Source organism: Streptomyces sp. NPDC088733, assembly GCF_044751185.1.
Classification (GTDB): Bacteria; Actinomycetota; Actinomycetes; order Streptomycetales; family Streptomycetaceae; genus Actinacidiphila.
Window position 1 is genome coordinate 1 of record NZ_JBIVLH010000002.1, and the last position, 113,293, is coordinate 113,293.

General features: G+C 70.3%; 101 protein-coding genes, 3 pseudogenes and 2 riboswitches (1 of these 106 cut by a window edge). Of the genes and pseudogenes, 48 read left to right on the top strand and 56 right to left on the bottom strand.

The window, feature by feature from the left end:
- Both ACIP64_RS03355 and glsA read right to left on the bottom strand, forming a co-directional pair.
- Window positions 1–113 (bottom strand): annotated as a pseudogene (locus ACIP64_RS03355) (glutamine synthetase); the annotation flags it as partial.
- Between the two features lie 97 nt (window positions 114–210).
- Window positions 211–1,842: a glutaminase A gene (gene glsA / locus ACIP64_RS03360; protein ID WP_401581190.1), complete on the bottom strand. Its 1,632-nt coding sequence runs from the start codon at window positions 1,840–1,842 to the stop codon at window positions 211–213.
- 771 nt (window positions 1,843–2,613) lie between these two features.
- Here glsA and ACIP64_RS03365 point away from each other — a divergent pair.
- On the top strand, window positions 2,614–3,087 hold the full coding sequence (locus ACIP64_RS03365; RefSeq protein ID WP_401581191.1) for a hypothetical protein: 474 nt from the start codon (window positions 2,614–2,616) through the stop codon (window positions 3,085–3,087).
- A 202-nt stretch (window positions 3,088–3,289) separates the two neighbouring features.
- Here the strand turns inward: ACIP64_RS03365 and ACIP64_RS03370 are convergent, their stop codons facing one another.
- Window positions 3,290–3,928, bottom strand: a complete 639-nt coding sequence (locus ACIP64_RS03370; protein WP_401581192.1) for a TetR family transcriptional regulator — start codon at window positions 3,926–3,928, stop codon at window positions 3,290–3,292.
- A gap of 248 nt (window positions 3,929–4,176) precedes the next feature.
- Between ACIP64_RS03370 and ACIP64_RS03375 the strand changes: the two genes are divergently transcribed.
- On the top strand, window positions 4,177–4,650 hold the full coding sequence (locus tag ACIP64_RS03375; RefSeq protein WP_401581195.1) for a cupin domain-containing protein: 474 nt from the start codon (window positions 4,177–4,179) through the stop codon (window positions 4,648–4,650).
- 233 nt (window positions 4,651–4,883) lie between these two features.
- On the opposite strand, the gene fabG is transcribed toward ACIP64_RS03375, so the two are convergent.
- From fabG to ACIP64_RS03455, 16 genes are all read right to left on the bottom strand, one after another.
- Entirely contained in the window at window positions 4,884–5,663 is a 780-nt protein-coding gene (gene fabG, locus ACIP64_RS03380; protein WP_401581198.1) for a 3-oxoacyl-ACP reductase FabG, read from the bottom strand.
- Window positions 5,612–6,289, bottom strand: a complete 678-nt coding sequence (gene cofC / locus ACIP64_RS03385) for a 2-phospho-L-lactate guanylyltransferase (protein WP_401581200.1) — start codon at window positions 6,287–6,289, stop codon at window positions 5,612–5,614. The genes fabG and cofC overlap by 52 nt, the downstream gene beginning before the upstream one ends.
- A gap of 14 nt (window positions 6,290–6,303) precedes the next feature.
- Window positions 6,304–8,874, bottom strand: coding sequence for a bifunctional FO biosynthesis protein CofGH (locus ACIP64_RS03390; RefSeq protein WP_401581202.1), 2,571 nt, complete (start codon window positions 8,872–8,874; stop codon window positions 6,304–6,306).
- Between the two features lie 31 nt (window positions 8,875–8,905).
- A complete protein-coding gene (locus ACIP64_RS03395) occupies window positions 8,906–10,063 on the bottom strand; it encodes an acyl-CoA dehydrogenase family protein (protein WP_401581205.1) in 1,158 nt (385 codons plus the stop codon).
- A gap of 53 nt (window positions 10,064–10,116) precedes the next feature.
- Window positions 10,117–10,773, bottom strand: coding sequence for an enoyl-CoA hydratase/isomerase family protein (locus tag ACIP64_RS03400; RefSeq protein ID WP_401581208.1), 657 nt, complete (start codon window positions 10,771–10,773; stop codon window positions 10,117–10,119).
- The gene (locus ACIP64_RS03405) at window positions 10,770–11,819 is read right to left on the bottom strand and encodes an LLM class flavin-dependent oxidoreductase (RefSeq protein WP_401581211.1); all 1,050 of its coding nucleotides are present in this window, start codon (window positions 11,817–11,819) and stop codon (window positions 10,770–10,772) included. The genes ACIP64_RS03400 and ACIP64_RS03405 overlap by 4 nt, the downstream gene beginning before the upstream one ends.
- A 252-nt stretch (window positions 11,820–12,071) precedes the next feature.
- Window positions 12,072–12,374, bottom strand: a complete 303-nt coding sequence (locus ACIP64_RS03410) for a muconolactone Delta-isomerase family protein (RefSeq protein ID WP_401581214.1) — start codon at window positions 12,372–12,374, stop codon at window positions 12,072–12,074.
- A gap of 83 nt (window positions 12,375–12,457) precedes the next feature.
- Window positions 12,458–13,336 carry an ABC transporter substrate-binding protein gene (locus tag ACIP64_RS03415; RefSeq protein WP_401581217.1) on the bottom strand — a complete coding sequence of 293 codons (879 nt, stop codon included), beginning with the start codon at window positions 13,334–13,336 and terminating at the stop codon, window positions 12,458–12,460.
- Between the two features lie 185 nt (window positions 13,337–13,521).
- Window positions 13,522–13,872 carry an NIPSNAP family protein gene (locus ACIP64_RS03420; protein ID WP_401581219.1) on the bottom strand — a complete coding sequence of 117 codons (351 nt, stop codon included), beginning with the start codon at window positions 13,870–13,872 and terminating at the stop codon, window positions 13,522–13,524.
- On the bottom strand, window positions 13,869–14,537 hold the full coding sequence (gene npdG, locus ACIP64_RS03425) for an NADPH-dependent F420 reductase (RefSeq protein ID WP_401581222.1): 669 nt from the start codon (window positions 14,535–14,537) through the stop codon (window positions 13,869–13,871). Before npdG ends, ACIP64_RS03420 begins: the two co-directional genes overlap by 4 nt.
- A 127-nt stretch (window positions 14,538–14,664) precedes the next feature.
- Window positions 14,665–15,477 carry an IclR family transcriptional regulator gene (locus ACIP64_RS03430; RefSeq protein WP_401581224.1) on the bottom strand — a complete coding sequence of 271 codons (813 nt, stop codon included), beginning with the start codon at window positions 15,475–15,477 and terminating at the stop codon, window positions 14,665–14,667.
- 27 nt (window positions 15,478–15,504) lie between these two features.
- The gene (locus tag ACIP64_RS03435) at window positions 15,505–15,975 is read right to left on the bottom strand and encodes a VOC family protein (protein ID WP_401581227.1); all 471 of its coding nucleotides are present in this window, start codon (window positions 15,973–15,975) and stop codon (window positions 15,505–15,507) included.
- A gap of 77 nt (window positions 15,976–16,052) precedes the next feature.
- Entirely contained in the window at window positions 16,053–17,672 is a 1,620-nt protein-coding gene (locus ACIP64_RS03440) for an AMP-binding protein (protein WP_401581230.1), read from the bottom strand.
- Entirely contained in the window at window positions 17,654–19,108 is a 1,455-nt protein-coding gene (locus ACIP64_RS03445) for an aldehyde dehydrogenase family protein (RefSeq protein ID WP_401581232.1), read from the bottom strand. Before ACIP64_RS03445 ends, ACIP64_RS03440 begins: the two co-directional genes overlap by 19 nt.
- 25 nt (window positions 19,109–19,133) lie before the next feature.
- The gene (locus ACIP64_RS03450) at window positions 19,134–20,021 is read right to left on the bottom strand and encodes an LLM class F420-dependent oxidoreductase (RefSeq protein ID WP_401581235.1); all 888 of its coding nucleotides are present in this window, start codon (window positions 20,019–20,021) and stop codon (window positions 19,134–19,136) included.
- Between the two features lie 29 nt (window positions 20,022–20,050).
- Entirely contained in the window at window positions 20,051–21,244 is a 1,194-nt protein-coding gene (locus ACIP64_RS03455; RefSeq protein ID WP_401581238.1) for a CaiB/BaiF CoA transferase family protein, read from the bottom strand.
- 647 nt (window positions 21,245–21,891) lie between these two features.
- Between ACIP64_RS03455 and ACIP64_RS03460 the strand changes: the two genes are divergently transcribed.
- Window positions 21,892–22,650 (top strand): SDR family NAD(P)-dependent oxidoreductase, encoded by a 759-nt coding sequence (locus ACIP64_RS03460; protein ID WP_401581241.1) that lies wholly within the window; start codon window positions 21,892–21,894, stop codon window positions 22,648–22,650.
- Window positions 22,651–22,781: 131 nt separating this feature from the next.
- On the top strand, window positions 22,782–23,660 hold the full coding sequence (locus tag ACIP64_RS03465) for an ABC transporter substrate-binding protein (protein WP_401581243.1): 879 nt from the start codon (window positions 22,782–22,784) through the stop codon (window positions 23,658–23,660).
- Window positions 23,661–23,798: 138 nt separating this feature from the next.
- Here the strand turns inward: ACIP64_RS03465 and ACIP64_RS03470 are convergent, their stop codons facing one another.
- The gene (locus ACIP64_RS03470; protein WP_401581246.1) at window positions 23,799–24,398 is read right to left on the bottom strand and encodes a DUF308 domain-containing protein; all 600 of its coding nucleotides are present in this window, start codon (window positions 24,396–24,398) and stop codon (window positions 23,799–23,801) included.
- 188 nt (window positions 24,399–24,586) lie between these two features.
- Between ACIP64_RS03470 and ACIP64_RS03475 the strand changes: the two genes are divergently transcribed.
- The 3 genes from ACIP64_RS03475 (at window position 24,587) to ACIP64_RS03485 (ending at window position 28,057) form a co-directional block, all read left to right on the top strand.
- Complete coding sequence (locus tag ACIP64_RS03475) at window positions 24,587–25,771, top strand: sensor histidine kinase (protein ID WP_401581248.1); 1,185 nt, start codon at window positions 24,587–24,589, stop codon at window positions 25,769–25,771.
- Window positions 25,768–26,427: a response regulator gene (locus ACIP64_RS03480; protein WP_401581250.1), complete on the top strand. Its 660-nt coding sequence runs from the start codon at window positions 25,768–25,770 to the stop codon at window positions 26,425–26,427. The genes ACIP64_RS03475 and ACIP64_RS03480 overlap by 4 nt, the downstream gene beginning before the upstream one ends.
- A gap of 337 nt (window positions 26,428–26,764) precedes the next feature.
- Window positions 26,765–28,057 carry a cytochrome P450 gene (locus ACIP64_RS03485; protein WP_401581253.1) on the top strand — a complete coding sequence of 431 codons (1,293 nt, stop codon included), beginning with the start codon at window positions 26,765–26,767 and terminating at the stop codon, window positions 28,055–28,057.
- 58 nt (window positions 28,058–28,115) lie between these two features.
- Here ACIP64_RS03485 and ACIP64_RS03490 read toward each other — a convergent pair whose 3' ends face one another.
- Complete coding sequence (locus tag ACIP64_RS03490; protein ID WP_401581256.1) at window positions 28,116–28,676, bottom strand: GNAT family N-acetyltransferase; 561 nt, start codon at window positions 28,674–28,676, stop codon at window positions 28,116–28,118.
- A 239-nt stretch (window positions 28,677–28,915) separates the two neighbouring features.
- On the opposite strand from ACIP64_RS03490, the gene ACIP64_RS03495 reads away from it, so the two are divergent.
- The 5 genes and pseudogenes from ACIP64_RS03495 to ACIP64_RS03515 all read left to right on the top strand — a co-directional run bounded on the left by ACIP64_RS03495 (window position 28,916) and on the right by ACIP64_RS03515 (window position 32,550).
- Complete coding sequence (locus ACIP64_RS03495) at window positions 28,916–29,143, top strand: ferredoxin (RefSeq protein ID WP_401581259.1); 228 nt, start codon at window positions 28,916–28,918, stop codon at window positions 29,141–29,143.
- Window positions 29,140–30,510: pseudogene (locus ACIP64_RS03500) on the top strand (NAD(P)/FAD-dependent oxidoreductase); the annotation flags it as partial. The gene ACIP64_RS03495 and the pseudogene ACIP64_RS03500, both read left to right, overlap by 4 nt.
- Window positions 30,511–30,642: 132 nt before the next feature.
- Entirely contained in the window at window positions 30,643–31,764 is a 1,122-nt protein-coding gene (locus tag ACIP64_RS03505; protein WP_401582377.1) for a cytochrome P450, read from the top strand.
- A 304-nt stretch (window positions 31,765–32,068) separates the two neighbouring features.
- Window positions 32,069–32,275, top strand: a complete 207-nt coding sequence (locus ACIP64_RS03510; protein ID WP_401581260.1) for a hypothetical protein — start codon at window positions 32,069–32,071, stop codon at window positions 32,273–32,275.
- On the top strand, window positions 32,272–32,550 hold the full coding sequence (locus ACIP64_RS03515) for a hypothetical protein (RefSeq protein WP_401581262.1): 279 nt from the start codon (window positions 32,272–32,274) through the stop codon (window positions 32,548–32,550). Before ACIP64_RS03510 ends, ACIP64_RS03515 begins: the two co-directional genes overlap by 4 nt.
- Before the next feature lie 108 nt (window positions 32,551–32,658).
- Here the strand turns inward: ACIP64_RS03515 and ACIP64_RS03520 are convergent, their stop codons facing one another.
- The gene (locus ACIP64_RS03520) at window positions 32,659–35,985 is read right to left on the bottom strand and encodes a BTAD domain-containing putative transcriptional regulator (RefSeq protein ID WP_401581264.1); all 3,327 of its coding nucleotides are present in this window, start codon (window positions 35,983–35,985) and stop codon (window positions 32,659–32,661) included.
- A 120-nt stretch (window positions 35,986–36,105) separates the two neighbouring features.
- Window positions 36,106–36,648, bottom strand: a complete 543-nt coding sequence (locus ACIP64_RS03525; RefSeq protein WP_401581267.1) for a monooxygenase family protein — start codon at window positions 36,646–36,648, stop codon at window positions 36,106–36,108.
- A gap of 405 nt (window positions 36,649–37,053) precedes the next feature.
- Between ACIP64_RS03525 and ACIP64_RS03530 the strand changes: the two genes are divergently transcribed.
- Both ACIP64_RS03530 and ACIP64_RS03535 read left to right on the top strand, forming a co-directional pair.
- A complete protein-coding gene (locus ACIP64_RS03530; RefSeq protein WP_401581269.1) occupies window positions 37,054–37,593 on the top strand; it encodes a hypothetical protein in 540 nt (179 codons plus the stop codon).
- A 140-nt stretch (window positions 37,594–37,733) separates the two neighbouring features.
- On the top strand, window positions 37,734–39,191 hold the full coding sequence (locus ACIP64_RS03535; RefSeq protein WP_401581272.1) for a PepSY-associated TM helix domain-containing protein: 1,458 nt from the start codon (window positions 37,734–37,736) through the stop codon (window positions 39,189–39,191).
- A 72-nt stretch (window positions 39,192–39,263) separates the two neighbouring features.
- On the opposite strand, the gene ACIP64_RS03540 is transcribed toward ACIP64_RS03535, so the two are convergent.
- On the bottom strand, window positions 39,264–40,373 hold the full coding sequence (locus ACIP64_RS03540; RefSeq protein WP_401581275.1) for a HoxN/HupN/NixA family nickel/cobalt transporter: 1,110 nt from the start codon (window positions 40,371–40,373) through the stop codon (window positions 39,264–39,266).
- A gap of 27 nt (window positions 40,374–40,400) precedes the next feature.
- A riboswitch (cobalamin riboswitch) is annotated at window positions 40,401–40,602 on the bottom strand.
- 88 nt (window positions 40,603–40,690) lie between these two features.
- Between ACIP64_RS03540 and ACIP64_RS03545 the strand changes: the two genes are divergently transcribed.
- Entirely contained in the window at window positions 40,691–41,068 is a 378-nt protein-coding gene (locus ACIP64_RS03545; RefSeq protein ID WP_401581276.1) for an ArsR/SmtB family transcription factor, read from the top strand.
- A gap of 152 nt (window positions 41,069–41,220) precedes the next feature.
- Here ACIP64_RS03545 and ACIP64_RS03550 read toward each other — a convergent pair whose 3' ends face one another.
- Window positions 41,221–41,838, bottom strand: coding sequence for a superoxide dismutase (locus ACIP64_RS03550; protein WP_401581279.1), 618 nt, complete (start codon window positions 41,836–41,838; stop codon window positions 41,221–41,223).
- A gap of 367 nt (window positions 41,839–42,205) precedes the next feature.
- Between ACIP64_RS03550 and ACIP64_RS03555 the strand changes: the two genes are divergently transcribed.
- Window positions 42,206–43,345 (top strand): HoxN/HupN/NixA family nickel/cobalt transporter, encoded by a 1,140-nt coding sequence (locus ACIP64_RS03555; RefSeq protein ID WP_401581282.1) that lies wholly within the window; start codon window positions 42,206–42,208, stop codon window positions 43,343–43,345.
- A gap of 183 nt (window positions 43,346–43,528) precedes the next feature.
- Here ACIP64_RS03555 and ACIP64_RS03560 read toward each other — a convergent pair whose 3' ends face one another.
- From ACIP64_RS03560 to ACIP64_RS03575, 4 genes are all read right to left on the bottom strand, one after another.
- Entirely contained in the window at window positions 43,529–44,416 is an 888-nt protein-coding gene (locus ACIP64_RS03560; protein ID WP_401581284.1) for a hypothetical protein, read from the bottom strand.
- Window positions 44,413–45,207 carry a hypothetical protein gene (locus ACIP64_RS03565; protein WP_401581287.1) on the bottom strand — a complete coding sequence of 265 codons (795 nt, stop codon included), beginning with the start codon at window positions 45,205–45,207 and terminating at the stop codon, window positions 44,413–44,415. Before ACIP64_RS03565 ends, ACIP64_RS03560 begins: the two co-directional genes overlap by 4 nt.
- A 544-nt stretch (window positions 45,208–45,751) precedes the next feature.
- The gene (locus ACIP64_RS03570; protein ID WP_401581291.1) at window positions 45,752–46,945 is read right to left on the bottom strand and encodes a DUF4241 domain-containing protein; all 1,194 of its coding nucleotides are present in this window, start codon (window positions 46,943–46,945) and stop codon (window positions 45,752–45,754) included.
- 380 nt (window positions 46,946–47,325) lie between these two features.
- A complete protein-coding gene (locus ACIP64_RS03575) occupies window positions 47,326–48,591 on the bottom strand; it encodes a TerD family protein (protein ID WP_401581293.1) in 1,266 nt (421 codons plus the stop codon).
- A 374-nt stretch (window positions 48,592–48,965) separates the two neighbouring features.
- Between ACIP64_RS03575 and ACIP64_RS03580 the strand changes: the two genes are divergently transcribed.
- The 4 genes from ACIP64_RS03580 (at window position 48,966) to ACIP64_RS03595 (ending at window position 52,234) form a co-directional block, all read left to right on the top strand.
- Window positions 48,966–49,262 (top strand): hypothetical protein, encoded by a 297-nt coding sequence (locus ACIP64_RS03580; RefSeq protein WP_401581295.1) that lies wholly within the window; start codon window positions 48,966–48,968, stop codon window positions 49,260–49,262.
- A 209-nt stretch (window positions 49,263–49,471) separates the two neighbouring features.
- Complete coding sequence (locus ACIP64_RS03585; RefSeq protein ID WP_401581298.1) at window positions 49,472–50,383, top strand: cobalamin-binding protein; 912 nt, start codon at window positions 49,472–49,474, stop codon at window positions 50,381–50,383.
- Between the two features lie 392 nt (window positions 50,384–50,775).
- Window positions 50,776–51,459 (top strand): M24 family metallopeptidase, encoded by a 684-nt coding sequence (locus ACIP64_RS03590; RefSeq protein WP_401581300.1) that lies wholly within the window; start codon window positions 50,776–50,778, stop codon window positions 51,457–51,459.
- Window positions 51,460–51,598: 139 nt separating this feature from the next.
- Entirely contained in the window at window positions 51,599–52,234 is a 636-nt protein-coding gene (locus ACIP64_RS03595; protein ID WP_401581303.1) for a molybdopterin-dependent oxidoreductase, read from the top strand.
- Window positions 52,235–52,269: 35 nt separating this feature from the next.
- Here the strand turns inward: ACIP64_RS03595 and ACIP64_RS03600 are convergent, their stop codons facing one another.
- From ACIP64_RS03600 to ACIP64_RS03655, 12 genes are read right to left on the bottom strand one after another with little or no spacing between them, the layout of a single operon-like run.
- A complete protein-coding gene (locus tag ACIP64_RS03600) occupies window positions 52,270–53,430 on the bottom strand; it encodes an LLM class flavin-dependent oxidoreductase (protein WP_401581306.1) in 1,161 nt (386 codons plus the stop codon).
- A gap of 26 nt (window positions 53,431–53,456) precedes the next feature.
- Entirely contained in the window at window positions 53,457–54,653 is a 1,197-nt protein-coding gene (locus tag ACIP64_RS03605) for an SfnB family sulfur acquisition oxidoreductase (protein WP_401581308.1), read from the bottom strand.
- Complete coding sequence (gene ssuE, locus ACIP64_RS03610) at window positions 54,650–55,207, bottom strand: NADPH-dependent FMN reductase (protein WP_401581310.1); 558 nt, start codon at window positions 55,205–55,207, stop codon at window positions 54,650–54,652. The genes ACIP64_RS03605 and ssuE overlap by 4 nt, the downstream gene beginning before the upstream one ends.
- Window positions 55,208–55,267: 60 nt before the next feature.
- On the bottom strand, window positions 55,268–56,395 hold the full coding sequence (locus ACIP64_RS03615; protein ID WP_401581313.1) for an LLM class flavin-dependent oxidoreductase: 1,128 nt from the start codon (window positions 56,393–56,395) through the stop codon (window positions 55,268–55,270).
- A 12-nt stretch (window positions 56,396–56,407) separates the two neighbouring features.
- Entirely contained in the window at window positions 56,408–57,502 is a 1,095-nt protein-coding gene (locus ACIP64_RS03620; protein ID WP_401581315.1) for an LLM class flavin-dependent oxidoreductase, read from the bottom strand.
- Window positions 57,499–58,872 carry an NtaA/DmoA family FMN-dependent monooxygenase gene (locus ACIP64_RS03625; protein ID WP_401581317.1) on the bottom strand — a complete coding sequence of 458 codons (1,374 nt, stop codon included), beginning with the start codon at window positions 58,870–58,872 and terminating at the stop codon, window positions 57,499–57,501. Before ACIP64_RS03625 ends, ACIP64_RS03620 begins: the two co-directional genes overlap by 4 nt.
- A 19-nt stretch (window positions 58,873–58,891) precedes the next feature.
- A complete protein-coding gene (locus tag ACIP64_RS03630) occupies window positions 58,892–60,163 on the bottom strand; it encodes an LLM class flavin-dependent oxidoreductase (protein ID WP_401581319.1) in 1,272 nt (423 codons plus the stop codon).
- A gap of 44 nt (window positions 60,164–60,207) precedes the next feature.
- Window positions 60,208–60,411 (bottom strand): putative leader peptide, encoded by a 204-nt coding sequence (locus ACIP64_RS03635; RefSeq protein ID WP_401581322.1) that lies wholly within the window; start codon window positions 60,409–60,411, stop codon window positions 60,208–60,210.
- Window positions 60,408–61,151: a GNAT family N-acetyltransferase gene (locus ACIP64_RS03640; protein WP_401581324.1), complete on the bottom strand. Its 744-nt coding sequence runs from the start codon at window positions 61,149–61,151 to the stop codon at window positions 60,408–60,410. The genes ACIP64_RS03635 and ACIP64_RS03640 overlap by 4 nt, the downstream gene beginning before the upstream one ends.
- Window positions 61,152–61,191: 40 nt before the next feature.
- Window positions 61,192–62,226: a transporter substrate-binding domain-containing protein gene (locus tag ACIP64_RS03645; protein WP_401581326.1), complete on the bottom strand. Its 1,035-nt coding sequence runs from the start codon at window positions 62,224–62,226 to the stop codon at window positions 61,192–61,194.
- A gap of 47 nt (window positions 62,227–62,273) precedes the next feature.
- The gene (locus ACIP64_RS03650) at window positions 62,274–63,050 is read right to left on the bottom strand and encodes an amino acid ABC transporter ATP-binding protein (RefSeq protein WP_360913098.1); all 777 of its coding nucleotides are present in this window, start codon (window positions 63,048–63,050) and stop codon (window positions 62,274–62,276) included.
- The gene (locus ACIP64_RS03655) at window positions 63,047–64,060 is read right to left on the bottom strand and encodes an amino acid ABC transporter permease (RefSeq protein WP_401581329.1); all 1,014 of its coding nucleotides are present in this window, start codon (window positions 64,058–64,060) and stop codon (window positions 63,047–63,049) included. Before ACIP64_RS03655 ends, ACIP64_RS03650 begins: the two co-directional genes overlap by 4 nt.
- A gap of 609 nt (window positions 64,061–64,669) precedes the next feature.
- Window positions 64,670–64,778, top strand: a riboswitch (SAM riboswitch).
- A gap of 241 nt (window positions 64,779–65,019) precedes the next feature.
- On the opposite strand from ACIP64_RS03655, the gene ACIP64_RS03660 reads away from it, so the two are divergent.
- Window positions 65,020–65,802, top strand: a complete 783-nt coding sequence (locus ACIP64_RS03660; RefSeq protein WP_401581332.1) for a glutathione S-transferase C-terminal domain-containing protein — start codon at window positions 65,020–65,022, stop codon at window positions 65,800–65,802.
- A gap of 214 nt (window positions 65,803–66,016) precedes the next feature.
- Window positions 66,017–66,436, top strand: a complete 420-nt coding sequence (locus tag ACIP64_RS03665) for a VOC family protein (RefSeq protein ID WP_401581334.1) — start codon at window positions 66,017–66,019, stop codon at window positions 66,434–66,436.
- Between the two features lie 27 nt (window positions 66,437–66,463).
- Here the strand turns inward: ACIP64_RS03665 and ACIP64_RS03670 are convergent, their stop codons facing one another.
- On the bottom strand, window positions 66,464–67,102 hold the full coding sequence (locus tag ACIP64_RS03670; RefSeq protein ID WP_401581336.1) for a phosphatase PAP2 family protein: 639 nt from the start codon (window positions 67,100–67,102) through the stop codon (window positions 66,464–66,466).
- Between the two features lie 96 nt (window positions 67,103–67,198).
- Window positions 67,199–67,564, bottom strand: coding sequence for a DUF6233 domain-containing protein (locus ACIP64_RS03675; protein ID WP_401581338.1), 366 nt, complete (start codon window positions 67,562–67,564; stop codon window positions 67,199–67,201).
- Between the two features lie 230 nt (window positions 67,565–67,794).
- Between ACIP64_RS03675 and ACIP64_RS03680 the strand changes: the two genes are divergently transcribed.
- The gene (locus tag ACIP64_RS03680) at window positions 67,795–70,095 is read left to right on the top strand and encodes a catalase (RefSeq protein ID WP_401581341.1); all 2,301 of its coding nucleotides are present in this window, start codon (window positions 67,795–67,797) and stop codon (window positions 70,093–70,095) included.
- Window positions 70,096–70,205: 110 nt separating this feature from the next.
- Here the strand turns inward: ACIP64_RS03680 and ACIP64_RS03685 are convergent, their stop codons facing one another.
- From ACIP64_RS03685 to ACIP64_RS03695, 3 genes are all read right to left on the bottom strand, one after another.
- The gene (locus ACIP64_RS03685) at window positions 70,206–70,373 is read right to left on the bottom strand and encodes a hypothetical protein (protein WP_401581343.1); all 168 of its coding nucleotides are present in this window, start codon (window positions 70,371–70,373) and stop codon (window positions 70,206–70,208) included.
- Between the two features lie 33 nt (window positions 70,374–70,406).
- Entirely contained in the window at window positions 70,407–70,763 is a 357-nt protein-coding gene (locus ACIP64_RS03690; RefSeq protein ID WP_360913084.1) for a PRC-barrel domain-containing protein, read from the bottom strand.
- Window positions 70,764–70,913: 150 nt separating this feature from the next.
- The gene (locus tag ACIP64_RS03695; protein ID WP_401581346.1) at window positions 70,914–71,705 is read right to left on the bottom strand and encodes a DUF4239 domain-containing protein; all 792 of its coding nucleotides are present in this window, start codon (window positions 71,703–71,705) and stop codon (window positions 70,914–70,916) included.
- Window positions 71,706–71,831: 126 nt separating this feature from the next.
- On the opposite strand from ACIP64_RS03695, the gene ACIP64_RS03700 reads away from it, so the two are divergent.
- Entirely contained in the window at window positions 71,832–72,266 is a 435-nt protein-coding gene (locus ACIP64_RS03700) for a DUF732 domain-containing protein (RefSeq protein WP_401581349.1), read from the top strand.
- Between the two features lie 28 nt (window positions 72,267–72,294).
- Here the strand turns inward: ACIP64_RS03700 and ACIP64_RS03705 are convergent, their stop codons facing one another.
- The gene (locus tag ACIP64_RS03705) at window positions 72,295–74,247 is read right to left on the bottom strand and encodes a SpoIIE family protein phosphatase (protein WP_401581352.1); all 1,953 of its coding nucleotides are present in this window, start codon (window positions 74,245–74,247) and stop codon (window positions 72,295–72,297) included.
- A 1,230-nt stretch (window positions 74,248–75,477) separates the two neighbouring features.
- Complete coding sequence (locus ACIP64_RS03710) at window positions 75,478–76,359, bottom strand: hypothetical protein (protein ID WP_401581355.1); 882 nt, start codon at window positions 76,357–76,359, stop codon at window positions 75,478–75,480.
- Window positions 76,360–77,067: 708 nt separating this feature from the next.
- On the opposite strand from ACIP64_RS03710, the gene ACIP64_RS03715 reads away from it, so the two are divergent.
- The 4 genes from ACIP64_RS03715 to ACIP64_RS03730 are packed head-to-tail and all read left to right on the top strand — an operon-like array spanning window position 77,068 to window position 80,506.
- Window positions 77,068–78,105, top strand: a complete 1,038-nt coding sequence (locus ACIP64_RS03715; RefSeq protein WP_401581358.1) for a cytochrome P450 — start codon at window positions 77,068–77,070, stop codon at window positions 78,103–78,105.
- The gene (locus tag ACIP64_RS03720) at window positions 78,102–79,196 is read left to right on the top strand and encodes a JmjC domain-containing protein (protein ID WP_401581361.1); all 1,095 of its coding nucleotides are present in this window, start codon (window positions 78,102–78,104) and stop codon (window positions 79,194–79,196) included. Before ACIP64_RS03715 ends, ACIP64_RS03720 begins: the two co-directional genes overlap by 4 nt.
- A complete protein-coding gene (locus ACIP64_RS03725) occupies window positions 79,172–80,065 on the top strand; it encodes a GNAT family N-acetyltransferase (RefSeq protein WP_401581364.1) in 894 nt (297 codons plus the stop codon). Before ACIP64_RS03720 ends, ACIP64_RS03725 begins: the two co-directional genes overlap by 25 nt.
- A 9-nt stretch (window positions 80,066–80,074) precedes the next feature.
- Window positions 80,075–80,506: a hypothetical protein gene (locus ACIP64_RS03730; RefSeq protein WP_401581366.1), complete on the top strand. Its 432-nt coding sequence runs from the start codon at window positions 80,075–80,077 to the stop codon at window positions 80,504–80,506.
- 17 nt (window positions 80,507–80,523) lie between these two features.
- Here ACIP64_RS03730 and ACIP64_RS03735 read toward each other — a convergent pair whose 3' ends face one another.
- Window positions 80,524–81,543: an LD-carboxypeptidase gene (locus ACIP64_RS03735; RefSeq protein WP_401581368.1), complete on the bottom strand. Its 1,020-nt coding sequence runs from the start codon at window positions 81,541–81,543 to the stop codon at window positions 80,524–80,526.
- 118 nt (window positions 81,544–81,661) lie between these two features.
- Window positions 81,662–82,876 carry an FAD-dependent oxidoreductase gene (locus ACIP64_RS03740; RefSeq protein ID WP_401581370.1) on the bottom strand — a complete coding sequence of 405 codons (1,215 nt, stop codon included), beginning with the start codon at window positions 82,874–82,876 and terminating at the stop codon, window positions 81,662–81,664.
- 64 nt (window positions 82,877–82,940) lie between these two features.
- On the opposite strand from ACIP64_RS03740, the gene ACIP64_RS03745 reads away from it, so the two are divergent.
- A complete protein-coding gene (locus tag ACIP64_RS03745; RefSeq protein WP_401581373.1) occupies window positions 82,941–83,546 on the top strand; it encodes a PadR family transcriptional regulator in 606 nt (201 codons plus the stop codon).
- 10 nt (window positions 83,547–83,556) lie between these two features.
- Here the strand turns inward: ACIP64_RS03745 and ACIP64_RS03750 are convergent, their stop codons facing one another.
- The gene (locus ACIP64_RS03750) at window positions 83,557–84,594 is read right to left on the bottom strand and encodes a LacI family DNA-binding transcriptional regulator (protein ID WP_401581376.1); all 1,038 of its coding nucleotides are present in this window, start codon (window positions 84,592–84,594) and stop codon (window positions 83,557–83,559) included.
- Window positions 84,595–84,855: 261 nt separating this feature from the next.
- Here ACIP64_RS03750 and ACIP64_RS03755 point away from each other — a divergent pair, with 261 nt between their 5' ends.
- From ACIP64_RS03755 to ACIP64_RS03785, 7 genes are all read left to right on the top strand, one after another.
- Entirely contained in the window at window positions 84,856–85,806 is a 951-nt protein-coding gene (locus ACIP64_RS03755; RefSeq protein WP_401581378.1) for a carbohydrate ABC transporter permease, read from the top strand.
- Window positions 85,803–86,624: a carbohydrate ABC transporter permease gene (locus ACIP64_RS03760; protein WP_401581381.1), complete on the top strand. Its 822-nt coding sequence runs from the start codon at window positions 85,803–85,805 to the stop codon at window positions 86,622–86,624. The genes ACIP64_RS03755 and ACIP64_RS03760 overlap by 4 nt, the downstream gene beginning before the upstream one ends.
- A complete protein-coding gene (locus tag ACIP64_RS03765) occupies window positions 86,621–89,359 on the top strand; it encodes a family 78 glycoside hydrolase catalytic domain (protein ID WP_401581384.1) in 2,739 nt (912 codons plus the stop codon). The genes ACIP64_RS03760 and ACIP64_RS03765 overlap by 4 nt, the downstream gene beginning before the upstream one ends.
- A gap of 28 nt (window positions 89,360–89,387) precedes the next feature.
- Window positions 89,388–90,650, top strand: a complete 1,263-nt coding sequence (locus ACIP64_RS03770) for an ABC transporter substrate-binding protein (protein ID WP_401581386.1) — start codon at window positions 89,388–89,390, stop codon at window positions 90,648–90,650.
- 86 nt (window positions 90,651–90,736) lie between these two features.
- Window positions 90,737–92,989, top strand: a complete 2,253-nt coding sequence (locus ACIP64_RS03775) for an alpha-L-rhamnosidase C-terminal domain-containing protein (protein WP_401581389.1) — start codon at window positions 90,737–90,739, stop codon at window positions 92,987–92,989.
- Window positions 92,990–93,223: 234 nt separating this feature from the next.
- The gene (locus ACIP64_RS03780; RefSeq protein ID WP_401581392.1) at window positions 93,224–93,943 is read left to right on the top strand and encodes an SDR family oxidoreductase; all 720 of its coding nucleotides are present in this window, start codon (window positions 93,224–93,226) and stop codon (window positions 93,941–93,943) included.
- Window positions 93,944–94,253: 310 nt separating this feature from the next.
- Window positions 94,254–96,731: a SpoIIE family protein phosphatase gene (locus ACIP64_RS03785; protein WP_401581395.1), complete on the top strand. Its 2,478-nt coding sequence runs from the start codon at window positions 94,254–94,256 to the stop codon at window positions 96,729–96,731.
- Here ACIP64_RS03785 and ACIP64_RS03790 read toward each other — a convergent pair.
- Window positions 96,721–97,242, bottom strand: a complete 522-nt coding sequence (locus ACIP64_RS03790; RefSeq protein ID WP_401581397.1) for an AAA family ATPase — start codon at window positions 97,240–97,242, stop codon at window positions 96,721–96,723. The genes ACIP64_RS03785 and ACIP64_RS03790 overlap by 11 nt on opposite strands.
- Window positions 97,243–97,532: 290 nt before the next feature.
- Here ACIP64_RS03790 and ACIP64_RS03795 point away from each other — a divergent pair, with 290 nt between their 5' ends.
- Window positions 97,533–98,690: a cytochrome P450 gene (locus ACIP64_RS03795; RefSeq protein WP_401581399.1), complete on the top strand. Its 1,158-nt coding sequence runs from the start codon at window positions 97,533–97,535 to the stop codon at window positions 98,688–98,690.
- 192 nt (window positions 98,691–98,882) lie between these two features.
- A complete protein-coding gene (locus tag ACIP64_RS03800) occupies window positions 98,883–99,536 on the top strand; it encodes a class I SAM-dependent methyltransferase (RefSeq protein ID WP_401581401.1) in 654 nt (217 codons plus the stop codon).
- 109 nt (window positions 99,537–99,645) lie between these two features.
- On the opposite strand, the gene ACIP64_RS03805 is transcribed toward ACIP64_RS03800, so the two are convergent.
- Together ACIP64_RS03805 and ACIP64_RS03810 are read right to left on the bottom strand one after the other, a co-directional pair.
- Window positions 99,646–99,972 carry a hypothetical protein gene (locus ACIP64_RS03805; RefSeq protein WP_401582378.1) on the bottom strand — a complete coding sequence of 109 codons (327 nt, stop codon included), beginning with the start codon at window positions 99,970–99,972 and terminating at the stop codon, window positions 99,646–99,648.
- Between the two features lie 137 nt (window positions 99,973–100,109).
- Window positions 100,110–100,652, bottom strand: coding sequence for a GNAT family N-acetyltransferase (locus ACIP64_RS03810; RefSeq protein WP_401581403.1), 543 nt, complete (start codon window positions 100,650–100,652; stop codon window positions 100,110–100,112).
- A gap of 223 nt (window positions 100,653–100,875) precedes the next feature.
- Between ACIP64_RS03810 and ACIP64_RS03815 the strand changes: the two genes are divergently transcribed.
- The 5 genes from ACIP64_RS03815 (at window position 100,876) to ACIP64_RS03835 (ending at window position 108,748) form a co-directional block, all read left to right on the top strand.
- A complete protein-coding gene (locus ACIP64_RS03815) occupies window positions 100,876–101,646 on the top strand; it encodes an SDR family NAD(P)-dependent oxidoreductase (protein ID WP_401581406.1) in 771 nt (256 codons plus the stop codon).
- 53 nt (window positions 101,647–101,699) lie between these two features.
- Complete coding sequence (locus ACIP64_RS03820; RefSeq protein WP_401581409.1) at window positions 101,700–102,713, top strand: aldo/keto reductase; 1,014 nt, start codon at window positions 101,700–101,702, stop codon at window positions 102,711–102,713.
- A 31-nt stretch (window positions 102,714–102,744) separates the two neighbouring features.
- Window positions 102,745–103,167 (top strand): SRPBCC family protein, encoded by a 423-nt coding sequence (locus tag ACIP64_RS03825; protein ID WP_401581411.1) that lies wholly within the window; start codon window positions 102,745–102,747, stop codon window positions 103,165–103,167.
- A gap of 50 nt (window positions 103,168–103,217) precedes the next feature.
- Complete coding sequence (locus ACIP64_RS03830) at window positions 103,218–104,129, top strand: hypothetical protein (RefSeq protein WP_401581413.1); 912 nt, start codon at window positions 103,218–103,220, stop codon at window positions 104,127–104,129.
- A 515-nt stretch (window positions 104,130–104,644) separates the two neighbouring features.
- Window positions 104,645–108,748: a carboxypeptidase regulatory-like domain-containing protein gene (locus ACIP64_RS03835; protein ID WP_401581415.1), complete on the top strand. Its 4,104-nt coding sequence runs from the start codon at window positions 104,645–104,647 to the stop codon at window positions 108,746–108,748.
- 150 nt (window positions 108,749–108,898) lie between these two features.
- Here the strand turns inward: ACIP64_RS03835 and ACIP64_RS03840 are convergent, their stop codons facing one another.
- Window positions 108,899–109,573, bottom strand: a complete 675-nt coding sequence (locus ACIP64_RS03840; protein WP_401581418.1) for an ArsR/SmtB family transcription factor — start codon at window positions 109,571–109,573, stop codon at window positions 108,899–108,901.
- A gap of 65 nt (window positions 109,574–109,638) precedes the next feature.
- Here ACIP64_RS03840 and ACIP64_RS03845 point away from each other — a divergent pair, with 65 nt between their 5' ends.
- The 5 genes and pseudogenes from ACIP64_RS03845 (at window position 109,639) to ACIP64_RS03865 (ending at window position 113,191) form a co-directional block, all read left to right on the top strand.
- Window positions 109,639–111,204 carry an isocitrate lyase/phosphoenolpyruvate mutase family protein gene (locus ACIP64_RS03845; protein ID WP_401581421.1) on the top strand — a complete coding sequence of 522 codons (1,566 nt, stop codon included), beginning with the start codon at window positions 109,639–109,641 and terminating at the stop codon, window positions 111,202–111,204.
- A pseudogene (locus tag ACIP64_RS03850) lies at window positions 111,183–111,415 on the top strand (IS630 family transposase); the annotation flags it as partial. The gene ACIP64_RS03845 and the pseudogene ACIP64_RS03850, both read left to right, overlap by 22 nt.
- A gap of 31 nt (window positions 111,416–111,446) precedes the next feature.
- On the top strand, window positions 111,447–111,767 hold the full coding sequence (locus tag ACIP64_RS03855) for a MafI family immunity protein (RefSeq protein ID WP_401581423.1): 321 nt from the start codon (window positions 111,447–111,449) through the stop codon (window positions 111,765–111,767).
- Window positions 111,768–111,815: 48 nt separating this feature from the next.
- Entirely contained in the window at window positions 111,816–112,223 is a 408-nt protein-coding gene (locus ACIP64_RS03860) for a hypothetical protein (RefSeq protein WP_401581426.1), read from the top strand.
- A gap of 368 nt (window positions 112,224–112,591) precedes the next feature.
- Entirely contained in the window at window positions 112,592–113,191 is a 600-nt protein-coding gene (locus ACIP64_RS03865; RefSeq protein ID WP_401581428.1) for a hypothetical protein, read from the top strand.
- Window positions 113,192–113,278: 87 nt separating this feature from the next.
- Here ACIP64_RS03865 and ACIP64_RS03870 read toward each other — a convergent pair whose 3' ends face one another.
- Window positions 113,279–113,293, bottom strand: partial view of an oxidoreductase gene (locus ACIP64_RS03870; protein ID WP_401581431.1) — the 3' portion only. 987 nt of this gene lie beyond the right edge of the window; 15 of the gene's 1,002 nt are visible here — the last part of the coding sequence; its start codon lies off the right edge, out of view — the gene reads right to left on this strand; it ends in the stop codon at window positions 113,279–113,281.

A 113,293-nucleotide genomic window follows, 5' to 3' on the forward strand; every position in this document is an offset into this window, starting at 1 on the left:
TCGAAGCCCCAGACACCCGGCGCCTCGCCGTCGGCCAGGATCTTGGTCTTCGAGCGCAGCTTCGCGGTCGGCTCGGTACCGTCGATCCAGATGTATTCAGCCTTGAAAGCCACTTGCTCTCTTCTCCTTGCTGGGTGGGTGCCTGCCGGCGGTCGGCAGGACGTGGGTGGCGGCGCGGCGATTCGCGCCGTCGCGGGTGGTGGTGGCCCGTCAGCCGACAGCGGCCGGCGCAGGCTGGAGGAGCTTGACCACGTGGTCGTGGCCGCCGCGCTGGGCGTCGGAGTGCGGCGTGCCGCCCCACCGGTCCTCGATCCCGGGATCGGCGCCCTGGGCCAGGAGGTACTGGACGACCTCGACGTGTCCTTCGGAGGCGGCCAGGTGAAGGGCGGTCCGCTTGTCGTAGTCGCAGGAGTTGGGGTCCTTGCCCGTCGCCAGCGCGATGCGGACCTCATCGAGGTCGCCCTGGCTCGCCGCCCACAGCAACCGCATCGTGGACGCGATCTCCTCCTCGTTCTTGCCGCGCCGCGGATCACGCTTGCCGGACACCTCGCCGGCGGCGAAGGAGTCGTAGACATGGAAGTTGAAACGGCCCACCAGTTCCTTGCAGAACGCCACACCGCGCACCGAGTTGCCCAGCGCGTCCAGCCGCGGGGACCACACGCAGATGCCCATCACGCCAGGGACCACGATCATCAACCCGCCGGACACACCGCTCTTGGCGGGCAGCCCGATGGTGAAGGCGAACTCACCGGAGTAGTCGTACATCCCGCACGACGACATCAGCGACAAGCACTTGCGCACCGTGTCCGCGGAGAAGACCCGCTCCCCGGTCAGCGGGTTCACCCCGCCGTTGGCCAGCGACGCGGCCACCGTCGACAGCGAACGGGCATCCACCTCGATCGAGCAGCACTGGAAGTAGAACTCCAGCGTCTCCACCAGATCGGTGCCCTCCGGGAACGAGCCGTGCTCCCGCATGAAATACCCCAGGGCGAAATTGCGGTCCGCGGTGCGACGCTCGGAGAGATAGACCGCGTTGTTGAAACCCACCCGGCCACCGCCGGACAGCCTGCGCCAGGTCTCGGCGACGTAGTCGAAGCGGTCGGCCGTGTCCTGCTTCGGGCGGATCAGCGAGCACGACATGATGGCACCCGAGTTGATCATCGGGTTGTGCGGCAGGCCGTCGCTGTTCAGTGTGAGCTCGTTGAATCCACGGCCGCTGGGTTCCCGGCCCACGTGCTGGTGCACGACGTCGGCGCCGTGCTCCTCCAGCGTCAGGCAGTAGTTGATCGGCTTGCACACCGACTGCACACAGAACTGCGTGTCGGCGTCACCGACCGCGAAACGCTGCCCGTCGATCGTGCACAAGGCGATCCCGAACCGCTCCGGATCCACTCGGCCCAACTGTGGGATGTAATCCGCGACATGTCCACCGTTCACACGACGCAAATCCTCGTAGATCGCGGAAATCTCGGTCTGGTGCGCGCCGAAGTCCGGAATCACGAAGTCTCCCTTGACGGACTTCACGACGACACCGCCGCCCATCTTGCACAGGGCGATGAACCGGTGGAGATCGATTCGGGACCGGCCTTCGATGTCGGCCCCCCGGCGCAGTGCTGCCCACACCTCGGTGACCCGCGGGTCGGTTTCCGAAACACCGGACTCCCGAAGCCGTGCGGCCAGCACGGCAGCGGCGATCCGGCCGTCCTCACCGACACCCAGGGAGGTGAACAACTTGCCGTAGTACCCGGCATCGAAGGCCTCGCCGTCCGGCCGGGCACTCGGCGCCTTGGGTGCGACGCCAGCGTGGCGCGGCCGGGAACCGGCCTTGGGGGTTGCTGGCATGGCAAGGTTTCTCTTTCTCAAGACGGAGTATTTTCGCTGCGCGGCTCACCTTGGGTGACGATTCCCTGGACGCACTTCACGTGGGTGCATATGGGGACGGAGGCGATATCGGGTCACGGCGAGGGTGCCGGTCGTGACGCGGACCGCAGAAAGTGGTGCTCGTCCGCCGGCGCGGGGTAGGGCGGGGCGGGACTGTGCCACGCCTGTCACTCACCGGTAGGTAAGTGGTTGACGTGTCCCCCAATTGTAAGGACCTATGGTTCATCGTTCAACTTTCACTCTTTGCAGCCACACAGTCGCCCACCGTGGACGACTCCGCCCAGGGATCGGATTCGGAATCGATCAACGACCACCGGAGCACTGGCTGCAACCTGTGCCACACAGCGTGCACCCTCGTGACCTCTGATGCGTATATGAAATGTTGCGAGGTGAGCCCAAAGGAACGCTTAAGGGCCCCCCGACGGAGGGCGGGGTGGTTGCCCCTGCACACGCAAGGGACCGAGGTGGTTGATCAGTCAACCTCTCCCATAGCATCGAGGGAGCGCAATCCCTCACTCCCCGCAGAGCAGGTCGGACGCACCGCAGACTTCCGACTGCAGCAGGTGGTACGCGGGGCGCGTCGACTCCGCAATCACGCCGGCGACCCGAGCCGTCCACCACGGAGCGCGTCTGCAGTCCGGACGCGTCGTCGAGCGAACCCGCGCCCTTCGCCGCTCCTATGCCCCGCCAACCCCGCCCGGTATCGTGCCCGTAAGGGGGAGACCGGCATGCGTGTGGGGCATCACAGGGCATCGTGGGCTGTCGCCGGAGGTCGAGGCACACGTCCGTGCCGAACTCGCCGAGCTGGTCGACGCCACCGGGGCGGAGGGCCTGGTCGGCATCAGCTGCATCGCCGACGGCCCGGACACATGGTTCGCCCAGACCGTCGTCGCGCACGGCGGCCGCCTCGAAGTGGTCGCCCCGGCAACCGAGTACCGCGAGAGCCTGCCCGCATGGCACCACCCCGTGTACGACGAGCTGATGGCCCGTGCCGCCGACGTCCACCACACCGGGTTGCGCGAGTCCGACTCGCGGGCCCATCAGGCAGGCAGCGAGATCATGGTGGGCCTGGTCGACCAACTGATCGCCGTGTGGGACGGGCAGCCGGCCCGCGGATACGGCGGTACCGCCGACGCCGTCGCCTACGCCCACCGCGTGGGTGTGCCCGTACGGATCGTGTGGCCCGAAGGCGCCATCCGCGACTGAACCACCGATCGCCGAAAGCGCGGATACCGGCCTTCCGCGCCGCCATCACGTCCACGACCGGCACCGGCTCGATCGGCTTCTCCACCTCGGCGCCCGGCCATCCTCACCACCGCCGGCTACGGGCCGGCGACCACCCCGCGCATGCTGCGTGATCAGCCGGACCGGTACCTCTGGATTGCGTTGCTCGAGCCGGGTGGCTCGTCTACCAGACCGGGCCGGTGCACATGTGCTGAATGGTGGAGGCCAGCGCCCGCTTCAGTACGTCGGCGTCCGCCTCGGTGATCGCCTCGAACGTCAGCAGGTAGCGCCCCACGTGCAGGCCCAGCAGGTAGCTGGCCACCAGGGAAGCCCGAATCTCCGCCTGCTCGGGAGCGATGGCCGTGACGATGGGAGCGATCACGCATGTGGTGAACAGCTCCCGCATCAACGTGGCCGCCTCCGGGCGTTCGCATGCCGCGTGCAACAGGGTGATCGCCGTGTTGGGCCGGCCGTCCTGCTCCCAGGTCTCGAGGAACACCGCCGCGAGACGCTCTCCGATGCGGCCGGGGCCCCCGGCAAGCACCTGGCGCACGACCGTCTCGGGATCGAAGGGCCATTCGACGGTGGCGGCCAGCAAGCCCGCTTTCGAGCCGTAGAAGTGCACGACGAGCGACGGTCTGACCTCCGCTTTCCTCGCGATCTCGCGCAGCGACGTATGGGCGTAGCCCTTCTCGGCAAAGGCCGCGCGGGCAGCCGCGAGGATCGTGGCGCGCGTCGCCTCACCGTCCCGCAATCGCGCCGCTCCGGACGCCTGCGCGCCGGGCGGGCCGGAGCCGGGGGGCGGGGTTTTCGTCGCTGCCATATCAGCAGTCTGACACTCCCGGACTGAACATGTACAGTAGGTGCAGGATACAGCTGTACATGTACAGCACGGCGCGTTCGCCACGGGATTCGCTCCACCGCACGTGGTCCGTCACAGGCGCAGCGCACCGTCCCCACGGCGCCGGGGCGACGTACGTCACTCCGCACCGGACGAATCGACGACTCCTGAGTCGCCGGTCGAGTCCGCCGGGGGTCACCCGGGAACACGTCATAAGCGAAGGAGTCACCATGAAGGCCATGCTCACCCCACTGGTGGTGCAACCCGGTGAGGCGGCCGGGGCATCGCTCACGGACGGCGCGTTCGAACTGCTCGCCGACGGCGGTGCGGTCAGCGCGAGCAGGCTCACCCTCGCGACCGGCGCCGACGGGGCACCACCGCACCACCACAAGCTCTCCCACGAGCTCTTCTATGTGCTGGGCGGGGCGATGCTGTTCCGCCTCGGCGACACACTGACCACGGTGAAGAAGGGCGGGCTCGTCGTGGTACCGCCGTGCCTGCCGCATGTCTTCGGGGCAGCGGAGGGGGAGGTGGCCGACGTAGTGGTCGTGCTCAGTCCTGGCATCGAACGGTTCGGCTACTTCGAGCAGTTGGCCGCCATCAGTCGGGGCGAGGCGGACTTCGCGTCGCTCCTCCCCCAACAGGATCGCTACGACGTGCACTTCGAGGACCTTCCCGAGTGGCGGTCGGCCCCCTCGCGGTAATCCGCCCCTCCGCCCTCGGCCCGGGCCCGCACTTCCCGCACGCCGCCCTCGGTGCGGAAGGAGTTGCGGACCCGGTGCCGGCAGTACCGCGGCCTGGACCTGCGGCAGAGGGCGCTCCTGCACGGTCCGAAGCGTTCCGACGGATCGGAACCCCGCAACGTCCTGGGCCCGGAGCAGGCCCCGGTTCGACGGGGGCTGGCCGCGCGACGCGCGGAAGCCCTCGTCGTGGCTGATCACATGTGCCGGCCGCCGGTCACCTCGATGACCGTCCCCGTCAGGTACGACGCGAGGTCCGAGGCGAGGAAGAGTGCCACCGAGGACACCTCTGACGCCTCACCGGCACGTCGCATCGGGATCTCGGCGAGTTTCGCGTCCCAGATGTGGGGCGGCATCGCCTCGGTCATCGGCGAGCGGATCAGCCCAGGCGCGATGGCGTTGACCCGAACACCGTGGTGAGCCATCTCCTTGGCCGCCGCCTTGGTGAGCCCGACGATGCCCGCCTTCGCCGCGGAGTAGTTGGTCTGGCCGACGAAGCCGACCTTGCCGGAGATGGAGGACAGGTTCACGATGGCACCGGATCGCTGTTCCCGCATGACGGCGGCGGCCAGTCGCGTGCCGTTCCAGCAGCCCTTGAGGTGTACGGCGACGACCTGCTCGAACTGGTCCTCGGTCATCGTCCGCATCGTCGCGTCACGGGTGATGCCCGCATTGTTGACCATCACGTCGAGCCCGCCGAACGTCGAGACACACAGGTCCACGGCGCTCCGGACGTCCGACGCAGCAGTGACGTCGCAGGCTGCTGTCACCACCCTGTCACCCGCGTCGAGGCGTTCAGCGGCGCTGCGCGCCGCTTCGGCGTCGCGGTCGGCGATGACGACGCGCGCGCCCTCGCGCAGGAAGGTCTCGACCGTCGCGAGTCCGATGCCCTGGGCACCTCCGGTGACGACGGCGGCGCGGTCTTTCAGCAAACCCATCGGTGTCCTCCAGGAATGGTGTGTGCGGTCGGCATGCACCTGTACGTCTCCAGGGGGAGTCGGCCGAGCGCCTCCGACAGGTGGGGGTGTGAGTGGTTCACGAGCGTTGCCACCAGCAGCAGATGGTCGAGGTGGTCGACGTCGAATCGCAGGGCGGCGAGGTCGGATTCGTTGAGTTCGTAAGCGCCCGAGCGGCGATGGGCCGCTCGCGACCCGGTGCCGTACGAGGGCCGCAGGGCCTGTCCCGGGGTCGCCGCGAGCAGGGTCGTGCCACGGCACTCCGCATCGGCGACGAACGCCCGGTCGTACGCTCGCGCGCAGCTCAGAGCACGCGCGAGGACTGCGGGTTCGATGAAGGGAAGGTCCGCCGGAAGGGAGGCCACGCCGCACCGCGGATGGAGCGCTCGTGCCGTCCGCTCGCCATGCCGGATGGCCTCGTTGAGCCCGGGGCCGTCGGCAAGGACGGCCCGCACATCGAGGTCGTCGACGGTGTCGAGGTCGTGGATGCGGTCGAACACGACGACGACCTCGCCGACCCCGGGTGCCGCCTGCGCGGCCGCCACGGTGTCGCGGAGCAGGGCGCGGGCCACGCTTCGCCGGGCATGCGGGTCCAGTTGGAGGCGGCTCTTGGCCAGACGGAGGTCCTTCTGGGGTATCACGACCACCCAGTCCCACCGCTTCACCGCAGGAACCCGACACTCAGCGGCACAGCGCGCTGCACTTCGGTGTCGAATCCGAGCGCGGCCTGCGCGCGCTCAGCGGTGACGTCGTCGTACGTGGTGGTGCGCTGCCGGGTGGGCCGGCCCGCAGCGGCCGCCAGTTCCCTGATTCCGGCGATGGTCCGCATCGACCCGTTGGTCGAGCCGGCCATCCGGCTGATCGTCTCCTCCATCAGCGTGCCGCCGAGGTCGTTGGCGCCGCCGCGCAGCATGTCGACGCATTGCTCCGGTGCGAGCTTCACCCAGGAGCAGGCGATGTTGTCGATGGTGCCGTGCATGAGGAGCCGTGCCAGTGCATGGACGGCACGGTTGTCGCGGCGTGACGGGCCTGGGCGGGCGATGCCCGCCAGGTAGATGGGCGAGTTCTGGTGCACGAAGGGCAGGGGCACGAACTCCGTGAATCCGCCGGTCTCCTTCTGCAGCTCGACCAATGTCCGCATGTGGTCGACCCAGTGACGCGGCTCGTCGACATGGCCGTACATCATCGTCGCGGTGGTGTGGATGCCGAGTTCGTGCGCGGTCCGGATGACCCGGATCCACTCCCCCGCCGGGAGCTTGCCCTTGGTGAGCACCCATCTGACCTCGTCGTCGAGGATCTCGGCGGCCGTGCCGGGAACCGAGTCGAGGCCCGCGGCGCGCGCTTCGGCAAGCCATTCGCCGACGGTGATGCCCATGCGGGAGGCGCCGCTGATGATCTCCATGGGCGAGAAGGCGTGGAGGTGGATCCGAGGGCAGCGCCGCTTCACCTCGCGTGCCAGGTCGAGGTGGACGCTGCTGGGCAGACCGGGGTCGATGCCCCCTTGCATGCAGATCTCCGTCGCCCCGACCGTCCACGCCTGCTCGACGCGGTCGCCCGCCTCGCCGAGCGAGAGGCGGTAGGCGTCGGCGTCCGTGGCCCGCTGCGCGAAGGCGCAGAAGCGGCAGCCGACGTAGCAGACATTGCTGAAGTTGACGTTGCGGTTGACCACGTAGGTGACGACGTCACCGACCGCCGTGTGCCGCACCTGGTCGGCGAGCAGGCACAGCGCGTCCAGCGCGCGGCCGTCGGCGTACGCCAGCGCGAGCGCCTGGTCGCGGGTGAGGGCCGCCGGGTCGCGCTCGGCCGCACGCAGGGCCGCGGCCACGTCGGGGCCCAGCCGCTCGGGGGCGGTGGTCCCGGACGGCGCCGCCCTGTCCTTCAACTGGTCCGCGAGTACCTGCCAGTCACCGAAGGCGTGGTCGAAGTCGCCGCGCGCGGTGGTCCGCCGGCCTTCCCGGTCGATCGCGACGTGAAGGTCGGTGCGGCCGGAGGACTCCGCCTCGGCCGCTTCCTGCCAGGGCAGGCCCGAGGGCGACACGTCGGCGGCGAGGCCTGTGGCCGGGTCCGCCAGTGCCAGCAGGTGCGGTCGGACCCTGGCGTCGGCCCACGGGCCGCCCGCGAGCACGTACTCCGGCTGAACCGCGAGCCGTTCACGGAGGTCGAACCCGGCCTCCGCGGTCAGTTCCTTCAGCTTCGCCAACTGCGGCCAGGGCCGCTCGGGGTTCACGTGGTCCGGTGTGAGGGGTGAGACCCCGCCCCAGTCGTCCACGCCGGCTGCCAGCAGCAGGCGCAGTTCCTCCGGGTCCGAGAGGTTGGGCGGCGCTTGGACCCGCATCCGCGGGCCGAGGAGGATACGTGCCACCGCGATGACGGCGAGGTACTCCTCCAGCCCGGCGTCCGGGGCGGCTCGCATCGCCGTGTCGTGTTTGGCCCGGAAGTTCTGGACGATCACCTCCTGAACGGCGCCGTACTGCCGGGCGATCCGGCGGATCTCCAGAAGTGAGTCGATGCGGTCCGCGGGACTCTCGCCGATGCCGACCAGGATCCCGGTGGTGAAGGGGATGCCGGTCCGTGAAGCGTCCTCGATGACCCGGAGCCGGACGGCCGGTTCCTTGTCGGGCGAGCCGTGGTGGCAGCCGCCCGGCTCGGCCCACAGCGAGCGGGCGGTGGTCTCGAGCATCAGTCCCATGGATCCGGCGACGGGCTTGAGCCTCTGCAGCTCCGCCCAGGTCATCACACCGGGGTTGAGGTGCGGGATGAGCCCGGTCTCCTCGAGTACGAGGATCGCCATCGCGCGGACGTAGGACAGGGTGTCCTCGTAGCCGCGGGATTCGAGCCAGGACCGCGCCGCCTTCCAGCGCTCCTCAGGACGGTCACCGAGAGTGAAGAGGGCTTCTTTGCAGCCCAGTCGGGCGCCCTCCCGGGCGATGTCGAGGACCTGGTCAGGCGTGAGGTAGGGCGTATCGAGCCGCCCGGGCGTGGTGGCGAACGTGCAGTAGTGGCACCGGTCTCGGCAGAGCCGGGTGAGCGGCACGAAGACCTTCTTGCTGTACGTCACGACGCCGGGTCGTCCCGCGTCCGTCAGGCCCGCCGAGCGAACAGAGGCCGCGACCTCGCACAGCCGGGTGAGGTCCTCGCCTCGCGCCGCGAGGAGGGCGGTGGCCTCTTCGCGGTCGATGTTCTTGCCCGCCCGGGCTCTCGCCAGCGCCCGGCGCACGGGTGCGGGGTTCACCGTGTTCCCCTCAGGTGGATCTCGTCGCTCATCAGCCGGCTCGCAGTCCCATGGAGCGGGCGACCACGTTGAGCTGGACGGCGGGCGGTCCGGCGACGACGCGGGCGATGATGCCGTCGGAGTGGTGCATCGGCAGGGTGTGGTCGCGGACGTATCCGTACGCGCCCTGGATCTGCATGGCCAGCGCGGACGCCTCGGCGTAGATCTGCCCGGCCAGGAACTTGGCCATGGTGCTCTCCACTTCGCAGGCGAGGCCCGAGTCGAAGAGGCCGGCCGAGCGCCGCACCGCGCACCGGGCGGCGTCCAGGCGGACGAACATCTCCGCGAGCGGGAGGGTGACACCCTGGTACGAGGAAATGGTGCGGCCGAACTGCGCGCGCTCGTTGGCGTAGGTGACGGTCATGTCCAGCACCGATCCGACGCTGCCGAGGAATCCGGAACTGATCATGATCCGTTCCAGTACAAGGCGCTCCTTGAGGATCTGCCAGCCCTGTCCCGGCCGACCGAGCAGTGCGGAGTCGGGCAGGTGGACGTCGCGCAGGAAGACCTCGTAGATGCCGCTGATGTTGCGGCCCAGTGCGGGCATACGGCGGATCTCGACCGAGGGGTGGTCGGCGGGTACCAGGAAGACGGCCAGGTCGTCGCGCTTGCGGCCGCTGTCGCCGACCTTGACCAGCAACTCCATGACGGTGCCGGGCAGTCCCGCGCCCTCGCAGTAGGTCTTCTGGCCGTTGAGCACCCAGCCGCCGTCGACGTGCTCGGCCCTGGTGGCGACGCTCGCGGCGTCCGATCCGACGTCGGGCTCGCTCACCGCGACGGAGAACCTGCCGTCGCCGCTGAGTACCGGAGCCACGTAGGTCTGCCGCTGCTCCGGGGTGCCCCAGCGCACCAGGTCGCGGATCCCGCTGATGTTGAGGTTCAGCAGGGCCACGAGGTCGGAACTGGCCCGGCCGACCTCCTCGCACAGGGCGACGAGCAGTCCGGCGACGTCCTCGACGGGCTCGTCCGCGTCGGCGGCCATGTCGTACCAGCCGAGCTTCGCGATCTCGCGGTAGAGCTGTTCGGGATAGGAGCCCTCCTCGTCCCAGACACGCACGTCGCGCTCCGGGGCGTGGCGGGTGATGAACGCGCGGGCTGTCTCCCGCAGTTGGGCTTGTTCTTCAGTGTCGACGAAGGGACTTGGGCGCATGGTGGTCCTTTCCTGAGTCACGTGGTGGGGGTGCTGCCGCAGGTCGCGGCACGTCAGCCGCTGAGCGCCGCGCGGAGCTTGTGCATGAGGTCTGCCGGCGCGGCGGCGAACTGGTCCACGAGGTCGCGCGCGCGGCGGTCGAGGTCCGGGGCGGCGGTGACGTCGACAAGTCCCAGCCGGGCGAGATCGTCCGCGGTGAAGCGTTCGCCGGCGGCCAGCAGCCGGAACGCGAGGGCCGGGCCGACCGCTTCGCGCATCCGCCGGACGGTCGCGGCCGGAGGGAGGAAGCCCAGTCGTAGCTCCGGGAAGCGGAAGGTCGCCTCCGGCGCCGCGAGGGTGACCACCGCTGCCGCGGCCAGGGCCCACCCCCCGCCGACGGCCGGACCCTGCACCGCGGCGACCGACGCCGGGAAAGCCTCTATGAGGTCGCAGGCCTGCTCGATCAGCCGCCGGCGCAGGCCCGGTTGTCCGATCGAGGTGCCGTCGTCGGCCCGTATGTCCGCGCCCGCGCAGAAGGCAGGTCCCGATGCCCGCAGGACCAGGACGCCCGCGCCCTGGTCGGTGGCGTCCTCGAGCGCTTCGACCAGTTGCAGGAGCAGCGGGAGGTTGAGCGCGTTGCGTGCGGCGGGGCGGTTGAGGGTCACCGTGGCCACGGCGCCGTCGCGCTGGAGGAGGCACAGTGCCGGGGTCTGGTCCGGGCCGGCGTTCACTGCACCTCCGGGAGAATCTCGGAGGTCAGCAGCTCGACCGCCTCTGCCGGGTCTGGGCCCACGGGGGCCCCGACATAGGCCTCGGTGAAGCCGGCGCCGCGGGCGAACTCCAGCAGTTCGGTGAGCGCCTCGATGCAGTCCCCCGGTGTTCCGGAGATGATCAACTGGTCGGCTATCTCCTGGGGCAGCAGTTCCGCGGCGGTACGGACGCCGTGGCCCGCCGTCACGGCCGCCCGGGTCGCCGCGTAATCCGCCTGTTCGAAGCCGACGCGCTGCAGGTTCTCGTGCGGCTGCTGGCTGACGATCAGTGCGGCCTGCCTGCGTGCCGCGGCTTTGGCGGCGTCACGGTCCGACGACACGGAGATGTTCACGCCGTAGATGCGGGTGAAGTCGGGTCGGGTGCTGCGTTCCCGTCCGCGTTCGAGCCGGTCGAGGTTGCTCACCGACCCGAACTGGCCGCTGCGGAACGCGGCCAGGCTGTGCGCAGGGAAGTTGCTCGCACAGATCACACCGTCGGCGAGCTCGCCCGCCATCTCGAGTATGCGGGGCCCGGTGCCGGCGACGACCACCCGCACGGCGGGGTCCTTCACCCAGTCCAGGGACGTACGCGCGTCGTCGTGCAGACCCAGGTCCTTGCAGGTCACCGGGAAGTCGCCCATCCGGACGGCCTCGCCGCGCCAGAGCGCCCGGCAGATCCCGATCAGCTCGGCGACGCGGCCCACCGGATTCGACCGCTCCATCAGCGCGCTCACCAGGCCGCCGCCGGTACCGATCCCCATGGTGACCTGGCGACCGGCGGGCATGAACTCCGCCAGCGTGGCCATCGTCGATGCCTGCTCCAGGGGGTTGCGCCCGAACGGGAAGGTGACCGCGGTGCCGACGCCGGCTCCGGTCCGGGCCGCGATCGCGCCCAGTACGGCGCTCACACCTCGCGACTGCATCTGGTCGGTGACCCAGATCGTCTCGAAGGCGCGGGCGGCTACCTGGGCGACCTCGACCATGCTCGGTCCGGCTGCCCAGGCGTGCAGTTGAATGCCCTTGATCATCGACCCTCGATTCATTTTACTGAACTGCGTCCACGATATGGAACAAGCTAAGTAGGGAAGTTGCCCAGGTCAAGACCCCTGATTCCTGTCAACGGGTCCCGCAGGACGGCAGCCGGAGACGGCCGGCGCAGCCCGAAGCCCGCGACGGGCCGGGTGGTTGGCTGCCCGTCGCGGATAGGCTGCGCGGGCCGGGGCGCCCGGGCGAGGCGACGACCGAGGTCATCCATCGCCGCATCGGCGGCGTCGAGCGCCTCAGCCGGTGACGCCGCCCTTGCCCGGGTCGTTCGGGTGCGGCTGCAGGGCAGTGACGACCGAGGTCATCCACGGCCGCATCGGCAGCGTGTCGAGGACCTTGTCACGCAGTTCGGCCTCGTCGGCAGCGCGCCACAGTGCGATGCTGCGCGTCTGTCCCACCGGGCGCCAGAGCCGGACCAGATGACCGGCGGCAGTGAGCTCGGCGGCCCGAACGGCCTCCGCGGCGCGACGGCGGTCGACCTCGGCCGGATCCACTCCGTCAGGAATATCGGTGGTGACCTCCACCAGGAACTCATTCACAGGCCAGCCTCTTTCTGATGCTCGGAAAGTACGGTGCCGCGGCTCCCCGTTGGGCGGCCGGATGTCGAGATCCGCGGGACGCCCTACGGAGTGGTGGGTGCGGTGCGGTAGAAGTCGGCCGCGGCAAAGGTCGCCGGAACGCCGAGTTCCGCGGCGACCGCGGTGATCGCTTCGGCGCCGGCAGCGAGGTCCGCCTGGCCGTCGGCGGTGAAGTACGGCGCTATGAACTTCTCGTAGTGGGCCCGGACTTCCTCCTCCGTGTGCCCGCTGAGGAAGGCCCGCAGGTACCGCACCGCGGTGTCGGGGTCGTTCCGGATCACCTGCAGGGCACGCCGATGGGCTCGTACGACGGCCTGGACCGCGGGGTCGTCCGGGTGGACGTGGGTGGGGTCGACGGCCACACCCACCGTGGGGATCCGGAAGTGGTCGCCCACGAAGGCCAGTACGCTCCAGCCGTTCGCGGCCGCCACCGCCTCCGGCGCCATGGTGTCGCCGACCACGGCGGCGTCGATCTCGCCGGCGCGCAGCCGGCGCAGGTCCATGCCGTAGTCACCGGGCGAACGGACCTCAGTGCGGACGTCACGGTCCGGGTCGAGGCCGGCCTGGCGCAGGACGACGCGGATGAAGCAGCCAGGGCCGGTGTGCGGCGGATGCACCGCCAGACGCCGGCCGGCCAGATCGGCCAGGGAGTTCAGGCCGGGGCGGGCGAGGACCCAGAACTGCGGACGCTGGGTGTTGACGTTGAGCGCGACCCAAGGAATGCCCCCCACGAGCCGCGACAGCAGGGTCCGGCCGAGCCCGATGACCGCTCCGCGGCGCAGCCGTTCCGGATCCCAGACGCTGCCGTCGCGCAGAGCGACGTGGACGCCCTCCTCGGCATAGTGGTCCTGCTGGTCGGCTGTGTAGGTGACCAGTTCCTCGTGGGGACCGCGCCCCACGTATGCGAGATCGATCGTATGCATGAACGTCTCCCTTTGGGGGTCGTTGCGCATCAGCGGGATCGCGGTCCCGCGCGGCGGGCGGCGACGTCGAGCCGGCCGGCGGACCGGTGACCAGCCCCTGCGATGACGCTGTCCGCGTGGTGCGTCGGACGGGAGTCACTCGGGTCAGGGGCCCTGCCCGCCGGCCCGTCGTACAGGGCCTGCGGTCAGGAGGGGACCGGAACCGCCGAAGGCACACGGCGGGAAGTCACGTAATCGGGCTCGACGAGGTAGGTGCTCACGATGGTCTCGATCAACGGCCCCGCGGCCTCGGTACGTTCCTTCAGCGCGATCCACCGCGGATCGGCTCTGAATTCGTCCCAGTGAGCGACTGCCGCGGCGACGTCGTCGAACGCGCAGGCGTAGACGATCCGCCGCCGCTCACCGACGACCTGCCAGAACCCCCGGAGGTCCAGACCCACCTCGTCGAAGAGGTCGAGGGTCTCCTCGGCGAACCGGCGGTGCAGTTCCTCCTCACGGCCGGGCAGCGCGAGGTACTCGCGCAGTTCGATGATCACGCCGGGATCCCGGACACGGCAAGGCCGGAGCGCGTCTTGTAGCGGCGGTTGATGCCGATGAGCACCGCGGTGAGCGGTTCGAGCTGGCGCGCGTTGCGGAGGGGGCCGGCCTCGATGCCGGGTCGCCCGGTGATCGTCGCGGCCAGGTCGACCACCCGGTCCTTCGCGGCCTGGTCGTCACCGCACACCAGGACATCCTCGTGGTCGAGCAGTCCGTCCTCCTCCCACAGCGTCACCGCCGACAGGTGGTGGAAGGCGCCCACGACGACTGCGCCGGGCACCAGTTGCTGCGCCTGCTCGGCGGCGCTGCCCTCCTCGACAGCCAGGCCGTAGGGGCCATGCCGGTCGAAACCGAGGGGGTTGACACAACTGATCACCAGCTTCCCGGCGAGCTCCGGCGCCAGATCCGTGACCAGTTCACGATGGCCGGCCCACGGCACGGCGAGCAGAGCGATGTCCGCCGCGGCCACGGCGGCGCGGTTGTCGAGGCCGCGCACGTCGACATTCCTCCCGGCGCGGCCCTGGATCAGGACCGCCGTCTCCTGCGCACGTTCGGCCGAACGGGATCCGACGACGACCTGATGCCCGGCGCGGGCGAAACGCAGGGCCAGGCCCTTGCCTTGCGGGCCGGTGCCTCCCACGACAGCGACTGCGTGGTTCCCCATGGTTGTGTACTCCTCTCGGGTGAAAAACCATCCCGGCCCGGCAGCGAACGATCCGCATGAGGGCAGGGTCGGGCGGCCCGGCGCGGCTGCGCCGGGCAGGTGAGGTCGAACGGGGTTCAGGCGGCGCTCAGCCGGCGACGTCCTCCGAACCGACGACGGGGTAGTCGGCCGGGACCTGTCCACCGCTGCGAGCGGTGATGGCCCGGGCCGCTGCCACCAGGTCCGGCGCCAACTCCTCCACGTCCCGCGGTGTGAGGTCCGCGCCGATGCCGAGCAGGGTGATCAGGAGACACGGGTATCCGTCACGGTCGAAGACGGGGAAGCCCACGACGTTGAGCTCGGGCCGGTACTCACCGAAGACGGCGCCGAAGCCGAGGGCGCGGATCTCCTCGCCCCCCGGGTCGCCTGCCGGCTCGGCAGCGCCTGCGCCCGGGTGCCAGGCGGCGGTGATCCGGCTGAGCAGGGGCGCGTCCCGGCCGAAGCGGGAGCCGATCTCGATGGTGGTCTTGATGGCCTTGCGGCTCTCCATCTTGGCGATCGCGGTGAAGTGCCCGTCGGGCATCGGCTGGATCGCGAGGCAGGCCAGGCGGGTCCGCTCGGCCAGTCGCTCCATGTACGGCCGTGCCTCGGTGACCGGCGTGGTGCGGGTGACCGCCGCGATACCGTACTCCACGAGCAGCGGCCCGAGGTTGTACCGACGGGTGTCGGGGTCGTAGCTGATCAGGCCCTCGGCCACCATCGTCCGGATCAGGTTGGACGCCGTGCTCTTGGCGAGCCCGCAGCGGTTGGCGAGCTCCGTGAGCGTGGCGCCGCCGGCGCTCTGGACCAGGGTGTCCAGTACGCGAACGGTACGCGACACCGCCGGCACGAGGACTCCGCCCTGCTCGCCCGCATCGTCGTCCCGGGGCGCGCCATGCTGCTGGGATGGGCCGATCGCCACGTCTGCCTGCCTTCCGGTCGGGGTGTTTCACCCGACCGTAGCGGCATCCCCCACCAGCTCGACGAAGTGGAACAGAGTGCCGTCGGGGTCGCGGGCGAACAGCAGCTTCCAGCCGTTGACTCCGTCGGGGCCCATGACGGTCTGCGGGGTGTGCAGGAACTCGACGCCCAGCGCGTTCAGCCGGTCGTACTCGGCCTGGATGTCGTCGGTCAGGATCGAGAAACGGCACAGCCCGGGGTGGACGAGATCGGTGGTCGCCCGGCCGCCCGCCTCGATGTCGCGCCACTCGATGACGTCCAGCAGCGCCTCGTCCGGAGAGTCGTTCAGCCGCAGGTGCGCGAAGCGCAGCTTGCCGGCCCCCTCGACCATGAAAGCGCGCGCCAGGTTGGCGTCCTCGACTTCCTTGTCCTGCACGACCTGGAAGCCGATGTGCCGGTAGAAGTCGATCGAACGGTCCATGTCGGTGACGTTGATGCCGACGTGCCAGAACCTTCTCATGATGGTTCCTCCCATGGATGAGTGATGTGGGGCCGGGATCCGGATGCACCCGTCTCCCGGACGGTGGTGGTCGTGTGTCAGTGCGTGGGCGAGGTCAGCCGGCGTCTGAGCAGCTTCCCGGTCTCGGTCCTCGGCAGGGCCGCCACCACTTCGAACGCGCGGGGTCTGGCGTGCGGTCCGACGGACGCCGCCACCAGGTCGCACAGCTCCGCCCGCAGGGATGCGTCGAGTTCGGCGGGTACGCCGTCCACGAGTCGGAGGAAGACCTTCACGTGCTGGCCGATCTTGTCGTCCGGCACTCCGACCGCGGCGGCTTCGGCAACGAGCGCGTGCTTCAGCACGGCGTCCTCGATCTCGGACGGTCCGATCCGGTAGCCGCGGCTCTTGATGACGTCGTCGGCACGGCCGAGGTACTCCAGTCGCCGCCCGTACGCGCGCCGCGCCAGATCACCCGTGCGGTGCCAGGCGTCGGCGGGCGGCAGCGGGCGTTCCGTCTCCGCGTCCCACACCCCCAGCATGGCGACGGGATCCGGCAGTCCCACGGCGATCTCACCCGTCTCGCCGGGGCCGACCTCCTGGCCGCTGTCGTCGAGGAGTGCGATCCGGTGCCCGGGATAGGGGGCTCCCATGGTGTCGTCGTCGACCGTGCCGAGGACCCCCGAGTCACCGATGAGGGCGTTCGCCTCGGTCTGTCCGTACGCCTTGTTGACCGCCCGGGCCAGATGCCGCCGTGCCCAGGCCGTCTCGGAGCGCCCGGCCGGCTCACCGCCGGTGACGACGGCACGCAACCGGCGTTCCGGCGCCCTGTCGTTGGCCTGGAGCAGACGCAGGACCGACGGTGGCAGGAACGCGGTGGTGACGCCGCAGCGCGCGAAGAGGTCGAGAGTGGCATCCGGGTCGAAGCGTGCCTGCCGGTGCGCGACCACCGGGACGCCGAAGGCCCACGGGACCAGAAGCCCCAGCAGGAGGCCGCCGATCCAACCCCAGTCCGCCGTCCCGTAGTAGACGTCCCCCGCCTCGAAGAACTCGAACGCGCAGTCCACTCCCGCGTGGCCGAGCAGCACCTGGTGACCGTGGACGATGCCCTTGGGCGGGCCGCTGGTCCCGGAGGTGTACAGCAGCAGCGCCGGGCGCGAGGGGCCCCCGGGGTACGGCGCGCCGAACTCCGCGTCGCCCGGCTGTCCCGCGATGCCCCGGCCCCCGGCGCCGTCGACGGTCAGCACGACGCGGTCCTCGACGTCGCATCCGGTCGCCCTCAGCCGGTCCAGCCCGGCCCCGTCGGAGACCAGTACCTTCGCACCCGAGTCGCCGAGGCGGTGCGCCACGGAGGTGCCGGTCAGGAGCCGCGGGATCGGAAGCAGGACCGCCCCTGCGGCCAGCACCCCGAAGACCACCTCCGCGGCGGCCGGCGAGGGGTCGAGGTACAGGGCGACGCGGTCGCCCGGCCGGACGCCGTGCGCGCGCAGGACACCTCCGATCCGCAGCGCGGCGCGCTGCACCTCGCCGAAGGTGATGCGTTCCGGCGCGTGCGGTGCGGCCGTGAGGAGCGCCACGGCGTCCGGATCCTGCGCGAAGAGCGCGTCGTGGGTGATCGAGTAGTCCGGCGCCGGTGACCACCGTGGCACGCCGCGCAGTTCCCGCAGTCGTGAAACGGTGCGCACACCCGCGGAGTCCGGCGCTAGTCGAGGCGCGCCCATACGCTCTTCTCCTTCGTGAAGCTCTCGATCGCGCTCTGGCCCAGATCGCTGCCGTATCCGCTGTCCCGGAAGCCGCGGTACGGGGAGGCGGGGTTGAGCACGCCCCAGCTGTTGATCCAGACGTTCCCGGCGTCCAAGGCCCCCGCGAAGCGCAGCGCCCGTCCGACGTCGCGGGTGAAGATCCCCGCGGCAAGGCCGTACATCGTGTCGTTCGCCACGGAGAGCGCCTGCTCCTCGCCCTCGAACGGCAGCACTGCGAGGACGGGTCCGAAGATCTCCTCACGGGCTATCCGCATGTCCGGCGTCACGTCCGTGAACAACGCCGGCTGGTAGTAGAAGCCGCGGCCCGGCTCGTCCTCGGGGTGTCGCGCGCTTCCCGCCGCCAGGAGCGCGCCCTCTTCGACGCCGGAGGTGACGTACGAGTGGACCGAGCGGCGCTGCTGGGCGCTGATGAGGGGACCGATCTCCGTCTCCGGGTCGAGCGGGTCACCGACCTTGGCCGACTCGACGCGGGCTCTGACCAGTTCGACGACCTCGTCGTGGATCGGCCGCTCGACCAGGAGCCGGCTGGGAGCGGTGCACGTCTGACCCTGGTTGCCGTACATGGCCTGGAAGACCACGTCGGCCACCGCCTTGGGGGAGGCGTCGGCGAAGGCGACCATGGCCGACTTCCCGCCGAGCTCCAGCGAGGAGGTGACGAGCCGTTCGGCGGCCATGCGGCCGATCTCCTGACCGACCTCGGTGGACCCGGTGAAGGTGATCTTGCCGACGCGCGGGTGCTGGACGAGCGCGTTCCCGGCCACCGAGCCCCGGCCGGGCAGGACGTTGACGACTCCGGGCGGGATACCGGCCTCAAGAGCCAGCTCCCCCAGGGCGACCGAGACCAGTGGCGCCAGCTGAGCGGGCTTGAGGACGATGGCGTTGCCTGTCGCCAGTGCCGGTGCGATCTTCCAGACCGACTGCACGGCAGGGAAGTTCCACGGCGTGATGGCGCCGACCACGCCGATCGGCTCCCGCTGCGTCCAGTTGAGGAAGCGGCCGGGCGCCGGCGTGGTCCGCCCCTCGATCTTCGTGACCAGACCGGCGAAGTACTCCAGGGTCTCGATCATGATGGGAAGGTCGATCGAGCGGGACTCGCGGATGGGCTTGCCCATGTCCCGCGTCTGCAGGTCGGCGAGCTTGTCCTTGTTCGTTTCGACCAGTGCCGCCAGGCGCAGCATCAGGCGGGTCCGCTGGGACGGCCGGAGCCGCTGCCACGCCTTGGCACCTTTGCGCGCGGCTTCGACGGCGCGGCCGACGTCGTCGACGGTGGCCTCGGCGACAGCCGCGATGCGGCTGCCGTCGGCGGGATTGACGGTGTCGAATGTCGCCCCGGTCGAGGCGTCTGTGAGCTGGTCACCGATGACCAGCGGAACACTGGGGGTCAGGGCACGCATGATCGATATCGCTTTCGCTCGGGCGTCAGGGAAGGCGGTGAGCGGTCGGCAGGACGGCCTCGGCGAGCGCCTGGAGCTCTTCCATCGCGGACTCGAGCGTCGCGTGCTCGAACGAGGTGTCGCAGACGAAGTGGGTGACACCGAGATCGGCGTAGGCCTCGATGGTCTCCGCGTTGTAGGGCGCCTTGCGCAGCGGGCGCGCCGTCAGGGTGATCTCGCTCATGTCCCGGCCCGCCCGCTCCATGTACGCGCGGAGGGTGGCGAGGTGGGCCGCATACTCCTCGGGACCGATCGCCAGCGGGTGCCAGCCGTCGCCGATGGCGGCGATCCGCCGGAACGACGCCTCGCTGTACCCGGCGAACCAGATCGGGATGGTGCCGCGCACGGGCTTGGGGTACATCTTGAAGTCGTGCAGGTTGTAGAACTCGCCGTCGAAGTCGACCTCGTCGTCGGTCCACATCTGCCGCATCGCGTTGACCATCTCGGTCACGCGACGCCCCCGGTCCTTGAAGGGCGCTCCCAGGGCCGCGAACTGCTCCTTCATCCATCCCACGCCGATCGCGACCGACAGCCGGCCCTTCGACAGGACGTCGATGCTCACCAACGTCTTCGACGTCTGCACCAGCGGCCGCCAAGGGAGGATCAGGCAGGACGTGCCGAGTTCGACGGTCTCCGTCGCGGCCGCAGCCCAGGTCAGTGCCGTCAGGCAGTCCAGGTACGGCGTCTCGGGCTCCCAGAGGAACTTGCCGTCCTCGGTGTAGGGGTACGGCGTGTCCACCTTCGTCGGCAGGGCCACGTGATCAGTCATGAACAGCGAGTCGAACCCGATCTTCTCCGCGTACCGCGAGACCTCGCTGATCGCGTCCGGTCCGGCCCACGGACCGGCGCCGGGGATCCTGATGCCAACCTTCATGGTGCTGCTCCTTCGGGGAAGTGGCTGAATCAGCGGACGACACGTGCGGCCGTCAGCCGCGCGATGTCCTCGTCGTCGTGTCCGAGCTCTTTCAGCAGCTCGGCTGTGTGTTCGCCCAGCGATGTCGGCGGCCGCTCCACCCGACCGGGGGTCGCCGACAGCTTGATGGGGACGCCCGGCACCCGGAGCGGGCCGAGGGTTTCGTGCGCGATGTCGACCACTAGGTCCAGCGCACGGATCTGGGGATGGACCACGGCCTCGTCGTACGCCAGGACCGGGGCGCAGATGACGTCCCGTTCGGTGAGCAGTTCGACGGCGTCGTCGCGGTCGCGCGCGGCGAACCAGGGGGCCAGCGCCGCGTCGATCTCCTCACGATGGGAGAGCCGGCTCGCGGCATCGGCGAACCGCGCGTCGTCGAGCAACCGCTCGGCGTCCACGGCACGCGCCAGCCTGTCGAAGTGGCGGTCGTTGAAGGCCACCACGTGCACGGCTCCGCCGTCGCGCGTCCGGTAGGCGTTGTACGGAGCGTAGAAGTTGCTGGCGTTGCCGACGCGCGACTGCACGTGATCGGCCAGCAAGTACTGGCCCAGCCAGGGCGTTTGCAGGTGGAACAGTGAGCCGACGAGCGACACCGACCCGTGCTGGCCGACTCCGGTGCGCTGCTTCGCCAGGAGTGCGACCAGCGCCGCGACGGCGACAAGGAAGCCGGATGCGCTGTCGGCGATCGGCGGGCCGGCCTTGACGGGGGCTCCCTGGGGTTCACCCGTCGCCTGCATCATCCCGGTGAGAGCCTGGGCCACGGGATCCAGGGCCGGCCGCCCGGCCAGCGGCCCGCTCTCGCCGTAGCCGCTGACGCTGAGGCAGATCAGGTGGGGGTGACGCTCCTGGAGGTCCTCGGGAGTCAGGCCGAACCGCTCACGCGCGCCGGGCAGCATGTTCTCGATCAGCACGTCCGCGCCGGCGCACAGCTCGTGGAAGAGTTCCCGGCCCTTCTCGGTCCGCAGATCGAGCGCGATCGCCCGCTTGTTCCGGTTGACGCCCGAGTACACCCCGCTCATGCCGTCGCGACCGGGCCCGAAACTCCGGGACTCGTCACCCGCGATGGGCTCCACCTTGACGACGTCGGCACCGAAGTCCGCCAGGATCGACGCCCCCAGCGGACCGGCCACCATCGTGGCGGCGTCGATCACCCGCGTTCCCGCCAAAGCCTGCGTCTGAACCATCACACGACCGTTCTGTTCATTATCTCGAACTCGCATCGGGATTATGAACGACTGTAGGCAGGGGTCGCACCACCGTCAAGACCCGATCACCGGCACTCTCGAGCTGCACGCGTTGCAGAAAGCAGGCGTTGACGGTGCAATACCGGTGGGATGCGCACATGAGGCAGAACACTCTGCGGGCCGGCGGAGCAGCGCACACGTAGCGCGGAGTGCCACGGCCGAGACCGCGCAGGGACACCGTCAGGTTGCGCGGACCCGGCGACGCGCCATCACGTCGGACTCGACGACGGGCCGATCGGCGCGGCTCAGTTCGTCCCGGTACGACCTGATGTGATGCTACGTCAGTGAGGGAAGCGACGGCTGGACACGGTGATCCACCGGCGGCTCGAGGCACTGTTCGGGACGGACACCGGCGAGGGCTGCTTCGGATGCCCGCCCGTGCCGTTCGGATCACACGGTGGAAAGGCGTCCACCCTGCAACCGTCCGGCAAACGGGACCGGACCGCAGCGGGCTGCGGCGACCGTCGACTCTCCTGCCTCCAGAGGGCGATCCGCGCCCGGGCATCCCGTAACCGCCGCATCACCGGCGACGAACACCCCGGGGCGATCGTTCCGACGACCCCCGACGACGAGGAGGAACCGAGCCCATGGCTGGAGCAACCGGCAGGGTGGCGTTGGTGACGGGGGCCAGCAGCGGGATCGGCGCGGCCACCGCGCGCCTCCTGGCCGCGCGGGGAATGCGCGTGGTCGTCAACTACCTCCGAAGCGCCCAGGCGGCTGATGATGTCGTGGCGGAGATCGCGGCCGCGGGCGGCCGGGCCATGGCCGTGCAGGCCGACGTGCGCGAGGTCGCGGCCGTCCAGGGCATGGTGGAACAGGTCCGGGCGGCGTGGGGCGGCGTCGACGTGCTCGTGCACAACGCGCTCATCCCGTACGTAGTGACGTCGTTCCGGGAGATGACGTGGGAGGAGTTGGGCGGCAAGCTCGACGCCGAGATGCACGCCGCGTTCACGGTCACGAAGGCCGTCCTGCCCTCCATGACCCAACAGGGGTGGGGACGCATCGTCTACCTCGGCACCGGCCTCAGCCGCCGGCCGCGGGAGGGCATGATCGCACTCGGCACGGCCAAGGCCGCACTGGAACAGTTCGCCCGCTACCTCGCTCAGGAACTGGGACCGCAGGGCATCACGGTCAACGTCGTCGCGCCCGGCCCCGTGGAGGACACCCGCGTCTCCGCGGACGTACTGGACGACGCGCTCAAGCAGCGGCAGGTGGCCGCCACCCCCTTGGGCCGCCTCGCGCGCCCGGCGGACGTCGCCCAAGCGGTCGCCTTCTACACCGCTGAAGACAACGCCTTCATGACCGGCACCACCGCCGAGGTCAACGGCGGCCTCTCCATGCACTGACGCCGCCCCCCGTGCTCGGGGCCGCCGGTACCGGCCCCGCGCAGGCACGCCCACCGGCGCCTCGACAGCGGGCCCGCAGTCCTCGCAACTCCGTGGGCAAAAGACGGCGAAGCGACCAGAGAGGGAACCTCATGCACACCATCGATCTCGCCTACGTCGGACGCGGCCTGCACGAGGAACTGGCCGCCTACATCGCCGACCAGCACGGCTACTACGCCGAGGAGGACGTCCACGTCGCGCTGCACGACGGCTGCGCCTGGGACGAACAGCGGCTGCGCCGCTGCGCCACCATCGGGCTCGGCCGCGCACTGCTGGCCCGGCTGACCGACGGGACACCCTGGGTCGCACTCAACGTCAACACCGACCGCCCGCTGTTCTGGTTCCTGGCCCGCCCCGGCATGACGTCCCTGACCGACCTGGCCGGCCGGCGGCTGGCCGTGCACGCCCCGCACACCGCGCCCGGCTGTTTCACCCGCATCGTGCTGCGCAGGGCCGGTCTCGACCCGGACCGTGACATCCACACCGTCGTCCGCCCGCCCGGCGACTACGGTATGGACGTGCGACGCCTGCGCGACGGCGACCTCGACGCCGCCGTCGTCGGGAGCACGATGGCACCGGAGGCGGTGGCCGCCGAGAACGGCTGGAACGTACTGGCCTGGATCGGTGACCACTTCCGGATCCCCACCGTGGGCGTCGCCGTCGACCCCACGTTCAACGACCCCGACGATCCCGCGGTCCAGGCGCTCGTACGGGCCCACCGGCGCGCCCTGCAGGTGATCCGGAACGACCCTGACACCACGGTGCGACACATGAGGACCTTCCTCGGCGGTCAGACCGAGGACGAGACCCGAGCCCACTACGAGGCTTTCGTCGCTCCGTACTTTGCGACCGGCGGCCAGGCCGACCTGTCCGTCGGCGCTGACGCGGTCGCCACGGTCGCCGGGGAACTCGGCGTTCCCATCGGCGTTGCTGCGGACGACTTCTACCGCACCGCACACATCAGGTCGTGACGAGGCCTCACGCCGACGGCCTGTCACAGTACGGTTTGCCCCTGCGAACCGGCCGCGGGTGGCGTTGGACGGAGCGGCCGCCGGATGACAGGGCGAGGCGGCCGAGCGGGACGGTCACTCGGGCTGCTCCGGCGGTGGTCAGCGGCTCTCACGTCGGCCGCGGATGCTGAGGGCGACGACGGAGACCAGGAACCAGAAGGCACCGAAGGCCGAGTATCCGGCGACGGTGGACAGGCTGCTCGTCGCGGAGGCGGACGTGGCGGCGACGGTGGCGCCGGCGAGCACGGACTGTCCACCACTGATGATCATGGGCCACTGGGCGCCCACGGTGCGCCGGCGCCGGATCGCCACGACGAGCTGGACGGCACCGGAAAGCAGGGCCCAGACGCCGAACACGAGCAGGGCTGACGCGACGGTGGAGAACACGGCGATGATCATTGCTGCGGTCGTAGCCAGGCCGAGACCCACGTTGACGGTACTCACGGGGTTCCCGGTGCCGGTGCCGGCCAGACGACGCTCAAGGAGTGTGGCGACGGCGTCCCACAGGGGGTAGACGACGAGCAGCACTGCCGCGATCAGTGTGGGCTTGTCCGTCGACACGAGTGAGGCGGAGGTCGTGAAGAGAAGTGCCACCCAGACAAGGGAGAAGGCGACTCGGATCAGGTGGAGCGATCGGAGCCCGGAGGTCGTCGTCGTGGCCGTGGCCGAAGTGGCCGAGGTTGCGGTGGTCTGAGTCATCGGGTGTCCCGTTATGATCGTGACGGTGTGAGACGGTCGCCTCGATGAGGAGTCTCAGGCGCCTCGGGAGGCACCGCGTACTTCGAACGAAGTAGTTCTGCCGTCCGCGTCGACGGCATGTGCCCTGCCGTCCCGATGTACATCGTTCGAAGTACACGACCGCCGCACACGTGGACGAGAATCGGCTCATGGACACGGCGCGGAACAGTCAGGACGGGCTCACGGCACCGCTGTGGGTCCGCCGCCCCGAGGTGCCGCACCGGGTCGCCTACACGCTGGCCGCCCTGGTGTTCACCGGCCAGATCGTGGCGGCGGTCCTGAGGGGTTCGGACTGGCCGACGGTCCTCTCCGTGCTCCTCGCCGGCGCGGGCGTCACCCTCTCGTGGTGGAAGCCGTGGGCAGGACTGGTCCTCACGAGCGCGGCGTCCTTCGCCGTCACAGCAGTGGGCCACGACCCCTTCTCGGTGTGGATGATGGCGGTGCTCGTACTGTTCTCGGTCACCCTCCGGGGAAAGCAGCCGCTGGCCGCCACCGGCATCGTGGCGGCATTCTTCCTCGGAGCGTTCATGACATTCGGAGGATTCCGTGGCGGCGCGGTCGTGGGAGCCGCCGCCTTCTTCTCGGCTGTGGGAGGAGGCGCGACGGGGGCCGCGCTCCGCATCCATCGGGACCACTGGTGGACCCTGGAGGAACGGGCCGAGAGCGCCATCGCCACCCGCGAGAGCGAAGCCACCCGGCGCGTGACCGAAGAACGGCTCCGCATCGCCCGCGACCTCCACGATGTCATCGGCCACCAGGTCGCGATGCTGAGCCTGCACCTCGGTGCGGCGGAAATCGGGCTGCCCGAAGACGCCGAGTCCTCCCGGCAGGCCCTCGTCTCCGCCAGGTCCAGCGCCCGCACCGTCATCCTCGAAACGCAACGCATCCTCGCGCTCCTCCGCCTCGGCGACGACGTCCCCGACGGCGAGGCACTGCGGCCGACCCCTGCGCTCAGCGGCCTGGAAGGGCTCATCGCCTCTTTCGAGAGCATCGGCCTCGACATCCGGTCCTCCATCGACATTCCCGCCGGCTTCGTGGAGCCCAGTGTCGGCGTGACGGTCTACCGCGTCGTTCAGGAAGCACTCACGAATGCCTACCGGCACGGTGAGGGGACGGCGACGGTGGATGTGGGCGAGCGCGACGGCAGGATCTGCGTCACCGTGGAGAACCGCGTCGGTCCCTCACTCCGCGGCTCCGGGCCGGGCAGCGGGCTCGGACTCGTGGGGATGCGCGAACGCGTCGAGTCCTCCAGCGGGCGGCTGACGATCGACAGTCACGACGGGCGATTCCGGATCCACGCGGAGTTCAGCCCCCTGGGAGCCGTCGTCCGATGACGCGCATCCTCATCGTCGACGACCAGGACGACATCAGGGCCGGCATCCGGACGATGCTCGGGCTCGACCCGGGTCTCGTTGTCGTGGGTGACCTCTCGGATGGACTCCAGGTCGTCCCCTTCCTCCGGGAGCACCCCGTCGACCTGGTCCTGATGGACATCCGGATGCCCGGCATCGACGGTGTCGAGGCCACCCGCCGGATCCGCGCGGAGCATCCGCCCGAGAAGACGCGGGTGATCGTGCTGACCACGTTCGACCAGGACGACATCGTCCTCGCGGCCCTGCGCGCGGGCGCCAACGGTTTCCTGAGCAAGACCGTGAGCCCCGCTGAACTCGTCGCCGGAATCGCCGAGGTCGTCGGTGGAGGCGGTGCGCTGTCGGCCGCCGCGACGGCCGCGCTCATCGGCCACATGACCCACAGCCCGCCCCCGGTGATCGACAAGGAACTCCTGCGGCGCTTCGACGCTCTGACACCCAGGGAACGTGACGTGGTCGTCCTCGTCGCGAGCGGTCTCGGCAACGACGAGATCGCGGCCCAGCTGTCCGTGTCGCCGTTCACCGTGAAGACGCACGCGGTGCGGGCGATGACGAAGGTCGGCGCACGTGATCGGGCGCAGCTGGTCTCGTTCGCCTTCCGGGCCGGCCTCTACCCCTGAGCCCTGAAGGCGGACCGGGCGTCGGCAGGCTGCGGGGCCGGCCCGCAGGCACGCGCCTTGAATCCATGTGGCATATGCGGAAAAATTGGACGTACGGCACATGGTGCCGAAGGCAAGTGAGAGGAGTGCCTCATGATCGCCAAGCTGCTCGCGAAGTTGTCCTTCACCCGCAACTACGGTGCGTACGGGGCCCACGACTGGGGCACGCACACCGGCGACGACAGGGTGTGACCACATGGTCGGCGGGCGCCCCCGGGCTCCCGTCGGCTCGTGACCACGCTGCCGACGACACAGGCCTGACCGCTCCAAGAAGTCAGGGGCCGATCCCATGGGCCGTGTGAACGAGCCGCCGCGGCTGCCCGGAGGCAGCTTCGCGGCCTGGAGCCGCGACCGACTCGAACTGGCGCGCCGCGGCGCCGACGAGTGCGGGGACGTCTGGCAGCTCGAGTCGGGTGTCTACGTAGCCGCTACGGCCGGGGTGTGCGAAGCGGTCCTGCACCGCTCTCAGGATTTCCCCAAGCCGTCCTCGCCCCTCTTCCCGTCGTTGAAGCGGGCCGGCGGAGCGCCGATGCCCGAGGAACGCGCGCACGCTCGTGCTGCCCGCATGCGCGGACTGCGCCCGCAGGCCGTCGCGGCCCGGGTCGGTGAGATCGCGCCCGGGACCGCTCGTTTTGCCGACCAGTGGCCCACGGACCGGGACGTCGAGATTCTGCCCCTGGTCCGGCCCGTCCTGGCGGAGATCGGCGTGCGCTACCTCTTCTCCGAGGACGCTCCCGCCCTGCTGCCCTTCGCCTGGCAGCTCTTCGTCGCCCGGGAGGTGCTCGTACGTCCCTCCCGCTGGGTATGGCCGCGCTGGGTCCCCACACCGGCGCGGCGGTTCCGCACACGACGGCAAATCGCCTTCACCGACGCCTTGCGGCCCGTCGTCCGCCGGCGCCGTTCATCGGACCGGCCCGGTGACGACGTGCTGGGACAGATGCTCCGGCCTTCCGCCCGCTACGGCCCGCTGTCCGAAGAGGTCATCCTCGACACCCTCCCCGGGATCACCGTCGCCACCTTCGAGACACCCTCCCGGGCGGCCGGATGGATCCTGCTCCACCTGGCCCGATACCCCCAGGCCGCGGACCGCGTCGCGGCCGAGGCCGCCCTCCTGCCCGCCGACCCGGCCACGACGACCAGCACCCACCTCGAGAACCTGCGGTACACCCAGGCGGTGGTACGCGAAGTGCTCCGGCTGCACCCCCCGAGCTGGCTGCTCACCCGGCGCGCCCCGCGACAAACTCAGCTCGCCGACTACACCATCGACGCCGGGTCCACCGTGCTCGTCTGCCCCTACACCGCCCACCGCGATGCACGGGAACACCCCGAACCCGACCGGTTCCGGCCCGAACGCTGGCTCGACGATTCGGGCTCGTCGGCGAAACCCGGGGTCTTCCTCGGCTTCGGCACCGGGCCGCACGGCTGTGAGGGAGCCGCTCTGGCCATGGCCGTGCTCACGCTCCTGACCGCGCAGACAGCCCGCCGCTACCACGTGAGCGAGCCGCCCGGCACGGAACCCGGCTACCGGGTCACCACCTTCGAAGGTCTCGCGACCGCCGGCCTGCACCTGCGTGCCACCGTGCGCGGCTGAGGGCAGTCCTGCTCTCGGTGGCAGGCCGTCTCCCCTTCACACGCGCTCGGTCACCGGCTCATGGTTCGCTCATCGTGTGTCGCCGGTCGAACTCGTCGGCCAGCATGCCCATCATGACGAGGTCGTGGTGCCGGCCGGCGAAGAATACGTGTTCCCGCAAGCGCCCCTCCTCGGTGAAGCCGAGCGAACGGAAAAGTGCCAGCGATGCCTCGTTGGGGGCCAAAACCGCTGCCAGGCATTTGTGGTAGCGCCGCTCGGCGAACATGAAGCGCAGCAGCAGCACCACGGCTTCCGTCGCGTAGCCATTGCGCCGGTGGTCGGCGCTGATGGTGACATCGCACTCGAACCAGCCTGAGTGAGGGCCGGTGCGATGTGAGCCGACTGCACCGACCAGCTCTCCCGTGGCCGTCGCTTCGACCGCCAGCCGGAAGTGGTCGTCGTCGCCGACGGCAACGGCCTGTTCCTTCGCCCAGGCACGGTGGATCTCGGCGGACCTCGGCAGATCCAGGCGTCCCCCGCGCGGCCCGCCGTCGTCGGCGAACCGCGCGAACGCCGTCCAGTCGTCGGGCTCGACAGCGCGCAGGCGTACCCGATGACCGGTCCAGCACGACGATGCCATGCCACATTTGATCACGCTGCTGTGTGCGCGAGGCCGACGGGCACGCCGAGGCGGACGTTGTCCGGGGCGATCGGATCCACCGGTATCGGTGCCGCCGTTATGCTGGTTCGTGGTGGTTTTCCGCTGTATTGCACCACGTGGTTCCCGTCCGATGTCGGCGGACAGCGGCCGGAATGCCTTGGGCGCCGGAGCGGCGCCGGCTTGAAGGTCCACAGCTCCCGCTCCCTGTGGAGGCCGGGGTGAAGGTTGTCGTCGATCTTTCCCGATGTACGGGGTATGCGCAGTGCGCGTTCCTGGCTCCGGAGGCGTTCCGGATGCACGGTGAGGAAGCGCTCATGTACGACCCCCACCCGGATGACGCCTCGCGCGACCAGGTGCTGCGCGCCGCGGCGGCCTGCCCGGTCCAGGCGATCCTGGTCGACCGGTTGGAGGCGCGGCACGCACCGCCGGAGGCCTCGCCGTCATGACCGGTACCGACAACCTGCGTGCGTTCAAGCGCGATGGCCGCATCGTGGTCGTCGGTGCCTCTCTGGCGGGGCTGCGGGCCGCCGAGGCGCTGCGGGACGAGCGTTTCACCGGATCGTTGACCATGATCGGCGACGAGCCGGGCGAGCCCTACGACCGGCCTCCCCTGTCCAAGCAGGTACTGACCGGCTGGGTGCCGGCCGGGCGCACCGCGTTGCCCCGCCGCCGTGGCATCGATGCGGAGTGGCTGCGGGGTGTGCCCGCCGGCGGGCTGGACCTCGCGACGCACCACGTGCGTCTCGCCGACGGACGCGAGGTTCCCTTCGACCGGGTGCTGATCTCCACCGGGGTGCGGGCCCGGCCGTGGTTCGCCGAGTCCGAGGCGTCCCTGGGCGGAGTGTTCGTCCTCCGTACGCGCGAGGATGCCGAGAGCCTGCAACGGGCCCTCGCCGCCGGGCCTTCCCGCGTGCTGGTCATCGGTGCGGGATTCACCGGCTCCGAGATCGCCTCCGTCTGCCGCGAGCGGGACATCCCGGTGACCGTCGCCGAACTCGCGCCCGCCCCGCTGGTCGGGGCGCTCGGCGCCATGATCGGCGAGGTCGCGGCCGCCATGCAGCGTGCTCACGGTGTCGACCTGCGGTGCGGTGTCGAAGTCGCCCGGCTGGAGGGCGACGCGCAGGGACGGTTTCGCCGTGCTCACTTCGACGACGGCAGTACGGTCGACGCCGATGTGGCGGTGGTGGCGCTAGGGAGCATCCGGAACACCGAGTGGCTGCGGGAATCGGGACTGGCGGCGGGCGTGTGGGGCATCACCTGCGACACGGGCTGCCGCGCCCTCGGCGTCGACGGCCGCGTCACCGACGACGTCTTCGCCGCGGGAGACGTGGCACGGTGCCCGAACCCCCTCTACGAGAACCGGCTCATCTCGATGGAGCACTGGGTCAACGCCGTCGAGCAGGCAGAGGTCGCGGCGCACAACATGGTCAGCGTCCCGGAGGACCGCCGAGCCCACGTGTCCATCCCGCTGTTCTGGTCGATCCAGTTCGGCGTCAACATCAAGTCCGTCGGTGTGCCGACCTTCGCCGACGAAGTGGCCGTCACCCAGGGATCGCTGGACGACCACCGCTTCGTCACCGCGTACGGCTACCGGGGCCGCGTCACGGCTGCCGTGAGCTTCAACAACGGCAAGTGGCTGGACCACTACCGGCGCTTGATCGAGACGGCCGCACCTTTCCCGCCCCCCTGCCCCACGCCCGACCGGCCCGCCGGCATGGAACCGGTGCCCGTCGACCTCCCCGGCCTCGCCCTGCTCGCCCAGAGCGCCACGGTGGTCGTCGCCGGCCAGGATCCGGGTGGGCGCCGCGTCACGGCCGTGCACCAGCAGCGGCAGGCGGAGGACCGGACGACCACGCCCCGGACTCCCGGCACCCTGCAACGGATCTTCGACTATTCCGCCAGGGCGGACCCGTACCCGCTGTATGCCGAGTTGCGTGAGACGCCGGTGGCCCGGCAGGAGGACGGCAGCTGGGTCATCAGTACGTATCGTGAGATCACGGACGTGCTGAATGACCCGCATCTGAGCTCCGACCTGGGCAATCTGTCGGATCCACCACCGCCGGTCGAGGGAGCGGCCACGTCGTCCTTCATCCACATGGACCCGCCCGAGCACGATCGCCTGCGGCGCATGGCGATGCGTCAGTTCGGCCCCCCGCACACCCCGGGGTTGGTGATCGGCATGGAAGGGACCCTGACCGCCGTCGTCGCGGGCCTGATCGACGATTTCGCGGGCAAGGAGCGGATCGACGTCGTCGACGATTTCGCCTTCCCGTTCCCTGTGACCGTGAACTGTCGCGTGCTCGGCGTGCCCCGCGAGGTCGAACCGGATGTCCACCGCTGGGTGAGCGATCTGATGAACTCGGTCGACTACACCCCTGAGACCGACCCGAAGGAGAAACTGGACAAGGGCGTACAGGCCCGCAAGGACTTGTACCAGTGCCTCGGCGAGCTGGTGGAACAGAGCCACCGCCGGCCGGGAGACGGCCTGTTGTCACGACTGGCCAACGACGACGGGCCCGACGGCCGGATGACCGACGCCGAGATCGTCGCCACCGCCAGACTGCTCCTCGTCGCGGGCCATGAGACCGTCGTCAATCTCATCACCAACGGCATGCTGACACTGCTGCGCCACCCGCAGGTGCTGCGGCGACTGCGCGACGAACCGGACCTCGTCGTGCCACTGGTCGAGGAACTGCTGCGCTACGAGCCCCCCGTGCAGATCATTCCCTGGCGGGTGGCATACAGCGACATCACCGTCGCCGACACCGTCATCCCCCAGGGCTCCCAGATCATGCTCATGCTGGCCTCGGGCAGCCGTGATCCGAAGCGCTTCCACGATCCGGACCGCTTCGACCCGGATCGGCACGACAACCAGCACCTGGGGTTCGGCAGCGGCATCCATCTGTGCTTCGGCGGCCCGCTGGCCCGGCGGGAAACCCAGACCGCGCTGACCGAGCTGGTACGCCGGCTCGACCGCCCCAGGCTGGTCACCGACCCGCCGCCGTACCGGCGCAGCCCCGTTCTGCGGGGTCCGGTCCATCTCGAGATCGAGCAGGGTGACGGTTGACTCGGCAGCGAGCGGGGGCCGTTGAAAGGCCGCGCCCCCTCGGCCGACAGACCGCCGAGCCGCCCGACGCGGAGGGCAGAGCAAGGTCAGCGGATCAGGACCTCGGCCTCGATCTCCACCGGGATGCGGAAGGGGCGCTCCGCGAGACCGACTGCAGACCGGGCAGATCAGCCGCATCCCCTTCGGCCAGCCCTTCAGGCAGTCGCCGGCCGGCTCGGCCACCCAGGTCCCGTCGCGGATCTCGCCATCGGGTTCGACGGCCGACGTCCGGGCGGCCTGCGGGATCTGCGGGATTGCGGCGTGGATGGCGTCGGTGATGGTCGTCCCCACCGAGTGCGACAGCCGACGTCCGCGCGCGGTCTGCCAGTTCAGGAGGGCATGGGTGCCGCCCGCGGAGTCGGTCCGGATCGGTGTCTGGCGCCCGCGCCGGAACGTCTTCGGCAGCTGGGCCGGCGTCATCCGGGTGGCTTCGATGTGGTCGGCGGCGGTGTTGGAGCCGGCGTTCGTGTGACGATCCGGGCCGGGACCGCCGTGATCGACGGCACCGTCTGCCCCACTTGGGACTGGAACCACCACAACGACCTGCACTCGGTCAAGGCCGGTTACGCCGGCATGAATGTGCAGATCGCCTGCTTGATGGACGGCGATCTCGTCGCGGTCGGACCGGTGCCGATACCCGGGGCGCGCCACGACGCGCACGCCCACGCCTCGGGCCTCAAAAACCTGATGGACGGCATCCATCAACTCGCCGACCTCGGCTACGTCGGCGTCGGCCTCGTGCCGTAAAAGCGCCTACCCGGCCGCGACCTGCCGGAGAACCACAAGCGGGACAACGCCCTGCTCCCCAGCGTGCGCGCGGCCGTCGAACGCGCCGCCGTCACCGGACTCATCAACCTACGAAGGTTCATGAGAGTCGCTTACGACTAGGGCTCCGGGATTCTCGTCGAGAACGGCCAGGAACCTCTCGGCGCGGCGAGCGAAGAGGTGGGCCCCGCGTTCGCCGGATCGGGTGCGGGCTTCCTCTGCGGCGGCTCGCACGACATCGACGGGTTCGCCGCGGGCCTGCAGCAGGCGCGCGCGCAGGAGCAGGAGAAGCCCTTCGGCGTAGCGTTGACCGTGGGCTTTGATGGCCTGGTCGGCCTGGTCGAGGGCGGAAGCGGCCCGGTCGGGCAGCTCGGCTGCCAGCCACATCTCGGCCACCAGTCCGTACCAGTAGGCGAGGCCCCATCTCGGCGGGTCGGCCAGGGTCGCGGCCAGGAGTTGTTCGGCCTTGGCCGCGGCGCCGGCCGGGTCATCGCCGGTGAGGGCACGGGCCCAGTACCAGTCCAGCCGTATATAGGTTTCCTGGGCGACGCCGGGAAGGTCGGCGCTGGCCGCGACCCACCTTTCGGTCGCTTGCATCGCCCAGTCCGCGTCACCGGCCATCGAGGCAGCCATGGTCTGGTAACGGGTCCAGCCCGACATCTCGAAGAGGTCCCCCTCGGCCTGGTACACCGTGCCGAGCAGGGAACGCCCCGTCTCGACATCGCCATGCAGCGAGGTAATGACCCCCAAATAGCCGATCCACTCATCGGGGATCCGCCAGCGTCCGCGGTCGTCACGGCGTCGAATCGGGACACCTCCGACCTGGTCGGCAAGGTGGTACAGACTTTCTTGAGCCGGTCCCGGGTGCGGGTCGGCCGAGTTCGCGAGCAGCGAGGCAACGTCGTCCGCGGTGGTACGGCCCAACCAGCTGAAACACTGATAGGCCGCGCCGATGTCGCCGATGTCCCAGTGGTACAGGCCCCAGGCCTGCCGGCCGTACGCCTGGATTTTCGGGTCCGCGGACGCCTGGCCCTGCTCATGCAGCCGGCGAGCCCACATCCCGCGGTCTTTCTCGGTGGAGACGTAGGCCCCGGTCATCCGATAGAAGAGGAACTCGGCCTCGGCCGTCTCGCGGCCGAGTCTGCGGGCCAGATATGCGCCCCGTTCCAGCAGATCGTACGTCGAGCCGCCCATTCCCGGAGGCTCGACGGCGAGGAGGTTGAGCAGCGCCAGGACGGACAGTTCGATCTCCGGCAGTCCTGCTGTCCGGGCGATCTGGATGGCCGATTCCAGGTTCCGATAGGCGGCCGCGAACGCGAGCTTGGTCGCCGCGCGGCGACCGGCGCGTGCCAGTGCCTTCGCGGTGCGACCCGAGTCGGCCAGGGGGCCGGCGGCCCACAGGTGGTAGGCGAGGCGTTCGGCGACGGACTCGTCGTCGGCGTGGATGGGTTCGAGGGCGTCGGCGACGCGCAGATGCAGCTGGACGGCCTGCTGCCGCGCGGTGGCCTCGGTGATCGACTCGCGGATCAGGTCGTGCGCGAAGTGCCACGAGAACGGGTCTTCCGGCTTGGCCTCCAGGAGACCGAGTTCTTGCAGCGGTTCGAGGCATTCGAGGCATTCCGCGATCTCGACGCCCATCGCGCGGGCAAGTAGGTCGAGGTCCACGTCGCGGCCGATGACCGCGGCGGTACGCAGCAGGCTGTGAGCGCTGTCGTCGAGGCCGGTCATCCGATCGCGGACGACGTCTCGCACGGTGGCCGGCACGCCGGCTGGTACGGATGCGCCGCCGTCGCCGAGCGAACCACCCTCGCTGAGCAGCCGGGACAGCTCCTGGACGAAGAACGGATTGCCGGCGGTGCGAGCATGGATGCCGCGGGCGACTTCGGCGCCGGGCTCGCGGCCGGTTTCGCGGCGGATGAGCTCGGTCACGTCGGTCAGGCCGAGCGGGCCGAGCCGGATCCTGCGGTGGCCGGGCAGCCGGCCGACGGTCGCCAGGACCCGCGACAGGCTGGAGCCGGGTACGGGTGCGCGATCGCGTAGCGCTCCGATGATCACCGTGCCGGTGGGCGGCCGGGCCGTCAGGTGGCCGAACAGCTGGAGTGAGGCGGCGTCGGCCCACTGCAGGTCATCGACGATCAGCAGCATGGGCCGTTGCGCCGAGGCATGCCCGACGACGGTGACGACCTGCTCGAACAGGCGGAACTGTGCACGGCTGTCGGGAATCGCCGACCCGGTGGCGTAGTCGTCCGGAGATTGGAAGAGTCCGCCGAGCTCGCCGGCGAGCCACTTCTCCCGCAACGGCGCGGGGAGGCTGTCGAGAATCGGGCGGAGTGTCTGCTCCCAGGGCCACATCGACGGTGTTCCGTCGCCTTCCAGGCACGAACCCCAGACGACCAGCGCGCCACGCCGACTCGCTTCTGCAGCGATCTCCTGCAGCAGCCGGGTCTTGCCCACGCCCGGCTCCCCTTGGACGATGCCGAGCGCCGCACTGCCGGTGAAAGCCTTCTCCACGGCTTGGCGCAGTACGGCGAGTTCCTCGACCCTGCCGACGAGGCCGGCTTCCTTCCGCGCCGAAGCGGCGGCCGTACTCGCCACGGGCGGCGAGGTCTGGGGCTGCGTCAGCACGTGCAGGTGTGCGGCCCGTATATCCGGACCGGGATCGATGCCGAGTTCGTCGGCGAGGCAGGCGCGGACCCTGTGGTACGCCGACAGTGCCTCGGCCCGGCGTCCCGCGGCCCCCAGGGTGGTGATGAGGCCGGCGTGGACGGGTTCGTGGAACGGCGATGTCGATGCGGCGAGTTGCAGCGCCGACAGCACCGATTCCGGTCGGCGCAGCGACACGGCCAGCTTGGCCGCTTCGGTGCACGCGGCGCGGAACTCGTCGTCGAGACCGGTGAAGGTCGGCAGTGCGGTCGACCTGTGGGTGAACCCGTCGCCCGCCCGGCCCCGCCAGAGACCGAGCGCTTCGACATAGCGGTCGAGCGCCGTTTCCTGGCGTTGCTGTGCCATGGCCTCTTTGGCGGTCGCAACGAGTTCTCGGAAGGTGAGGAGGTCCAGGGCGCCGGGGGCGGTGGAGAACAGATAGGCGTTGCCGCGGCGGTGCAGGTAGGAGCCGGATTCACGGGCGGGGATCGCGGGTTCGAGCAGTCGCCGCAACGCGCCGACGTATTTGTGGATGATGTTGAGCGCGCTGTTGGGGACGTCATCGCCCCAGATCAGGTCGATCAGCTCGCCCGTGCTGGTCGGCCGGCCGGCGCGGGCCAGCAGCAGCGCCAGGAGGTATGCCTGTTGTCGTGGCCCGGCATCCAGTTCGACACCGTCGCGCCAGATCCGTAGCGGGCCCAAGATCTGCAGATACGGCGAAGATCGGCCGGCCGGCTGATCCTCGCCGCCAGAGGGGACTACGGGGACTGACACCGCGGTACCTCTCGCCTCCAGAACAGCAATCGCTGGAAGCCTATCGTTTCGCTCCCGTCCGGCGCGAGTGACTTCCGAGGCGCGGACCGGAGCCGTTCCGGACGCCGAGCCGACGCTGTGTCAAGCCGTTCCGTCGGTGGGTTCCGGCTGGGTGTCCGGCGTGTAGAGCTCTTCCTCGCTGACGACCGGTGCGGTGGTTTCTTCAGGACGTCCGACTCGCGCGGCCGAGCCGAACAGGTGGCCGCGCGCCGGCCGCACGGGGGCGAAGGAGGCGAAGCCCCGCTGGCTCGGGATGTCGTCGTACACCGCCTCCATACCGCCGCGGATCAGGTACGTTTCGTGCCAGAAGCCGGTGCCGCCGCTGTCGCGCAGGAAGTCTCGCCACCAGCGCCGGTGCGGTTCGGACCGCGCCCATGACAAGAGCGAAGGCAGGTCGCGCCAGTACTGGCGGATGCCGACGTGCATGGGGAACAGCGACCACAGCAGCGACTCGTGCGACAGCATGCCTTCCGGCCGGTCTTTCCCGGATTGGCCGATCTGCGGGCCGTAGCCGGCCAAGGTGCGCAGGCCGTAGAGCCGATTGACTCGCATACCGAGGTAGACGACCACGAGGTCGGGATATGGAGTGAGGTCGACTGTCTGCCGATTGACGCGCGTAGGCATCGCTGGTGTCTCCTTGGCTCGTTGGGTGACGGGCCAAAGCTAGTGACCGGCACGGAATGGACACTTGACGTCGACTGAATGCGCGGGCGGCGGCATCCGTGCGGTCGCACTCAGCTGTGGAGTTCGGCGAGCAGGCCGCCGGCGCGCGCACAGCAACCCTCTGCCCAGGCGGAGTTTACAAACGTTGGAGCAGTTTCCGGGTCGGCGCCATCCCGCACTCGCCTTCCGAGATCTGCCCTAGCACAGCTGTGGGCGCGCCGGTGGTGCTTCCGTGCGCCCCATCCCTCATTCGGGTGGTGAATGGCATCATGGCTGCTCATGACGCCCGGGCCTGCCTTCCGTCTCGCACGTGCCGCGGTGTTCGCGGCCGTGTGTGTCGCGGTGACAGGTCTTGGACATGCGCTGATGTCGCGGTCGGTTCCGGGCTGGGCGGTGGGGTACGCATTCGCCGCGACGACCGCGGGCGCGTGGTGGCTGGCGGGTCGACGTGAGCGCGGCGCGGCAGTGGTGCTGGGCGCGACCGTGGTGACCCAATTCGCCTTGCACGGCTGGTTCGGCCTCGCCCAGGCCTTCGCCGCGGCTCCTTCGGGTGCCGGGGACGGTGCTGTCGGCCATCAGGTTTCGGGCTCCGCGGAAGCAATGCCCATGAGCAGCGCCGCGATGAGCGGCTGGTCGCCCGGCATGTTCGGCGCGCACGCCCTCGCGGCGGTGCTGTGCGGCCTGTGGCTGTGGCGCGGTGAGGCTGCTGCCTTCCGGCTCGGCCGCTCCTTGGCCGCGTTCGTCTTCGCTCCTTTGCGCAGGGCCTTCCTCGTCCATGTCGTGGTCAGCCCACCGGCGCAGGCGACGCGAGTGTCCCTTCACGCCCCCTCGCGGCTGTCTCAGCAGGCGGCCCTGTGGCACGGCGTCACCCGGCGCGGCCCGCCGCGGCCGGCGATGTGCTCCTGACCGTCCGTCTCGCTGCTGTGCGATGACGGGCGCAGTGCGGCGTGCCCGCACGCACGCCGTACCGCCGTTGAGGCGGACACAATCGTCGGCTTTGTGAGCGCCCGCGCCCCGCGCGCCGGGCGCCGATTGGGGATGCAGCAATGTCATCGACACAAGAAGAAGCGTCAAGGGACAACGCCCTCATAGCGGCATCGGCTGCCCCGGGAAGCGGTCCCGAACAAAGGGGCCGATCGTGGAAGGGGGTCCGGGCGCTGCTCGTGCGGCTGCACTTCTACGCGGGTGTGTTCGTCGCCCCCTTCCTGCTGGTGGCCGCTCTGACGGGGCTGGCCTACACCTTCACACCCCAGCTCGACCAGCTCTTCTACGGCGATCAGCTCGGCGTGGCGAAGGTGGGAGACACAGCGCGCCCGATCGCCGAACAGATCGCCGCGGCCCGGAAGTCCCACCCGGAGGGCACCTTGTCCTCGGTGATCACTCCGCCCGGGCCGGATGACACGACGCGGGTGGTCCTGTCACTGCCGGAACTGGGCGACAACCAGCGCACGGTGTTCGTCGACCCCTACACCACCGAGGTCAAGGGGGCGCTGACCACGTGGTACGGCTCCACCCCGCTGACGACGTGGCTGGACGACCTGCACCGCAATCTGCACCTTGGCGAGACCGGCCGGCTGTACTCGGAGGTCGCCGCCAGCTGGCTGTGGGTGATCGTCGCCGGAGGGCTCGTCCTGTGGCTCGGACGTGCCCGCGGGCAACGCGCCAGGTCGGCACGGGGCGTGCTGCTGCCCGACCGCTCCGCGGGCGGAGTGCGGCGTACCCGCAGTTGGCACGCTGCCACCGGTGTATGGCTCGCCGTCGGCCTGCTCGGTCTCAGCGCCACCGGCCTGACCTGGTCCCACTACGCCGGCGCCCGGTTCGGGGAATTGCTGGACGCGACCAAGGGGCATGCGCCCGCGCTGGCCACCGCCCTGCCGGGCGGGCCGGACGCAGGCGAGGGCGGGCCCGCGGGGCACGCCGGACACGGCACGGGCGCCGGCCCGGCGCCGGCCGACCCAGCCGACTTTGACACGGTCCTCGCGGTCGCCCGCGAGGCGGGGCTCGGTGGCCGGGTGGAGCTGACGCCGCCCGCCGATGCGACGAGTGCGTGGACCGTGGCCCAGGACGACGACCTCTGGCCGGTCCACTACGACCAGGTCGCCGTCGACGCCGCCAAGGGCGAGGTCACCTCGGAGAGCCGCTGGGTCGACTACCCACTGCCGGCCAAGCTCAGCAAACTCGGCGTCCAGGGCCACATGGGCCTGCTGTTCGGCATCGTCAACCAGATCCTGCTGGCGCTGGTCGCGGTCGGCCTGATCTCCGTCATCGTGTGGGGCTACCGCATGTGGTGGCAGCGCCGCCCCACGCGTGGCGACCGCACGGCGGCCCTCGGGAAGGCCCCCGCACGAGGGGCGTGGCGACAACTCCCGCTGCCGGTGCTGATCATCGGCGTCCCGGCCGTCGCCGCGCTCGGCTGGGCCCTGCCTCTGCTGGGCATCACGCTGATCGCGTTCCTCTTCTACGACATGGCGTTCGGGCTCTACCTGCGGCGCCCCGCCCCCTGACGTCGCAGCGAGCGAAGGTGCCTCCGGGTCGGGCACACCACTGTGCCCGACCCGGAGGCCACCGAAAGAGCGTCAGACGCTCCCCGCAGTTCGCGCAGCCCAGCGATCCTCGACCTTGGCGACGCGCCAGTACGCGATCGCGATGGCCCACACGACGACGAAGAGGCCGACGATCACGTAGCCGACGTTGTCGAGATCGAGGCCGGCGACCCAGCCCGTGACCCCGTCCGTCATGTCGAGCTTGTCGTGCAGGACCCCGACAAGCTCGATGGTGCCGATGACGAAAGCGACGGCGATGGACAGACCGGTGATGGTGAGGTTGTAGTAGACCTTGCGCACGGGGTTGGAGAACGCCCACTGGTAGGCGAAGTTCATGAACGTCCCGTCGAGGGTGTCGAACAGGCTCATCCCGGCGGCGAACAGCAGCGGCAGGCACAGGATCGCGTACCAGGGCAGACCGGCGGCGGCCCCGCTGCCCGCCATCACCATCAGCGCGACCTCGGTGGCGGTGTCGAACCCGAGCCCGAAGAGGAAGCCGAGTGGGTACATCTGCCCGGGACGCGTGATGGAGCGGGTGAGCCTGCCGAGGACGCGATTCATGAACCCCCTCGATTCCAGGTGGGTTTCGAGCTCGCGTTCGTCGAAGAAACCCGTGCGCATCTTCTTGAAGACCCGCAGTATGCCCAGGAGGGCGACGAGGTTCAGCACGGCGATGAGATAGAGGAACGTGCCGGAAACGGTGGTTCCGACCACGCCCAGCGCCTGGTGCGTTCCGGAGTCCTCGTCTGCCAGGGTGCCTGCCAGACGGGCGCCGCCGGCGACCAGCGCCGCCAGGACCACCACGACGCTGGAATGCCCGAGGGCGAACCAGAAGCCCACCGACACCGGGCGTTTGCCGTCCGCCATGAGCTTGCGCGTGGTGTTGTCGATGGCGGCGATGTGGTCGGCGTCGAAGGCGTGCCGCATTCCGAGGGTGTAGGCGGTGATACCGAGGCCGAGCCCGAAAGCCTCGGAACCGACCCGGTAGTCGTTCGGTGTCACCAGCAGGAACAGGACGCCGAAAGCGACCACGTGCAACGCGGCGATCACGGCCATCAGGGCCGCGGTGCGGAGCGTGTCCTCGCGCCGCCAGCGGAACGGCCCGGCGGACGGGACGGACGGGACGGATGGGGGCAGGGTCATGCGGTCACGCTCCAGCACCTCGTGGATCAACTCGTGAGATGCCGCGGCCGGTCTCCTGGCTTACGGGCGAAGCGCGCCCGCCCCTGCCTTCCCGGCCTGTGAGGACCAGTGGCACCGCCGAAGCGGAAGGGGCGGGAACTACCCGATCACAGTGGCGAGGGCCGCCCCGGACTGAGCCTTGCATCGGCTGTCACCGGTCTTCCCGAGCACCACGGCGCCATCACCCTAGGAGCGCGGGCTCTCCGCCTGCAAGGCTGCACAGGTGCAAAGACGCACAGGTATTCAAGATCACATCCTCGGCTGCCAGGATGGCGCCCATGCACCTTGTTCCCGCCGAGCGGGCGGGCCACCGAACCATTGACGGCCACCGTGTCTGCGACGCTGTCGCGGCCATTGGAGAACCTGGGCATGTACGGGCCTGGGCGGATCGATTCTCGCTGCTCGCCGACCCGGGCCGCCTCGCCCTGCTGCTGGCTCTCCGGACGGCGGGCCCGATAGCGGTCACCGACCTGGCCGTCGCCACGGGCATGACGGACACGGCGGTCTCCCAGGCCCTGCGGCTGCTGCGGGCCGCCGGCATCGTCACCGGTGACCGACAGGGCCGGATCGTCCGCTACCGCATCGTGGACGACATGACCGGGCAACTGCTGGGACACTGCGCGGACCCTCAGGGAGACGGGGCCGCCGACATGTGACGTTGCCGTCGCCCGCCGGCCGACGACGAGCTGGTTGACACCCGGCGCCTGCGAGACCCCTTCGGTGGACCGAGATCGGGACGGGCAGGTGAGCCCGGCGGGCCCCACCGGCCCCGCACACCGTGCGGGCGGGGCCGGATGCGCGTCAGCCGTCAGGCGCCGGAGGCGGTCTTCGCGGCGGTGAAGCGCGCGGTGACGTCGGTCCAGTTGACGAGGTCCCAGAGCTTGGTGACGTAGTCGGGGCGGACGTTCTTGTACTGCAGGTAGTACGCGTGCTCCCAGGCGTCGAAGACCAGGAGCGGGGTCGTGCCCTGGCCGACGTTGCCGTGGTGGTCGTAGACCTGCTCGACGATCAGGCGCTTGCCGAGGGGTTCCCATGCCAGGACGCCCCATCCGGAGCCCTGGACGGAGGCCGTGGCGACGGTGAGCTGCTTCTTGAAGGCCTCGAAGCCGCCGAGGTGCTCGTCAATGGCGTCGGCCAGGGCGCCGTCCGGGCGGTCACCGCCGTCCGGGGAGAGGTTCTGCCAGAAGATCGAGTGCAGGACGTGGCCGGAGAGGTTGAACGCGAAGGTCTTCTCCAGCCCGACCAGGCCGGTGGGGGTGAGGGCGTCCTTGTCGCGGGCCTCCGCGATCTGCTCCAAGGTGTCGTTGGCGCCCTTGACGTAGGCGGCGTGGTGCTTGGCGTGGTGGAGCTCCAGGATCTGTCCGGTGATGGCCGGCTCCAGCGCGGCGTAGTCGTAGGGCATATCAGGAAGCGAGTACGTGCCCATCAGGCACAACCCCTTTCTGCGAGGGTGATCGATTGCGCCAGGATCACCCTACGCCTCTTGTTGCGATGAACTTGCAACAGCGACAGAAGTGCATCAGCATGTTCCCTGGACGGGGTCGGCCCCTCAGCCTTCGGAGTCGTCGTGTCCGCGGTCCCGGACGCGGCACCCCCCGCGGGGTGATCGTCTTTCCAGCCGGCACCTGCCGGTTCTGGCCGACCCCGCCCACCCCGGCCCGACCCCTCCCACTGGGACCCTTGACTGGATCATTGCCTTATAAGCATTCGCCGTTAACTGCGAACAGCTTGCAAGTAGTTTTCTGTGGCGCCTACTTTGACATGTCCCTAGGTATGTCCAGAAAGAGGCGCTCATGTCCACCGCTCCACCGCCCGCCGCAACGGGAGCTCCGACCCTGCTCAACCGTGTCCGGCACGCGCTCAGTCCTCGCGAGTGGGCGCGGGTCGGCGGCATGGCTGCCTTCGTCATCGGCCTGCACGTGATCGGCTGGTTCACCCTCGTCGCCGTCGTCGCGCCGGAGCACTACAGCCTCGGCACGAAGAGCTTCGGCATCGGCATCGGCGTGACCGCCTACACCCTGGGCATGCGCCACGCCTTCGACGCCGACCACATAGCCGCGATCGACAACACCACCCGCAAGCTGATGGGTGAAGGGCAGCGGCCGCTGTCCGTCGGCTTCTGGTTCTCCCTCGGGCACTCCTCGATCGTCTTCGGGCTGGCCTTCCTGCTGTCGCTGGGCGTCAAAGCTCTCGCCGGGCCGGTCGAGAACGACGACTCACAACTGCACAACGTCACCGGCTGGATCGGCACGACCGTCTCCGGCACGTTCCTCTACGTCATCGCCTTCATCAACCTGCTGATCCTCGCCGGCATCTGGAAGGTGTTCCGGCAGATGCGGTCCGGCCACTTCGACGAGGCCGCGCTGGAAGAGCAGCTGAACAACCGCGGCTTCATGAACCGGATCCTGGGCCGTGTGATGAAGTCCATCACCAAGCCCTGGCAGATGTACCCGCTCGGCCTGCTCTTCGGACTCGGCTTCGACACCGCCACCGAGATCGCCCTGCTCGTCCTCGCCGGTTCCGGCGCCGCCTCAGGGCTGCCTTGGTACGCGATCCTCTGCCTGCCCGTGCTGTTCGCGGCCGGCATGTCGCTGCTGGACACCATCGACGGCTCGTTCATGAACTTCGCCTACGAATGGGCCTTCTCCAAGCCGGTCCGGAAGGTCTACTACAACCTCACCATCACCGGCCTGTCAGTCGCCGTCGCGCTCATCATCGGCACCGTCGAACTGCTGGGCCTGATCGCCGAGAAGGCCGGCCTGCACGGCGCGTTCTGGGACTGGGTCTCCGGCCTCGACCTCAACATCATCGGCTTCATCATCGTCGGGCTCTTCTTCGCCACCTGGCTCGTGGCCCTGCTGGTGTGGAAGTTCGGTCGCATCGAGGAGAAGTGGACCGCGGGTCTGCGTCCCGCGGAGCCGCGCGCCGACTGAGCCGCCGTCTCGAGTCCCACCCGATCCGAACGCCCCTGGACCATCCCGACCGGTCCGGGGGCGTTCGCGTGGTTCGACCGTCTCCGCGAGACGTCGCGCGGGCTGGATTCACCACGTTCTTCGCCGCAGCGCGCAGCGTTCTCGTGACGTCCCCGCGGGAAGCCCAGGAGGTGGTGCCGCGTATTACGGCACCCTTGCCGTGCTGGACGTCGGGACCAGGTCGTCCCCGTCGTCCTGCAAGGTGGAGACCGCGCTGAAGATGTAGAAGCACCCCGCCGTCACCACCGCCACGCCGGCCAGGACGGGGGTCCACGCCCTCAGTTTGGCAGTGGCCGACTGGCCGCGAAAGCGTCCTTCCACGATCGAGAATCCACGGATGGTGGCAACCCCGACGCCCGTGAGAGTCAGCGCCATCCCGACGCCGAAGGTGATCACGATGGCCAGAGCACCGAGCGCGCGGCCCGTCAGCAGCCCGCTGACGAAGATCAGGAACGCCGACGGCGACGGCAGCAGGCCACCCGAGAGCGCCAGAGCCGTCAGGCCCTGACGCGACCACGGATTGGTCAACTGCTCGACGTGGTGGTGCGCGTGGGCGGTCTCGTCGTGCGCGTGCGCGTGATCGTGATCGTGCCCGTGAGAGTGGCCCTCCGCATGAGAGTGGCCGTGCCCGTGGGAGTGCCCATGTCCGTGCCCATGAGAACGGCGGCGGTCGCGGAGGTGCCGGTACACCAGACCCACACCCACGATCGCGACGACCGCTCCCGCCGCGACCTGCATCCAGGCGGTGGCGGTCCGGGTGCTGACCGCCGTACTGCTGACCCCCACCCACAGCAGCGCGAGAACCAGCACCGAGAAGGTGTGCATCGTGGCGACGATGACGCCGAGGCGCACCGCGTCCTTGTAGTGTCCGCGCGTGCCGACCAGGTAGGCGGCGGTGATGCTCTTGCCGTGGCCAGGGGCAACCGCGTGAGCGGCACCGACGCCGAGCGCGACGACCAGGACCACCCAGAACAGGGATTGCCCGTCGAAGAGGGCGATCAGGTGGTTGTCGAGACTGCCTATCCCTGTCATGCGTTGCTCCTGGTACCGGTGCCGGCGTCGGCGGGTGCTGGGTCGTGCGTAGTGGAGTCCTGACCCGGCGGGAGCAGGGACTCGGTCGGCGGGTGGGCCGCCACGGCAGAAGGGCCCGCCACTTGGGCGGCCTTGCGGCGGCGCGACCGCCGGAGGACGAAGCCGCCGATGGCCAGGGCGGCTGCCACGGTCCCGATGGCGAAGGCCACGACCGTCCCGCGGACGCTGCCCCCGGAGGCCGTGAACCGTACGTGCGCGGTCGGCTGGTCGGAGGTGAACAGCGTCGGCTGCGTCTGAGCGGGACCAGTCGCGGTGAGCATGGTCCGGTACGCGGGGTGGAGGTCGGTGAGCGAGGTGATCGTGACGTCCACCGCCGTCACCGGAGCCGGGCAGTCGAAGGCCACTTGGGCTCCGCGGGCGAGGAAGTCCCGCATGTCCTCCACCACAGCGCCGTGGCAGGGGTGTCCCGCCTGTGCGACGGTGATGTGTTTGAGCAGGTAGCTGCGGATGGTCGGCGACTCCTGCAAGCGCTGCGTGAACGACAGGTTCGAGGAGTTCGCGCCACCCTGGCCGCCGAACACGCCCAACGACTCGCCGAGTGCGACCCAGTCGAGCTTGTCGGTGTTCCACGCGATCAGCAGGCGGGAGCCCTGGACGCTGGCGCCGGCGGTGGACGGCGGGCCGAACGGGTGGGCCGAGGCGGAGGGCGCGGGGCCGGCCAGAGCGGTCACGATCGCCAGCACGGCCCCTGCCAGCGCCGTGCCCGGCGTCGGGCGTGCCGAACGCCTCAAGCGGGCTGGGAAGTGAAGGGACAAGGGTGCGGATCTTTCGTGCGGCCTGGTGGGGGCGGACATCAACGGCGCGATGACACGTGCCGAAACCGCACTCTGTACAACCAGTCGGACACGTTCGCGACAATCGCATGGAGGCCGGATGAACATGACGATCACCGACCCCTACGGGAGCGTCGGCGTACCGACGAACTGGGGCGGCGTGGGTGACACAACGCAGTTTGTCGTCGGCTGAACGATCGGGCTGACGCCGATCCCACCGAAGGCGGCCCCCGCGTGCGGGGAACCTGTGCGTATCCGCGCGGGATACACGCCCTGCTGGACTTGCCGGCCACCATGTCAGCGCGTTGCGTGGGACGCCCTACCGCCCATGTGCATCGACGCGTAATGCCGCTGGCGAGCTTCCTCGACGTCCTCCGGGAAGGCGTCATCCAGGCCGAGGTGGTGATCGTGTTGTCGGGCTTCTCCATCGCCCGTGTGCTCCGGAGGTTCGCCGCGGTCCCGGTCCCGGCCCGTGCGGCCTCGCATCGATGGTCGGCGGCTCCTACTCTCCCCCGTCGGCCGAATGGAGCTGGAAGTCGACGACGACGCAACCGACCTGTCCGTCATCGGTGCGGCCGATCCAGACGGGGTAGGCCCCGTCGCCCATGCCGGCACGGAAGGCGATGAGATTCGGCTCGTGCTCCGTGCTGGGCAGTTCGACGGCGAGATGACTGTCGAGCGGCATGAACAGTTCATCGTCCAACTGGTCTTCGATCACCGTCCGAGTCGCATCCATGAAAGCCGCTGTGCCGGTATCCACGCCAACCCCGTAGAACTGGCCCTCGCCGAGCAGCCCCAGGTCCTCGTCGGGCAGGAGGGCCATTTCCCACTCGCGGGGCGGGATGTCCAGGAGTGTCACCCTGGCCGCAGCGACATCGACCCCGCGTGCCGTACGCAAAAGCGACAGCGTGACCGGGAACTCGCCCGGTGGTACGGCGACGGTCCGCGGGGTCTCTCCGCTCCACCCGGGGTCCGAGACCGCCAGCTGCCCTGACGTGATCCGCAGCAGGCCGGCGTCAACGAGATCGACGGCGGCCGGCCCGTCCGGAGTGTCGCAAGCACCCGGACTGAACAATTGATCGATTCCGGTAGCGCGCAGCGGTCCCGATCCTTCGTCCACCGACACGTCTCTCAGCACTACGGACCTGGCGGACTCGTGCCCCTGCTGGGCAAGGAACGGCGCGAACACCTGCCAGTCGCCGAATTCCGGTACAGAGCAGAGGAAGCTTTCGACGGCCGTCACGAATCGCCGCACGCGGGCGCCCGACGAGCCGGCTGCCAGAGCGTGCAGTGCCCCCAGCGGCCCGCCGAATTCGGAGCTCACCTCGACCTGCCCGTCGGCCGAGACGGTCGTGGTCTCCTGAACATCCCAATTCCAGGACGCATGCTCCTGCTCATTGGAAAACTGCCAACGGGTGTTCCGGTGAGCCAACAACATCCCCGCGCTGTGCGGCTTGAGGTCGATCATCTGCATGCGCCAGGACCTGTCGTCGAACAGGTACATACGCCACATCCGGCGCGGCCAGTACTCGACCAGTGCCAGCGGACGCTCCCGCGCGGACAGCAGAACCGCGTACTCCATCCCGGCAGCATGCCTGCGTGCCGCTACCGCGCGCGGCATCGGGTCCGGATGCGTCGTCCCCTGCTGGGAACCCCACATGTTGCCGTACGACACATCAAGACTGTCGAAGATCACAGCCGCGCATCTCCCCCCGTGGCACCAGACGCCCCCGAGCGGTGGCGCTCGACGGGTGACCCTGCCGCTTCGCTCTGCCCTTCCGGAGCTTCGTTGTGCCGCCAGTGTGGCACTGAGGTGTGACACACAGGCTTGTGGGAGGCCAGCAACCTGCTGTTACCGACGATATGGGCCGCCCCAGGTGACGAAACACAGTCGGTTCGGCGGCCCCCGTCGTGATCCATGCGCTCGCGTCAGCGACGACACTCAGGGGCGGGAACGTGGCCACTCCTGTGCGGGTGCACTCCTGCCCAACTTGTCCACGTGCCAATTTCCGTGTTCGATCCCACGCCCGCTTGAGGTCCGTGGGAGGAAAGGGTCAAGAGTGGAACGGCGGCCAGCTACCTCGTCTTGAATTCGACCTTGCCTGCGCTCATCCGAAAACTGCCACTGGAGTACAGCATCGGACGGGCCTCCACGTGATTCCCGCTGTACTTCTCAACATGCCGAATCGCAATGCCGCCAGGGGCGGTGAAGTCGATCAACGCAATGGCGACCCAGTAAGACAGGTTGCGATTATTGAACAGCGGCACTGTGACAGTCGAGCCCCGCCCATCGGTTACAACTGCCCGAGCACCGTACGACTTGAACGAGCCGACACCATTCTCAACCGCGCTGTACGCGCAGATGAGCACATATCCCTGCAGGTCAGGACGCCGGATCGTGATCGTCTCCCGCCCCGGCCTCCGGGAATCGCCATCAAGAGCGATGAATGGCGGAGCCGTGAGCGATCCCAAATTCCGGTAATAAATCACCTGTTCGGATTTGCTCGGCTTGGCGCCCTTGGGCGTCACCAGACTTCGAGGAACATGCAACGCGTAGAGATCCAGATCCGCCCCGGCCCTCCGTCTGGCATCACTGCCTCCGTTCCATTCGAGCATGGCTGTTACGGCGAGGCTTGGATCTTCCTTTCGCATGTTGATCGTTGCCTGGCCACCTTTGGTGAGCACAACCCTCCCCAGAGGACCCGGCGGGGGCAGCGGCGCCATCGGCGGCCGTTGCGGTGCAGCGGACGGAACGGTAAGGGCGCGAACCGGCTGGGCACTTGTCGCATGTCGCGACGGGCTCGGCGACTCAGGGGGCCTTGCGGCCGCAGCGGCCGAGACGGGGCCAGGGTCGTCGACTACGATCCCGAAATCCCTGGCCAGACCCGCCAACCCAGTGTCCCAGCCCTGGCCCACGGCACGAACCTTCCAGGAGCCGGCACGGCGGTAGAACTCGACGACAACCGCGACCGTCTCCTGGTTTGCGAGGGGCGGTGGGGCAAACATAATGCGGCCATCTCCGCAGTCGACCACCGCGCGCGGGGTACTGCTCGCATCGAAGTGCGGAGCCGAACATTGTGGGTCAATGCTGGCTACCACAGCGATTCGATCAACTGAACCGGGTACCGCAGCCAGGTCCGCAGCGATGGTCTGACCGGCAAGGCTCACACCGTCCTGAGAGCGGTGGTTGTAGAAGACCAGGTCCTCATCTGTCCGCACTTTGCCATCCTGGGCCAAGAGAACAGCTGAGACATCAATGCCCGTCGTCGGCGTAGTGACGGTGACTTGGCAGGTGTTGCCCAGCAAGGGAGCATTACCGCCCTTGGTGAGGTTCGTGATCATTCGTGGCCTCCCGGAGTGCTTCACCCATGGTGGTCCGTTGAGTCGGTTCGCGCCGGGAAACGGCTGATGTTCCGCGGTTGAATCCACGTCCCGAGTGGCAGCCGGTGGCAGTGGGCCTGAGGGCCGTTGCGGCTGTGCCGCGGGCGTGGCCCGTAAGGGTCCGGAGGGGGTAGGGCCTCAGGGCCGTCCCGTATAAGCACGTGACCTGTGGGTTTGCCGGACGGTACGGTCGCTGGGTGGAGCCGAAGCGACCGAACAAGTGCCCATTGCACGGGGCCGGGGTGCGTCCTGGTCATCTGGTCGGGCGGCGTCTCGAACGAGTGCTTGCGTCGTGGCACTTGTATGGCGCGGAGCCCCGGACAGGCCCGCTTGATGTGTGGCTGATCGACGGCGAGGAGGCTGCCACCCACGTGACGACGGGATCGGACTGGTGCCTGATCGTAGAGACATCGGTCCCCATTGAGGGATACGACATGGCGGAGTCCGGCCGCGTTGAGGTGGCGCCCATTCACCGCGAGGCCCCGTTCGCAGACCATCTCGGCGAGACGGTCTTGGCGGTATACGAGGAGGCGGACCCGGACACCGGCCGGCTCGCGCTTGAGCTCACCTTCGAGTCCGGCCGTGTCCGGTGCGAGACCTGGTCCGGGGATCTGCGACTGTCCAGCAAGTGATCAGTGCACCACTACCGGCGGAAGTGTGAGAATCACGCAGAGACGGCGTACACCGCGCCATGGTCGGCATCGCACGAATGCACAACCTCCTCCTCGCCGGGTGAGCCGCCCGCCTGGAAGGGGCACTCGTGGCCCACCCTGCCAAAGATCCTTTACGGGACAGCCCTCAGGAGGCGTCCACCACGGCAGGGGCCACCTACAGTCGGAGTATGCGCATCGTCTCCCTGCTCCCGGCCGCGACCGACATCGTGGCCGAACTCGGCCTGGCCGCGCAGTTGGCCGGGCGGACACACGAGTGCGACTGGCCGCCGGAGGCCGTCGCATCCGTGCCCGTCGTCACCGGTGCCGCCTTCGCGCCGGACGACCTGAGCAGCAGGGAGATCTCGGACGCCGTCGGAGGCACCGCTCACTCCGGTTCCTCCCTCTACACCCTGGACACCGAGGCGTTGGCGGCCGCCGAACCCGATGTCGTTCTCACCCAGGACCTCTGCGAGGTGTGTGCCGTCTCCTACCAGCGGGTGAGCCAGGCGGTACGCGTCATGGACACCGGCACCCGGGTTCTGAGCCTGGAACCACGGACCCTGGACGACGTGCTGGACTGCATGGTCACGGTCGGCGATGTGCTCGGCGTCCGCGACCGGGCCGAAAGACGCCGGGCCGAACTTCGGCACCGCCTGGACCGGGTGTCCCGTCTGACAGCCGGTCGGCCGCGCCCTCGTGTCGTGGCGATCGAGTGGCTCGATCCCCTGTGGCCGGCGGGCCACTGGGTGCCGGAGCAGATCGGCCGCGCCGGGGGCGAGGCCCTGCTGGCCGCACCCGGTGAGCACACCAAGCCCATGACCTGGGAAGCGGTCGTCGCGGCGCGCCCCGATGTCGTCCTGGTCCTGCCGTGCGGCTTCTCGCCTGAGCGGACGCTGCGCGAACGAGAAGCCCTGACCGCGCTGCCGGGCTGGGCGGATCTGCCCGCCGCCCGGGCCGGCAGGGTGTGGGTCCTGGACGGCCCGGCCTACTTCAACCGCCCCGGCCCTCGCGTGGTGCGCGGCGCGGAGGTGCTCGCCCATGTACTGCACGGCGTGCAGGCCGGGGAGGCGGTGACGTCGGCGGAGGCGCGGCCGTTCTGACAATCGTTCAGGCGCGAGCGGCCTCGTCCCCGCCTGCGACGGCCAGTGGGTGTATGCCCGGCAGACGTGCCCACGAGTCCGAGTGCCTGCCCGCTGCCCGCTGCCCGCGCAACGCGGCGGGGTGCCCCGCCGCTCCGGGGAAGCCCCCGTCCTCCATCTGCTGCTGCGCGATCCACGCGATGCCCTCGTCCACGTCCGAATCGCCGTCGCGTTCCCCGATTGCTGGTAACGCTCAGGGGCCGGCCTAGGACGTCAGGTGCCTTGGCGCCGGACAAACGCTGTGCCCACGACATCTGCTGACACCCCGGCAGCACTGCCCGCGCTCCGCCATGAGCACGGCCGGCCTCCCAGGTTGCCGAAATCGGGCCACGGCTCCTACGGTGAGTCACGTGATGGACGAATCCACGCGCGCGGCACGGCTCCTGGATGCGCAAGCCAAGGCGGCGCTGCTGTTCGCCGAGGTCGAGGCACGCCGCCTGGTGACCGCCGGCCAGGGCGAACGCGCGGTCAGCGACCGGATCCGGGACCTGGCGAACGAGATGTTCGGAACCACGCACTACTGGCACAAACGCATCGTGCGGTCCGGGCCGAACACCCTCCTGCCCTACCGCGAGAACCCACCGGACCGGGTCATCGGCGCGGACGACATCGTCTTCGCCGACTTCGGGCCCATCTTCGAGGAGTTCGAGGCCGACTTCGGGAGGACCTTCGTCCTGGGTGACGACCCGCGCAAGCACCGCTTGCGCGACGACCTGTCGACCGTCTTCGCATCCGGACGGCGGGCCTTCGAAGCGGACCCGGGCATCACCGGCCGGCAGCTCTACGCCGAGGTTCAGCGGCTGGCCGCCGAGGCCGGCTGGCAGCTGGGGGGCTGGCATGTCGGCCACCTGGTGGGTGAGTTCCCGCCCGAGTACAACGACTGGGAGGACGTCGACTCCCACATCGTGCCCGCGAACGAGAAGCCACTGCGCCGGACGGACGAGGCGGGACAACCCCTGCACTGGATCCTGGAGATTCATCTCATCGACCGCGACGGGGGCTTCGGGGGATTCCACGAAGAGCTGCTGGATCTCTGAAGCGCACTGATGAAGGCCGGTTCCCGCAACAATGTCACCGCCCGCGGGGGCGAACCCTGCCCGGGCGTCATGCAAGGTGAGCGCATAGGCTGAGCCGGAAAGCAGGCCGCGAGCAGGAGACGGAGAGAGGCCGCAGCCCTTGACCGCCGAGCAGTTCTCCGGGTCCGAAGCGTCCGGCCGTATCCCTCCGGGTCAGCGGCTTGTCCGGGGTTGGCCCGTCTCGCACTACGGCCCCGTCCCGCGTTTCCGCCCCGACCGCTGGAATCTGCGTGTCTTCGGCGCCACCGCCACCGGGGACCACCACGACTGGAATTTCGACCAGCTCGTCGATCTACCCCGCACCACGGTCGTCGCCGACCTCCACTGCGCGAGCGGCCCCAGCTCCATCGGACACGAGTGGTACGGAATCCCCGCCGCTGCCGTCCTGGACCTGGTCCCGCCGGCACCGGACGTCACGCACATCATGGCGTGGGCGGAGTACGGCTACTCCGCCAACCTGCGACTCGGCGACTTCACGTCGGCGCAGACCCTCATGGCCACACACCGCAACGGCGAACCCCTCACTGCCGAGCACGGGTTCCCGCTGCGCTTGGTGGTTCCCCACCTCTTCGGCTACAAGGGCCCCAAATGGCTCCGCGGAATCGAGTACATGACGGCTGACCGGCGTGGGTTCTGGGAAGAGCGCGGTTTTCACAACATCGGGGATCCCTGGCAGGAGCAGCGCTACTCCTACGAGGAGCAAGAGGGCGACGGGCCGCAGCCGCACGGCGGCTAGTCCACCCGGGGCCGCAAGCTCGTGTCACGAACGGCTCATCGCGGGCTCCCGACGTCCGCGAAGGGGATCCGCGCCGACGGCCCCGCCTCCCCGCCGAACCGGTGCCGCCACAGCCCTTGTGCTTCCAGCCGGGGCAGGACGCCCTCGCCGAACCAGTACGCCTCCTCCAGGTGCGGATAGCCGGAGAGGACGAACTCCTCGATGCCGACCGCGGCGTACTCCTTGATGCGTTCGGCGACCTCGTCATGGCTCCCGACCAGCGCGGTGCCCGCGCCGCCGCGCACCAGGCCGATGCCCGCCCACAGGTTGGGGTGGATCTCCAGGCGTTCGCGGCTTCCGCCATGGTGCAGGGCGAGCATGCGGCGCTGGCCCTCGGACTCGCTGCGGGCCAGGCCGGCCTGGACGGCGGTGACGGTCCGCGGGTCGAAGCCGTCCAGGAGGCGGTCGGCCTCGGCCCAGGCCTGCGCGGAGGTGTCGCGCGTGATGACGTGCAGCCGGATGCCGAAACGCAGGGTGCGTCCCTGTTCCGCCGCCAGTCGACGGATCCAGGCGACCTTCTCGGCGACCTGCGCCGGCGGCTCGCCCCAGGTGAGGTAGACGTCGGCGTACCGGGCGGCGACCTCGCCGGCCGCCGGGGACGATCCGCCGAAGTACACGTCGGGAACCGGATCGGGCACCTGGGCGAGCGTCGCGTTCTCGACGTGCAGGTGCTCACCGCGCAGGTCGACGGACTTTCCCTCCCACAGCCTCCGCACGATGTCGAGGAACTCACCGGTCCGCCGATAGCGCGCGTCCTTGTCGAGGAAGTCGCCGTAGGCCCGCTGCTCGTGGCTCTCGCCTCCCGTGACGACGTTGAGCAGCAGCCGTCCGCCGGTCTGGCGCTGGAAGGTGGACGCCATCTGCGCGGCCAGCGTGGGCGAGACGAAACCGGGCCGGAAGGCCACCAGGAACTTCAGCCGTTCCGTGTGCTGGCTGACCATGGCCGTGGTCAGCCACGCGTCCTCGCACCATGCGCCGGTGGGGGTGAGCGCGCCGGTGAATCCGAGGTCCTCGGCGGCGCGAGCGATCTGGCTCAGATACGCGACGGTGGGCGGACGGTCGCGGCCGGACCGGGTGGCGGGGGTGCCGTGGCCGCCGCCGACGACGTGGCGGCTGTCTCCGTTGGTCGGCAGGAACCAGTGGAAGTCGAGGGACACGTCAGTTCTCCGTTCGGGGTCGTCCGTCACAGCAGGCCGTGCCGGGGCGGCCGGGTGCCGTTCAGCACATGGCGGCCGATGTGCTGGACCTTCCAGCGGGGCGGGTCGTGCAGGGTGTGGGTGCGGGCGTCCCGCCAGAGGCGGTGCAGGTCCAGGGAGTCGAGCGCGGACCGGGTGCCGGAGACCTCGAAGAGGGCGCTCGCGACCTCGACCGCGGCTTCGCCCGCCACCACCTTGGCCGCGGCCACCGCGATCGACGCCTCGGCGGCCGAGTCGTCGGTCAGGTCGGCGCGGGCGGCGTCCACGGCCCTGGCCGCGGCGTCGAGCAGCGCGTCGGCTGAGCGGACCCGGATCGCCAGTTCGCCGAACCGCTGGATCAGCAGCGGGTCCTGGGCAGCGGTCCCGTGTCCCTCCTCGACGCTCTCGAACCACGGGCGGCTCTTGGTGCGGACGAACTCCACCGCCTCCGCCAGTGCCCCGAAGGCGATCCCGGCGTCAATGGCGGCGTGCAGCAACTGGGCGACCGCGCCGTGTAGTTGCGGCCCCTCGAAGGTGAGGTGGTGCGGCACGACCCGGTCCGCGTTGACGCGCACCGACTCCAGCCGGACCGTGCCGCTGGCGGTCGTGCGCTGCCCCATACCGTTCCAGTCGTCCACCACCGTCACACCCGGCGCGTCCCGCGGCACGTACGCCACGTGCAGCTTTTCGTCGTCGCCGCGGGCAAGGACGGGAATCCAGTCCGCGAACAGGGCACCCGTGGAGTAGTGCTTGACGCCGTCGAGCACGTACGCCCCGTCCGGCAGGCGCGCCAGCCGGGTACGGATGTCCTGCACGTGCTTGGTGCCCGCCTCGGACTGCGCGTTGCCGAACCGCTTCCCCCTCAGGACCTCGCCGAAGAAGAACTCCTTCTGCTCGGGCGTGCCCTGCCGGCGCAGCACATTGACGTACACGAAGTGGCTCTGCGGGATCTGGGCGAGGCTGGCGTCGGCGGCGGCCAGCAGCCGGAGGACCCGGGCGAGTGTGTCCGTGCCGACGTCGGCGCCGCCGAACTCGGCCGGCACCGTCACCGCGAGGAGGCCGGAGGCGGACAGCCGCTCCAGCTCCGTGTACGGAAGCCGGCGCAGCGTGTCCCGTTCGGCGGCGCCTTTGCGGAAGTCGGCGGCCAGTTCGGTCGCGACGGCGAGGGCTTCGGCGGCGTCGGCTATCACCGTCACGGCGCTCACGCGGTGGCCGCCAGCCGGCTGGGACGTCCACCGAGCGCGAACGAGAACTGGTCCGTTACCTGGGCCAGCGCCTCGGCCGCGGCCGGCGCGACGGTCAGCGTGCCGTCGTCGCCGACCGTGATGTCCTTGTCGAGCGTGAACCAGCCCGGCGTGATGTGCGCGGGGTTCATGGAGCTCAGCACGGGACGGAGCGCGTAGTCGATGGCCAGGACGTGGGCGGTGGTGCCGCCGGTGGCCAGGGGAAGGACGGTCTTGCCCGCGAGTGCGTACTGCGGGAGCAGGTCGAGCAGCGACTTGAGCAGTCCTGAGTAGGCGGCCTTGTAGACGGGGGTGCCGATGACGACGCCGTCCGCCTGTTCGAACAGGCGCGTGGCGGCGACGATCGCCGGATGCCCGAAGTCGGCGTGCAGCAGTGCCTCGGGCGGGAGGGTGCGGACGTCCAGTGGGACGGTCGTGTGTCCCTGGGCCGTGAGCCGGTGGTCCAGGTGGCGCAGCAGACGCGCGGTGCGGGACGTGGCGGAGGGACTTCCGGAAACAGACAGGACGGTCGCCATGCCGGTGCCTTTCCTTTCCAACGGGTCGGGTCGGTCGACGTCAGGGAGCGGTGCCGTGCTTCAGCGGCGGTGCCACTCCTCGGCCAGCAGCCGGTAGGAGCGCACGCGGTCGTCGTGGCCGTGGGTGATGGTGGTGACGATCAGCTCGTCGGCCCCGGTGGCCTCTTCCAGCTGTTCGAGCTGGTCGGCGACGCGCCGCGGGGACCCGACGAACTGCGTCTCGAGGCGGTCGGCCACCAGAGCCTGGTCCTGCTCGGTCCATGCCTGGGCGCGTGCCTGTGCGGGGGTGGGGAACTCGATGGCGCCCTCGGCGGTGCGGATGCTGCGGACCCAGGGGCCGTAACCGGTGGCGAGTTCGCGGGCGGTCGCGTCGTCCTCGGCGACGACGACGTCGGCCGAGACGCTGATGTACGGCTTGTCGAGCACCTCCGACGGCTGGAACGCGGCCCGGTACCCGTCGACGGCCTCCAGAACGGTGCCGGGACTGACGTGGTAGTTCGCCGCGAAGCGGAGTCCGTTGCCGCCGGCGACCTCGGCGCTCTGGCCGCCGCTGCTGCCGAGGATCCACACCTGGAGGTCGGCGCCCTCACCGGGAACGGCGTGCGCCTCGATGCCGTCCGGGGAGCGGTAGGTGCCGCGCAGCAGCGCCAGGATGTCGTCGACCTGCTCCCCGTAGTCCTGGGACCGCGCGCCGGGCTGCTGGAGCAGCCGCTGCTGGAGTGCGATACGGGGTGAGCCGAGGAGGTGCCCGAAGGAGAACTTCGGCGGGATCCTGAGGCCGCCTGGCGTGCGTCCGTCGACGACGGGCGTCGTGGTCGGCAGCGGGCTGTCCGGGCCGGTGGGCGGGCGGCCTCCGGAGCGGCCCAGTCCCAGGTCGAGCCGCCCGGGGTGCAGGGCGTCGACGAGCCCGAACTCCTCCACGGTGGACAGGGCCGTGCGGTGGCCGAGTTGGACCGCCCCCGAGCCGAGCCGGATCGTGGACGTCGCGGCCGCCGTGAGGGCCAGGACCACGGCCGGCGAGGTGCCCGCGACACCGGGGTTGAGGTGGTGCTCGGCGAACCAGTAGCGGGCGTAACCGAACTCCTCGGCCCTCCGGGCGAGGTCGATGCTGTTGCGCAGCGCCTCGGTGGCGGTCGAGCCGGAGGATATGGGAACGAGGTCGAGGACTCCGAGCGGTGTGCGCGACACGGTGCTTTCTCCTCAAGAACGGGCGGGCGACGGGCGGGTGGGTTCGGGCGCACTCAGGGCGGGCGCCCAGGCAAAGGGCGGGTCGGGGATGTCGCGCCGCAGCACCGGGGCGACCTCGGACTGGAAACGCTCCAAGGAGGCGCGGTGCCGGTCACCGGTCAGTCCGCCCGCGTCGGCGTGGACGTGCAGGACCGTGTGGCCGAACTCCTCGTGGTAGCGGTGCACCTTGTCGACGACCTGCTGCGGGCTGCCGACCAGCGCCGAACTGCGCGCCACAAAGTCCTCCAGGGTCGCGAAGACCGGCTGGAGCCCGAACTGCCGCTGGAACGCCAACTGTCCCTCGAACACCGGCCGGTAGTGCGCGAGCGCCTCCTGGGACGTGCGGGCGACGTACAGACCGGCCGTTCCCGCGCCGACGGCGATGCCCGCGGGGTCGTGGCCGTAGTGCCGCCGGCGTTCGCGGTAGTGGCGGATCAGCTCCGCGTACGGCTCGATGGGGTGGGAGACATTCGCGGAGAACAGGGGGTCGCCGTAGCGGGCGGCGAGGTCCACCGACTCCTTGCTGGTGGCGCTGCCGTGCCAGACCCGGATCGCCCGTTGCAGCGGCCTCGGCCGGACCTCGGCGTCCTTCAGCGCCGGGCGGAAGCGGGTGTCGGCGGTGACCTTGTCCTGCCGCCACAGCCTGCGGAACACCTCGTAGCTCTCGGCGTTGCGGTCCCACTGGTCCTCGGGGGTGACGTGGAACAGTTCGCGCTGCGCGCTGCCGTTGCCCTTGCCGATGATCAGCTCCAGGCGCCCGCCGGACAGGTGGTCCAGCGTCGCGTAGTCCTCGTAGGCCCGTACGGGGTCCAGCAGGCTGAGTGTGGTCACGGCGGTGAAGAGCCGGATCCGCGAGGTGAGCGCGGCGATGTGGCTGAGCACGACCGGTGGCGAGGAGGAGAGGAACGGCCGCTCGTGCCGCTCCCCCACGCCGAAGCCGTCGAAGCCCAGTTCTTCGGCGAGCAGCGCGTTGTCCAGGACCTCGCGGAAGCGTGCGCCGGTCGGCTTCAGCACCCCGGTCACCGGGTCCGGGGTGTGCGCGATCAGGGTGATGGCCAGGAATCTCATGAGGCCGCCCGCTCGGCCGGCGGGACGTCGGGGTGGGCCAGGCCGAGGTGGTCGCGCAGCGTGGTGCCCTCGTAGTCGGACCGGAACACACCCCGCTCCTGCAAGAGGGGGACGACCGTGTCGGCGAAGGCGTCCAGGCCTCCCGGGGTGATGTGCGGGACGAGGATGAAGCCGTCGGAGGCGTCGCTCTGCACGAAGTCGTCGATGGTCGAGGCGACCGTGGCCGGGGAGCCCACGAAGGACTGCCGGTTCCCCGTCTCGATGACGAGGTCGCGGATCGACCACTTGTTGGCGGCGGCCAGCGCCCGCCACTCGCGCGCGGTGGCCAGCGGATCGCGGTACATGCGGACCTGCGCGCGCCCCTGGGAGACGGTGTGCTCGCCGGGGTCGGGGTCGATGTCCGGCAGCGGGCCGTCGGGGTCGTAGCCGGACAGGTCGCGGTTCCAGACGAATTCCAGGTGCTTGATCGCGGTTGCCCCGCTGACCTGGCGGCGTCGCACCTCGTGGGCGATCTCCGCGGCCTCGGCGTCGGTGTCGCCGAGCACGAAGGTCGCGGCGGGCAGGATCAGCAACTGCTCGGGGGTGCGGCCGTACTTGGGGAGGCGGCCCTTGACGTCCCGGTAGAAGGCCCGGCCCTCGTTCAGCGTGCTGTACCGGCTGAAGATCGCGTCCGCGCCGGACGCGGCGAACTCGCGGCCCTGTTCGGAGTCGCCGGCCTGGAAGATCACGGGCCGCCCTTGGGGACTGCGCGGGACGTTGAACCGGCCCTGGATGTCGAAGTGCTGCCCCTTGTGGACGAAGGCCCCCGCCCCGGCGTCACTCAGGAAGACGCCCGCCGCCTGGTCGGCGACGACCTCGTCGCCGCGCCAGGAGTCGAAGAGTTCGCCGGCGGTGGCGAGGAACTCCCTCGCGCGCGAGTAGCGCTCCGTCTGCGGGAGGAAGCCGCCGCGGCGGAAGTTCTCGCCGGTGAAGGCGTCCCAGGAGGTGACGACGTTCCAGGCGGCACGCCCGTCCGACAGGTGGTCGAGGCTGGCGAACTGGCGCGCCACCTCGTAGGGCTCGTTGAAGGTGGAGTTGATGGTGCCGGTCAGACCGAGGCGTTCGGTGACGGCGGCGAGCGCGGCCAGGACGGTGAAGGTGTCGGGGCGGCCGACCACGTCCAGGTCGTGGATCCGCCCACCCTGTTCCCGCAGGCGCAGCCCCTCGGCGAGGAACAGGAAGTCGAACTTGGCCCGCTCCGCGGTCCGCGCGAAGTGTGCGAACGAGCTGAACTCGATGTGGCTGCCGGCCTCCGGGTCGCTCCACACCGTGGTGTTGTTGACACCGGGGAAGTGCGCGGCCAGATGGATCTGCTTCAGCGGCTTGCTCATGGCGTACAGGTCCTCCCGGTCAGGCGGTCGCGGCGGCGTAGCGGTTGGCGGGGCGGCCCATACCCAGCAGGCCGCGCAGGGTGTCGGCCTCGTACCGGGCGCGGAAGGCGCCGCGGCGTTGGAGTTCGGGGACGAGGCCCCGGGTGATCGCCGGCAGGTCGTGGCCGATCACGGCGGGGCGCAGCCGGTAACCGGTGAGTCCGGCGGCCTGCCACTCCAGCAGGAGGTCCGCGAGCGCGCCGGGGGTGCCCGTGAAGATCTTCGCGTCGCTGGTGTACGGGGACCCGGCGAGGCCGTCCAGGCGTTCCCTGCGGGCCCGGGCCGCGGCGGGGTCGTCGTCGAGGAAGACCACGAGGTCGCCGAAGATGTGCAAGGGCTCCCGCCCCCGGCCGGCCGCCTCCTGTTCGGCACGGATCTCGGCGACGACCGCCCTGGCCTGGTCGCCGTCGTGCGGGGTCACGTAGCCGATGTCCGCGGAGCGCGCCACGAGGCGGAACGGCACGGTGCGATGGGCGAGAGCGCTGACGACGGGCTGGCCCTGGGGCGGCCGGGGGGTGATGGAGGGTCCCTTGACGCTGAAGTGCGGGCCCTCGAAGTCGATGTAGTGCAGCTTGCTCGCGTCGATGAAGCGGCCGGTGGCGACGTCGCGGATCTCCGCGTCGTCCTCCCAGCTGTCCCAGAGCCGGCGGAGCACTTCGACGTAGTCGGCGGCCTCGTCGAAGAGGTCGGTGAGCAGTGCGTCGACGGTCGGGGTGCCGAGGTCGCCGGTGGCGAGGGCCGGGATCGTGCGTCGGCCGAAGTGCGCGGCCTCGTCGGGCCGTGCCGAGACCTGGACGCGCAGGCCGGCGCGGCCGGAGCTCACGTAGTCCAGCGTGGCGATGGCCTTGGAGAGGTGGAAGGGCTCGGTGTGGGTGGCGACCACGGTCGGGACGAGGCCGATGTGCCGGGTCAGGGGGGCGACGCGGGCGGCGACGAGGACGGCGTCGAGGCGGCCGCGTACCTGGTCGGTGCGTGTGTCCGGCTCGGTGGGGTGGGAGGACTGCGGGCCGAGGGAGTCCTCGATCGTCACGAAGTCCAGCAGTCCGCGTTCGGACTCGGTGACGACGTCGTGCCAGTAGCGGGCGGTGAGCAGTTCCCGGGGGCGGGACGCGGGCTCACGCCAGGCGGCCGGGTGCCAGCCGGCACCGTCGAGGGCCACGGCCAGGTGGAGTGGGTTGTCCGGGAGGGATGACGCGGGGTACGGCGAGGAGAAGTCCGAGGACACGGAGGGAGCCTTCCTGATCGACCACATGTCTCACCGGCCCTCGTCCGGAGGGCCGACGGCGGAGAAGGGGGTCAGGAACTACAGAGGGAGCCGGCGACGCGCTGCAGATCGATGTGCGCCCGGGAGTAGAGATGGACCCGGTGGATCCGGCGGGGTGGGACGGAGACCGTCGCGGGCACTCGGTTCGCTGTCGGCACGATCGTCACCTCCGCCGAGTACGGTCCGGGCAGGCGTCGAACCGCCTGCAGCGCTCCTTCCAGCACAACAGCGCTCATGCCCGACTCTGTTCCCCCGGAGCGCCCGGAGTGCGGACGATCAGGAACGTCGTGCGGCGGCGCAGAGTGAATCCGATGGACTCGTAGAGCCCGATCGCGCCGGAGTTGACGGCCGCCGCGTGCAGGAACGGGGTGTCCCCGCGGTCCCTGATGCCCGCGGCGACGGCCCGCACCAGCCGGGTCGCCAGGCCCCGGCCGCGTCGCGACGGATGCGTGCATACGGCGCTGATCTCCGTCCATCCCGGGGTCCGCAGCCGTTCGCCGGCCATGGCGACCAGCCGTCCGTGCTCCCGGATGCCGAGATAGGCCCCCAGCTCCACGGTCCGGGGAAGGAAGGGGCCCGGCTTGGTCAGGCCGACGAGGTCCAGGATCTCGGGCACGTCGGCGGGGCCGAGGGGTTCCGCCTCCGGTGCCGGCTCGGCGCGCAGCGAGGTGTCGACGAGCTGGACCCCTTCGCCGCTCTCGACGAGCTCCCACCCGTCGGGGATCGTGCGCGCCCCGCTGACCGCGACAGCGGCGCCCGCGCCGGCCAGGAGGGCCAGATCCTCCCAGGCCCTCGGATCGGCCGGGTCGGACAGCGCGGTGAACGGGGAGACGTCCGCGGGGTAGCGGGCGGCCAGGCCGACGCGTTCGGCGAACCGGGCGTGCGGACCGGTCAGTGCCGCCCATGCGGGGTTGTCGAGGACGTGCGGTGGCGCGGCCGGGCGCTGGGCGCGGTCCGCGGGGATGCTGAGGGACATGGCTGCCGGATCTCCGTACGGTCGTGCGGCGGACGGGGCGTCAGGAGTTGTCGAGCGGCAGGCCGGGCGGATCGACCTCCGAGGTGGCGACGGCCTCGTTGGACAGGTTCCAGGCGGCGAGCCACTTCGCGTACTGGCCGTTCTCGATCAGGTGGTTGATCGCGGCCGCGATGGGCTTCGCGAGGCCGCTGTCCTTCTTAGCGGTCGCGGCGATCAGGCCCTGCAGACTCGCGCCGGCGCCGGAGTACTTGCCCGCGTTGCGGGTGGGGTTCGGCGTGCCGGCGTCCTGGGTGATGTGGTAGGCGATGCCGGGATTGGGGCCGAAGTAGGCGTCGATCTTCTTGCCGCTGAGCGCCAGATAGGTGCTGTTGTTGTCGGGGAAGTACTTGACGGTCAGGTCCTTGCCCTCGCCCTGGAGCTTCTTGCGCCACTCGAGGAGGATCTTCTCCTGATTGGTGCCGGCGCCGACGGCGACCGTCCTGCCCGCGAGGTTCCGGTAGTCGTCCGCGAAGTCCCAGGTGCTGCTCTTCAGGACCTCGAACGCCAGATTGTCCTGCCGGTAGGAGGCGAACTCGTACTTGCGCTTGCGCTCCTCGGTGTCGGTGACGTTGGAGAACGCCACGTCGACCTTGCCGCTGTCGATGCCGACGAAGAGGTTCTCCCAGGTGGAGTTCTTCACCACGGGCTTGAGCCCGAGGACCGCGGCCACCAGCCGGCCGAGGTCGGGTTCCGCTCCGGTGAGGGTCCGCTGGTCGCTGCCGACGTACGCCAGCGGCGGGAATCCGGCCGGCAGCGCGCCGATGCCGACGACCAGCTCCCCCTTGGCCGCGATCTCCTTGGGCAGACCGGCGCTGATGGATGCCACCTCGGGCACCTTCAGCGTGGTCTCCTGGGCGGCGCCGTTGGACAGGCTGCCGACGGTGACCGTGCCGGCGGACGAGGAGCCTGAGCCGGTGGTGACGGACGTACCGCTGTCGTTCCCGCACGCGGCGAGTCCGCCGGTGAGGAGGGCGAGAACGCCGGCGGCCGTGACGGTACGGATGAGTCTGCCGCGAGGGCGGGGAAGGGTGCGCATGACCGTCCTTGGTCGTGGGTCGCAAGTGGGCGGGAAGAAGCGGCGGATCAGAGCACCTTGCTCAGGAACTCACGGGTCCGCTCGTGTTCGGGGTGGTTCAGCACCTGTTCGGGCGGGCCCTGTTCGACGATCCGTCCGTTGTCGAGGAAGACGATCCGGTCCGCGACCTCGCGGGCGAAGCCGATCTCGTGCGTCACGACCAGGAGGGTGGTGCCGCCGGTGGCCAGGTCCTTGATGACGGACAGCACCTCGCCGACCAGCTCGGGGTCCAGCGCGGACGTGGGCTCGTCGAAGAGGATGACGCCGGGACGGAGCGCCAGGGCCCGGGCGATGGCCACCCGCTGCTGCTGCCCGCCCGACAACTGCCTGGGGTACGCGTCGGCCTTGTCGGCGAGCCCCACCCGGCCGAGCAGGGTGCGGGCCAGTTCGCGGGCCTGCGGCCTGCGCAGCCTTCCGGTCGCCACGGGGGCGGCGGCCACGTTGTCCACCACGGTCAGATGCGGGAAGAGGTTGAAGTTCTGGAAGACGAAGCCGATCCGGCTGCGCTGGGTGAGGATGACCCGCTCGCTCAGCTCCCTGAGCCGCTCGCCGTGCCTGCGGACGCCGATCAGCTCGCCGTTCAGGCTGACGTGGCCGATCTCGGGCTTCTCCAGATGGTTGATCACACGCAGCAGGGTGGACTTTCCGGAGCCGGAGGGCCCGAGGACGACGGTGACCTCTCCCGGACGCACCGTCAGACTGACCCCGTCCAGCACCTGGTGGGCGCCGTACCACTTGTGCACGTCGTGGACCTCGACCGCGGCCGGCCGGATGTCGGTGCTCATGGAGTGGCCCCCGTCCGGATCCGGGCCGGCAGGTGGCGGAGCGCGGCACGGAGTTTCTGCACGGGAGTCGCGGGAACGATGCGCAGAGCGCCGCGCGAGTAGTACCGCTCGACGTAGAACTGGACGACGGAGACGACGCTGGTGAGGATCACGTACCAGACGGTGGCTACCAGCAGCAACGGCACGATGTCGCCCGGGTAGGTGCTGCCCATGCTCTGCACCGAGCCGAAGAGGTCGAGCAGCGAGACGTAGAAGACCAGCGAGGTCCCCTTGATCAGGCCGATCAGCTGGTTGACGTAGTTGGGGACGACGGACCGCAGCGCCTGGGGAAGGACGATCCTGGCGAACTGGTAGCGCTTGGGCAGGCCGAGCGCCGCGGCCGCCTCGTGCTGGCCCTGGTCCACCGAGAGGATGCCGGCGCGCACCACTTCCGAGGCGTAGGCCGCTTCGTTGAGGCTCAGCCCCACGACGGCGACCACCATGTCGGTGGCGAGCCTCGACTCGTCGAAGGTGAGGAAGGCCGGGCCGAAGGGCACGCCGAGGCTCAACGTACGGTACAGAGCGCTGAAGTTGTACAGGAACAGCAGCACGACGATCAGCGGGACCGACCGGAACAGCCAGGTGTAGGTCCAGCTGACGGCCCGCAGTACGGGACTGCCGGAGAGCCTGGCCAGCGCCAGCACGATGCCTCCGAGAAGACCGAGCACCGCGCTGTACGCCGTCACCTCCAGGGTGATGAGCAGTCCGTCGAGGATCACCGGGCGCACGAACCAGTACCCGAAGCGGTCCCATTGGAAGAAGGGGTTGCTCAGCAGGCCGTGCCCGATCTGGGCGGCCAGGACGAGCACGACCGCCGTGGCGATCCACCGGCCGGGGCGGCGCAGGGGCAGCACCCGCTGCTCCGCCGGCGGTCGCGGTGCGGGACCACGCACGTCACCGGGCTCTTTCGCGGGCGCCCGGGCCGGTGGCGCCGAGCGGTCGGACACAGCGGTGCCAGGGGGTTCACTCATCGGGGACTCCAGCGGACGGGTGCACCCGGTCGCGCAGGCGACGGCCGACCGCAGGGCGAACGACACCTCGGCGGTACGGAGTGCACGGGGAGACGAGCGGAACGGGGCGGAACAGGCGGGCACGCCCACCGCGTCAGCGGGAGGTGCCGGCGTTCAGGGAGTGATCGTCAGCCTTGACAGCGCGCGCGACAGGGCGCGGAACACAGGCGACACAGGGCACTGCTGACGCGGGCCAGACCGACGGGCCGCTGCGTGTACGCCGGGACGAGGCCGTGGCGCCGCCACGCTGCCGTCCCCGGGGTCGCGTACATCGCGTCACCGCCACCGTTCCGCCCCGCTCGGGGCCTCGTGCCTGCCGAAAAGTCGTCGGGACGGCCCGGACAGCCTTCCGCCTGGGAGGCGTTGGCGCGGCCGGCCTGAGCCTGCCGCCGACGTCCGGGACCGTTCTGCGGCGTAAGTTAGACACGGGCCGAAGAGAATGTCAACGACGCTGTCTCGCATGCCGGATGCCGTGGTGAGACGCCCCTCGCCTTCTTGACGCGCCGCGTCCGGCGGCCCAACACTGGTGCCGACGGTCACGATTGTCAGCGCCCGTGGTGCCGTGTCGCGGCTCCCACGGGTCATCGGCCCCGGCCCGCTGACCGGCAACCCTCACATCGCGGTGGGGTGCCCCGGGTGACGACCGGGTCCCGCCGGCGCGGCGGGACAAGCGCGGTCCCGCGTCACGCGGGCCCCGAGCCGGGGAGGCGGACATGTCCACAGCACGGTCCGCGCTGCTCACCCGCCGGCTGCACATCGACTTCCTGCGTGTCTGCAGCGCGTTCGGCACGACCGGCTGACCTCGGTGAGTCCTCACGCAGTACCGACTCAGGGGCCGGGTGCGAGCACGCACCGGCCGTCAGCCGTCCCGCCCGCCGCTGCCCGAGGGCAACCGGGGGCCGCCACGCCCTGGAGAGCGCATGCCCGAGACGACGATCTCACGTGATCCCGGTTTCCCCGCGTCCTGTACCGCGCTGCCCCGCACGCCCCGTCCGGACCGCTTCCGCAGCCGGATCGGTGCCGACGCCGCCGGCGGCTTCTACCCGGCTCCGTGCCGCTACGAGCTGTTCCTTTCGGCGCGATGCCCGCAATCGCGGCGGGTCGCCGTCACCCTCGACCTCCTGGGCCTCCGGGACACCGTCGTCACGACGGTCGTTCCGCCGGCGTCGCCCGACGCGGCCGCGCCCGCGGCATTGCGCGCGGCGTACGAGGCCACCTGGCACGGCTACGACGGGCCGCTCACCGTACCCGCCCTGTGCGACCGGTGGACCGGACGAGTCGTCAGCAACCACACCCCGGACATCCTCCGCGACCTCGCGGGCCGCCTGGGGGACGCGGCACGCCTGTGTCCCCTGGACCTTGTGACCGAGATCGGTGCGTTTCAGGACCTGGTGGAGCAGGACATCGTGCGCCCGGCGGAAGAGGCGGCCACGGGCGCACCTGCCGACCGTGCCCAGGCCCTGGAACAACTGCTCACCGCGCTCGGCCTGCTGGACCGCCGACTGGCATGCGGACCGGGCCCCTACGTCCTGGGCGAACGGCTGACCGCGGCGGACGTCGACCTGTGGGTCGCCCTGACGGACCTCACGGACGGTGTGCTCTCCCCGTACCGGCACCTCACGGCCTACGTCCGCCGCCTCCCACGGCAGTACGCGGCTTTCAGGTCTCCCCGGCCGGAGGAACGTACAACCCAGGGAGGCTGATGCCGCTCCCGGAGCACCCTCCGGACGGGCACCACTAGGGTGCTGGGTTCACAAGACCGCCGATGTCTCACGGGAGATCCACGATGCCGAACCCCATGGGGTCGACGTACGCCACCGTCCGACCGCGGGCGAAGGCCACCGAGGGAGCGGGCAGCAGGGCCACCGGTCCGGCCATGGTGTTCAAGCCGGTTGAGCCCGCCCCGGCGGTGGCGGCATGACCCGGCCGGCGGGCGGGATGCTGCACCACGTCGAGATCTGGGTGCCCGACCTGGAGCGGGCCGTCGCCTCCATGGGCTGGCTGCTGGAAGCCCTGGGGTACACGCTTTTCCAGAGCTGGGACGAGGGCCGCAGTTGGCGGCTCGGAGCGACTTACCTGGTATTCGAGGAGTCCCGCGCCCTGACCGCCGTCCGGCACGACCGGTGCCGGCCCGGACTGAACCATCTGGCGTTCCACGTCGAAGACCACCACACCGTGGAGAATCTGGCCTCCGAGGCAACGCGGCACGGCTGGAGCCTGATGTTTCCCGACCGCCACCCGCACGCCGGCGGCGAGCAGGCCTACGCCGCCTACCTGGAGAACACCGACGGTTTTGAGGTCGAGCTCGTCGCCGTCAACCCGTCGGAGCCGGACTGACGACGACCACCCGGGGCCGGAGGGACGTCAGCGCAACGGCAAGAAGATCGCCAGTGCGACAGAGGAGCCGATCAGGAACCCGACGACGGTCTGCGCGACGGTGTGGTCGCGCAGCACCACGCGGGACCAACCGACCGGTATCACCGCGAGGAGGAGGGGCACCATCGGTGCGCCGTAGACGGCGGTGAGTATGGCACCGGCCGCGCCGACCGCCGCGGTGTGCCCCGACACCTTCCACCAGATCGTCACCAGGCCACCGACCGTGAGTCCGCTCAGGATGGCCACGACGAGCGCGGTGAGCTCACGCGGTGCGCCCAGCAGAGCAAGAAGGACCACGCTGAGCACGGCGCAGGCGATCGCGGTCGCCAACGGGACCGCGCGCTGACGCCGGATCCGCACATGTACGTCCGTGAACCGTCCGGCCCGCACCCCGAGGACGACCACGGTCATCGGCACCCCGACGGCTCCCGCCGCCGCCCCCGCCGCCCAGGCGAGCCCAGAGCCGTGCCCGCTGTGCCACCCCACCGCGAGCAGCATCACGGTGAGGAGATACGCGGGTGCCAGGACGTCCGTGATGAGCTTGGCCAGGGACCGCACGGCGGGTCGCGGAGACGCGGGCCCTTCCTGCTCGAGGCGGACGGTACGGTCCCGTTCACGGATGATCACACCCGGCATTGTCGTACAGCGGAAATACCGCGCTTCAGCCGGGCCGCCCGCTGCTGGAGCACTCCACTCGGCGAACGCGCGTGACCGCCGGATTCTTCACTGAGGACCGCTCGCGTCAGGAAACGCGCGCTCGGGGTGGCAGCGGGGGCAGGGCGTGATGTCGGGCATCGCCAAAGCGATGCCGAGTTCGTTCTGGGAGAGCCAGCCGCCGGCCGCGTCCGGGCAGTCTCCCCGGTGGAGCACCGCACGGACGGAGCCGCCCTCGCCGTCCGGGAGATGCTGCAGGCGCCAGCCGGCCGAGCCCTCGGCGATCGGGCCGGCGCGGCGGGACGTAGCCGAAGGGGCAGCGGGTGGTGACGGCCCTTCGAGCTCGCGGATCCTCGCATCGACCGCGTCGAGCTGCAGTTGCAGGTACACACGGATGACCCGCAGCCGGTCCAGATCCGGAGGGAGGTCGCCCATGCGTTCGACGGTACGTTCGGCGGGCGTGTCAGGCCAGCGGGGCACCCCTCAGCTCCGCTGAGCGGGACCGCCCTCGAGGTGTGCCCGACGCCCCGCCGCACCCATGCCCGGCACCCGGGGTGACATCCCGCCGCGAACGGCGGACATCACCTGGGGCCCTGTTTGTGCGAAAGGGACACCGGTTACCCGGAGGCGACGGAGTTGCACGAGGACGAAGCTGGAGACATGCCATGGCCAATGAGCCGGGCCCTGTGAAGAAGATCGTCGACAAGGTGACGGAGGTGGCCGCCGAGCTCACCCCCGCGGGGCGTGCGGAGATCCCGGGGGTTCCGGCGAGCATGCCCCCCACAGTGGAAGAACCGGTCACCCCGCACGATCCGCTGCCGGCCAAGCCCGACCAGGCCGTTCCGACACCGCTCAGCGCGACGGGCCGCCCGGACGGGCCCTCCAAGACGGTATGGGCCCAGGACGGGCCGTTCCTCACGAACGCGCAGGGCGCCCGTCTGCCGGACAGCGACCACTCGCTCAAGGCCGGACCGCGCGGCCCGGTGCTGCTCCAGGACCACCACCTGCGCGAGAAGGTCATGCACTTCGACCACGAGCGCATCCCGGAGCGGGTGGTGCACGCCCGGGGCGCCGCCGCGCACGGCGTCTTCCGCGGCTACGGCACAGCGACCGAGGTGTGCAAGGCGGCCTTCCTCGCCAAGGACGTCGACACGCCGGTGTTCGTGCGGTTCTCCACGGTCCTGGGCTCGCGCGGCTCGGCCGACACCGTGCGCGACACCCGCGGATTCGCCACCAAGTTCTACACGTCGGAGGGTGTTTTCGACCTGGTCGGCAACAACATCCCCGTGTTCTTCATCCAGGACGCGATCAAGTTCCCCGACGTCATCCACGCCGGCAAACCGCATCCGGACCGGGAGATCCCGCAGGCCCAGAGCGCCCACGACACGTTCTGGGACTTCGTGTCCCTGCACACCGAGGCCGCCCACCACACCATCTGGGCCATGTCCGACCGCGGCATCCCGCGGTCGTTCCGCACCATGGAAGGCTTCGGCATCCACACCTTCCGCCTGGTGAACGCCGACGGCGCCACGACGCTGGTGAAATTCCACTGGAAGCCGAAGGCCGGCGTGCACTCCCTGGTGTGGGAGGAGGCGCAGATGATCGGCGGCATGGACCCCGACTTCCACCGCCGCGACCTCGCCGACGCCATCGAGGCGGGCGCCTTCCCGCAGTGGGAGATGGGGATCCAGACCTTCCCCGACACCCCGGAGCAGACCTTCCAGGGGATCGACCTGCTGGATCCGACGAAGATCGTCCCCGAGGAGCTGGCACCGGTGCAGCCCGTCGGGCTGCTCACCTTGAACGCCAACCCCACCAACTTCTTCGCCGAGACCGAACAGGTCGCCTTCCACGTCGGTCACCTGGTGCCCGGTATCGACATCACCGACGACCCGCTGATGGCCGGACGTCTCTTCTCCTACCTCGACACCCAGATCACCCGGCTCGGCGGGCCGAACTTCGCGCAGATCCCGATCAACCGGCCGCACGCCCCGGTCAACGACATGTTGCGCGACGGCTTCCATCAGGACGCGGTGCACGTCGGTGCTGCTCCCTACAAGCCCAACTCCCTCGACGGCGGTTGCCCGTTCTTCGCCGGAGCCGAGGACCGCGGCTACATCGAGCACCCCACGCCGATCGCGGCGAGCGCCAAGGTGCGCGAGGCTCCGGCATCGTTCGACGACCACTTCAGCCAGCCCCGGCTGTTCTGGCACAGCCTGAGCGCCGTCGAGCGCGAGCACACCATCGCCGGCTTCACCTTCGAGCTCGGCAAGTGCTACGAGCAGGCCGTCAGGGAACGCGCCCTGAAGATGCTGGCCCACATCGATCCCTACCTGTGCCGGCAGGTCGCACAGGGACTGGGCCTGCCCGCCCCGGAGGCCGCGGAACCACTCGCCGACGTCCAGCCCAGCCCCGCGCTTTCGCAGGTCGGCCGCACCTGGCCGACCCCAGGCCGGGTCATCGGCATCATCGCCGACGGTGCGGCCGACCTGAGCGCTGTGGAAGCCGTCCGCCGCTCCGTGCTGGCCAACGGTATGGTCCCGCTGATCATCGGGCCCACCTGCGGCACCCTCACGCGACAGGGCGCCGATCCCGTCACGGTGCAGCGCAGCTTCGCCACGGCGCGTTCCGTGGAGTTCGACGCCCTGCTGCTGGCCGAAGCCCCCGGCCCGGCAGCCGATGCCCAAGGCAGCCGTGACGCGAAGGCAGGCGGCCCGTCTCCTGTCAGCGCCCCTGTCGACCCACGCGTCGTGCTGATGCTGCAGGAGGCCTATCGGCACGCCAAGCCGATCGGCGGCTGGGGCGCTTCGGACCCCGCCCTGCAGGCCGCCGGGATCGCCGTCGGCTCGGCCGGGGTCGTCACCGGCTCCGACGGCGAAGCGGTGCTGCGCGAGATCACCACGCTGCTGGGCGCCCACCGTGTCTGGGAGCGGTTCCCGGTCCCCTCGGATTCCGGCGCTGCCTGAGCACTCCGCCCCACCCTTCACGGCGGCGTCCTACCGCCCGGCACCCACCGGCGGCAGGACGCCGCTGTCCGACCGCGTGCCGGTACGCACCGCGCGATGCGCGCCCTCCCTCAACGGAGGGGGCTCTGGCGCCCGCGACGGCCCCGCGCGACGATGTAGACGAAATCGAGCACCAGCACCACGATGCCGATGATCAAGAGGTAGAACAGTCCGTGGGTGACCGCGCCGATCAGGCCCAGGACGACTGCCACGATGATGAGGAACAGGAAAAGCGCCATGTCCGTGCACCTCCTGGGCGCGGCGAATGCTGATCAGCGGCGGGCGAGCTTTCGTTCGCCGCCGGCGCCGGGCTGGTAGGCCATCTCGTAATACCGGAAGATCTCGATCTCCTGCTCCGCCGGCAGGATCTCGTCCGTCCCGATCGACGGGGCCTTCTTCACCAGCCCCTTGGAAAGTGCGACCCTGACGTAGCCGGGTCCCACCGTCACCTCGTCCAGGGGGACGAAGACCAGACGCTGCCGTGTGGGCAGGCCGGTACGGACCGTCGCCATGGCCGGTTCGTCGGTGGCCGTGTCCACGTAGACGGCCTCCAGCGCGCCGATCTTGTGACCCTTGGGGTCGACGACGTCGCGGTCGCGCCACTCGCGTATATCGGCTGAATGGATCATGTGCTGCTCCTTGCGGCCGCTTCCACCCGCAGCCCTATGAGGCCGCCGGACCGATTTCCCCTTCTTTGTCGCGCCAACCTTCGCCTACCCCCGACACGGGCGACAAACGGAACATCGGGCATCGGACCAGGGCAGGGCCCCACCACCACGTCACCTGTTCCAGTACTTGCTCAGCTGACCTTCCATGAACGGATGCGGACCCGCACTCACCTCGCCGGCGAAGGGATGTTCGAGGACGAGGACGAGCGTGAGGCTCAGACCCACCAGCAGGGCGATCGCGCCCACGAAAAGCAGCTGGACCTTGAGGTTCTCCACCCCGTAGAGCAGGCTGACGAGCATCACGATCAGCGCTCCACCGTAGGTGAGCACCTGCAGGAGAATGGGCAATTCCTGGGTCGCGGCCAGAATGCGGGTTCTTCGCTGCGCGGTCACATCGTTCAGCCGCTCGACCGACTCGCTGTAGAAGGCCTGCTCGGAAGCGCTTTTCGGCTCGTATTCCTGAAGGACTGCGTACAATCCCTCGAGCTTCCCCGAGGTCGCCTTGAGGCTGTTCTTCCCCTCGCGCATCAGCGGCCAGGCATCGTCCACGACGGCGTGGACGTAGCCCCCGATCGCCCGGTCCAGTTTCTCCTGCACGTCGTCCGGAAACGCATGCGCGTTGCGGGAAATGACCGCGAGATCCGTGGCCTCCGACGTCACCACGGCTTGCACCTGCTCGAGATCGGTCCACAAGGTCACGATGACGAAGGCGAGCACGATCCCGTAAATGGCGCCGAACAGTTCGAGTACCGTGCGGGACACATCATTGGTCACGCCGCTGATCAGCGCGGGAAACACACGGCGCGTCACCAGGCAGGCAGCGAGCGACACGACGACAACGCCGCCGACGATGAGGATCGCGAGGCTTGTCGTGTCCAGGTTGTTGAGCAGCCAGAGTCCCACACGGACGACCCTAGCCAGCGTGCGCGATCACCGCCTGTCGCCACGTCACCCACCCGGGCGGAGGCCGGAAGCCCGCCCCGCCGCACGGTTCAGCCAGGGGCCTGCCCAACTCCCTTGCCGCGGAGCATGATTGCCCATGACGTCAGCGATCCGCAGGGGGACATCATGCGCCGCTCCACGGTCACTGCCCTGGCCGCCGTCCTCGTGGCCGGAGCCGCCGTCGGCTGTACGGACAGCGGCGGCGGCCGGCACGTCGGCAAGAGGGAGAGATTCCTCGACGCGGCGCATTCGGCGCACTTCGAGAGCTGGGCGGAGAAGGGGCCCCCTGACGACGAGCTGGCTCCGTTCCCGCAGAAATGGTGCGATGCGCTGGCCGCCGGCCGCAGCACCGATGACATCCTCAATCCGAGAGTGCTGTATCCCAATGGGCCGCAGTGGGGCACGAAGCTGGAGGACGCGAAGAAGCTGCTCGTCCTCGGAGTCGGCGTGTACTGCCCGGAGATGAGCGCTCGGGTGGTGGAGGAGCTGGGTCCGGAGGACACGTCGTCACCGGTGGGCTGACGGCGGCGTGCGGGTCGGCGATGCACCGTCACGCCCGTCGGACGACCAGCACGGCGAGGTCGTCGAGGCGGTGCATCGCGATCGCGTCGTCGAGGATGCGGCCGGCGGTCTCGTCACAGCTGAGTCCCTCGCGGAGGGCCTGTGCGGCAAGGGTCCCGGTGCGCTTCAGACCGTCGTCGAGTGTGAGGTCCGGCGCTTCGACCACGCCGTCGGTGACCAGGACGAGCGCGGTGTCCTCGTCCAGGATGAAGATCTCCTGCGGGTAGTCGGCGTCCGGCATGATGCCCAGCACCGGCCCCACGGGCAGCGGGTGGATGTCAAAGCTTCCGTCGTCGTGCGCCCGCAGCAGGGGTACGTGGCCTGCGCTGGCGCCCGTCACCTGCCCGTCGCGGGGATCGATGTGCAGAATCGTGCAGCTGGCGAACCGTGACGCGCCCATCTCCACAAGCAGTTCGTTGGTGCGCGCCAGCACGGTGCCGGGGGCGGACTCGTGGGAGGCGATCGCGCGCATGGAGCCGCATATCCGTCCCATGCAGGCGGCCGCGTCCGCGTCGTGCCCCTGGGCGTCGCCGATCTCCAGGGTCACGGTGCCGTCCGCCACGGCGAAGACGTCGTACCAGTCGCCCCCGACGTCGAGGCCCGCACTGCAGGGCCGGTAGCGGGCAGCCACCTCCAGGCCGGGCAGGCGCTCGGGCAGTTTCGGCAGCATGGTGCGCTGGACCGCCGAGGCCAGATCGACACGGGCCTTCTGCGACCGGATCCGTTCCAGCGCCTGGCCCGCGAGCTCGGCCAGCGTGACCATGAAGGCACGCTCGTCGGGAGTCGGGTGGTGCTCCTTCCCGTACGCCACCAGCCACGCCCCGAGCGGCCGCTCACCGCCGGGCCCGAGGGGCGTGATCGACACGGCGCAGTCGGGCCCGGGCCAGTGCAGAGCCGGGTCGCCGGGAGAGGAGAGGCGGAGGTACTCGTCCTGGTCGGGGATGAACACCGGCGTGCCCGTACGCAGCGCCCGGGCCAGGGGGAGCCGGTCGTCCAGCGACACGTACTGCGAGGGAGCCGCGGACCGCCAGGCCGGCAGCCCCGCGTCCGTACAGAGCTTGATGTGCCGGTCGTCGACGAGCGCGAGCGCGGCGCCGGCGCCGTTGAAGGTCGCGGCGAGCCGGGTCAGCACGACCCGCTGCAGATCCTGCTCGGTGGCCGCGGTGACGAGCGCCGAGGCGAACTCGCGGATGCCGTCCGCGCGGCGCCGTTCCGCGCCCACGGCGGCCAGCATCTCCTGGCGGAGGGCTTCCTGGCGGGTGTCGTCGCGGATCGTGCCGAAGACCTGCTCCGGTCCGTCGAACCCCAATTGGATCCTGCGCGTCTGGCAGGCGAGGTCGTGCCAGTCACCGGACGCGCTCCGGAACCGCAGCGGCGTCCAGGGGTGGGTGTTCGAGTCCAGGAGCCGCCGCAGGGCACCCCAGTCGCCGGGGTGCACATGGCGCACCACCCACGGCAGCGACACCGAACCGTCCGGGATCAGCGCGCCGACGGCGTCCGCCCCTCCCATCCACTCGATCTGCCCCACCTCGGGCAGGTACGCGCACAGCCCCAGGCCGGCGGCCTTCGCCGACATCCCGTAGGGGATGAGCAGACTGCCCAGATCGTGGTGGACGTTGAGCGAGTGCAGCCACACCAGGGGCTCGCCCCCGGCCGCGGCCGTCAGCCGCGCCTCGACGAGGGTCACCACGGACACATTGCCGGGCTTGGGCAGCTCGAGCACCCGCATCGCCAGCCGCTGGTCCTTCGCGTGCTCGACGAGCCGGTGGACCGCGCTTCGCTGGCTCGCCGGGACCAGATCCCACATGCGACGGCCCACGATCCGGTCCACCGGCTTGCCGAGCGCTTTGGCCATCGGGTCGTTCAGGAAGCGAACGACACCGTCCGGGCACAGCAGCGCCGAGGCTTCCGCCCTCCGCAGAAGTTCGTCCGAGGCGTCCACCAGTCGCTCCCCGTGATCGTCACGCGATCACTCCACAGCTCCGGGTGCAATCGTGCTCCTCTCATTGTCCCAGAAGAGTGATGCGGGTCACATCCACGCAGGGAGGCCTCGGACGGACACGGTCGGTCACCGGCCGGACGGGGAGACTTGTCAGGGCGCGACCTGCGCACAGATGACATAGGCCACCAACCTGTTCGGCGCGGGGCCCGCCGGAATGGCGCCCACCGTCCAGGCCGTCGGGGTCGGTGCCCCGAACGGCCGGCTTTCCTGCGGGGTCGCAGCGAAGACGGTGGTGCCACCACCGGTGGCTGCTTCGCCCGCGGGGCAGCCGAACGTATGTGGATTGCCATCCGCGGGGAACTCCGTGGAAACGACATGGATCCCGGACAGACCCGGGGGTCCCGACGGTCCGGTAAGCCCACGCGGTCCAGTGGCACCGGCAGGCCCGGTCGGCCCCACCGCACCGGACGGACCGGCAGGGCCGCTCGGGCCCCTCGCACCGGCAAGGCCGGAGGGTCCCGCAGCACCGGACGGACCGGGAGGGCCGCTCGGGCCCGCAGCACCGGACGGACCCGGCGCGCCGGAAGGACCGGGGGGACCGCTCGGGCCCACGGCACCGGCAGGACCCACGGGTCCCGCAGCACCGGACGCACCCGGAGCACCCGAAGGGCCGGCGGGACCACTCGGACCCGCGGCGCCGGCAGACCCGGGAGGGCCGGACGGCCCGGCGGGCCCGGCAGGTCCGGCGGGCCCGGGGGGTCCGGATGGACCCGGGCGGTCGGGCCGGTCCGGACAGCGACCGAGCGGGCTGGAGATCATGAGGCACGGACTCGCGGAACTCCGCTCCGCGCTCTGCTCGACGGCGAGAGTCGCCGGTGTGCCCTTTCCGCTTCCCGCATACGCCATACCCGCCACCACGCCGGACGCGAGGATCGCGCTCCCGGCCAAGGACCAGCCGCGGCGACCCGACGCCGCGAACCTGGATATGCGCTTCACCACATCACCTCCACGGAAGAGGACCCGCGCAGAAGACGCGCTCCGGCGGCCCTGCCCCGGGAGGGTGGGGAACCGCCCCGCACGGCAGCGGGCCCTCAGCAAGAATCACTTCGCGGGGCGCGCCCTGCCTGTTCAGTAGCCACCCGAGTGATCGTCACGACGGGCCGCGCCGCCGCGCGGAGCCGGCATGCCGGCGGCGGGTGCGCCCGCCGCGCACCCACCGCTGGGTGAGGATCAGCCCTTGGCGGCGCTCTGCAGCATCTCGGCGAACGTGGTGACGTCCTTGGCCGGGGGCGCCTCGATGGCGGCGGTCCGGCCGTAGCCCGAGTACGTGATCGCCACCTTGGACGGGCCCTTGGCGGTCGTACCGGTTTCGAGCGTCTTGACGGCGAGGTCGTCGCCGCCGATCCACGCCTCGATCTTGACGGTGTCGTTCAGGCCGGTCGAGTGCAGTTCCTTGACGTAGGCGTCGCGTTCGTCCTTGGAGATGAGCTTCAGGACGGCGGTGTCCGCGGCGAGCTTCTTGATGTCCACGGTGCCCGTGTAGTGGGCGGTCTCGGCGCCGGCCACCTGCTCCTCACCGGCCTTGGCGAGGTCCGCGGCAGTGGACAGCGCGGCGAGCGCCGCGGCCGGGCCGTGCGGCAGGTCGTTCGCCGGGTTGTCCTGCCCGGCGGATCCGTCGAGTTGCAGCCACTTCTTGCCGCCTGCGGCTTCCGCCATCTCCCCCACGACCGGCAGGTACACGTGGCCGCTCGCCATGGTCATGTGCACCTTGCCGTCCGGGCCGGCCATGGCCTGGAGGTCGGCGTCGGAGCCGGGTGCCATGCTCAACTCGGCACCCTCGGAACCCGCCTTCCAGCTCAGCGTGCCTTCGGCCTTGGTGGTGCCGTCGGCCGGGTCGACGGAATCGACGGAGACCTTCGCGGACGCCTGCTGCTGAACCGCCTTCGCGGCGTTCTGCAGCCGTGCGGCCGGCGCGACCTCCTTCTGCGCCGGCTTGGCGCCCGAGCTCTGCGCCGGCTCGGCCGAGGACGTGTCCTGCGCGGCGTCACCGCACGCCGCGAGTCCGAACGTGAGCGTTCCGGCCACAGCAGCGGATGTCAGAAGACGGCTCATTCGCATAAAAAAGTTCCCTTTGGAAAGCAAAGTTTGTGCAAGATCAACGGCTGTGCACGATACATCAACCGTCGAACGTCCGAACGATCAAGGCTCCGCTCGCGCGGATCCGGCCGCCACCCCGGCATCCCCCGCTGCGACGGCCGGACGGACCCGGGCGCCGACGCCGGACGGCCTCGCCCCCGGCGAGCGGCCCCTGTGGGCCAGCCCGGCACAGCCCGGGACCCGTTGACGTCAAGAAGCGTCCGGTCGGCGGAGCGGTGAAGGGCCCCCGTACGGGCCGGAAACGGTTCGGAGTCAAGAAAGGGATCCCGTCCCGTCAGGGAATCGTCAGGGGATCTCGCTTGCGGCTGAGGCGTGGGCTTCAATGAAGCCGCTCGGTACCGGTCTCGGTATCGAACGTCAATGCCGGTGCCAGCGCGGTCAATTGACCGTGCACGCACCGTGGAGAGGAGTGGCCATGAAGATGATCCAGGCGATGGTGAAGAAGCTGAAGCCGGCCGAGAAGCTGGCGCGCAACGCGTGGCCCTACCACGTCATCTGATCCATCACCGCCGGTGGCGGGCCGATCCAGGGTTCGGCCCGCCACCGGCTGCGCCATGTCGGACGCACATTTGCCGACCGGCCCCGAGTTCTCTGCTTTTCGTGGGGAACGCATTCCCCTCGCCACCCCACCCACAAGGAAGCGGATTTCTCGTGGAAAAAACGATGACCACTGCGGCCCGCGACCATTCGGTCGTGTACGCGCCGCAGATTCAGGAGCTGCTGGCGAGAAAGGAAAAAGTCTTCCGGATCGACGCGACGACAGTGGGCGTGTCCGACGTGCAGCTGATCTCCGCCGTCGTCGCCGCGCGGCCCGTTCTGGCCTCGGAGCGCTCGGTGTTCAAGCCCGCCGCGGGCGCGGACATCGACCACGACAGCGCGACGCGGACGATTCGTGCGCTCGGGCAGGACGTCATCGCGGCGCTCCAGGCTCCCACTCCCCCGGCGCACCGGCTGTCCGGCCCGTGGCCCGACGCCGCCACCGCGTATCTGCGGCAATGGCTGTTCTCTTCGGACCCGCTGCCGGTCTCGCTGCTGTCCAAGCGCGGCGTCACCCGTTCCGACACGCTGTCCCGGATCGCCGACCGGGCCGCCACTGCCTGGCCGGGCGCCGACAACGGAGGCACGGCTCTGGCCCGGCAGATCCGGACCGCGCCGGACACCCAGGACAAGCGGCAGGCCGTCGCGCTGTACCGCCGCGCCTCCGCCACGCTCAGCGACGGTGTCGCCGCGCTGGCGACGAACGCCCTGTGGCTCATGAACCGCGCGGACCCGGAGGAGGTCGCCCGGTGCGGCCGCACCGCGGTGCTGTGGGAGACCCTTCGCCTCCTGCCGCCCGCGTGGATGCTCTTCCGTACCGGCGGCGACGCCTATGCGGGGCTGCACCCCGCCATCGGCCCGCGGGACGACATCGCGCTCTTCCCGCTGCTGATGCACCGCGACCCGGAGTACTGGACGGACCCGCTGGTGTTCCGGCCCCAGCGATGGTCAGGGGTGGACGAGCCCGAGAGGACCCCGGGGTTCATGCCCTTCGGCTTCGACGGCGCGCGCTGCTGGGCGCGGCACATGGTCGTGCCCCTGGCCGAACGGCTGCTGGACGTCGCCCTGGAGCACCGGCTCACGATCCACGGCGCACAGCGGGGGACGCACGTTCCGCTGCGCCCGCTGCTGTCCGTCAGGTTCGAGGCGGGTGCCGCCCTATGAGCACGCCCTCGTCCACGCTGGCGGGCTGGGTCGGCGACGTCGGGACGTTCACCAGGGAGCGGTGGCAGCGCGGGCCCGCGTTCTTCACGCCGCAGAACGTCGTAGCGCCGTTCGGCCTCGGCGAGTTGGACGCCGCCTTCGACGGCGGGCTGCTGGGTACGCCGTACCTGGAGATGGTGCGCTCCGACAAGGTCGTCGTCCCGCCCACCGCGTACACCGCGCCCCGCGTGGTGCACGGCGCGACGTACGACGGCTTCGCCGACCGGGCGAAGGTCCTCTCCCTGCTGCGCGACGGGGCGACGCTGCTGCTGCGGCGCGTCGACCAGTGGCACCCCGCGACGGGCGAGCTGGTGGCCCGGCTGTCCGGGGAACTCGACCGCCGGGTCGAGGCGTTCTTCTTCGTCACCCCGATCGGCGGTCAGGGGCTGGCGGTGCACCGGGACGACGCCGACGTGTTCGTCCTCCAGGTCGCCGGACGCAAGACCTGGTATGTCCACGACGCGCCGGCCGGACCCGACTGGGCCCCCGGGGAACTCGCCGACGACGAGCACTCCCCGCGGCTGCTGCGCGGCGTCCTGGCTCCCGGCGACGTGCTGTACGTACCGCGGGGTTTCGCCCACCGGGCCGTGGGAGCCGCCGGGCTGTCGGCCCACCTGTCGCTGACGGTCCGCGACATCGGTCTGAGGGACCTCCGGTCGGCACTGGAACGGCTGGTGACCGAGGGCCTCGACCTCCCGGCACTGCCGCTGGGCGAGCCCGCGATCGCCGACGCCTGCGAGGCACTGCTCACCCACTACCGGGCCAGGCTCGGGGCCGTCAGCGCGCAGGACGTGCGCGCGGCGGCACGGGCACAGCAGGCACACCCGCTGACGGGAACTGCCGGACACGCCGCGCCGGAAACCCTCGTCGAGGCGGCCCGCGCCTGGGAGACCGGATCCGCGGAGGCCCGGGGTGGGCCTGGGGGCCGTCGGCCGCACGTGGCGCAAGCTGCGGGACGCCGCGAACGCCGAACGCTGAAGCGCCGCCGGCCCGCGTGCCGGCAGCCCCCCTCATCTCCGGAGACACCATGCCCGTCCATGTCACCGCGCTGACCGACCCCCACGCGACCGCCACCAGTCACCGCCTGGTGTGGCTGGCCTCCGACGACGACGGCATGCCCCTCGGTACGGCCTTCCTGCGCCTGTTCACACGGACCGGGCAGGAGCAGCTCGCCGATCTGCAACTCCACGTCCACGCCCAGGAGCAGTGCGAGGAGACCGGCATGCTCCTGCTGGAGCCGGCCCTTTCCGCCGCCCGCAAGCACGGCCGCCGCCGCGTGATCAGCCACGTCAGAGCCGACTCCCGGAGCGAACGGCTGCTGACCGCCCGTGACTTCCGCAGGGTGCTCGCGCTGACCTCCGCCCGCCTGCCCCTCCCCGTGGCGGACCCCGCCGCCCTGACCCGCTTCACCGAGGAGCCGCACCCGGGGTATCGCCTGGCGTCCTGGGACGGCATGGTCCCGGACCACTTGGCCGAGACGTTCGTCGCGTCACGCCACGCCATGAACGACACCCCCACCGGCGGGGTCGACTTCAGCGCCGTGCCGTGGAATCACGGCCGCGTACGCGCCGCGGTCGACGCCGTGGCGAAACGCGGGGACGTGCTGCACACGGTCGTCGCCGTCCACGTGGCCGACGAAACGATCGCCGGCTTCACCGAACTCGCTGTCCCCGGCGACGGCAAGGGCGACGCACGGCACTACGGAACCGCGGTCCTCCCCTCGCACCGCGGCCGCGGCCTGAGCCTGTGGATGAAGGCCGCCTCCATCCGCCACGCCGGGCTGCGGTACCCCCGCCTCGGCGGCCTGCTGACCGACACGGCCGACAGCAACCCGTACATCCGGCGCGTCAACGACCTGCTCGGGTACCGGGCCACGCACACGACGTACGAGTACCAACTCGACCTCGTATCAGGCACATAGGGTGTCGGCATGTCGCTGGCTCAGATAGTCCTCTCGTCCGGTCGTTCGATCGAGCTCACCAAGCTGGTGATGTCCTCGACCTATGAGGGGATGCTGGAGGGCTACCCGTGCAAGCCGATCAACGAGATGCAGGTCCGCGGCCTCCAGCGGCAAGCCGAGCGTGCCTTCTCCTTCGCTCCGGTCCACCTTGTTCCGCCCTCCCCTGAGTACCCGGAGAGTGCGGCAGGCGCCTTCGGCCCTGTTGAGGTGCTGCCGGCCGTGGCCTGCATCGGCGTATTCCGCTCGACACCGGTCGATCCCGAGCTCGACCCGGTGCTGAACCGCTCCGCTCTCACCGTGGCCTGGTTCCAGCCCACCCCGGATGTCCCGTCGGGCGAGGAAACGGATCCCGCGCTGCGCGACCTTCCCTGGGAGGAACTGGCCGAGGACCACGAGCTCTGATGCGGTACCCCCTACGCTCAGCCGGCCCGTCCCGTCGTCGCGCGCGGCCGCACCGCCGGTTCGAGCAGTGACAACGTCCGCTGCCGCGCGTCGAGTCGGACGCGGATGCCGACAGGCATCGGCAGATTCGGGCCGGCATGCCCGAACTCGACGTTGCCCAGGACCGGGATGTCGCGGTCACCGAGGACGTCGAGGACTATCTCGGACAGGGTCGGGGACGCGCCGGGCTCGAGGCCACTGATCCCGCGCGGAACACCGACGACCATGCCGGCGATTCGATCGAGGATGCCGGAGTGGCGCAGCACCTGTAGGTAGCTCCACACGTACGATGCCAGGCCGCCCATCTCCTCCCAGAAGAGCACGGCGCCGTCGAACCGTTCGAGCGGCAGTGCCCAACGCGTCGCCTGCGCCAGCACGATGCGGTTGATCACCCCGCCGATGAGCCGGCCTTCGACACGACCGGGGCGCCAGCACTCCCAGGACGGGCTCGCTGGCAGCGTACCGATCGCCGCGGTGCTGGTCAGCAACGTGGAGTAGAGCCCAGCGAGTTCCGCCCGGCGCGCCATGGGCGCGGACTGCCAGTGCCCGCCGAAGCCGGGGACGGCCATGTCGGCGTGGAAGCCGACCAGACCCGTGCGGGCATGGAGCACCAGATGAAGCAGCGAGATGTCGCTGTAGCCGAGGATCGGCTTGGGGTCCGCCATGACCGCCTCGACGTCGATCAGGTCGAGATAGCCGAGCGCCGTCTGGCCGCCGTCGCTCGCGACGATCGCGCGCACCTCGGGATCACGCAGAAGACCGTTGAGCTCCTCGGCGATCTCCGCCGGGGTGGCCGCGCTCCACCAATGGTGCTGCCCTGCTTCCAGCAGCGGAGCCCGACGGACGCGGAATCCCATCCGCTCGAGGACACCCACCGCCTGCTCGACGTTGGGCTCGTACGCGGCCGGCAGCGGGCCGGACAGCGATGCGATGACCACGAGGTCTCCGGGCTTCAGGGCACGCGGTCGAAGCAGTCGGGGCGGTGCGGAGCCGGTCACGGCGTCAGTGTCGCCGGTGCCCCTGGCGGGGTCACGCGATTTTCGCCGGTCGCGCGCCCCCGCCTCGGGTCCTTCTGCATGCCGATGCGTCCTGGCTCGGGGCCGACGCCGCCCGGCGTCACGCCACCGGGGCGTGGAAGTCGATCGGGTACTGGAACTGCCAGGCGTTCTTCTCGGGCTTCATGAGCTTGAACATCGTCGGCAGCAGCGCGTCACGGACCACCCGGGCGACCGGGCCCGCGGCCTTGCGGGCGTTGGTGCGCGCGGTCTCCTTGATGATGCGCTCGACCCGGGGCCGGCGCAGGTCCTCGTAGCGGGTCAGTGCCTCGGGCAGGGGCAGGTCGCGCAGGCAGCGGGCGAGTTCGACGGCGCTCTCCGCGGCGAGCGAGGCGCCCTGGCCGGAGCTGGAGGAGGGCGCGTGGGCCGCGTCCCCGGTGAGGACCATCCGGCCGCGGCTCCAGCGCACCGACCGCGGCATGTTCTCGGTGCTGCCGGCGAAGAGCATCGTCTTGGGGTCGGTGGCCGCGAGCAGCGGCCCGGCCGGGGTGGCGTCGCCGTCGCAGAGCTCCGCCAGGTGCCCGAGCCAGTAGGCGCCGCCGCGTTCGCGCTGCTCGTTGACCGAGAGCGGTTGCGGCACCGGCAGGTTGATGAACCAGATGCCCGTGCCGTCGGCGAGGACCTGCCAGGCGAAGAAGCAGCGCTTGCCGAAGGTCATGTGCATCTTGCCGTCGGTGGGCGCGACGCCCGCGTCGGCGACCATCGCGCCGAACCCCGCGGTGCCGGCGAACTGCGGGGCGGAGGCGGCCGGGTCGATCAGGCGGCGGACCGTGGAGCGCAGTCCGTCCGCGCCGATCAGTACGTCCGCCTTCGCCGTGGTGCCGTCCTCGAAGTGCGCGGTGACACCGCCGGCGTCCTCGCTCGCGTCGACGATGCGCTTGCCGTAGACGGTGGTCACGCCCCGCTCCTCGGCCGCCTCGCGCAGGGTGCGGAACAGCTCCGCGCGGATCACGAAGCGCGTGGGGTCGATTCCGGGCAGCGTGCCGAACTCGGCAAGCTTCTTGCCGTTCCAGCTCTGCAGCACGATGCCGTTCATCTCGGTGCTGACCGCGCGGATCGCGTCGCCCACCCCGATCGCGTCGAACGCCTGGAATCCGTTGGGCGCGAGGCCCATGCCGCCGCCGACCTCGTCGGCCGGGCCGTCGTACGCCTCGAAGACCGTCGCCTCGATGCCCGCCTGATGCAGCGCCATCGCGGTGACCGGGCCGGCGACACCGCCGCCGATGACCAGTGCGGAGCGGGCCTTGCCGTTCGTCGTGCCAGTCGAGTTCGTCATGGATTGATAGTTGCACTGCAACTAGTCGCTAGTCAACTAGTTCGACCGTGGGTAGCATCGAACCATGAGTACAGCGCCCCGGAGTTCCCCCCTCGCCCTCACCGTCCTGGCCCTGCTGCACTACAAGCCGCTGCACCCCTACGGCATCCAGCGCCTGCTGAAGGAGTGGGGCAAGGACCAGGTCGTCAACGTCGGCCAGCGCGCCGGCCTGTACCGGACCATGGACCGGCTGCTCGGCGCCGGACTGATCGCCGTCCGCGAGACCGGCCGGGACGCGCAGTACCCGGAGCGCACGGTCTACGAGGTCACCGACGCGGGCAGCGAGACGGCACACCGCTGGCTGGACGAGATGCTCTCCACGCCGAAGCAGGAGTTCCCCGAGTTCCCCGCCGCGCTGTCGCTGCTGATGATGCTGACGCCGCAGGCGCTCCGCGATGCCCTGAGCCGCCGCGCCGAGGCCCTGGAGGCGGCCGTCGCCCGGCACGGGGCCGACCTCGCCCGGGAAGCGGACAGCGGGCTGCCGCGGATCGCGACGCTGGAGCTGGGGTACGTGCACACGATGGCGGCCGCGGAACTGGCATGGGTCCGCGGCGTGCTGGCCGACTTCGCGGACGGACGCCTGGCCTGGTCGCCCGAGGAACTGCTCGCGCACGCGGGCGAGGACGGGTGACCGCCGGCCGTCAGTGGGACGGCGGGGCGGTGGTGCGGCGCGGCACGAGGCCGGGAGAGAACTTGATCTGAGCGGTGGGGCGGGTCCGGTCGGCGATGCGGTCGATGAGGAGTTGGGCCGCGCTGACGCCGATGTGCCGGCCGGCCTGGTCGACGCTGGTGAGGGAGATGGGGCCCAGGGCGGCGAAGTTGGTGTTGTCGTACCCCGCGATGGAGATGTCCTCGGGCACCTGGAGGCCTGCTTCCGAGACGGCCTGCAGTACACCCATGGCGACGATGTCCGCGCCGGCGAAGACGGCGGTGGGCCGCGGCGACCTGGAGAGCAGTTGCTGTGCGCCCAGGTAACCGCCCTGCTGGGTGTAGGTGGTGGAGACGATGTCGATCTCGTCCTCGAGGCCGCGGGCCCGCATGGCCTGCCGGTAGCCGGCGGCCCGGATGGCGTTGGGCATCTCCTCGATGCGGCGCGGATCGGTCTCGTCGTGCTCGATGTGCGCGATGCGGCGGTGCCCGAGATCGGCGAGGTGGTCGACGACGAGCGCGGCTCCGGCCAAGTCGTCGTCGGAGACGGTGTCGTACGCGGCGGACTGGCCGTGCCGCCCGACCACCACGGTCGGCACGATGCCGGCGACGCGTTCGAGGTGGGACCGCGACGAGACGGGGGCGACCAGGATCATGCCGTCCATCCCGCGGTCGATCATGGCCTCGGTCACCTTGGCTTCGGCCGCTTCGCCGTTGCGTCCCGGCGCCATGAGGACCTGGTACTCGGTGTCCCACAGGGCGTCGGTGATCCCGTCGAGGATCTCGGGGAAGAACGGGTTGCGGATGTCGGGCAGCATCACCCCGACCGTGTAGGTCTGGCCGCGCATGCCCCGGGCCCCGGCGTAGGGACGGTATCCCAGGTCGTCTATCGCCTGACGGACCCTCGCACGCATCTGGGGGCTGGTCCCGTACGCGTTGCGCAACACCTTGGACACCGCGGTCGTGGACACCTGGGCATGCCGCGCGACGTCGACGATCGTGACGCGCTTGGACTGCGCGGGCGGTTCCATTCGTCTCCCTCCAGGACGTGAGGCGGGAAACGTTGCCCGTCGTGCGAACGACCCCTCAGGCGCTTCCCCGTCGCCGAACCGTACCGCCCACCACGGCGTTTCGGCAGCTCGTAGTGGAACTGAGCAAGCCCGGGTCTCCGAAACGGCTCCGTGTCGCGTCCGACGTCTTGACGTTGCGCCGCGGTCCTCCCTAGGGTCTGTCACACCTTTTGGGGAACGTTACCCATCGATTTGAAACGTTTAAGAAGGGGGGTGACGCCCGTGTCCACAGCCTCGCGCGATCAGCTGTCGCCACCGGCCCCCGCCGCCCCGGGGCGCCGCGTCGGCGGCCCGCGGGTCCGGCGTCACGCCGCTTCACCCTGGTGGTTCGCCGCCCCCGCGATGGTGCTGTTCGCCTTCGTCGTCCTCGTGCCGAGCGCCCGGGGCGTGTACTACGCCTTCACCGACTGGGACGGTCTCGGCCCGGACTTCTCGTTCGTCGGGCCGGCCAACTTCACCGGCCTTGCGCACGACCCGGACGCGGTGCAGGCCATCTGGCACACGCTGCTGATCGCGGTGTCGATCACGGTCGTCCAGAACGCGTTCGGGCTCCTGCTGGCGCTCGGGGTCAACAGCCTCATCGCGTCGCGCAACGTGCTCCGGGTCCTGCTCTTCGCGCCCGCCGTGATCACACCGATCGTGACCGCCTACCTGTGGCGCAACCTGCTCGGCCCGGACGGCGCGGTCAACAGCCTGCTCGGCGCGGTCGGCCTGGGCTCCCACGGACAGGACTGGCTCGGTGACCCGCAACTGGCCCTGTGGTCGGTCGTGGGCGTCGTCGTGTGGCAGTTCGGCGGATACTCCATGGTCATCTTCCTCGCCGGGCTGCAGTCGGTGCCGAAGGAGGTCCACGAGGCCGCCGACATCGACGGCGCCGGCCCGGTTCGCCGGTTCTGGTCGATCACCCGCCCGCTGCTGGCCCCGGCCTTCACCATCAACCTGATGCTGTCGGTCATCGGCGGGATCAAGCTCTTCGACCAGGTCTACGCCCTGACCGGCGGCGGCCCGGGCCACGCCACCGACACACTGTCCACGCTCATCTACAAGGACGCCTTCACCCTCGGCGAGTTCGGATACAGCATCGCCCTCGCGGTCGTCCTCACGCTCATCGTGGCGGTGGCGTCGACCGGTCAGTACCTCGTGCTGGCCCGCGGCGAGAGGGCCGCCTCGTGAACCGCTACCGCAAGCGCACCCTGGCGCTGGAACTGGTCATGATCGCCGTTGCCCTGGTGGTCGCCTTCCCGGTCTACGTCCTGGTCAACCTGGCTGTCCGGCCGGTGTCGGACAACTCCTCGCCGATCCGCCCGACGGCCTCGCCCACCGTCGACAACTTCATCCAGGCCTGGCGGCAAGGCGGCCTGGGCGGCGCGCTGTTCAACAGCGTGCTGGTCACCGCCGGCAGCGTGGCCGTCGTCCTGGCCTTGTCGTCGTTCGCCGCGTATCCGCTGGCCCGGTCGACCGCGCGCTGGTCGCGCGGACTGTTCCGGCTGGTGATGCTCGGGCTGGTCCTGCCCTTCCAACTCGCCGCGCTGCCGCTCTATCAGACGATGCGCGACCTGCGTCTGCTGGGCACTCCCTGGGCCCTGATCCTCTTCTACTCCGGCTTGCAGGTACCCTTCACCACCTTCCTCTACACCGGGTTCCTGCGCGCCCTGCCCCGCGAGTTCGAGGACGCCGCACTCATCGACGGCTGCACACCGGTGCAGTGCTTTCGCCTTGTGGTGCTGCCCCTGCTCAAACCCATCACCGTGACCGCGCTGGTCCTCAACGCCGTCGCGGTGTGGAACGACTTCTTCACACCGCTGCTGTACCTCAGCGGCAGCACCCAGCAGACCCTGCCCGTGGCGATCGCCGGATTCGTCGGCCAGTACGTCACCGACTGGAACCTTGTCTTCGCCGCCCTGGCGATCGGCATCGTGCCGGTCCTCGCCCTCTACTTCGCGCTGCAACGCAGCATCATCAGCGGCTTCGCCGGAGGGCTGAAGGGATGACCCACGCCGTGAACCCCTCGCTCCTCACCCCCTACGCGCCGCAGACGGAGCAGCGCACCGAACCCCTCGGGACGGGAGAGCGGCACCCGCGACTGTCCTGGAGGCTCCGCAGCCGACGCCGCGCTGCCGCCCAGAGCGCCTACCGCATCACCGTCGCGAGGCGCCCCTCGGATCTGGACGCCCCGAGCCTCCTGCTCTGGGACACCGGCCGCCGCACATCGTCCGACACCCTGCTGATCGGCTGGGACGGCCCGGTCCTGACCTCCGCCACGCGCTACCACTGGCGCGTGGAGGTCTGGGACGAGACCGGTGCCCGCGGAGGCAGTGCGCAGTCCTGGTTCGAAACGGGCCTGCTGCACCCGGACGACTGGACGGCCCAATGGGTGGGCCGGGACGTGGTCGACCTTCCGGCCTTCGACCCGCCCGAGAACGACGACCCGGAGAACTCGGCACTCCAGTCACCGCCCCTGCAACTGCGCCGCGCCTTCCGGGCACCCGGCCGTCCGCTGCGGGCCCGCCTGTACGCCACCGCGCGCGGCGTGTACGAGCCGCGGCTGAACGGCGCCCGGGTCGGCGACGCCGAACTCTCGCCCGGCTGGACCGAATACCACCGGCGGCTCCAGTACCAGACCTACGACGTCACGGGCCTGGTCACCGAGGGCCCCAACGTCCTGGCCGCCGTCGTTGCCGACGGCTGGTGGAGCGGATACGTCGGCTTCGACCCGCGGCGCGCGGCACAGCACTACGGCGAACGCCCCGCCTTCCTGGCCCAATTGGTGCTCGACTTCGCCGACGGCTCCCGACAGGTGGTCGCCACCGACCCGGAATGGACCGAGCGGCCGGGCGAGATCCGCGCCGCCGATCTGCTCATGGGACAGACCGTCGACGCCCGCCGCAGCACGCCCGGTTGGGACGCGCCGGGCCCGGAGCCCCTGGGCTTCTCCCCCGCCGCCGTCCTCGACACCGAGCCCGGCCCACTGGTCGCCGAACCCGACCACCCGATACGCGTCACCCAGGAGAAGCCGGCGATCGCCGTGCATCACCGTGGCCACGGCCGGTGGATCGTGGACTTCGGGCAGAACCTCGTCGGCCGGATCCGCCTGACCGTCCGCGACGCCGAGCCGGGCAGGCGCATCGTCCTGCGCCACGCGGAAGTCCTGGACGGCGGCGAGCTGCACCTGGACAACCTGCGCCGGGCCCGGGCCACCGACGTCTGCGTCACCGGCGGCGCGGGCACCGAGGTGTTCGAGCCGCAGTTCACCGTCCACGGCTTCCGGTACGCCGAGGTCGACCACTACCCCGGACACCTCGCGGCCGACGACGTGGTGGCCCGGGTGCTGCACAACGACACTCCCTGGACCGGGCACTTCGAGTGCTCCGATCCCACAGTCGGCCGGCTGCAGTCCAACATCGCCTGGGGTCAGCGCGGCAACTTCCTCGCCGTCCCCACGGACTGCCCGCAGCGCGACGAGCGCCTCGGCTGGCTCGCCGACGCGCAGATCTTCGCCCCGACGGCGAGCCGCAACGCCGACGTCTCCGCCTTCTTCGCCCGCTGGCTGCACGACGTACGCGACGGCCAGGGCGCCGACGGCGCCTTCCGCGACGTCGCCCCCGTCATGACGCTGGACCGCGAGGCGGCGCCTGCCTGGGGCGACGGCGCGGTGATCATTCCCTGGCACTTGTGGCGCACCTACGGCGACCGGCGCACCCTGGAGCGCTCCTTCGATGCGATGGCCGCATGGGTGGAGCACATCCGCCGGCACAACCCCGACCTGCGCTGGCGGCACCGGACCGGCAACTCCTACGGAGACTGGCTGCAGATCGCGGTCACCACCCCGCGGGACGTGCTGTCGACCGCGTACTTCGCCCGCAGCGCCGGGATCGTGGCCGACGCCGCGGAGGTCCTGGGGCGTTCGCGGGAAGCGGCACGGTTCCGGGAACTGCACGCCGCCGTCCGTGCCGCGTTCATCGAGTCATACGTCCACGACGACGGCAGCGTCGAGGGAGGGACCCAGACCGGCTACCTGCTGGCCCTGGGCTTCGGGCTGCTGCCGCAGCGGCTCGTGAGGGCCGCGGTCGGCCACCTGGCCGCCGACATCGAGAAGCGGAACACCACTTTGACCACCGGGTTCATCGGTACCGCCCTGCTCTGCCCGGTCCTGGCCGATCACGGCCGGGCCGATCTCGCGTACGCCCTCCTGCACCAGGAGGAGTACCCGTCGTGGGGGCACTCGGTCCGGCACGGCGCCACCACGATCTGGGAGCGCTGGGACGGATGGACCGCCCACGGCGGCTTCCAGTCCGCCGCGATGAACTCCTTCAACCACTACAGCCTGGGCAGCGTCGGCGACTGGCTGTTCGGCCGGGTCGCCGGCATCGACCAGGCGCCCTCGTCGGTCGCCTACGGCGAACTGCTCCTGCGTCCGCTGCCGGGCGGCCGCCTCACCTGGGCCCGTGCCGAACAGGAGACCGCCCGTGGGTTCGTCGCGTGCGGATGGCACCTGGCCGACGGGCTGCTGACCGTGACGTGCACCGTGCCTCCCGGCGCCACCGCCACGCTGCACATGCCCACGTCCGACCCCGGCAGCGTCCAGGAAGACGGAGCGCCCGCGGCCGGCCGGCCCGGCGTACTCGCCGTCGAACCGCACTCGGCAGGAGCCGCCGTACGGCTGGCGTCCGGCCACTACGCCGTCAGCGCCGCCGCCCCGGAACCGACTTGGCCGGTCCCCTCGTGATCGCCGCCCCTTCCCCGCGGGAGACACCATGAACAGACCCAGATCGTGCGCGCTGCTGGCGGCACTGACGGCTGCCGGCCTGCTGGCCGCCTGCAGTGGCGGCACCAATGCCGCAGGCGGGAACTCCTCTACCACCTTGACCCTTGCCTCGGTCGACCAGGGATCCATCGAGGACGTCGTCAAGGCCTTCGAGAAGGCCAACCCCGGCGTTGACGTGCGCTACACCACCAGCGGCGCCGACCAGTACCAGCAGCAGAACCGCACCAAGCTCGCATCCGGCACCGCACCGGATGTGATGTCGGTCTGGCCGGGCAACGGCAACCCCGCGGCCACCTACGTCCTGGCCAAGCCGGGATACCTCCTCGACCTCTCGGGACGGCCGTGGGCCGCCAAGCTGCCCGACGCGGTCAAGTCCGTCTCCCAGTACGAGGGGAAGACCTACAACGGGGTCTTCGGTCTCAACGGCATCGGCGCCGTGTACAACCAGGACGCACTGGACAGGGCAGGTCTCACCGCGCCCGGCACCTGGACCGAACTCCTGGACTTCTGCAACGACGCGAAGGCCAAGGGAACCCCCGCGTTCGCCCTCGGTATCCAGGACAACTGGGTCACCCAGCTCGTGCTCTACGCCCTGGCCGCCACCACCGTCTACGGCCCCGACCCCGACTTCGACCAGAAGATGCAGGCCGGCCAGGCCACTTTCGCGAACTCGCCGTGGATCACCGCCATGGCCAAGTACCAGCAGATGGACAAGGCGGGCTGCTTCCAGAAGAACCCGCTGGGCACCAGTTACGAGGCGAGCCAGGAACTCGCCGCCACGGGCAGGACGCTCGGCATCGTGCAGGGCAACTGGGTCATCGCGCTGCTCAAGGGCAAGAACCCGCAGGGGAAGTTCACCCTCAAGGCGCTGCCGGCCACCGACACGCCCTCGCAGTTCCTCATGCCCGCCGCGGCGGGCGCGGGCTACGGTGTCAACGCCAAGGCCAGGAACAAGGACCTCGCGGTGAAGTTCGTCGACTTCGTGATGTCACCGCAGGGCATGAACCTCTTCGTCACGGAGCAGGGCGGCCTTCCGGCTTTGGCGGACACCGGCTTCACCCCCGACCCGTCGCTGACCGAGCTCTCCGCCTTCCTCGGCGACGACCGCACCGTGCCCTTCATGGACCAGCTCTGGCCCCATCCCAAGGTGCAGCAGACCATGCTCAGCGGCCTCCAGGAGATCTTCAGCGACCAGTCCACCCCGGACAAGGTCCTCCAAGCCATGGACGCCGCCTACACGTCCGGCACCTGACAGACCACCGGCCGGCGCCCGAGGCGTCCCGGCCGGTTCGCCCCACCTCCGTACCCTTTCCTTCCCAGGGAGTTCGCACCATGATAATGAAACGATTCAGAAACGAGTCGGGCAGCCGCGGGCACCAGCGGCTGACCGTCGCCGTGGCACTGCTCGCCGCCATGGGTTCCGTCGCCGTGCAGGCCGAGGCCGCGGCACCCCAGGACCCTGCCTGGCACTCCTACGTCCTGGGGCCGGCCACCGCCCAGGTGCCCCCGGTCGACGTCGAGAGCCGGGGCACCGTCTCCCACCTCAACACCCTGGTCAAGGGGAAGGGACAGGCGACGACCCTGACGACGGTCGCCGGCGGCGCACCCGCGTCGGTGCTGCTGGACTTCGGCAAGGACGTCGCGGGCGCCCCCTGGTTCGACGTCACCGCGCTCAGCGGCTCCCCCACGCTCTCGCTGGCCACCTCCGAGGCCCGCCAGTACATCCGCACCCGCGCCGCCACCAGCCTCTCCACAGCGGCAGCCACCGGCGCCACACAGGTGACCGTCGCCTCGGCGGCGAACCTGGAAGTCGGCAACACGATCACCTTCGGCACCGGTGCGAGCGCCCAGACCCGCACCATCACCGCGTTCAACACCACGGCGCGAACCGTCTCGTTCACCCCCGCGCTGACCGCCGGCCTGCCGGCGCAAGCACCCGCGACGTCCGCGCCGGGCGCGCCCAGTTCTGATGAGTCCCGCAGCCTGGCGGGCGTCGGCGGCATCGACACCCTGCAGCCCACGGCGACCGGCCGGGTCTCCGGCAGCTACCACGGCGGCTTCCGCTTCGTACTGCTCACCCTGACCTCGCCGGGCAGCATCTCCCTCTCGGCCGCCGGTGTGGACTTCCAGGGCGTCCGGGCCACCCCCGCGGACTACAAGGGCTGGTTCCTGTCCAGCGACGACGAGCTCAACAAGATGTGGTACTCCGGCGCCTACACGCTGCAGCTGAACCTGAAGCCGGCCGGCCTCAACGGTCTGCTGGACCAGCGGATCTACGACGGCGCCAAGCGGGACCGCAGCATCTGGACCGGCGACCTCCTCGTCCAGGGCCCCACCGCGATGAGCACCCTCGGCGACCTGGGCGCCGGCTACGTGAAGTCCTCGCTCGACGTGCTGCTCGCCACCCAACGAGCGGACGGAGCCATCCCCGGCTCGCCCGACTTCAGCAAGGGCCGGAACCCGGCCGGCTCGCCGCTGTTCTACTCCAACAACTACTCCGGCTACGGCGCACGCGCCGTCATCGACTACTACCGGTACACCGCGGACCGGGGCTACGCCGTCAAGGCCCTGCCCGCCCTGCGGGCCGAACTCGCCTACAACGACCGGTCCCTGACGGCGAACAACCTCGTGGCGTCGAACGACCGCGACTTCTGGCAGGCCAGTCAGACCGGCGAGGTCACCAAGTACAGCATCGACTACTACATCCTGCTCAAGGAGATGGCCTGGCTCGAGCGGCAGATCGGCTCCGCCGCCAATGCGGTCGCCGACGACGCCAAGGCCGAGGCGATCAAGCAGGCCGTCAACGCCAGGCTGTGGAACCCGCAGCTGGGCGCCTACGGACAGAGCAGCACCCACCCCGACGTGCTGGTCGAGGACGCCAACTCCCTCGCCCTGCAGTACGGCTTCGTCCCCGCCGACCGGCAAGCCAGCGTCCTCAACGCGCTCAAGACGCTCTGGACCCCGTACGGCGCCATCATGGGCCCCGGTCTGCTCGACCCGACGGGCCACACCATCGAGCCCTTCGGCAACGGCATGGAGACCGCGGGCCGCTTCACCGTCGGCGACGCGGACGGCGCTTTCGACCTGATGCGCCGCACCTGGGGGCCGATGGTCGACGAGGACAATCCGCTGTACACCGGGGGATTCTGGGAGTTCAAGAACAGCAACGGCGGCGTCAACCGCGCCACCGCCAGCCTCGCCCACGGCTGGGCCGCCTCCCCGACCGTCCAGCTCACCGAACAGGTCCTCGGCGTCAGCCCGGTCGACCCCGGCTACGCCACCTGGAACATCAAACCCCACACCGGAGACCTGAAGTGGGCCCAGGGCTCGGTACCGACGAAGTTCGGCGACGTCGCGGTGCAGTGGCAGTCCAACACCAAGACCGAGTGGTTCACCCTCCACGCCGAGACCCCGGAGACCACCGGCGGAACGATCTCCGTCCCCGTCGGTGACCGCGCCGCGGTCACCGTGAACGGCCGGACCGTGTGCACGGCAGGCAGCTGCACCGCCTACCAGGGCACCATCGCCGGCGGCTACGCCCAGCTCACCGTTCCCGGCGGCACGTACGACATCACCGTCAGCCGCGGCTGACGCATCACCGTCCGGTCCCCGCGCGTTCCTCCCCGCGCGCGGGGACCGGGTCCCTCCGGCGGCGCGCCACGGGGTCGGCGCCGGCAGCCCTCGCGACCGGGGTCGATCACCTACGATCGACAGTCAGCAAACCTGATATTTGTCACATAGTGCCATGAACAGCGCTTTTCGAGGGCGAGGCCCCCGTCCTGTTCGCGAACACGTGGCGGACCGGCCCAGCAAGGGAGTGACCCCATGACCCGCAGGCGTTTTCTCATCACGGGCGCCTCCAAAGGCATCGGCCGGGCCCTCGCCGAGCAGCTGGCCGAAGAGGGCCACACCCCGGTGGGCATCGCCCGCAGCGCGCCGCGCTCCTTTCCCGGCGAGTTCCACGAGGCGGACCTCGCCGACCGCGCGGTCACCGATCGGGTCCTGGAGGAGGTGCTGGGTACGGGACCGGTCGACGGCGTGGTCAACAATGTGGCCGCGGTGCGGCCCGCGCCCATCGGGAAGGTCGGGCTGCCCGACCTCGACGCGGTGCTCGACCTGAATGTGCGCACCGCGGTCCAGATCGTGCAGGCCGCCCTCCCCGGGATGACCGAACGATCGTGGGGCCGCGTCGTCAACATCACCAGTCTGGTCACCCTGGGCCTGCCCGATCGCACCTCGTACGGTGCGGCCAAGGGCGCGCTGGAGTTCCTGACGCGGGGGTGGGCCGGCGAGCTGGCCGCGCGGGGGATCACCGTGAACGCCGTCGCGCCCGGCCCCACCGAGACCGAGCTGTTCCAGGAGACCAACCCGCCCGGGTCGGTCTCGGCCGCCCGCTACCTGGCGACCGTGCCCATGGGGCGGCTGGGGCGCCCGGAGGAGCTCGCGGCCGCGATCGCCTTCCTGCTCTCCGACAGGGCGGGCTTCATCACCGGCCAGACCCTGCGCGTCGACGGCGGTGCGAGCCTCGGCCGCAATCGCGCCTGAGGACGGCCGCGGCAGGGGGCTCCGGGCCCGGCGGCGGCGTACGGCGCGCCGAGACCGTCGGGAAGGCGTCCGGTGACGTCCTTGATCAGCCCCGCGGTGCAGCCGAAGCCGGTCGCCATGGGCGCAGCAGAGCACACGCGCCCGGTGAGCCACGGGACGGCCGGCGGCGGGCCGGCTCCACCCAAGCGTGCGGCACCCACCCCCGAAGCTGTCACAAAAGCAACCACTCTCCGGTCTTTCGGGGCAAAGGCGGACAACCATCCGCCGTCATACCGCCGACACCTCCCCAGACCTCCGAGGGCAGCACTCGATGACCATGATGAGCAGCCGCGACGCAGTGACACTCGGTAAGCAGTTGAGCGCGTCCGACGACTTCGACACGGCCATCGCGCTGCTCGACGAGCGAGGGACAGTCGCCGCGTGGACCCACCCCGCCGAACAGCTCGTCGGGTACTCCGCCGGGGACGTCGTCGGCCGGTCCGCGGCACTCGTCCTGCCGTCCTTCACGGAAGCGACAACGACCGCGGCCTTCGTCGAGCGCTGCCGTGCCGAGAACGGCTGGTCAGGGACGACGGCCCTGCGCCATCGGGACGGCCGTGTGCTAGACGTCAGCGTGCGGATCACGATGGTGCGCGGGCAGAAGGGGACAGCCCGGTGGCTCGCGTCCATGACCGAGACCGTGCCATTGTCCGGGGACGCCGTGGACGGAACGGTGCGCGGGCCGCTCCTGGCCCGCGCACCGATCGCTGTCGGTATTCGCGACCGTCACCTGCGCTGCACCTATGTGAACGACATCGCCGAGAGCCACGACGGGGTCTCCCCCGACCGGCGGCTCGGAAGCCGGTTCACCGAAGCCGTGCCCGGTGCCAATGCCGAGGCGATCGAGGCGGTGATGCGGCAGGTCGTCCAGGGCAGTGACGCCAGGATCCACGAGTACCGGACTCGGGAGGAGACCTGCGGGGGCTCGGGCTCCCAGTACGCGGCCTCGTTCCAGTGCCTCCAGGGCGCCGACGGCGAATCGCTGGGGCTGTGTGTGATCAGCGCCGACGTCGCCGCGAGTCGGCAGGTCCGCGACCGGCTCGCCGTCCTCAGCCGGGCCAGCGCGCGACTGGGCAGCACCCTCGACACGATGCAGGCGGGCCAGGAGCTGGCCGACCTCGCCGTGCCCCTGCTCGCCGACTACGTCGCCGTGGACCTGGAGCACTCGGTCTCGTTCGGGGAGGAGCCCCCGCCCGGCGTCGCCCCGGTCGGCAAGCTCCCCACGTTCCGGCGGGCAGGGCTGGCTTCCCTCCGCCACGGCGTGCCGGAATCCCCTTGGGCGCGAGGCGAGTTGATCGAGGTGCCGGCCGATTCGCCCTTCACCGCGGCCGTGCGTGCCGGGAAGTCGCACATACAACCGGTCCTGGCCACCGCTGCCGGCACATGGGCCGACGACGTGCCGGACCTGGCGCACAGGGGCCGCGACCACGGCATGCACTCGATCATGGTCGTGCCCATCCAGGGCCGGCACACCCTGCTGGGCGTCGCACTGTTCGTCCGCACGACGGATCCCGCGCCCTTCGACCATGTCGATCTGCTGCTGGCCGAGGAACTCGTCGGCCGGACCGCCCGGACGCTGGACGCCGCCCGCCGGTACGCCAGTCGCCACACCCTCGCCCTCACGCTCCAACGCCACCTGCTGCCACGCCACTTGACGGGTGGCACGGCGGTCGACGTGGCGTCGCGCTATCTGCCCGCGGACGTGGACCACGGTGTGGGTGGCGACTGGTTCGACGTGATCCCGCTGTCGGGCGCCCGGGTGGCGCTGGTCGTCGGCGATGTGGTGGGGCACGGTCTTCAGGCCGCGGCGGCCATGGGCCGGCTCCGTACCGCCGTCCACACCCTCTCGGGCATGGAACTGCCGCCGGAGGAACTGCTGGCCCACCTCGACGACACGGTGCGGCGGCTGACCGAACAGGACGGCGATCCCCGGGACGGGGCCACACCGGTGGGGGGCGTCGCCACCTGCCTGTACGCCGTCTACGACCCGTCCACCCGCCGCTGCACCATGGCATCGGCGGGGCACCCGCCGCCCGTGGTCGTCGACCCTCAGGGGCGCTTCTCGTATCCCGACCTGCCCACCGGGGCACCTCTGGGTACCGGCCCGGGCGAACCATTCGAGTCCGTGGAACTGGAACTGGAGGAGGGAAGCCTCCTCGCCCTCTACACCGACGGCCTGATCGAAGCCGGCGGCCACGACATCGACGAGGGGATGCACCGGCTCGGCACCGCCCTCGCGCAACCGGGCCGGACCCTGGAGGACCTTTGCGACAACGCAACGCGGAGCGTGCCCGGCCGGACGCCGGGCGACGACGTGACGCTCCTCCTCGTCAGGACCGGATCGCTCAGCCCGAGCCGGGTGCTCTCCACGGCGCTGCCCAGTGACCGGTCGGCCGTGCGCAGCGCCCGGGACCTCGCGGCACGTCAGCTCGCGGAGTGGGGCCTCGAGGATCTCGAGGACGCGACGAAACTGATCGTCAGCGAACTCGTCACCAATGCGATTCGCCACACCTCCGGGCACATCGAGCTGCGGCTCATCCGGCACCAGGTCCTCACGTGCGAGGTGTCCGACGCCGGGCCGTGCATTCCGCGCCCGCGCCAGGCATGCACCACGGACGAGCACGGCCGCGGCCTGTCCCTCGTCACCAGCCTGTCCCGCAAGTGGGGCTCCCGTCCCGTCCCCGGCGGCAAGGTGGTCTGGGTCGACCAGGACCTCCCCGACGCGCGGCGCGCGGGCCTCAGCCGCTGACGGCCTCCGCGATCCGCCGGGCGGCCTCGGCGGGCGTGAGGTACGTGGTGTCGACGACCTCGGCCTCGGCGTGCAGCCATGTGCGGGCCGCCTCGGCGTAGGGCTCGAGATACCGCAGCCGGAAGGGCGAGGGGCCGAGCAGAGTGTCCCCCTCGATGCGGCCGCGAAGGGTGTCCTGGTCGGCATGGAGCACGAAGTGCCGTACCGGGACGGCGTGCCGCTCCAGTCCCGAGCTGATCTCGCGCCAGTACTCCTCGACCAGGACCGTCATGGGCACCACCAGAGTGCCGCCGGTGTAGTCGAGCACACGGCGGGCAGTCTCCACCACGAGCGGCCGCCACGGCGGCCAGTGCTGGAAGTTGTCCGTCGCGGGCAGCCCCGGCTTGATGTCCATGAGCGTCTCGCCGACCTTCTCGGCGTCGAACACCCGCGAATCCGGGATCAGTTGCTGCACCAGCCCACTGGTCGTCGTCTTGCCCGCGCCGTGGGTGCCGTTGAGCCATACGATCATGGGCCCCCACGCTAGTGCACTGGCCGGAAGCTTTCCTCATGTATTCGCTTTACCCAACAGCGAAAGCGAAAGCGAAGGCGACCAACCCGTATGCACACGACGGCACAACACGCAAGGCACCAGGACATTCGGGCAGTTCCTCGCCGAAAATGCGAAGGGATTGATGAAAGAGTAGTGTTTTCGAGGGCGCCAACACCGTGGATACACAATGCGTTGCGATAGTCACCGCTCGCAAGATCTGTCCGACGTGCTGGACAGCGCCTGGCCAGTGGGGCGAGAGGGGGCCCTGGATGAGCACGATCGAGATGCTCAGGTTCCGACGCGATCCGTTGGGGTTCATCGAGGACTTCTCTCACCGCAGTCCGTCGGGAGTATTCCGTCTGCCGTGGGGCACCTGGTGTGTGGGCGATTCGGACCTGGCGCTCATGGTGCTCCGCGACCCGGTCTTCAACGCGGAGAGGTCCACCTTCTTCGGGGACCTGCTGCCCTCGAGGTCAGCCCAGACCGAGTTCGGCCGCGCCGTACGAAAACTGATGCGGACGCGTTTGCCCGAATACCGGGACAACGTGGCCAGGGCCGTGGCGGGACTGCCCGAGACCAGTCATTGGCCGGCAGCCGGAACCAGGTTGGCGCACCAGTGCACTGCGGACATGCTCCTGCACCCCCATGTCTCACCACCGTTGCACCGGTTGATGGAGCACGCCGTACGCGTCGGCATATTGCTGCGCGCCCCCCGCCTGACGCAGCGGGCACGAGTGGAGATGCTGCGCCCGAAGCTGAAGCGAGCTCTGACCGAGCACGTGACACTTCGCCGGGAAGAAGGCATCCGCGCCGACGAGCCGCGCGACATGCTGGACACCGCGATCGGCGCGTGCCCCACCGAAGTCACCAGCCGTGCCCTGGCTGAGCTGTACTTGCAGATGTACTCGGCAATCGTCGAGACCGTCGGCCACTCGGTGGCGTGGTCACTGCTGCTGGCCTGCCTCCACAACACTCCGGGTTCCCCATGGCCATGGTCCGCCGACTGGATCGTCCGCGAGGCCGCACGCCACCGTCCGGTGGTCTGGATGGTCGGCCGCCCGGTCCCCCACCCCATCGAATTCGGCGGGATCTCCTTCCAGGCCGGCGCGGTCCTGTCTGTCAGCCCCTACCTCTTGCACCATGACACAAGCCGCTGGGCCCAGCCGGACATGTTCCGGCCGCAGCGCTGGGGCGAAACGGGTGAACACGGCCCCTACCTGCCCTACAGCGCCGGCCCGTTCATCTGCGCCGGAGCGGCGGTCGCGCACACCATGATCGTCGACACCGTGACCGCCCTCATGAGCGACGCACATCTCACTGTCACAGGCGGCAACATGTCCCCCTTCGTGACCAACGCCGCGATCTGCCGCCCCTTCGCCCTCCACCGAACCACCAAGACTCCCGCTCACACGCTTGAGAGGAGGTGAACAACCATGATCGCTGCTATCCGGCGCATCATCAGGAACACCCCCGTCTCCAACTGGGACCCGTCCTGGGGGTGACCCTGGCTGAGTGGCCTGCACGCCGAACGAAAGCGCGTGCAGGCCACTCGCCTTGACCCGCGACTCGGGTATGCCCGGCGAACTCTCCGGGTCTCGCGGAGGTCTAGGGTCGGCCGCATGGCTGAGCCCTCCTATCTGACCGCCGTCCGCGCGTCGTACGACACCGTCGCCGCCGCCTACGTCGAACGCGTGCCGCCTCCAGGCGCGATGGACCCGCTGTCGCGCGCGATGCTGGCGGCATTCGCCGAACTCGTACGGACGGACGGTCCGAGGCCGGTCGCGGACCTGGGATGCGGGCCCGGCCGTGTGACGGCGCACCTGGCCGCGCTGGGAGTGTCCGCCTTCGGCGTCGATCTGTCACCGAAGATGATCGAGCTGGCCCGCCACGCCTATCCGGAGCTGCGGTTCACCGAGGGCTCGATGACCGCGCTGGAGAGCGAAGACGACGAGCTCGGCGGCATCCTGGCCTGGTACTCCACCCACCACACGCCCCCGCGGTGGCTGCCGGCGGTGTTCGCCGAGTTCCACCGCACGCTCGCGCCCGGCGGACACCTGCTCTGGGGGGACTACACCGGCGATGAACTGCTGCAGCGGACGCACGGTTACGGCCATCCCGTGTCCTTCGAGTCGCACCTGCTGCCCCTGAACCGCATGATCGGCCTGCTGGAACAGGCCGGACTCGTCGTCACCGCGAAGCTGGAGCAGGAGCCCGGCGGCCGGGTGAGCAGACCGCACGCCTGCCTCCTGGCCCGCAAGCCCGAAAAGCCCTGACGGGCCCGTTCCGGCGGCGAGGCGGCAATCCACCGAGCCCGCCGGCGATACCGGTGCGGGCGACCAGCAGCGCCGTCCTGGGCAGGGAGCGGGGGCTCCGCACCGGTGCTCAGCGCGCAGGCAGTGGAAGCGCCACCCGTCGCCCCTGCCCGAGCTCCTCGGCCTTGTCGTCACTGACGACCGCGACGGTCCCCGCAGGGACCCCGGGCAACGCGGCGACGCGGGAGGCCACCGTCAGGAGATCCCCCTCACCGGCTCCGGCGACGAAGAAGACGTAGACATCCCCGTCCTCCTCTCCCTCGTCGAAGACTTCCATGTGACCTTGGTCTTCGAGAACTGACAAGAAGTCCTCGACCTCCTCGATCCAAGGAAACGGATAGGAGCCGTCCGGCAGGTCGGGCGTCGGCAGCAACGGGACATGGATCTCAACAACCATGGTGGGCACGAAGACATCCTGCCCACAGAGCCTACGGCCGGCTCAACCAGGGCGGAGCCGGGTCACCGGCCCTGCTGAGGGCGCGGACGGGTCCGCTGTGACCCCACCGGCGGCCCAGCGGCCGATTCGGCCGGTGGTCAGCGCTGGTCACGGCCTTCCCGCAGCCGGTTCGCCTGCGCGATCGCGGGGTGCACCAGGTCGCGCTGGTACCAGGTGCCCGGATTACCGCCGAGGTGGGCCGGGTCGACAGGACCGACGGGGACGAACCCGGCTTTGGTCAGCACCCTTTGGGACGCGGCATTCCGGAGGACGGTGGCCGCTCGCAGGGTGCGCAACCCGTACTGGTCCGCCGCCAGTCGGCACAGCTCCCGGACGGTTGCGGTCGCCACGCCCCCGCCGGTCGCGCGCTGCGCGACCCGGTAGCCGAGTTCCGCACGGTGGTCTTCGATGTCGACCAGGTTGAACCTGCCGAGCACCGAGCCGTCCTCGGCGGCGAGCACGTGGAAGGCGCAGACGCCGGCCTCCTGCTCGGCCAGCAAAGCGTTGAACCGGTCGGTGAACCGGTCGAAGAAGTCGTCGCCGCGGTCGGGGACCGAGGCGGCGAAGTAGGCGCGGTTCGCCAGCTCGAAGGCGAGCACCGCCGGGGCATGGCGGGCGTGCAGCCGCTGCAACTCGGGCATTGCCCGACCCTACCCGGATGGTGCGCCGAGGCGACCCGGTTTTCTCCTGCGCAGACAGCCTCACGCTCCCCGCGAATTCCGCTGCCGAGATGCGGGTCCGAGGCATGCGTACCTACGATCGAAGAGGGGCACATGTGGGCCGCTGACCAGGTCCGATGTCACCTCTCACAGCACCCCGCACCCCGGCGGACAGCCGGCGCGGGGTGGGCAGGGAAGGCCGAAGATGATCGACTTGCATGGCCGCAGCGCCTTGGTCACGGGATCGACCTCGGGAATCGGTGAGGCCATCGCCCGGAAGCTCGGCGATGTCGGAGCTGATGTGGTGGTCAACGGGCGCAAGGCCGACCGGGTGGACGAGGTGGCGAAGGATCTGGGCGCCCGTGGCGTCACCGGGGATGTCGGCACCGCACAGGGGGTCGCGGATCTGGTGGATCAGCTGCCGGACGTCGACATTCTCGTGAACAGCGCCGGCGTCTTCGGCACCACGCCCGTATTCGAGATCGAGGACGACGACTGGTTGAGGCTGTTCGAGGTCAACGTGCTCTCCGGGATACGGCTGACGCGGCACTATGCGCCACGCATGGTGGCCCGGGGCTGGGGTCGTGTCATTTTCGTCAGCAGCGAGGCGGGGGTGCAGACCCCGACGGAGATGGTGCACTACGGCGTGACGAAGTCCGCGCAATTGGCGTTGTCGCGGGGCACCGCTCAAGAGGTTGCCGGGACCGGTGTCACGGTGAACTGCGTGCTTCCGGGGCCGACCCTGACCAGGGGTGTGGAATCGATGCTGTCGCAGCTGTATCCGGATCTGTCCGACGAGGACCGCGAGCGCCGGTACGTGGCCGGTGGCCGGGCGTCGACGTCCCTGCTCAAGCGTCTGATACGCCCTGAGGAGATAGCCAGTCTCGTGACCTACGTGGCGTCTGACGAGGCGTCGGCCACCACCGGTGCGGCCTTGAGCGTGGACGGCGGTCTGGTGCCCACCATTTTCCCCTGAGTTCTCCCCCTGACCTGCGCGGTCGAAGTCCGCGCCATCGGAAGGGACACGTTGTGAAACTCGAACAGATCCTCCCGGCGCACCTGGGATTCGGATGCGCGCCGCTGGGAAACATGTTCCGCTCGGTTCCCGAGGACGAGGCCGCCGCCACCGTCGACGCGGCCTGGGACCAGGGCACCCGATACTTCGACACCGCACCGTTCTACGGCTCCGGACTGTCGGAAATACGTCTGGGCAAGGCCTTGTCCGGTCGCCCGCGCGACGACTACGTGCTCAGCACCAAGGTCGGCCGCGTCATCCTGGACGAGAAGGAGGATCCCAGCGCACGTGATCTCGGTGAGAAGGGCAACCTCTTCGCCCACGGACGCCCGAACAAAATGCTTCACGTATGGACCGCGGACGCCACGAAACGCTCCATCGACGACAGCCTGAAGCGCCTGCAGACCGACCGCCTGGACATCGTGTGGGTGCACGACATCGCCCAGGACTTCCACGGCGACATGTGGCTGCAGAAAATCGAGGAAGCCCGCACGGGCGCCTTCCGCGTCCTCACGAAGTTGCGCGACGAAGGCGTCATCAAGGCCTGGGGACTCGGCGTCAACCGCACCGAACCCATCGAGATCACCCTGGCCCTCGAAGAACCCCAGCCCGACGGGTTCCTGCTCGCCGGCCGCTACTCGCTCCTCGACCACGCACACGCCCTGCAGCGGCTGCTGCCCATGGCCGAGGAACAAGGTGTCGGGATGGTCGTCGGAGGCCCCTACAGCTCCGGCATCCTCGCCGGTGGCACCCACTTCGAATACGTCACCGCCCCACCCGACATCGTGGCCAAGGTCGCGCGGCTCAAAGAACTCACCGACAGGCACTGCATCGGCATCAAGGCCGCCGCCCTGCACTTCTCCCTCGCACACCCCGTCGCCAGAGCCGCCATCCCCGGCGCGACCCGGCCCGCCCACACCATCGAGGACCACGCCGCACTCAACGAGAAGGTACCGGCCGACTTCTGGACCGACCTGCGCGCTTCCGGCCTGGTCAGCCCCGCGGCCCCCCTGCCCGGCGGAGCGTGAGCGACCCCCGCCCCACGATTCTGGAGGAGCGATGGCATCGACATCCGTCAGCAGAGTCGTCCCGGCCACTCCCGCACGCGTGTGGGAAGTCGTCGGCGGCTTCGGATCACTGTCCGACTGGCTGCCCTACATCCCCGAAAGCACCTTCTCGGAAGGCGGCCGCGTACGGCATCTGAAGAACCCCGACGGCGAAACCATCGTGGAGCGCCTGATGGCGTTCGACGAGGAACACCGCTACTACAGCTACCACATCGTGCAGGCACCGTTCCCCGTCGTCGACTACCTGTCCACCCTGCGGGTCTACGAGATCAGCGGCAACGAGAACGCGGCCGAGGTCCAGTGGTCCGGCCGCTTCGTCCCCAAGGCCGGTGCCACGGACGACGAGGTCGTCGACCTCTTCACCGGCATCTACCGAGACGGCCTGGAAGCCCTGCACAAGACGCTCGGGGGCTGAGGGCCGTCCCACCGCCGGCCACGATTGGGCGGTCTGGCACGATCGCCGCTGTGACCGTACGCATGGACACCGCGGACTGGGCCCGGCTGTTCCACGCCCTGGGGCCCGCGTCCGACACGCCACGGCATCTGGAAGCGCTCCTCGGCGATGACCCAAAAGCGTTCGTCGACGGGTACACACACCTCTGGTCGACGACGATTCGTCGCGACGGCAGGGTTTGGCCCGCGACGGCCCCAACCGCGTTGCTGGTCAGCCGGTTCCTGGACGATGCGTCGCTGTGGCCGGACGATCCCTCGATGCCGGATGCCGTGCTCGCCTACCTGTACAAGGTCGGCGTCGCCGCCGATCTCGGCGACAAGGCCGCGGAGATCCGGGCCCGGGTGGCGGGCCGTGCGTCCGATCTGCGGGACTGGACGGCCGTCCACCTGTCGGCCGATGCCGACGGCCGGGCCCGGATGTGGGAGGACGGCGCAGGCCTGGGCGAGCTCGTTCTCGACCAGGCGGCGGTCGCCTGCTTCGACGTGGTTCCCGAGATCCTGGCACGAGTGCTGCCGCACCTGGCTTCGGGACGTACCAGGCGCAGGACGTGCGCAGCCGCTGCCGTCGGTGCACTGGCCCGGCATCCCTCGGCATCGGCGGTGCGGCCGGCGCTCGTGGAGCAGTTGGCTTCGATGGCCCGGGACGCCGATTCCCCCTACGACGTGGCTACCGTTCTGATCGCCATCGGCCAACTCGGCGGCGACACATGGGGCTGGCTCGGGCACCCGCATGCGGGCGTGCAAGGCTGCGCCGCCCTGGCGCCCGGGCTTGCCGGCGACGAGACGGCGGCCCAGGTCCTGCGGGAACTGGCACGGTCACCCCAGGCGTTCACCGAGTCGTTCGGCGACATGGCCCCGCCCTTGCAATTCCAGTCCGTGCCCTACCAGGACCTGCTCGCGCAGGGGTTCGTTCGACCGGGCTGAAGCGCCGGCAGGCGTCCGGCACCCGCTCGCCGCGGCCCGGGCGCACCTGCGGCCTCACGGCCGGGTGCCGAGGCCGCCCCGGGCCGAACCAGGCCCCAGCACAGGCAACTTGCGCACAAGCGCACATCACGCCGGAAACAACTCCGGCGGCGTTGCCGACCCTGGCGACTTCCCGTCGTGTGTCGTATTCACGCCCACAATACTTTCCGTGAACATTCATAGGCCACGGAAATCTGGTGTTCACGTAACGAACACATGAAGACACGCATTCCGCCCTGAACCTTCAGAAATCCCAGCTCACGTGATCCGTCCCAGCAACGACTCCCTCACGCACCGTCACCAACGCTGCCCAGCCTCCCCATTGACATGCTCAGGACTGATCTCGCTAATGGGCCCGGGTGAACGCCACGGCGTCCACCGCCGCCCGCGAGCCGTACACGGCTCGATCCCAGCAAGCACGCATGGGAGTTACGTTGCGCAGACCAGCGAGAACCAGAAACCCTGTCCGCCGGACGGTGACCAGGGGCCTGGCCGTCCTCGGCGCCGCCGCCATGGCGGTGCTCGGAGTGCAGGCACCGGCGTTAGCCACGGCTGTCGCGGACACACACTCCGCCACCCCGGCCGCCGCCGGCCGCGCGTCCTTCGAACCGACCTGTGACACACCCAAGCCCGGCCAGTTCAGCTGCTTCGCCCTGCGCCGCACCGATGTGAAGGCGTCCAAGGGCCTGATGCCGGCGGCAGAGACGCCGGCCGGCTACGGCGCCACCGACCTGCAGAGCGCCTACGACCTGCCCACCGACGGCGGCGGCGGGCAGACCGTCGCCATCGTGGACGCCTTCGACGACCCGACCGCCGAGGCGGACCTCGCCGTCTACCGTGCGCAGTACGGACTGCCGGCCTGCACCACCGACAACGGCTGCTTCCGCAAGGTGGACCAGCGCGGCGGGACCAACTACCCCACGCCGGACCCCGGCTGGGCCGGTGAGATCTCGCTCGACCTCGACATGGTCTCCGCGATCGCGCCCAACGCGCACATCCTGCTGGTCGAGGCCGACGACAACAGCTTCGAGAGCCTGTCCGCCGCCGTCGACCAGGCGGTCGCCCTCGGCGCGAAGTACGTCTCGAACTCCTACGGCACCGACTACCGCGGCGGGAACGGCGAGGACCCGTCCGAGACCACGGACCTGGACGCGCACTACAACCACCCCGGCGTGGCGATCACCGCGTCCACCGGTGACTACGGCTACGGCGTGAGCTACCCGGCCGCCTCGCAGTACGTCACCGCGGTCGGCGGCACCACGCTGACCCGCGCGCCGTCCACGACCCGCGGCTGGACCGAGGCCGCCTGGAACCTCGCCGGTTCGGGCTGCTCGCTGTACGAGCCCAAGCCCGCCTTCCAGCACGACACCGGCTGTGACAACCGGGCGCTGGCCGACGTCTCCGCCGTCGCGGAGGACGTGGCGGTCTACCAGACCTACGGCCACAACGGCTGGGCGGTCTACGGCGGCACCAGCGTCTCGTCGCCCATCATCGCCTCGGTGTACGCGGCCGCCGGCACCCCCGTCGCCGGCTCGTACCCGAACGCCTACCCGTACGCCGCGGGCACCGGGATCAACGACATCACCACCGGCAGCAACGGCAACTGCTCCCCGGCGTACCTCTGCACCGGCGGCACCGGCTACGACGGCCCGACCGGTCTCGGCACCCCGGCCGGTCTGTCGGCGTTCCGCAGCGGCCCGCACGGCGTCATCACCGGCAGCGTGACCGACAGCGCCACCGGCAAGGCGATCGCCGGCGCGACCGTCACCGCGGGCGACAGCGTCGCCCACACCGACGCCACGGGCGCGTACTCCCTGACCGTCGCCACCGGCACCTACGACATCTCCGTCGAGGCGTTCGGCTACTCCGACGGCTCGGCCGACGACGTCGCGGTCGACGACGACGCCACGGTGACCAAGAACTTCACCCTCGCCGCGGTGCCCAGCCAGACGATCGCCGGCAAGGTCACCGACGGCTCCGGCCACGGCTGGCCGCTGTACGCCAAGATCACCGCGGACGGCGTCCCCGGCGCGGTCTGGACCGACCCGGCCACCGGTTCGTACAGCCTGGAACTGCCCCAGGGGCACTCCTACACGCTGCACGTCGCCTCGGCCACCGCCGGATACCAGGCCGTCAGCAAGACGATCACCGTCGGCGGCTCCGCGCAGACGGTGGGCATCTCGGTCCCGGTCGACTCCTGGACGGGCACTCCGCCCGGCTACCGGATCGACGTGACCGGCACCAACGAGCCGTTCGACGCCACCGACGCCCCGCCCGCCGGCTGGAAGGTGGAGAACGCCGAGGGCACCACGGGCGGCTGGGAGTTCGACGACCCGGGCAGCCGCGGCAACCGCACCGGCGGTGACGGCGGATTCGCCGTCGCCGACAGCGACCACTTCGGCGGCGGGGCCACGCAGGACTCCTCGCTGCTCAGCCCGGTCTACGACTTCACCGGGAAGAACGACCCCGAGGTGGCCTTCAGCACCGAGTACAAGTCGTACAACAACCAGTCGGCGACCGTCGAGGCGACGGCCGACGGCGGCAGCACCTGGACCAAGATCTGGTCCGCCGGTCCGGACGTCACCGGTGACCGGATCGAGGCCTCGCTGTCCGACTTCGCCGGCAAGCCGGCGGTGCAGCTGCGCTTCCACTTCACCAGCAGCTTCGGATGGTGGTGGTCCGTCGACAACGTTTTCGTCGGCAACCGTCAGCTCACTCCCGTCCCCGCCGGCCTGGTCGTGGGCAACGTGACCGACGCCAACAGCGGTGACGGCATCGTCGGAGCCACCGTCACCAGCCAGGACAAGCCGTCCGAGAAGGCCATCACGGTCGCCACGCCCGACGACCCGAACCTGCCCGACGGCTTCTACTCGTTCGTCTCCACCGCCTTCGGCAGCCACCCCTTCACCGCGGCCAAGGCCAAGTACACCTCGCTGACCAAGAACGCCAAGACCGGGGCCGACAGCGCCGTCCAGGCGAACTTCAAGCTCAAGGCCGGCAAGGTCACGATCACTCCCGCCTCCGTCTCGGCGTCCGTCGCCTGGGGCGGCTCCGCGTCGCAGAAGCTGACCGTCAAGAACACCGGTGGCGCGGCCGCCACGGTCAAGCTCGGCGAGCAGTCCGGCGGCTTCACCCAGCAGGACAAGGGCGCCGCCCTGCGCACCGTCAAGGGTGACTACACCGCACTGTCCAGCAAGGCCCACGCGTCGTCCGCCAAGGCCGCGCCGTCCGCCGCGACCCCGGCCGACGACGCTTGGCAGACGGCCCCGGACCTCCCGACCGCCCTCATGGACAACGCCGTCGACACCCTCGACGGCAAGCTCTACTCGGCCTTCGGGTACAACGGCTCGACCGACGTCAAGGACCTGTACGTCCTCGACCCGGTCGCCGGCAGCTGGACGAAGCTGGCGAGCGCGTCCGACACCCGTGAGGACCCCGCGCACGGCTTCATCGACGGCAAGCTCTACGCCGTCGGCGGCTGGGGCCCGAGCGGCGCCCCTGACGCGAAGCTGGAGATCTACAACCCGCAGTCGAACAGCTGGACCACCGGTGCGTCCGCGCCCAAGCCGTACGCCGGCTCCGGCACGGCCGTCCTCGACGGCAAGCTGTACATGATCGGTGGCTGCGGCGCCGACTTCTGCGGCACCACGGACGCCAGCGTCTACGACGCGAGCACCGACAGCTGGTCCCAGATCGCCGCCTACCCCGAGGCCATCTCGTGGGAGGCGTGCGGCGCCATCGACGGCCAGATCTACTGCGCCGGTGGTCTGGGCGGCAACGAGAACGACGTCGTCCACACCTACTCCTACGACCCGGGCGCCAACAGCTGGACGCAGCTCGCCGACGTGCCGGCCGCCCAGTGGGGTTCCTCGTACGCCGCCGCCAACGGCCGTCTGATCCTGGTCGGCGGTGTCGGCAACAACGCCCTCACCAACCGCAGCCAGGCCTTCGACCCGAAGTCCGGCACCTGGGGCACCCTGCCCAACGCCAACGTCGCCACCTACCGCGGCGGCGGCGCGCCCGGCTTCTACAAGGCCGGCGGCGGCAACGCCCCCGGCTCGCCGATCAGCAAGGTCGAGGTGCTGCCCGGCTACGACCAGGGCGGCGCGAGCGACGTCGACTGGCTCGCGGAGAGCGTCCAGCAGCTCACCCTGCAGCCCGGCGCGAGCGCGGTCGTCACCGTCTCGCTCGACGCCACGGCCGCCTCGATCACCCAGCCCGGCGACCTGACCGCCGGTCTGAGCGTGGGCACCGACACGCCGTACTCCGTGCCGCGCATCCCGGTCGCCCTGCATGTCGCACCGCCCAAGACCTGGGGGAAGATCGCCGGTCTCGTCCTGGGCAACACGGCCACCGGCGGCACCGCGCCGCTGGCCGGGGCGACCGTCCAGATCGACAGCTGGGCCTCGTCCTACACCCTCACCACGGCCGCGGACGGCACGTACGGGCTGTGGCTCGACGTCCGCAACAACCCGCTCACCGTCATCGTCGCCAAGGACGGCTACCAGCCGACCGTCACGACGATCAAGCTGAAGAAGGGGGAGACGGTCACCGGCAACTTCACGCTGAAGCGCAAGTAGCCGCGGGAAGCGTCGGGAACCGCGCCGGCGGCACCGGAAACGGGCCGCCGGCGCGCCCCGGACGCGAACCCCGTTGAGGCAGGAGGGCCGGCCCCCGAAGGGCCGGCCCTCTCCCGTGGGCGAACCACTCCCGGAGCGCAGGTCGAGTGGTCAGACCGCCGCTCCCAGCAACTCCCGGAACGCCTCGGTCCCTTCGGGCGTCACCTTCACCGCCCGCCCGGAGCCGATGCGCCGCACCCATGTCCGTTCCAACGCCGTGCTGCACAGTGCCGCGCCCAGCGCTCCGGCGAGGTGGGGCCGACGCTCGGTCCAGTCCAGGCAGCTTCGCACCAGAGGCCGCCGGGCACCTGGAGGTTGCTCGAAGCCGAGATGCTCGCTCAGCCATGCCCGGCCCGCCGGGGTGACGGCGAGCCCGGAGTCGGCGGCGACCAGGTCTCGGGCGATCATCGCGTCCGCCAGGGCAACGCCCAGCTGCCCCGCCAGGTGGTCGTAGCAGGTGCGGGCCCGTGCTTCGGCACTGAACCGCACCGATTCCCGCAGATTCTGCGGGCTCGGGGTGTCCGATGCGTACGAGGCGAGGGCTTCGACGAGGGCGGCTGTCTCCGGGTCGGCCAGCCGGACATAGCGGTGCCGGCCCTGGCGTTCCTCGGTCAGCACTCCGCCGGCAATGAGGCGGGAGAGCTGCTCGCTGGCGGTGGAGGCCCGCACCCCTGCGTGCCGGGCAAGCTCGCCTGCGGTCCAGGCGCGTCCGTCGAGCAGCGCCTGGCAGAAGGCGGCCCGGGTGCGGTCGGCGAACAGGGCGGCGGTCTCGGCGAGTGGGGGCACAAGGTCATGATGCCGCAGGGACGGTTCGGGGAGCGGCGAACTGTCCCGGCCCTAGCGTCAGGGCCATGACGTCGACGACGATCCATGAGTTCGACCGCTATGAGGACGTGCGAGCGGCGCTCGCCGACCCCGCACTGGTCCCGGAGCTGCCTGCTGCCGACGACGGTCCCGTCGGGGCGAGTGTCGCGTGGCTGCGTGCCACCGTGGCCCGATTCAGCTCCGGTGAGCAGCACCGGCGGCGGCGCGCTCTGGTGGAGGCCGAACTGTCCCGGCTGGAGCCCGCCTCACTACGGCGGGCGGTGGCGGCGGGGCCGGAAGGGGAGGTACGCGTGCGGGTGGTGCGTATTCTCGCCGAGGCCCTGGGAATGCCGGAGCCCGGGATGGTCGCGGAGGCGGTGACCGTCATTGCCGGGGCCTACTTCGGGGGTACGGACGCAGCCGCTGACGAGGCGGTGGCCCATCTCATGGCGCGGCTGGCGCCACGGAACGCGGATGAGGACGGCATGGAGGCCGCTGCCAACCGCATCGGGCTGCTGGTGCAGGCCTGCGCGGCGACGGCTGCCCTGGTGGAGACCGCGGCCGACAGCGACGTACCGCTGGCCCGAGTGCTCCGGGAGGCTCCGCCCGTATCGGCGATGCGCCGGGTCGCCACGCGTTCCACCCGGGTCGCCGGTCGAGAGATCGCCGAGGGCGATGCGGTTCTCCTGGATCTCGCGGCCGCCCATCGCGTGCACCCCGTGCCGCTCACCTTCGGCGCACCACCGCGGGTCTGTCCCGGCCGGGCCCACGCACTTGCTCTGGCCGACGGCCTGCGCCGACGCCCGCTGACCGACTTCGCCCGCCTGCATCACCAGGCCACCCCGCTGCTGCTTCCCAACGCCTGGGACCACGCCTCTGCGGCCGCTCTGGCGGCGCAGGGCTTCGCGGCGATCGGCACCACGAGCCTGGGCGTGGCGGCAGCCGCCGGTCTGACGGACGGGGCGGCGGCGACCGCCGAAGCGACCTCGGCTCTGGCCCGCCGACTCGGACGCGGCTCCTTTCTGTTCACGGTCGATGCCGAAGGGGGCTTCAGCGAGGACCCGGAGGAAGTGGCTGAGCTGGCCCGGAAGCTCCACTCCGCAGGAGCCGCCGGGATCAACCTCGAAGACGGCCGCCCGGACGGCACCCTCGCCCCCGTGGAGTCGCACGCCGCGAAGATCGCCGCCGTCAAGGCCGCCGTGCCGGAGCTGTTCGTGAACGCCCGCACCGACACCTATTGGCTCGGACGTCAGGAGGAGGAGACAGCGGCGCGCCTCGCGGTGTACGAACAGGCCGGTGCGGACGGGGTGTTCGTGCCGGGGCTGTCGGACCCGGACGCGATCGCCGCGCTGACGGCAACCCTCGTCGTCCCGCTGAACATTCTGTACACGCCGACCGGACCCGCCCTCGCCGACCTGGCCGCACTGGGTGTGCGCAGGATCAGCCTCGGCTCGATGCTCTACCGCAGGGCCCTGGCGGCGGCTGTGACCACCGCGACGGCCATCCGCGACGGCCGGCCGGCGGACCTCACGACCCTCTCCTACGCGGAGGTGCAAGCATGGGGCGAGCCTGAAGGAATGCCGCGGGCTGCGCGTCCTGGGCCAACCCCGTAGAGGCCCCCTTCCGTCCGCTGCGGCAGTGCGCCGTCGCCGACTCCCACCACCGCAACCACACCGCCGGGCCTGGGCCCTGCACGCCTGCCTGCGATGGCGCAACCAGAACGCCCGGCACCCCGACGTCCTCGCCGCCCGGCGGAAGGAGCGTGCTCGCATCCGCAGCGAGAAGGGCCTGCACCGGGGCGGCCGGCCAGCGCACGTCGCGTGACCTCGACCAACTCACCGGCAACACTGGCGCCATGACCGCCGATCGTCAGGCCCTGCAGGCCGGCTGGAATCAGACCCGTGACCACCTCGACGCCGCCCGAGCCCACCTCACGCGCCTGCCGGACATCGATCTCTCATCGACGCTGGAGTTCCTGGAGCACAACGAGCTGGGACTCGCCTTCGACTGCCTGGTCGATCTCGGCGACGACCTAGACCTTCCCCTCACTTTTTGGCGACACTTGGATCGAGCGGCTCGTGAGATGCGGCTTTACAGCGATGCGCTGCACAGGCCCCACCTCACGGCTGCCGACTTCTGCCGCCGTCACCTTGCCGCTGCCTCCGAGCGGGAATGATCCGCCAACCCGGCAGACCTTCCCGGTCAGAGCAACTAGCGTGAACCCATGCTCTTCGAGACGGCGTGGACCTCGGTCGTACCGCGCGTGGAAGTGGCGGTGCTGGAGGGGCACACCGATCTGGTGCGGAGCGTGTGCTCCTTCGAGGCGGCGGGCCGGACGCTTCTCGCCGGCGGCGGGCGGGACGCGACCGCACGCATCTGGGATCCCACGACCGGCCGTCCCGTGCGGACGCTGACCGGGCACAGCGGCGAGGTGTCCGCGGTGCTCTTCCTCGACGGTGTCCCCGTCAGCGCCGATGACAGGACGGTGCGGCTGCGGGACCCGGGCACCGGACGGTGCGTCCTGACGATCCCGGTCCACCACGAGGTGCTCGGCAGCGCCCACGCCGGCGGCGGGCTGCTGGCGGTCGCCGTTCCCTCCGGTGTCCTCGCCTACCGGATTCGGGCGCGATGACGGCGCCGATACCACCTGCTGCCGGCGGGGTCCGGCGATTCCGGCGATTCGGCCGCGTCCAAGGCGCCGGGCGCCGGGCGCCGCAAGGGGAATTCCGCGCGGCAGGCTTCTTTCCACCGGCCTGGCGCCGGCCGCATCAACCGGCACGTAATCCCGCTCCCGAAGGGGTCAGTAAGCCTTTCCCCGGGCGGATTTGCTGCCCGGGTCCGGGTCTGGGATCTTGTCCGGGGCGGCGACGTCGAGCGACGCACCCCACGGCCGGCACCGCTTGACCCCGAGGTCACCGCCGGGCCGCCGGGTGGGTCGCGGCCGAGCCGCGAAGAGCGGCCCGCCGCCCTGTCCTTGGCTGTACGGAGAAGGGAAACAGCGTGAATACCGAGAAGGTTGTGGCCCGGCGTCTCACCTCGGAAGAGGTCGCCGAGCTGAGCCACCAGGACGCGATATTCGTCTCGGCATCGACGGAAGACCTCCCGCTCGACTGCTACGCCCCGGCTTTCCTTGTGAAGCCGGGCAAGAGCTTCGAGGGCGGATCCTTCACCGCGAGGACGATCTTCGGTGAGGAAGTGCACGTTCTTCCGGACAATGCCGAAGAGCGCGGCATCTGGGTCGCCGACGAGGCCGGGGAGGAAATCGAGGTTCTCCAGAGTGCCGGTGTCCTGCTGAACCTGGCCCTCTTTGTGCCCGACGGGACCAAGGAATCCTTGGAGGCGCTCTACAACGCCGCGCGGGAGGCATTCGGCGCGGGAATCGTCCAGCGCTGGAACGAGGAAGTCGTCGCGGTGCCGGACGTCAAGGTCGACCTGTTCGAAGAGCCGGCGCGCGGGCGCAAGAGCACGAGCAGCCAGAATCGTGACCGCCGCGCCCTGGACATCTACCCCACCCGAGTGCGCTTCATGGAGCCCAGCGCCGGCTGGAGGTTCATCCTCGAACCGCACCAGGAGACCGTCGACGACATCCCGACGATCTGAGCTCACGGCGGCCCCGCTGGGGCGGCTCCGCGGCAGAAGGCCCCCTCGGACACGCAAGGCCGGAGGGGGCCTTCGCGTTTCCGCGCGTCAGGCGCCCGCCCC

What these genes read in the sequence shown, in the direction of transcription:
- ACIP64_RS03405 (WP_401581211.1), bottom strand. Translation starts at nt 11,819, where the DNA reads ATGATCAAGGGCATTCAACTGCACGCCTGGGCAGCCGGACCGAGCATG.
- ACIP64_RS03450 (WP_401581235.1), bottom strand. Translation starts at nt 20,021, where the DNA reads ATGAAGGTTGGCATCAGGATCCCCGGCGCCGGTCCGTGGGCCGGACCG.
- ACIP64_RS03790 (WP_401581397.1), bottom strand. Translation starts at nt 97,242, where the DNA reads ATGATCGTATGGCTCAACGGCACCCACGGCGCGGGCAAGACGACGACC.
- ACIP64_RS03540 (WP_401581275.1), bottom strand. Translation starts at nt 40,373, where the DNA reads ATGACCCTGCCCCCATCCGTCCCGTCCGTCCCGTCCGCCGGGCCGTTC.
- ACIP64_RS03395 (WP_401581205.1), bottom strand. Translation starts at nt 10,063, where the DNA reads ATGCGCCCAAGTCCCTTCGTCGACACTGAAGAACAAGCCCAACTGCGG.
- ACIP64_RS03795 (WP_401581399.1), top strand. Translation starts at nt 97,533, where the DNA reads ATGAGCACGATCGAGATGCTCAGGTTCCGACGCGATCCGTTGGGGTTC.
- ACIP64_RS03525 (WP_401581267.1), bottom strand. Translation starts at nt 36,648, where the DNA reads ATGCCTACGCGCGTCAATCGGCAGACAGTCGACCTCACTCCATATCCC.
- ACIP64_RS03375 (WP_401581195.1), top strand. Translation starts at nt 4,177, where the DNA reads ATGAAGGCCATGCTCACCCCACTGGTGGTGCAACCCGGTGAGGCGGCC.
- glsA (WP_401581190.1), bottom strand. Translation starts at nt 1,842, where the DNA reads ATGCCAGCAACCCCCAAGGCCGGTTCCCGGCCGCGCCACGCTGGCGTC.
- ACIP64_RS03625 (WP_401581317.1), bottom strand. Translation starts at nt 58,872, where the DNA reads ATGAGCAAGCCGCTGAAGCAGATCCATCTGGCCGCGCACTTCCCCGGT.
- ACIP64_RS03575 (WP_401581293.1), bottom strand. Translation starts at nt 48,591, where the DNA reads ATGATCACGAACCTCACCAAGGGCGGTAATGCTCCCTTGCTGGGCAAC.
- ACIP64_RS03465 (WP_401581243.1), top strand. Translation starts at nt 22,782, where the DNA reads ATGCACACCATCGATCTCGCCTACGTCGGACGCGGCCTGCACGAGGAA.
- ACIP64_RS03650 (WP_360913098.1), bottom strand. Translation starts at nt 63,050, where the DNA reads ATGAGCACCGACATCCGGCCGGCCGCGGTCGAGGTCCACGACGTGCAC.
- ACIP64_RS03825 (WP_401581411.1), top strand. Translation starts at nt 102,745, where the DNA reads ATGGCATCGACATCCGTCAGCAGAGTCGTCCCGGCCACTCCCGCACGC.
- ACIP64_RS03710 (WP_401581355.1), bottom strand. Translation starts at nt 76,359, where the DNA reads ATGAGCCGTCTTCTGACATCCGCTGCTGTGGCCGGAACGCTCACGTTC.
- ACIP64_RS03635 (WP_401581322.1), bottom strand. Translation starts at nt 60,411, where the DNA reads ATGAGCGCTGTTGTGCTGGAAGGAGCGCTGCAGGCGGTTCGACGCCTG.
- ACIP64_RS03655 (WP_401581329.1), bottom strand. Translation starts at nt 64,060, where the DNA reads ATGAGTGAACCCCCTGGCACCGCTGTGTCCGACCGCTCGGCGCCACCG.
- ACIP64_RS03770 (WP_401581386.1), top strand. Translation starts at nt 89,388, where the DNA reads ATGAACAGACCCAGATCGTGCGCGCTGCTGGCGGCACTGACGGCTGCC.
- npdG (WP_401581222.1), bottom strand. Translation starts at nt 14,537, where the DNA reads ATGGGGAACCACGCAGTCGCTGTCGTGGGAGGCACCGGCCCGCAAGGC.
- ACIP64_RS03680 (WP_401581341.1), top strand. Translation starts at nt 67,795, where the DNA reads ATGGCCAATGAGCCGGGCCCTGTGAAGAAGATCGTCGACAAGGTGACG.
- ACIP64_RS03720 (WP_401581361.1), top strand. Translation starts at nt 78,102, where the DNA reads ATGAGCACGCCCTCGTCCACGCTGGCGGGCTGGGTCGGCGACGTCGGG.
- ACIP64_RS03435 (WP_401581227.1), bottom strand. Translation starts at nt 15,975, where the DNA reads ATGAGAAGGTTCTGGCACGTCGGCATCAACGTCACCGACATGGACCGT.
- ACIP64_RS03715 (WP_401581358.1), top strand. Translation starts at nt 77,068, where the DNA reads ATGACCACTGCGGCCCGCGACCATTCGGTCGTGTACGCGCCGCAGATT.
- ACIP64_RS03845 (WP_401581421.1), top strand. Translation starts at nt 109,639, where the DNA reads ATGACGTCGACGACGATCCATGAGTTCGACCGCTATGAGGACGTGCGA.
- ACIP64_RS03445 (WP_401581232.1), bottom strand. Translation starts at nt 19,108, where the DNA reads ATGCGTGCCCTGACCCCCAGTGTTCCGCTGGTCATCGGTGACCAGCTC.
- ACIP64_RS03740 (WP_401581370.1), bottom strand. Translation starts at nt 82,876, where the DNA reads ATGACGAACTCGACTGGCACGACGAACGGCAAGGCCCGCTCCGCACTG.
- ACIP64_RS03535 (WP_401581272.1), top strand. Translation starts at nt 37,734, where the DNA reads ATGTCATCGACACAAGAAGAAGCGTCAAGGGACAACGCCCTCATAGCG.
- ACIP64_RS03855 (WP_401581423.1), top strand. Translation starts at nt 111,447, where the DNA reads ATGACCGCCGATCGTCAGGCCCTGCAGGCCGGCTGGAATCAGACCCGT.
- ACIP64_RS03630 (WP_401581319.1), bottom strand. Translation starts at nt 60,163, where the DNA reads ATGTGGTCGATCAGGAAGGCTCCCTCCGTGTCCTCGGACTTCTCCTCG.
- ACIP64_RS03745 (WP_401581373.1), top strand. Translation starts at nt 82,941, where the DNA reads ATGAGTACAGCGCCCCGGAGTTCCCCCCTCGCCCTCACCGTCCTGGCC.
- ACIP64_RS03460 (WP_401581241.1), top strand. Translation starts at nt 21,892, where the DNA reads ATGGCTGGAGCAACCGGCAGGGTGGCGTTGGTGACGGGGGCCAGCAGC.
- ACIP64_RS03455 (WP_401581238.1), bottom strand. Translation starts at nt 21,244, where the DNA reads ATGGTTCAGACGCAGGCTTTGGCGGGAACGCGGGTGATCGACGCCGCC.
- ACIP64_RS03370 (WP_401581192.1), bottom strand. Translation starts at nt 3,928, where the DNA reads ATGGCAGCGACGAAAACCCCGCCCCCCGGCTCCGGCCCGCCCGGCGCG.
- ACIP64_RS03700 (WP_401581349.1), top strand. Translation starts at nt 71,832, where the DNA reads ATGATTGCCCATGACGTCAGCGATCCGCAGGGGGACATCATGCGCCGC.
- ACIP64_RS03765 (WP_401581384.1), top strand. Translation starts at nt 86,621, where the DNA reads ATGACCCACGCCGTGAACCCCTCGCTCCTCACCCCCTACGCGCCGCAG.
- ACIP64_RS03490 (WP_401581256.1), bottom strand. Translation starts at nt 28,676, where the DNA reads ATGGCATCGTCGTGCTGGACCGGTCATCGGGTACGCCTGCGCGCTGTC.
- ACIP64_RS03775 (WP_401581389.1), top strand. Translation starts at nt 90,737, where the DNA reads ATGAAACGATTCAGAAACGAGTCGGGCAGCCGCGGGCACCAGCGGCTG.
- ssuE (WP_401581310.1), bottom strand. Translation starts at nt 55,207, where the DNA reads ATGGCGACCGTCCTGTCTGTTTCCGGAAGTCCCTCCGCCACGTCCCGC.
- ACIP64_RS03440 (WP_401581230.1), bottom strand. Translation starts at nt 17,672, where the DNA reads ATGGGCGCGCCTCGACTAGCGCCGGACTCCGCGGGTGTGCGCACCGTT.
- ACIP64_RS03660 (WP_401581332.1), top strand. Translation starts at nt 65,020, where the DNA reads ATGCCCGAGACGACGATCTCACGTGATCCCGGTTTCCCCGCGTCCTGT.
- ACIP64_RS03860 (WP_401581426.1), top strand. Translation starts at nt 111,816, where the DNA reads ATGCTCTTCGAGACGGCGTGGACCTCGGTCGTACCGCGCGTGGAAGTG.
- ACIP64_RS03470 (WP_401581246.1), bottom strand. Translation starts at nt 24,398, where the DNA reads ATGACTCAGACCACCGCAACCTCGGCCACTTCGGCCACGGCCACGACG.
- ACIP64_RS03785 (WP_401581395.1), top strand. Translation starts at nt 94,254, where the DNA reads ATGACCATGATGAGCAGCCGCGACGCAGTGACACTCGGTAAGCAGTTG.
- ACIP64_RS03780 (WP_401581392.1), top strand. Translation starts at nt 93,224, where the DNA reads ATGACCCGCAGGCGTTTTCTCATCACGGGCGCCTCCAAAGGCATCGGC.
- ACIP64_RS03665 (WP_401581334.1), top strand. Translation starts at nt 66,017, where the DNA reads ATGACCCGGCCGGCGGGCGGGATGCTGCACCACGTCGAGATCTGGGTG.
- ACIP64_RS03620 (WP_401581315.1), bottom strand. Translation starts at nt 57,502, where the DNA reads ATGAGATTCCTGGCCATCACCCTGATCGCGCACACCCCGGACCCGGTG.
- ACIP64_RS03725 (WP_401581364.1), top strand. Translation starts at nt 79,172, where the DNA reads ATGCCCGTCCATGTCACCGCGCTGACCGACCCCCACGCGACCGCCACC.
- ACIP64_RS03730 (WP_401581366.1), top strand. Translation starts at nt 80,075, where the DNA reads ATGTCGCTGGCTCAGATAGTCCTCTCGTCCGGTCGTTCGATCGAGCTC.
- ACIP64_RS03585 (WP_401581298.1), top strand. Translation starts at nt 49,472, where the DNA reads ATGCGCATCGTCTCCCTGCTCCCGGCCGCGACCGACATCGTGGCCGAA.
- ACIP64_RS03510 (WP_401581260.1), top strand. Translation starts at nt 32,069, where the DNA reads ATGGCGTCGGTGATGGTCGTCCCCACCGAGTGCGACAGCCGACGTCCG.
- ACIP64_RS03810 (WP_401581403.1), bottom strand. Translation starts at nt 100,652, where the DNA reads ATGCCCGAGTTGCAGCGGCTGCACGCCCGCCATGCCCCGGCGGTGCTC.
- ACIP64_RS03645 (WP_401581326.1), bottom strand. Translation starts at nt 62,226, where the DNA reads ATGCGCACCCTTCCCCGCCCTCGCGGCAGACTCATCCGTACCGTCACG.
- ACIP64_RS03590 (WP_401581300.1), top strand. Translation starts at nt 50,776, where the DNA reads ATGGACGAATCCACGCGCGCGGCACGGCTCCTGGATGCGCAAGCCAAG.
- ACIP64_RS03545 (WP_401581276.1), top strand. Translation starts at nt 40,691, where the DNA reads ATGCACCTTGTTCCCGCCGAGCGGGCGGGCCACCGAACCATTGACGGC.
- ACIP64_RS03415 (WP_401581217.1), bottom strand. Translation starts at nt 13,336, where the DNA reads ATGCATACGATCGATCTCGCATACGTGGGGCGCGGTCCCCACGAGGAA.
- ACIP64_RS03690 (WP_360913084.1), bottom strand. Translation starts at nt 70,763, where the DNA reads ATGATCCATTCAGCCGATATACGCGAGTGGCGCGACCGCGACGTCGTC.
- ACIP64_RS03560 (WP_401581284.1), bottom strand. Translation starts at nt 44,416, where the DNA reads ATGACAGGGATAGGCAGTCTCGACAACCACCTGATCGCCCTCTTCGAC.
- ACIP64_RS03550 (WP_401581279.1), bottom strand. Translation starts at nt 41,838, where the DNA reads ATGGGCACGTACTCGCTTCCTGATATGCCCTACGACTACGCCGCGCTG.
- ACIP64_RS03805 (WP_401582378.1), bottom strand. Translation starts at nt 99,972, where the DNA reads ATGGTTGTTGAGATCCATGTCCCGTTGCTGCCGACGCCCGACCTGCCG.
- ACIP64_RS03800 (WP_401581401.1), top strand. Translation starts at nt 98,883, where the DNA reads ATGGCTGAGCCCTCCTATCTGACCGCCGTCCGCGCGTCGTACGACACC.
- ACIP64_RS03640 (WP_401581324.1), bottom strand. Translation starts at nt 61,151, where the DNA reads ATGTCCCTCAGCATCCCCGCGGACCGCGCCCAGCGCCCGGCCGCGCCA.
- ACIP64_RS03675 (WP_401581338.1), bottom strand. Translation starts at nt 67,564, where the DNA reads ATGGGCGACCTCCCTCCGGATCTGGACCGGCTGCGGGTCATCCGTGTG.
- ACIP64_RS03475 (WP_401581248.1), top strand. Translation starts at nt 24,587, where the DNA reads ATGGACACGGCGCGGAACAGTCAGGACGGGCTCACGGCACCGCTGTGG.
- ACIP64_RS03530 (WP_401581269.1), top strand. Translation starts at nt 37,054, where the DNA reads ATGTCGCGGTCGGTTCCGGGCTGGGCGGTGGGGTACGCATTCGCCGCG.
- ACIP64_RS03685 (WP_401581343.1), bottom strand. Translation starts at nt 70,373, where the DNA reads ATGGCGCTTTTCCTGTTCCTCATCATCGTGGCAGTCGTCCTGGGCCTG.
- ACIP64_RS03480 (WP_401581250.1), top strand. Translation starts at nt 25,768, where the DNA reads ATGACGCGCATCCTCATCGTCGACGACCAGGACGACATCAGGGCCGGC.
- ACIP64_RS03815 (WP_401581406.1), top strand. Translation starts at nt 100,876, where the DNA reads ATGATCGACTTGCATGGCCGCAGCGCCTTGGTCACGGGATCGACCTCG.
- ACIP64_RS03555 (WP_401581282.1), top strand. Translation starts at nt 42,206, where the DNA reads ATGTCCACCGCTCCACCGCCCGCCGCAACGGGAGCTCCGACCCTGCTC.
- ACIP64_RS03750 (WP_401581376.1), bottom strand. Translation starts at nt 84,594, where the DNA reads ATGGAACCGCCCGCGCAGTCCAAGCGCGTCACGATCGTCGACGTCGCG.